The organism is Pauljensenia sp. UMB1177 (genome assembly GCF_030217965.1).
Classification (GTDB): domain Bacteria; phylum Actinomycetota; class Actinomycetes; order Actinomycetales; family Actinomycetaceae; genus Pauljensenia; species Pauljensenia turicensis_A.
This window is the reverse complement of sequence record NZ_JASOOV010000004.1, coordinates 57,672-173,014: the sequence shown is the minus strand read 5'-3', so window position 1 is coordinate 173,014 and position 115,343 is coordinate 57,672. Positions and strand designations below refer to the sequence as shown.

99 protein-coding genes, 6 tRNA genes, 1 other RNA gene and 1 pseudogene (2 of these 107 cut by a window edge) are annotated in these 115,343 nt (G+C 56.1%); 23 read left to right on the top strand and 84 right to left on the bottom strand.

Annotated features, from left to right (window positions below):
* From QP442_RS06705 to glgA, 23 genes are all read right to left on the bottom strand, one after another.
* Positions 1 to 1,401: the 5' portion of a DEAD/DEAH box helicase gene (locus QP442_RS06705; protein WP_219810929.1), read on the bottom strand. The gene continues 861 nt to the left of window position 1, outside the view; 1,401 of the gene's 2,262 nt are visible here — the first part of the coding sequence; it begins with the start codon at positions 1,399 to 1,401; the stop codon falls past the left edge of the window.
* A 239-nt stretch (positions 1,402 to 1,640) separates the two neighbouring features.
* Positions 1,641 to 2,993, bottom strand: coding sequence for a histidine--tRNA ligase (gene hisS / locus QP442_RS06700; protein ID WP_006681097.1), 1,353 nt, complete (start codon positions 2,991 to 2,993; stop codon positions 1,641 to 1,643).
* A gap of 161 nt (positions 2,994 to 3,154) precedes the next feature.
* Positions 3,155 to 3,871, bottom strand: coding sequence for an MBL fold metallo-hydrolase (locus QP442_RS06695; protein WP_103632583.1), 717 nt, complete (start codon positions 3,869 to 3,871; stop codon positions 3,155 to 3,157).
* Positions 3,872 to 3,874: 3 nt separating this feature from the next.
* Entirely contained in the window at positions 3,875 to 5,218 is a 1,344-nt protein-coding gene (locus QP442_RS06690; protein ID WP_218840315.1) for a DUF349 domain-containing protein, read from the bottom strand.
* Between the two features lie 190 nt (positions 5,219 to 5,408).
* Positions 5,409 to 7,700, bottom strand: a complete 2,292-nt coding sequence (locus QP442_RS06685) for a RelA/SpoT family protein (protein ID WP_181002136.1) — start codon at positions 7,698 to 7,700, stop codon at positions 5,409 to 5,411.
* Positions 7,701 to 7,766: 66 nt separating this feature from the next.
* A complete protein-coding gene (locus QP442_RS06680) occupies positions 7,767 to 8,312 on the bottom strand; it encodes an adenine phosphoribosyltransferase (RefSeq protein ID WP_103632581.1) in 546 nt (181 codons plus the stop codon).
* Complete coding sequence (gene secF / locus QP442_RS06675) at positions 8,309 to 9,397, bottom strand: protein translocase subunit SecF (RefSeq protein ID WP_103632580.1); 1,089 nt, start codon at positions 9,395 to 9,397, stop codon at positions 8,309 to 8,311. The genes QP442_RS06680 and secF overlap by 4 nt, the downstream gene beginning before the upstream one ends.
* The gene (gene secD, locus QP442_RS06670; protein WP_103632579.1) at positions 9,394 to 11,391 is read right to left on the bottom strand and encodes a protein translocase subunit SecD; all 1,998 of its coding nucleotides are present in this window, start codon (positions 11,389 to 11,391) and stop codon (positions 9,394 to 9,396) included. Before secD ends, secF begins: the two co-directional genes overlap by 4 nt.
* Positions 11,392 to 11,424: 33 nt before the next feature.
* On the bottom strand, positions 11,425 to 11,799 hold the full coding sequence (gene yajC, locus QP442_RS06665) for a preprotein translocase subunit YajC (protein ID WP_257878402.1): 375 nt from the start codon (positions 11,797 to 11,799) through the stop codon (positions 11,425 to 11,427).
* Positions 11,800 to 11,938: 139 nt separating this feature from the next.
* Positions 11,939 to 12,949 (bottom strand): Holliday junction branch migration DNA helicase RuvB, encoded by a 1,011-nt coding sequence (gene ruvB / locus QP442_RS06660; protein ID WP_103632618.1) that lies wholly within the window; start codon positions 12,947 to 12,949, stop codon positions 11,939 to 11,941.
* A 25-nt stretch (positions 12,950 to 12,974) separates the two neighbouring features.
* Positions 12,975 to 13,574 carry a Holliday junction branch migration protein RuvA gene (gene ruvA / locus QP442_RS06655; RefSeq protein ID WP_103632577.1) on the bottom strand — a complete coding sequence of 200 codons (600 nt, stop codon included), beginning with the start codon at positions 13,572 to 13,574 and terminating at the stop codon, positions 12,975 to 12,977.
* Between the two features lie 57 nt (positions 13,575 to 13,631).
* A complete protein-coding gene (gene ruvC, locus QP442_RS06650; protein WP_006681107.1) occupies positions 13,632 to 14,261 on the bottom strand; it encodes a crossover junction endodeoxyribonuclease RuvC in 630 nt (209 codons plus the stop codon).
* A 3-nt stretch (positions 14,262 to 14,264) separates the two neighbouring features.
* Positions 14,265 to 14,858 (bottom strand): pyridoxal 5'-phosphate synthase glutaminase subunit PdxT, encoded by a 594-nt coding sequence (gene pdxT / locus QP442_RS06645; RefSeq protein WP_006681108.1) that lies wholly within the window; start codon positions 14,856 to 14,858, stop codon positions 14,265 to 14,267.
* A complete protein-coding gene (gene pdxS, locus QP442_RS06640; RefSeq protein ID WP_103632576.1) occupies positions 14,852 to 15,754 on the bottom strand; it encodes a pyridoxal 5'-phosphate synthase lyase subunit PdxS in 903 nt (300 codons plus the stop codon). Before pdxS ends, pdxT begins: the two co-directional genes overlap by 7 nt.
* 2 nt (positions 15,755 to 15,756) lie before the next feature.
* Positions 15,757 to 16,518 carry a YebC/PmpR family DNA-binding transcriptional regulator gene (locus QP442_RS06635; RefSeq protein WP_006681110.1) on the bottom strand — a complete coding sequence of 254 codons (762 nt, stop codon included), beginning with the start codon at positions 16,516 to 16,518 and terminating at the stop codon, positions 15,757 to 15,759.
* Between the two features lie 134 nt (positions 16,519 to 16,652).
* Positions 16,653 to 17,147 (bottom strand): SixA phosphatase family protein, encoded by a 495-nt coding sequence (locus QP442_RS06630; protein WP_103632575.1) that lies wholly within the window; start codon positions 17,145 to 17,147, stop codon positions 16,653 to 16,655.
* A 224-nt stretch (positions 17,148 to 17,371) separates the two neighbouring features.
* Entirely contained in the window at positions 17,372 to 18,061 is a 690-nt protein-coding gene (locus QP442_RS06620; protein WP_103632573.1) for a histidine phosphatase family protein, read from the bottom strand.
* A 47-nt stretch (positions 18,062 to 18,108) separates the two neighbouring features.
* Positions 18,109 to 21,048 carry a bifunctional [glutamine synthetase] adenylyltransferase/[glutamine synthetase]-adenylyl-L-tyrosine phosphorylase gene (locus QP442_RS06615; RefSeq protein ID WP_103632572.1) on the bottom strand — a complete coding sequence of 980 codons (2,940 nt, stop codon included), beginning with the start codon at positions 21,046 to 21,048 and terminating at the stop codon, positions 18,109 to 18,111.
* Positions 21,048 to 22,382, bottom strand: coding sequence for a glutamine synthetase family protein (locus QP442_RS06610; protein ID WP_103632571.1), 1,335 nt, complete (start codon positions 22,380 to 22,382; stop codon positions 21,048 to 21,050). The genes QP442_RS06615 and QP442_RS06610 overlap by 1 nt, the downstream gene beginning before the upstream one ends.
* Positions 22,383 to 22,453: 71 nt before the next feature.
* Complete coding sequence (locus QP442_RS06605; RefSeq protein WP_040318606.1) at positions 22,454 to 23,326, bottom strand: SPFH domain-containing protein; 873 nt, start codon at positions 23,324 to 23,326, stop codon at positions 22,454 to 22,456.
* Positions 23,327 to 23,340: 14 nt separating this feature from the next.
* Positions 23,341 to 23,805, bottom strand: coding sequence for an NfeD family protein (locus tag QP442_RS06600; RefSeq protein WP_103632570.1), 465 nt, complete (start codon positions 23,803 to 23,805; stop codon positions 23,341 to 23,343).
* A 49-nt stretch (positions 23,806 to 23,854) separates the two neighbouring features.
* Positions 23,855 to 24,640, bottom strand: coding sequence for an ABC transporter ATP-binding protein (locus tag QP442_RS06595; RefSeq protein WP_006681118.1), 786 nt, complete (start codon positions 24,638 to 24,640; stop codon positions 23,855 to 23,857).
* A 42-nt stretch (positions 24,641 to 24,682) separates the two neighbouring features.
* Positions 24,683 to 25,906 carry a glycogen synthase gene (gene glgA, locus QP442_RS06590; protein ID WP_006681119.1) on the bottom strand — a complete coding sequence of 408 codons (1,224 nt, stop codon included), beginning with the start codon at positions 25,904 to 25,906 and terminating at the stop codon, positions 24,683 to 24,685.
* 176 nt (positions 25,907 to 26,082) lie between these two features.
* On the opposite strand from glgA, the gene glgC reads away from it, so the two are divergent.
* Together glgC and serB are read left to right on the top strand one after the other, a co-directional pair.
* Positions 26,083 to 27,321 carry a glucose-1-phosphate adenylyltransferase gene (gene glgC, locus QP442_RS06585; RefSeq protein WP_006681120.1) on the top strand — a complete coding sequence of 413 codons (1,239 nt, stop codon included), beginning with the start codon at positions 26,083 to 26,085 and terminating at the stop codon, positions 27,319 to 27,321.
* Complete coding sequence (gene serB, locus QP442_RS06580; protein WP_006681121.1) at positions 27,318 to 28,028, top strand: phosphoserine phosphatase SerB; 711 nt, start codon at positions 27,318 to 27,320, stop codon at positions 28,026 to 28,028. Before glgC ends, serB begins: the two co-directional genes overlap by 4 nt.
* Positions 28,029 to 28,118: 90 nt before the next feature.
* On the opposite strand, the gene QP442_RS06575 is transcribed toward serB, so the two are convergent.
* The 12 genes from QP442_RS06575 to QP442_RS06520 all read right to left on the bottom strand — a co-directional run bounded on the left by QP442_RS06575 (position 28,119) and on the right by QP442_RS06520 (position 36,288).
* On the bottom strand, positions 28,119 to 28,676 hold the full coding sequence (locus tag QP442_RS06575) for an NUDIX hydrolase (RefSeq protein WP_006681122.1): 558 nt from the start codon (positions 28,674 to 28,676) through the stop codon (positions 28,119 to 28,121).
* A gap of 3 nt (positions 28,677 to 28,679) precedes the next feature.
* Positions 28,680 to 29,936 (bottom strand): PrsW family intramembrane metalloprotease, encoded by a 1,257-nt coding sequence (locus QP442_RS06570; protein ID WP_006681123.1) that lies wholly within the window; start codon positions 29,934 to 29,936, stop codon positions 28,680 to 28,682.
* Between the two features lie 38 nt (positions 29,937 to 29,974).
* Positions 29,975 to 30,607 (bottom strand): phosphatidylinositol phosphate synthase, encoded by a 633-nt coding sequence (gene pgsA / locus QP442_RS06565; RefSeq protein ID WP_006681124.1) that lies wholly within the window; start codon positions 30,605 to 30,607, stop codon positions 29,975 to 29,977.
* Positions 30,607 to 31,167, bottom strand: a complete 561-nt coding sequence (locus QP442_RS06560) for an HIT family protein (protein WP_006681125.1) — start codon at positions 31,165 to 31,167, stop codon at positions 30,607 to 30,609. Before QP442_RS06560 ends, pgsA begins: the two co-directional genes overlap by 1 nt.
* Positions 31,168 to 31,172: 5 nt before the next feature.
* Positions 31,173 to 33,200, bottom strand: coding sequence for a threonine--tRNA ligase (thrS, locus tag QP442_RS06555; RefSeq protein ID WP_006681126.1), 2,028 nt, complete (start codon positions 33,198 to 33,200; stop codon positions 31,173 to 31,175).
* A gap of 146 nt (positions 33,201 to 33,346) precedes the next feature.
* Positions 33,347 to 34,384 carry a lipid II:glycine glycyltransferase FemX gene (locus QP442_RS06550; RefSeq protein WP_006681127.1) on the bottom strand — a complete coding sequence of 346 codons (1,038 nt, stop codon included), beginning with the start codon at positions 34,382 to 34,384 and terminating at the stop codon, positions 33,347 to 33,349.
* A gap of 43 nt (positions 34,385 to 34,427) precedes the next feature.
* Positions 34,428 to 35,675, bottom strand: coding sequence for a carboxylate--amine ligase (locus QP442_RS06545; protein WP_006681128.1), 1,248 nt, complete (start codon positions 35,673 to 35,675; stop codon positions 34,428 to 34,430).
* A 141-nt stretch (positions 35,676 to 35,816) separates the two neighbouring features.
* A tRNA-Val gene (locus tag QP442_RS06540) sits at positions 35,817 to 35,888 on the bottom strand.
* Between the two features lies 1 nt (position 35,889).
* Positions 35,890 to 35,960 (bottom strand) — tRNA-Cys (locus tag QP442_RS06535).
* Positions 35,961 to 36,000: 40 nt separating this feature from the next.
* A tRNA-Gly gene (locus tag QP442_RS06530) sits at positions 36,001 to 36,073 on the bottom strand.
* A 69-nt stretch (positions 36,074 to 36,142) separates the two neighbouring features.
* Positions 36,143 to 36,214, bottom strand: a tRNA-Val gene (locus QP442_RS06525).
* 1 nt (position 36,215) lies between these two features.
* A tRNA-Gly gene (locus QP442_RS06520) sits at positions 36,216 to 36,288 on the bottom strand.
* 419 nt (positions 36,289 to 36,707) lie between these two features.
* Here QP442_RS06520 and QP442_RS06515 point away from each other — a divergent pair.
* Positions 36,708 to 37,241 (top strand): DUF3000 family protein, encoded by a 534-nt coding sequence (locus tag QP442_RS06515; RefSeq protein WP_006681129.1) that lies wholly within the window; start codon positions 36,708 to 36,710, stop codon positions 37,239 to 37,241.
* A gap of 2 nt (positions 37,242 to 37,243) precedes the next feature.
* The gene (locus tag QP442_RS06510; RefSeq protein WP_006681130.1) at positions 37,244 to 38,485 is read left to right on the top strand and encodes an HRDC domain-containing protein; all 1,242 of its coding nucleotides are present in this window, start codon (positions 37,244 to 37,246) and stop codon (positions 38,483 to 38,485) included.
* A gap of 23 nt (positions 38,486 to 38,508) precedes the next feature.
* Here the strand turns inward: QP442_RS06510 and dxs are convergent, their stop codons facing one another.
* Positions 38,509 to 40,392: a 1-deoxy-D-xylulose-5-phosphate synthase gene (gene dxs / locus QP442_RS06505; protein WP_040318553.1), complete on the bottom strand. Its 1,884-nt coding sequence runs from the start codon at positions 40,390 to 40,392 to the stop codon at positions 38,509 to 38,511.
* Between the two features lie 129 nt (positions 40,393 to 40,521).
* On the opposite strand from dxs, the gene QP442_RS06500 reads away from it, so the two are divergent.
* Together QP442_RS06500 and QP442_RS06495 are read left to right on the top strand one after the other, a co-directional pair.
* Positions 40,522 to 42,522 (top strand): alpha/beta hydrolase family protein, encoded by a 2,001-nt coding sequence (locus QP442_RS06500; protein WP_006681132.1) that lies wholly within the window; start codon positions 40,522 to 40,524, stop codon positions 42,520 to 42,522.
* Positions 42,522 to 44,342, top strand: a complete 1,821-nt coding sequence (locus QP442_RS06495; RefSeq protein WP_006681133.1) for a chloride channel protein — start codon at positions 42,522 to 42,524, stop codon at positions 44,340 to 44,342. Before QP442_RS06500 ends, QP442_RS06495 begins: the two co-directional genes overlap by 1 nt.
* Positions 44,343 to 44,396: 54 nt before the next feature.
* On the opposite strand, the gene rnpB is transcribed toward QP442_RS06495, so the two are convergent.
* Positions 44,397 to 44,746: RNase P RNA component class A (rnpB, locus tag QP442_RS06490), an RNA gene on the bottom strand.
* Positions 44,747 to 44,785: 39 nt separating this feature from the next.
* On the opposite strand from rnpB, the gene QP442_RS06485 reads away from it, so the two are divergent.
* On the top strand, positions 44,786 to 45,604 hold the full coding sequence (locus QP442_RS06485; protein WP_006681134.1) for a YaaA family protein: 819 nt from the start codon (positions 44,786 to 44,788) through the stop codon (positions 45,602 to 45,604).
* A 99-nt stretch (positions 45,605 to 45,703) separates the two neighbouring features.
* Here QP442_RS06485 and QP442_RS06480 read toward each other — a convergent pair whose 3' ends face one another.
* Positions 45,704 to 46,438 carry a zinc ribbon domain-containing protein gene (locus QP442_RS06480; RefSeq protein WP_006681135.1) on the bottom strand — a complete coding sequence of 245 codons (735 nt, stop codon included), beginning with the start codon at positions 46,436 to 46,438 and terminating at the stop codon, positions 45,704 to 45,706.
* Positions 46,435 to 47,283 (bottom strand): Nif3-like dinuclear metal center hexameric protein, encoded by an 849-nt coding sequence (locus QP442_RS06475; protein ID WP_219810924.1) that lies wholly within the window; start codon positions 47,281 to 47,283, stop codon positions 46,435 to 46,437. Before QP442_RS06475 ends, QP442_RS06480 begins: the two co-directional genes overlap by 4 nt.
* Before the next feature lie 216 nt (positions 47,284 to 47,499).
* Here QP442_RS06475 and lipB point away from each other — a divergent pair, with 216 nt between their 5' ends.
* The 5 genes from lipB to QP442_RS06450 all read left to right on the top strand — a co-directional run bounded on the left by lipB (position 47,500) and on the right by QP442_RS06450 (position 54,507).
* On the top strand, positions 47,500 to 48,189 hold the full coding sequence (lipB, locus tag QP442_RS06470; protein WP_103632568.1) for a lipoyl(octanoyl) transferase LipB: 690 nt from the start codon (positions 47,500 to 47,502) through the stop codon (positions 48,187 to 48,189).
* Positions 48,173 to 49,246: a lipoyl synthase gene (gene lipA / locus QP442_RS06465; protein ID WP_006681138.1), complete on the top strand. Its 1,074-nt coding sequence runs from the start codon at positions 48,173 to 48,175 to the stop codon at positions 49,244 to 49,246. Before lipB ends, lipA begins: the two co-directional genes overlap by 17 nt.
* A gap of 40 nt (positions 49,247 to 49,286) precedes the next feature.
* Positions 49,287 to 50,765, top strand: a complete 1,479-nt coding sequence (locus QP442_RS06460) for a class I adenylate-forming enzyme family protein (protein WP_006681139.1) — start codon at positions 49,287 to 49,289, stop codon at positions 50,763 to 50,765.
* 173 nt (positions 50,766 to 50,938) lie between these two features.
* The gene (locus QP442_RS06455; RefSeq protein WP_006681140.1) at positions 50,939 to 52,333 is read left to right on the top strand and encodes an NAD(P)/FAD-dependent oxidoreductase; all 1,395 of its coding nucleotides are present in this window, start codon (positions 50,939 to 50,941) and stop codon (positions 52,331 to 52,333) included.
* A gap of 629 nt (positions 52,334 to 52,962) precedes the next feature.
* Positions 52,963 to 54,507, top strand: coding sequence for a hypothetical protein (locus tag QP442_RS06450; RefSeq protein WP_006681141.1), 1,545 nt, complete (start codon positions 52,963 to 52,965; stop codon positions 54,505 to 54,507).
* A gap of 125 nt (positions 54,508 to 54,632) precedes the next feature.
* Here QP442_RS06450 and QP442_RS06445 read toward each other — a convergent pair whose 3' ends face one another.
* Complete coding sequence (locus tag QP442_RS06445; protein ID WP_006681142.1) at positions 54,633 to 55,247, bottom strand: cation transporter; 615 nt, start codon at positions 55,245 to 55,247, stop codon at positions 54,633 to 54,635.
* Between the two features lie 254 nt (positions 55,248 to 55,501).
* A complete protein-coding gene (locus tag QP442_RS06440; RefSeq protein ID WP_103632567.1) occupies positions 55,502 to 58,219 on the bottom strand; it encodes a Cna B-type domain-containing protein in 2,718 nt (905 codons plus the stop codon).
* A 414-nt stretch (positions 58,220 to 58,633) separates the two neighbouring features.
* Between QP442_RS06440 and QP442_RS06435 the strand changes: the two genes are divergently transcribed.
* Positions 58,634 to 61,471: a Cna B-type domain-containing protein gene (locus tag QP442_RS06435; protein WP_285069720.1), complete on the top strand. Its 2,838-nt coding sequence runs from the start codon at positions 58,634 to 58,636 to the stop codon at positions 61,469 to 61,471.
* Between the two features lie 182 nt (positions 61,472 to 61,653).
* Here the strand turns inward: QP442_RS06435 and QP442_RS06430 are convergent, their stop codons facing one another.
* Complete coding sequence (locus tag QP442_RS06430) at positions 61,654 to 62,490, bottom strand: ADP-ribosylglycohydrolase family protein (RefSeq protein ID WP_103632566.1); 837 nt, start codon at positions 62,488 to 62,490, stop codon at positions 61,654 to 61,656.
* 216 nt (positions 62,491 to 62,706) lie between these two features.
* On the opposite strand from QP442_RS06430, the gene QP442_RS06425 reads away from it, so the two are divergent.
* Genes QP442_RS06425 through add form a run of 3 tightly spaced genes read left to right on the top strand, consistent with a single transcriptional unit; the run spans position 62,707 to position 66,931 of the window.
* Complete coding sequence (locus QP442_RS06425; protein ID WP_285069714.1) at positions 62,707 to 64,134, top strand: purine-cytosine permease family protein; 1,428 nt, start codon at positions 62,707 to 62,709, stop codon at positions 64,132 to 64,134.
* Positions 64,135 to 64,163: 29 nt separating this feature from the next.
* On the top strand, positions 64,164 to 65,924 hold the full coding sequence (locus QP442_RS06420) for an adenine deaminase C-terminal domain-containing protein (RefSeq protein ID WP_285067357.1): 1,761 nt from the start codon (positions 64,164 to 64,166) through the stop codon (positions 65,922 to 65,924).
* A gap of 8 nt (positions 65,925 to 65,932) precedes the next feature.
* On the top strand, positions 65,933 to 66,931 hold the full coding sequence (gene add / locus QP442_RS06415; protein WP_103631843.1) for an adenosine deaminase: 999 nt from the start codon (positions 65,933 to 65,935) through the stop codon (positions 66,929 to 66,931).
* 81 nt (positions 66,932 to 67,012) lie between these two features.
* Here the strand turns inward: add and QP442_RS06410 are convergent, their stop codons facing one another.
* The 5 genes from QP442_RS06410 to QP442_RS06390 all read right to left on the bottom strand — a co-directional run bounded on the left by QP442_RS06410 (position 67,013) and on the right by QP442_RS06390 (position 71,725).
* Positions 67,013 to 67,213 carry a hypothetical protein gene (locus QP442_RS06410; RefSeq protein ID WP_141089599.1) on the bottom strand — a complete coding sequence of 67 codons (201 nt, stop codon included), beginning with the start codon at positions 67,211 to 67,213 and terminating at the stop codon, positions 67,013 to 67,015.
* Positions 67,214 to 67,447: 234 nt separating this feature from the next.
* Complete coding sequence (locus QP442_RS06405) at positions 67,448 to 67,687, bottom strand: IS3 family transposase (RefSeq protein WP_103631847.1); 240 nt, start codon at positions 67,685 to 67,687, stop codon at positions 67,448 to 67,450.
* Positions 67,688 to 67,697: 10 nt separating this feature from the next.
* Positions 67,698 to 68,000 carry a transposase gene (locus tag QP442_RS06400; RefSeq protein ID WP_285069713.1) on the bottom strand — a complete coding sequence of 101 codons (303 nt, stop codon included), beginning with the start codon at positions 67,998 to 68,000 and terminating at the stop codon, positions 67,698 to 67,700.
* Between the two features lie 248 nt (positions 68,001 to 68,248).
* On the bottom strand, positions 68,249 to 69,976 hold the full coding sequence (locus tag QP442_RS06395) for an ABC transporter ATP-binding protein (RefSeq protein WP_103631849.1): 1,728 nt from the start codon (positions 69,974 to 69,976) through the stop codon (positions 68,249 to 68,251).
* A gap of 6 nt (positions 69,977 to 69,982) precedes the next feature.
* The gene (locus QP442_RS06390; protein ID WP_285069712.1) at positions 69,983 to 71,725 is read right to left on the bottom strand and encodes an ABC transporter ATP-binding protein/permease; all 1,743 of its coding nucleotides are present in this window, start codon (positions 71,723 to 71,725) and stop codon (positions 69,983 to 69,985) included.
* 135 nt (positions 71,726 to 71,860) lie between these two features.
* Here QP442_RS06390 and QP442_RS06385 point away from each other — a divergent pair, with 135 nt between their 5' ends.
* The 4 genes from QP442_RS06385 to QP442_RS06370 are packed head-to-tail and all read left to right on the top strand — an operon-like array spanning position 71,861 to position 74,867.
* A complete protein-coding gene (locus QP442_RS06385; protein WP_285069711.1) occupies positions 71,861 to 72,046 on the top strand; it encodes a hypothetical protein in 186 nt (61 codons plus the stop codon).
* Entirely contained in the window at positions 72,040 to 73,062 is a 1,023-nt protein-coding gene (locus QP442_RS06380) for a FecCD family ABC transporter permease (RefSeq protein ID WP_285069710.1), read from the top strand. The genes QP442_RS06385 and QP442_RS06380 overlap by 7 nt, the downstream gene beginning before the upstream one ends.
* A 22-nt stretch (positions 73,063 to 73,084) precedes the next feature.
* Positions 73,085 to 74,074 (top strand): ABC transporter substrate-binding protein, encoded by a 990-nt coding sequence (locus QP442_RS06375; RefSeq protein WP_285069709.1) that lies wholly within the window; start codon positions 73,085 to 73,087, stop codon positions 74,072 to 74,074.
* 4 nt (positions 74,075 to 74,078) lie between these two features.
* Positions 74,079 to 74,867, top strand: a complete 789-nt coding sequence (locus QP442_RS06370; protein ID WP_285069708.1) for an ABC transporter ATP-binding protein — start codon at positions 74,079 to 74,081, stop codon at positions 74,865 to 74,867.
* Positions 74,868 to 75,607: 740 nt separating this feature from the next.
* Here QP442_RS06370 and QP442_RS06365 read toward each other — a convergent pair.
* Positions 75,608 to 75,850, bottom strand: a complete 243-nt coding sequence (locus QP442_RS06365) for a hypothetical protein (protein ID WP_285069707.1) — start codon at positions 75,848 to 75,850, stop codon at positions 75,608 to 75,610.
* A 255-nt stretch (positions 75,851 to 76,105) separates the two neighbouring features.
* On the opposite strand from QP442_RS06365, the gene QP442_RS06360 reads away from it, so the two are divergent.
* The gene (locus tag QP442_RS06360) at positions 76,106 to 77,065 is read left to right on the top strand and encodes a hypothetical protein (protein ID WP_285069706.1); all 960 of its coding nucleotides are present in this window, start codon (positions 76,106 to 76,108) and stop codon (positions 77,063 to 77,065) included.
* Between the two features lie 345 nt (positions 77,066 to 77,410).
* On the opposite strand, the gene QP442_RS06355 is transcribed toward QP442_RS06360, so the two are convergent.
* The 6 genes and pseudogenes from QP442_RS06355 to QP442_RS06330 all read right to left on the bottom strand — a co-directional run bounded on the left by QP442_RS06355 (position 77,411) and on the right by QP442_RS06330 (position 85,670).
* On the bottom strand, positions 77,411 to 78,856 hold the full coding sequence (locus tag QP442_RS06355; RefSeq protein ID WP_285069705.1) for a hypothetical protein: 1,446 nt from the start codon (positions 78,854 to 78,856) through the stop codon (positions 77,411 to 77,413).
* Positions 78,857 to 78,929: 73 nt separating this feature from the next.
* Positions 78,930 to 81,542, bottom strand: coding sequence for a DEAD/DEAH box helicase (locus tag QP442_RS06350; protein ID WP_285069704.1), 2,613 nt, complete (start codon positions 81,540 to 81,542; stop codon positions 78,930 to 78,932).
* 3 nt (positions 81,543 to 81,545) lie between these two features.
* Positions 81,546 to 83,549, bottom strand: a complete 2,004-nt coding sequence (locus QP442_RS06345; protein ID WP_285069703.1) for a site-specific DNA-methyltransferase — start codon at positions 83,547 to 83,549, stop codon at positions 81,546 to 81,548.
* Between the two features lie 275 nt (positions 83,550 to 83,824).
* Positions 83,825 to 84,945: pseudogene (locus QP442_RS06340) on the bottom strand (IS3 family transposase).
* Positions 84,946 to 85,113: 168 nt separating this feature from the next.
* Positions 85,114 to 85,187, bottom strand: a tRNA-Val gene (locus tag QP442_RS06335).
* Between the two features lie 84 nt (positions 85,188 to 85,271).
* Positions 85,272 to 85,670, bottom strand: a complete 399-nt coding sequence (locus QP442_RS06330) for a DUF3052 domain-containing protein (protein WP_006681152.1) — start codon at positions 85,668 to 85,670, stop codon at positions 85,272 to 85,274.
* Between the two features lie 282 nt (positions 85,671 to 85,952).
* On the opposite strand from QP442_RS06330, the gene aceE reads away from it, so the two are divergent.
* Positions 85,953 to 88,691 (top strand): pyruvate dehydrogenase (acetyl-transferring), homodimeric type, encoded by a 2,739-nt coding sequence (aceE, locus tag QP442_RS06325; RefSeq protein WP_040318609.1) that lies wholly within the window; start codon positions 85,953 to 85,955, stop codon positions 88,689 to 88,691.
* Between the two features lie 135 nt (positions 88,692 to 88,826).
* Here aceE and aspA read toward each other — a convergent pair whose 3' ends face one another.
* The 18 genes from aspA to rpsB all read right to left on the bottom strand — a co-directional run bounded on the left by aspA (position 88,827) and on the right by rpsB (position 105,638).
* Positions 88,827 to 90,290: an aspartate ammonia-lyase gene (aspA, locus tag QP442_RS06320; protein WP_179369697.1), complete on the bottom strand. Its 1,464-nt coding sequence runs from the start codon at positions 90,288 to 90,290 to the stop codon at positions 88,827 to 88,829.
* Between the two features lie 209 nt (positions 90,291 to 90,499).
* Positions 90,500 to 90,850 carry an acyl carrier protein gene (locus QP442_RS06315; RefSeq protein WP_179369698.1) on the bottom strand — a complete coding sequence of 117 codons (351 nt, stop codon included), beginning with the start codon at positions 90,848 to 90,850 and terminating at the stop codon, positions 90,500 to 90,502.
* 3 nt (positions 90,851 to 90,853) lie between these two features.
* Positions 90,854 to 91,357, bottom strand: coding sequence for a DUF3145 domain-containing protein (locus tag QP442_RS06310; RefSeq protein WP_006681156.1), 504 nt, complete (start codon positions 91,355 to 91,357; stop codon positions 90,854 to 90,856).
* Between the two features lie 138 nt (positions 91,358 to 91,495).
* On the bottom strand, positions 91,496 to 91,987 hold the full coding sequence (gene def / locus QP442_RS06305) for a peptide deformylase (RefSeq protein ID WP_006681157.1): 492 nt from the start codon (positions 91,985 to 91,987) through the stop codon (positions 91,496 to 91,498).
* Complete coding sequence (locus tag QP442_RS06300) at positions 91,987 to 93,798, bottom strand: proline--tRNA ligase (RefSeq protein ID WP_179369699.1); 1,812 nt, start codon at positions 93,796 to 93,798, stop codon at positions 91,987 to 91,989. The genes def and QP442_RS06300 overlap by 1 nt, the downstream gene beginning before the upstream one ends.
* Before the next feature lie 86 nt (positions 93,799 to 93,884).
* A complete protein-coding gene (locus QP442_RS06295; RefSeq protein WP_006681159.1) occupies positions 93,885 to 94,331 on the bottom strand; it encodes a hypothetical protein in 447 nt (148 codons plus the stop codon).
* Positions 94,332 to 94,434: 103 nt separating this feature from the next.
* Positions 94,435 to 94,929, bottom strand: a complete 495-nt coding sequence (locus tag QP442_RS06290) for a hypothetical protein (protein ID WP_006681160.1) — start codon at positions 94,927 to 94,929, stop codon at positions 94,435 to 94,437.
* A 17-nt stretch (positions 94,930 to 94,946) separates the two neighbouring features.
* Complete coding sequence (gene ispG / locus QP442_RS06285) at positions 94,947 to 96,122, bottom strand: flavodoxin-dependent (E)-4-hydroxy-3-methylbut-2-enyl-diphosphate synthase (protein WP_006681161.1); 1,176 nt, start codon at positions 96,120 to 96,122, stop codon at positions 94,947 to 94,949.
* Positions 96,123 to 96,348: 226 nt separating this feature from the next.
* A complete protein-coding gene (locus tag QP442_RS06280) occupies positions 96,349 to 97,398 on the bottom strand; it encodes a threonine aldolase family protein (RefSeq protein WP_285067335.1) in 1,050 nt (349 codons plus the stop codon).
* Between the two features lie 12 nt (positions 97,399 to 97,410).
* Entirely contained in the window at positions 97,411 to 98,649 is a 1,239-nt protein-coding gene (locus tag QP442_RS06275; RefSeq protein ID WP_285069702.1) for a M50 family metallopeptidase, read from the bottom strand.
* Complete coding sequence (gene dxr, locus QP442_RS06270) at positions 98,646 to 99,860, bottom strand: 1-deoxy-D-xylulose-5-phosphate reductoisomerase (RefSeq protein WP_219585177.1); 1,215 nt, start codon at positions 99,858 to 99,860, stop codon at positions 98,646 to 98,648. Before dxr ends, QP442_RS06275 begins: the two co-directional genes overlap by 4 nt.
* Positions 99,861 to 99,875: 15 nt before the next feature.
* Positions 99,876 to 100,427, bottom strand: coding sequence for a DivIVA domain-containing protein (locus QP442_RS06265; protein ID WP_101627854.1), 552 nt, complete (start codon positions 100,425 to 100,427; stop codon positions 99,876 to 99,878).
* A complete protein-coding gene (rlmN, locus tag QP442_RS06260) occupies positions 100,424 to 101,671 on the bottom strand; it encodes a 23S rRNA (adenine(2503)-C(2))-methyltransferase RlmN (protein ID WP_006681166.1) in 1,248 nt (415 codons plus the stop codon). The genes QP442_RS06265 and rlmN overlap by 4 nt, the downstream gene beginning before the upstream one ends.
* Before the next feature lie 8 nt (positions 101,672 to 101,679).
* Positions 101,680 to 102,570 carry a phosphatidate cytidylyltransferase gene (locus QP442_RS06255; RefSeq protein WP_103631876.1) on the bottom strand — a complete coding sequence of 297 codons (891 nt, stop codon included), beginning with the start codon at positions 102,568 to 102,570 and terminating at the stop codon, positions 101,680 to 101,682.
* Positions 102,567 to 103,124: a ribosome recycling factor gene (gene frr / locus QP442_RS06250; protein ID WP_006681168.1), complete on the bottom strand. Its 558-nt coding sequence runs from the start codon at positions 103,122 to 103,124 to the stop codon at positions 102,567 to 102,569. The genes QP442_RS06255 and frr overlap by 4 nt, the downstream gene beginning before the upstream one ends.
* 18 nt (positions 103,125 to 103,142) lie before the next feature.
* A complete protein-coding gene (gene pyrH / locus QP442_RS06245) occupies positions 103,143 to 103,859 on the bottom strand; it encodes a UMP kinase (protein ID WP_006681169.1) in 717 nt (238 codons plus the stop codon).
* A gap of 90 nt (positions 103,860 to 103,949) precedes the next feature.
* Complete coding sequence (gene tsf / locus QP442_RS06240; protein ID WP_006681170.1) at positions 103,950 to 104,777, bottom strand: translation elongation factor Ts; 828 nt, start codon at positions 104,775 to 104,777, stop codon at positions 103,950 to 103,952.
* A gap of 33 nt (positions 104,778 to 104,810) precedes the next feature.
* Positions 104,811 to 105,638: a 30S ribosomal protein S2 gene (gene rpsB, locus QP442_RS06235; protein ID WP_006681171.1), complete on the bottom strand. Its 828-nt coding sequence runs from the start codon at positions 105,636 to 105,638 to the stop codon at positions 104,811 to 104,813.
* Between the two features lie 349 nt (positions 105,639 to 105,987).
* Here rpsB and QP442_RS06230 point away from each other — a divergent pair, with 349 nt between their 5' ends.
* Positions 105,988 to 106,509, top strand: a complete 522-nt coding sequence (locus tag QP442_RS06230) for a M23 family metallopeptidase (RefSeq protein ID WP_006681172.1) — start codon at positions 105,988 to 105,990, stop codon at positions 106,507 to 106,509.
* Between the two features lie 45 nt (positions 106,510 to 106,554).
* Here QP442_RS06230 and QP442_RS06225 read toward each other — a convergent pair whose 3' ends face one another.
* The 12 genes from QP442_RS06225 to rpsP form a co-directional block, all read right to left on the bottom strand.
* Positions 106,555 to 107,469, bottom strand: coding sequence for a tyrosine recombinase XerC (locus QP442_RS06225; protein ID WP_040318557.1), 915 nt, complete (start codon positions 107,467 to 107,469; stop codon positions 106,555 to 106,557).
* Between the two features lie 10 nt (positions 107,470 to 107,479).
* Positions 107,480 to 108,634: a DNA-processing protein DprA gene (gene dprA, locus QP442_RS06220; protein WP_103631879.1), complete on the bottom strand. Its 1,155-nt coding sequence runs from the start codon at positions 108,632 to 108,634 to the stop codon at positions 107,480 to 107,482.
* Positions 108,618 to 110,177: a YifB family Mg chelatase-like AAA ATPase gene (locus QP442_RS06215; RefSeq protein WP_103631880.1), complete on the bottom strand. Its 1,560-nt coding sequence runs from the start codon at positions 110,175 to 110,177 to the stop codon at positions 108,618 to 108,620. The genes dprA and QP442_RS06215 overlap by 17 nt, the downstream gene beginning before the upstream one ends.
* Positions 110,174 to 110,584: a YraN family protein gene (locus QP442_RS06210; RefSeq protein ID WP_006681176.1), complete on the bottom strand. Its 411-nt coding sequence runs from the start codon at positions 110,582 to 110,584 to the stop codon at positions 110,174 to 110,176. Before QP442_RS06210 ends, QP442_RS06215 begins: the two co-directional genes overlap by 4 nt.
* Positions 110,585 to 110,695: 111 nt before the next feature.
* Complete coding sequence (locus tag QP442_RS06205) at positions 110,696 to 110,992, bottom strand: DUF2469 domain-containing protein (RefSeq protein ID WP_006681177.1); 297 nt, start codon at positions 110,990 to 110,992, stop codon at positions 110,696 to 110,698.
* A gap of 35 nt (positions 110,993 to 111,027) precedes the next feature.
* Positions 111,028 to 111,711, bottom strand: coding sequence for a ribonuclease HII (locus QP442_RS06200; protein WP_179369707.1), 684 nt, complete (start codon positions 111,709 to 111,711; stop codon positions 111,028 to 111,030).
* Positions 111,701 to 112,408: a signal peptidase I gene (lepB, locus tag QP442_RS06195; RefSeq protein WP_442953374.1), complete on the bottom strand. Its 708-nt coding sequence runs from the start codon at positions 112,406 to 112,408 to the stop codon at positions 111,701 to 111,703. The genes QP442_RS06200 and lepB overlap by 11 nt, the downstream gene beginning before the upstream one ends.
* Before the next feature lie 107 nt (positions 112,409 to 112,515).
* The gene (gene rplS / locus QP442_RS06190; RefSeq protein WP_006681180.1) at positions 112,516 to 112,872 is read right to left on the bottom strand and encodes a 50S ribosomal protein L19; all 357 of its coding nucleotides are present in this window, start codon (positions 112,870 to 112,872) and stop codon (positions 112,516 to 112,518) included.
* A gap of 181 nt (positions 112,873 to 113,053) precedes the next feature.
* Complete coding sequence (trmD, locus tag QP442_RS06185; protein WP_006681181.1) at positions 113,054 to 114,397, bottom strand: tRNA (guanosine(37)-N1)-methyltransferase TrmD; 1,344 nt, start codon at positions 114,395 to 114,397, stop codon at positions 113,054 to 113,056.
* A complete protein-coding gene (gene rimM, locus QP442_RS06180) occupies positions 114,397 to 114,921 on the bottom strand; it encodes a ribosome maturation factor RimM (protein ID WP_006681182.1) in 525 nt (174 codons plus the stop codon). The genes trmD and rimM overlap by 1 nt, the downstream gene beginning before the upstream one ends.
* A gap of 172 nt (positions 114,922 to 115,093) precedes the next feature.
* Positions 115,094 to 115,333, bottom strand: coding sequence for an RNA-binding protein (locus QP442_RS06175; RefSeq protein WP_006681183.1), 240 nt, complete (start codon positions 115,331 to 115,333; stop codon positions 115,094 to 115,096).
* Positions 115,334 to 115,335: 2 nt separating this feature from the next.
* A protein-coding gene (gene rpsP / locus QP442_RS06170) for a 30S ribosomal protein S16 (RefSeq protein ID WP_103631881.1) crosses the window boundary here: on the bottom strand, positions 115,336 to 115,343 show its final stretch. The gene runs 481 nt beyond the window's last position; only the last 8 of its 489 coding nucleotides appear in the window; the start codon falls outside the window, past its right edge; its stop codon occupies positions 115,336 to 115,338.

Below are 115,343 nucleotides of genomic sequence, written 5' to 3'. Positions count from 1 at the left end.
ACGACCGCGTTCGATGCGAGCGTTGAGACCTTCGAGCATGCGACGCGAACGGAACTCAGAGACTGCTGCGGGCGACGGAATCTGGATCTCTTCCATCGGGGTGCCGGTCAGCTTCTCGATGCGACGCAGGCGACCGTGTTCACGTGGAGTAAAGAAAGTAAGCGAGCGACCTTCGCGACCGGCGCGACCGGTACGACCGATGCGGTGCACGTAGGCTTCCGGTTCACGGGGAACATCGAAGTTCACGACGAGGGAGATGCGCTCAACGTCGAGGCCACGGGCCGCAACGTCGGTTGCGATCAGCACGTCGAGCGTGCCGGCACGCAGACGTGCAACCATGCGTTCACGCTCAGTCTGCGCGACGTCACCGGAGATACCGGCTGCGCGGAAACCTCGTGCTGACATTTCGAGGGAAACCTCTTCAACGTCGGCGCGGGTACGCACGAACACAATCGCAGCATCGGCGTCTTCCTGGCCGGCAGCGATGTGCTGGGCACGCGTCGCGAGCACGCGAGACAATGCGCCGATCTTGTGCTTGAACGGCACGACAGCGTAGGTCTGGTGGATCGTGTCAACAGTCGAAGATTCTTCCGAGACAGCGATCTTCACGGGGTTATTCAGGTGAGTGTTCGCAATGCGTTCAATCGCCTGGGGCATCGTGGCGGAAAACAGTGCGGTCAGGCGGTCTTTAGGCACGGACGAGGTAATCGTTTCGACGTCTTCAGCGAAGCCCATGCGCAGCATTTCGTCGGCCTCGTCGAGGACGAGCATGCGCACGCCGGACAGATCTAGCGCACCTTTTTCAATAAGGTCGATGACACGCCCAGGGGTGCCGACGACAACCTGCGCCCCCTTCTTCAGAGCGTTGATCTGCGGGCCATAGGGTGAACCACCGTAGACGGAAACAACATCAAGGCCACGTGTACGGGCTGCGAAATCCTCAATGGCCTGCGCGGACTGCATGGCAAGTTCGCGGGTTGGAGCAAGCACGAGGGACTGGACGAGCTTCTCATCGGCATCCACGATCGCGAGCATAGGCAGACCGAAAGCGGCGGTCTTACCGGTACCGGTCTGGGCAATACCGACAACGTCATTCAATTCGAGCAGGGACGGGATCGCCTTTTCCTGAATTGGAGTCGGTGTCACAAACCCCATCTGGGTGACAGCATCGAGGATCTCATTGGGAAGACCAAGGTCAGCAAAGGTGATGGAAGGCTCTTCTTCGTCGTCTTCACGTTCGCCACCATCTTCGGCGTTCTCGAGTTCATCATCGACGAGGCCGGATTCTAAGTCCAGGGTGTCGTTTTCTTCGGCCGGAAGCTCTTCAACGGCGCCAGTCGTTTCGGCAGGTTCGTTCAATTCGTCGAAGGTGTTGAGGTTCATTTCCTGTTTTTCAGGCACAGTATTCCTATCGGATTGTGTGTTTCATTCGAGGCTGATTTCTATCAAGCCGGGCCACTGTGGGGCCTTCGGCGCAACCTCATCCCACAACATCCACCGCTTAGCGGTGCCCATCACTTTCATTCAAGGCGCGCCTCATCGCTCAAACAAGCCTACGTTGCTCCTTCACGAAACGATGCTTTGGGAGCGGTGAGATCACTCACCGCCCCCAAAGCATCAGCTACGACCCGTTTCGACAATCACGCTCCGACCGAGATGACACGCGGCTTCAAGTCCTGAGCAGACGGAGTCCACGTCGAAGCGTCAGCTTCGATTTGTTCTCCACTTCGAATGTCTTTGACCGTGTCGGCTTCACCTTCCATTCCCGGGAACCAGACGAATGGGATACCTCGTTTATCAGCGAACTTAATCTGCTTGCCGAACTTGGCCGCGCTCGGTGCAACATCGGTGCTAATTCCACGGCTACGCAACTGCATTGCGATATCTTCCGAGCGAGCGCGATCTGTCTCGTCGATGACAGCAACAACGACCGCGGCAGGAACCTTGCGGGTAGCTTGAACCATCGGTGCTGAAATCATGCGGGAAACCAGACGCGAGACGCCAATCGAGAGACCAACGCCCGGGTAGGTGCGTTTCCCATCCTTTGCCAGCGAATCGTAACGCCCACCGGAGCAAATGGAGCCGAGGTCCTCGTGGCCTTCAATCACCGATTCGTAAACGGAGCCGGTGTAGTAATCCAGGCCGCGCGCGATCTTCAGATCAGCGATGACAGCGCCGGGCATACGACGATGAGCTTCCTCGAGGAGCGCACACAGCTGATTCAAGCCTTCGGCAAGAAGCTCGCCTTCGCAACCGAGTCCAGCAATTCTAGAACGGATCTCATCGGGATCATTGCTACGGATCTGGGCCATCTTGAGAAGCTTCTCGGCCTGCTCGCCATTGATATTCGAGCATGCGAGTTCTGCGGTAACGCCCTCGGGACCAATCTTGTCCAGTTTGTCGAGGCCACGCAATGCAGCCTCAACGTCGGTAACACCGAGAGATTCGCACACGCCCTGAACGACCTTGCGGTTGTTCACGAGCACGTGCACTGTCGGGATCGGAAGCGTTGCAAGAGCTTCGGCCATCACAAGAGGAAGATCGACCTCGAAGTGGAAGGGAAGATCACCGTTGCCAACAACATCGATGTCAGCTTGAGTGAACTCACGGAAACGTCCTTCCTGCGGGCGCTCACCACGCCAGACCTTCTGGATCTGGTAGCGCTTGAATGGGAAATCAAGCTCGTTCGCATTCTCGATGACGTACCGAGCAAAAGGAACCGTCAGGTCAAAGTGCAGACCCATCTTGCGTTCCTTAGACGAATGACGACCAGCTTCGGCATCCTTCATCGCTTGCAGGCGGTCAAGGACATAAACCTCTTTCGAGGTCTCCCCCTTTGCCTCAAGCTGCTCAAGCGTTTCAACCGCACGAGTCTCAATCCCAGAGAAACCATGCAACTCAAAGACCTGACGAATATGGTCAAGAACATATTGTTCGATGATTCGACCTTCAGGGAGCCATTCGGGGAAACCGGAAAGAGATGTACGTGCCATGGCTCTATTGTTCCACGCCTAGGCGTATTGCCTAAAACGGGCAACGATATTCGGGCTCTGATCCCCGTTAAGGTCGAGCCCTGCAGACATTAAAAAACCGCTAGCCGAAAAACACGGTGGCCTTGGGAATCCCCAAGGCCACCGTTAGTTCTTGATAGGTATCAGCCGAGTGTGCGAGCCCGCCTCAAATACGGATTTGTCTCAATCTCATGCGACAAAACCGTCGTTGGACCGTGCCCCGGGATCAAGAGGGTTGCAGGATCCAAAGCATGTGAAATAGTGCGTAGCGAATGGCGCATCTGAGTCTCATCGCCACCGGCAAGATCCGTACGACCGACCGAACCAGCAAAAAGCACATCAGCAGATAGAGCCCATGGAACCGGGGTTGAAGACGAGAAGACAGTCTGTCCTTTCATCTCAACCTCAATATCACAGTGACCGATAAACACGGCAGAACCTTCAGAGTGACCTGGAGCTGGAACCATCTTCATCCAGATACCGGGAAGCACCTCAACGCTACCACCCGGAAAATCGCGCAGATCGGTGGGCTTCACCCACGGGCCGATGCTCGGGGGCACGGGCATCGGAATATGCGATGCCGGATCATTCATTCGGTATCGATCAGGAGCCGGGATCCACGTAGGGGCAGGAGTCTCAGGCGCCCACGAGGCAACCTCGGCACAATCCCAGACATGATCAGGATGACCGTGAGTTGCAAGAACAGCTCCGACATGAGCCTGAGACGCGACCAAGACCTCGCGAATCTTATCCTGCACTCCCGCTGACGGATCGACGACCAGCGCCGCCGGCTCGCCATCGGCAACCAGCACCACGCAGTTGGCTGCGTAGTACGGCGTTGGAATAACAGTGATTTTCACTGATCACTCCATAGAGGCGCGAATCTGAGCAAGCCAGGTGCGCTTTGTCTCCAGAGCCTCAGTAAGGGACTTGACCTTCTTTTCGTCGCCCTTCGCCTTGGCAACGCTAAGATCCGATTCGAGGGACTCAACCTGAGCCTCGAGCTGGCCGAGCATACCCTGAGCACGTGCACGTGTTTCAGGGTTGGTACGACGCCATTCGTTTTCTTCTGCCTCGCGGATTGCAGATTCAACCGCACGCAGACGACCTTCAATGCGATGCAAGTCAGAGGAAGGAACTCGACCAATTTCTTCCCAGCGATCCTGAACCGAACGCAGGGCGGTCTTCGCAGCTTCAAGATCCTCCACAGGCAGGATCTTCTCTGCTTCGTCGGCAAGTGCTTCCTTGGCAGCAAGATTTTCGCGGTACTCAGAATCGGTGGCCTCGTCCTTCGCGCGACGTGCGTCGAAGAAGACCTGCTGTGCCGCACGGAAACGTGCCCACAGAGCATCATCTTCCTTACGGGATGCGCGAGGAGCCGCCTTCCAACGATTCATCAGCTCACGGTATGCACCCGAAGTGGCGCCCCAATCGGTCGAGGTCTGCAAAGCTTCAGCCTCGGCGATAATGGCTTCCTTCACTCGCTTCGCCTCAGACTGTGCCTGATCGAGAGCAGAGAAATACTGGCGACGCTGACGATCAAACTGAGTACGCGCCGAAGAGAAACGCTTCCAGAGCTCATCTTCAACAGCCTTTTCGATGCGCGGTCCCTTGCGCTGCAACGACTTCCATTCGTCGAGCAGATCACGGAGCTTCTGACCAGACTGCTTCCAGTGAATACGCTCAGGAGCCTGAGCGATGATGGCTTCAGCAGCCTCAACGACTGCCCTACGAGCTTTCAAAGCTTCCTCACGAGCAGCTTGGCGTTCAATCTTTGCTACTTCCTTACGCTCTTCAGCGCGCACCTTCACGCTCTCAACACGTTCGCGCAACGCAGCAAGGTTACCCAGAGCATTCGGAGATTCAAGAGCTTCGGTGATCGTCGCAAGAGTCAGATCAATATCCTTGGGAGCCAAGGTTGCAAGGCGATGTTCGAACAGCTTGACGGTTGCCTCAATATCCGCAAAACGACGCTCGTAAAGGGCGAAAGGCTCTGCAGGCACACCTTCGGGGTAGCCACCAATAACACGCTCAGTGCCGTTATCGACAACGTAAACGGTGCCGTTTTCATCGATACGACCGAACTCGTGAGTGAGTGGCGTACTCGACGCGGACACGGGAGTTTCCTTGGCCGGGGCCGAAGGGGTGATGTTCTGCTCGTCAGAAGAGGGAGCAGGCTTGGGGGTCGGCGTCGTTGTCACAATCATTGCCTTTCATGGCGAGGGCGCTATGCGCCGATGCGTGGAAGAGTCTCCACGGAGCGTGGTTCTCAGTGCACCGATGTGGTGCACCCCTGTCAGTCTACGTCCTTGGCCCCCATTTCATAAACTGGCGTTTACGACATGGACGATTACGGCTGTTTTGCCCGATTGTCCCGTCCTTTAACGCGCAGAGATGTCACACGCGAACGGCCTCGAACACCCCGTCGACGCGACGCAGAGCGGAAAGAACCGCATTCAAATGCGCCATATCTGCCAACTCAAACGAGAATCGAGCAAGCGAAACCTGATCGGATGTCGTCTTCGTTGACGCAGACACAATGTTGACGCGATAGTCCGACATCACCTTCGTCAGATCCGACAGCAATCCCGCACGATCCAAAGCCTTGACCTGGATCTGAACACGGAACACCTGTCCGCTGACTCCCCGTGCCCAAGAAACGTCGACAAAGCGCTCAGGTTGCAATTCCTTCAGTCGAACAGCGTTATGGCACGAAGCAATGTGGATGGAGACGCCCTGACCACGAGTAATAAAACCAACAACATCATCGCCCGGAACCGGGGTACAGCACTTTGCCAGCTTCACCCAAATATCTTTGGACTCCATACCGGCAACGGTGATACCCGCATCGGACGAACCCGATTGAGTGCGAATCCGAGTTGCACCCGGAGTCACTCCTTCGGACAGAGTTTCTTCGGTGCCGTCTCCTCCACCCAGGTTCTCGACAAGTTTTGACACAACGTTCTGAGGCGAAACCTGGCTCTCACCGACAGCCGCATACAGGCTGGACACATCGGAATAGCCCAACGACGTTGCCACCGACAGGATCGTCTCATGACTCATCAAGCGTTGAAGAGGAAGATTCTGCTTACGCATTGCCTTCGCAAGCGCTTCCTTGCCCTCTTCAATCGCTTCTTCGCGACGTTCTTTAGAGAACCACGATTTAATTTTCGAACGCGCACGCGGAGATGCCACAAAAGCAAGCCAGTCGCGTGACGGACCAGCCTTGTCGGACTTCGAGGTCACAACCTCAACCGTTTCGCCAGACTCAAGCTGAGTATCAAGCGAAACGAGGCGCCCATTCACTTTCGCACCAACCGTATGGTGCCCAACCTCAGTGTGCACCGCATAGGCGAAATCAACAGGTGTGGCATGCGCTGGCAGAACAACAACTTGCCCCTTCGGCGTAAAAACATAAACTTCGTCGCCGGCGATCTCATAGCGCAAAGAATCGAGGAACTCTTCAGGGTCACCCGTTTCACGTTCCATCTCGACAAGGGAGCGAAGCCAGTTGGCTTGTTCATCGTTGCTCATTCGATCTGTATCGACGCCAGTCGCATTCGGATTCTGCTTGTACTTCCAGTGCGCGGCAACACCGTGTTCGGCACGCTCGTGCATTTCAAAAGTACGAATCTGGATTTCGACAGGCTTACCACCGGGTCCAATTACCGTCGTGTGCAACGACTGGTACAGATTGAACTTCGGCATAGCGATATAGTCCTTGAAACGCCCAGGAATCGGATTCCACCGAGCATGCAAAGAACCCAGAACGCCGTAGCAATCCTTCACTGACTCTACGAGGACACGAACGGCCACCAGATCGAAGATCTCATCGAATGCTTTACCACGGACGATCATCTTCTGATAGATCGAATAATGGTTCTTGGGGCGACCAGAGACAGTGCCCTTCGTCCCTGAACGACGAAGATCCTCTTCAATCTGACCAATCACATCTCGCAGATACACATCGCGCTGGGGAGCCCGCTCTGCAACCAAGCGATCGATCTCTTCATAAATCTGAGGGTACAGAGTCTTAAAGGAGAGCTCTTCGAGTTCCCACTTCACCATGTTCATGCCCAGACGATGAGCAAGAGGCGCATAAATCTCAAGCGTTTCTCGCGCCTTGTTCTTCGCTGACGACGGGGGGACGAAACGCCACGTGCGCGCATTATGAAGACGGTCAGCAAGCTTAATGAGAAGAACTCGAATATCGCGGCTCATCGCAACAAGCATCTTGCGCAGTGTTTCAGATTGAGCAAATTCGCCGTAGCGCACCTTGTCCAGCTTCGTCACACCGTCAACGAGCGCCGCAATCGGCTCACCATATTCCGCTGCTAGCTCTTCAACCGTGTAGTCCGTATCTTCAACCGTGTCATGCAGAAGAGCAGCCACCAGTGTCGGGGTAGTCATACCCATTTCAGCAAGAATCGTTGCCACCGCAACTGGGTGAGTAATATACGGCTCACCCGATTTACGAACCTGCCCCCGGTGATGCAATTCGGCCGTGCGATAGGCACGCTCGATCATGCTCACATCGGCTTTCGGATGGTTCGCACGCAGTGCTCGAACCAACGGTTCGATCTCAGGAATCGTCGGGCGCGTGCGTGCGCCAAACCATACGAGGCCGGACCTCACACGAGATCCGGCCACGCCTGGTTTTGAGTGAGCGGAGTTAGCCTGGTCAGTCATGCTCCTATGATACGCACCTGTGACGTGTCAAACATATTTGACCGCAACTAAACGAGGAACCGCAGGTCAGACTACCAATGCTGATTCGGTGACGACATCATGTTCGGCAAGCTTTTCGCGCCCGTCGAAAGCCTCAAGCTCCAGAAGAACAGCAACGGTGCTCACGTGTGCTCCGCACTGACGGAGCAGATCAACCGACGCAGCAGCAGTGCCTCCTGTTGCAAGAACGTCATCGATGACCAGCACACGCGACCCTGGAGTCACCGACTCGGGTCGGATCTCCATGCGAGCGCTACCGTATTCAAGGTCATAGTCGACACCGATAACGTGACCGGGAAGCTTGCCTGCTTTACGGATGGTCAGCATACCGACACCGAGTTCAGCGGCAAGTGGCGCTCCAAGAATGAAGCCACGCGACTCCAGACCTGCAATTGCGTCGACACTCCCCTTATAGCGCTCGGCGAGCATCTCAATGAGCTCTTTAAACGCCGGACCGTTTGCAATCAGCGGAGTGATATCGCGAAACAGAACACCGGGCTCCGGGAAATCTTGAACAAGACCGAGATTCGAGTCAACAAGTTCACCGATATGCGCGCCAAGTTCACCACTCATCGATGCTCTTTCTTCCTCTTCGGCTGGTGAGCATTCGAGAGGCGCTGCCCCGGACGAACAGGAGCAACCTTCACAGTGGAGGCACCCTCGTCACCCTTACCCACAGCCACATGACGCGCACGATCCTTTTCGACCGACTCCGTGTGCGCCTTCGTCTTCTTCAAACGCTCTTGAAGCAGAACAAGAAGCGGGGACGCAATGAAGATCGACGAGTAGGTGCCGGCTATCATACCGACGAACAGCGCCAGCGAAATATCGGTCAGAGTACCAGTACCAAGAAGCAAAGCACCGATAATCAGAATCGAACCGACCGGAAGCAATGCAACAACCGACGTGTTAATCGAACGAACCATGGTCTGGTTGACGGCTAAGTTCACATATTCGGCAAAAGTGAAACGCTTCTGGTCGTAGATGCCCTTCGTCAACTCACGGACCTTGTCGAATACAACGACCGTGTCGTACAGAGAGTAACCAAGAATCGTCAGGAAGCCGATGACCGTTGCAGGCGAAACCTCAACCTGGGTGATAACGAAAACACCAAGCGTGAGGGCAATATCGTGGACAAGTGCCAGCAGAGCGGCCAGCGCCATAGTCCATGACCTGAAGTACAGGGTCATCAAGATCGCGACGAGCAACATGAAGATGACAAGCGACTGAGTAGCCTTCGAAGTCACCGAAGCACCCCAGGACGGGCCGATCGTTGACGACTGAACATCGGCCGGATCAACACCGTACGCGCTGGTCAACGCATCACGAATCGTCGCCGCCTGCTGCGAATCAACAGATTCAGTCTGAATACGAACAGAATCCGTACCAACCTTCGTCACCTTCGCGGTGGAAACAATTCCGGTGCCAGTCACGATATCCGAGGCCTTTTCCTCAGACTGATCGCTGACTCGGGTCACATCAAACTGCGCACCGCCTGTGAACTCAATGGAAGCATTGAGGCCGATGGCTGCTGAAAGAACAAAAGCAACGCCAATCAAGGCTGCAGCAAGACCAACAAAAACCTTGCGCTTAGGGACAACCGGGTAGGACTTATCCCCCGAGTACAGAGCATTACCCCACTGGGCGAACGACATCATTTCGCGTCCCCTTTCTGCTCGGCAGCCTCACCATCGACTGCGCTACCCTCAGCCTTCGTCGCTTCACTATCCGCAGATGCGCGAGCTTCTTCCACTTGCGCTTCAGCTTCAGCAAGACGCTGCGCGCGACGACGCTGAGCAAGGCTCATCCCTTTGCCTTCAGTCACAGGCTGAGCCGTCGCACCCTTGCCCTGCTTTTGCTTCGGCATAACAACACGACCACGACCGGCGTAAATCAGCGAGTTCTTTGCACCGAGGTGCTCGGGATCAAGACCGGAAAGACGATGTCCCTCGCCGAAGAATTTGGTACGAATCAGCAGTTCCATCATCGGGTGAGTGAACAGGAAGATGACAGCAATATCGATCACGGTTGTCACACCGAGAGTGAACGCGAAGCCCTGCACGCCACCGACTGCCAGCAGGTAGAGGACGATAGCTGCAACCAGGTTCACGGCATCGGAGACGAGGATCGTGCGCTTAGCGCGATCCCAGCCTTCGTCAACTGCGGCAGCAAGCGGGCGACCGTCACGGACCTCGTCACGCACGCGTTCGAAGTAGACGATGAACGAGTCAGCGGTGACGCCGACCGCCATAATCAAGCCTGCAACGCCTGCGAGCGACAAACGATATCCCATCGTCGCCGACAGAAGCGCGATCACGATGTAGGTGAGTGCTGCTGCAACAAATAGCGAACCGGCAGAAATAAGCGCCAGACCACGGTATTGCCAGATCAGGTACAGGATGACCAGCAGGAAGCCGATGGCGCCAGCCAACATGCCCTTCTGCAGGTGATCAGAACCCAGTGTGGCGGAAATACGCTGTTCGGACTCAACTTCAAAGTTCAGGGGAAGCGAACCGAAGCTGAGCTGGTTTGCCAACGCGGTGGCTGACTTCGCGGTGAAGTTACCGGTGATCTGAGCACGACCATCAGAGATGACAGCATTCATTGAAGGAGCAGTAATCACCGAACCGTCAAGAACAACGGCAAAGTGGTTGCGATCCGGCGAGTCGAAGAAGCTCTTTCCTTCGGCGTCAGAATCCTTGTAGGAGTAGAGCAGTTCGGAAGAATCTGCGAATGCCTTCGTACCTTCAGAATCGAACTGCAGGTCGACACCCCACGCGCCGGTTGCCTGACCGGTCGAGTTGGTGACTTGGCCGGCAGTTGCGTTCGAAAGGTTCGAACCGGCAACCGAAACCGGACCAAGGATGTACTTCAGCTGACCATCGCTATCGCAGGCAGCGTAGGGCTTGTCTGCAGCACCTTCGGTCTGCTGGCGAGCTTCGGAGTTGGTGCAGTCAAGCACGGAGAAGTCGTAGAGAACCTGCTCTGTGATCCATGCAAGATCCGTTCCATTAGCAGGAGTCGAATTCGGCTGGTCTGAGAGAACACCGTCTTGATTCAGATCAGCGACCTTCATCGCGGATTCTTCATCCAGTGCGGTCGACACCTGCTGAACCGACTGAGCACCGTCTGCTGACTGGGCGCCATCAGCCGAAGCCTGTTCTGTCGCTGATTGAGTTTTATCAGCAGACTGAGCTGACTGTTCAGAATCTTTGTCTGAAGCCTCGGCGGTTGAGGAGGTCGCAACTTTCTGGGAAGCCAGACCGATACGGAGAACAGGTCGGAAGTTCATCTGCGAGGACGAACGAATCAGGTCGAGAGTTTCCTGTGAAGGCGTACCTGGGATTGAAACAACAATGTTATCCGAGCCCATCGAAGTGATCTCTGATTCGGCAACACCGGAGGCATCAATACGATTACGAATAATTGAAATCGCCTGCGTGATGTCGTCTTCAGTGATCGCTCGGTCGCCTTCTTCGGTCGACTTCGGCGTCAAGATCAGTTGGGTGCCGCCCTGAAGATCGAGGGCGAGCGAGGGAACCAACGAGGTCCCCTTGGTGACGTTGCCAATCACCAGTCCGGCCGCTGCCACCACCATTGCAACAATGAGGGTGACAAGTGAACGCACAGGTCGGCGTTTACGTGTAGACACTTTTAACTACTCCCAGTCCCTAGCTCGGGATACTCAGTTCTTTTCGTCGGTCGATGCATCATCCGTAGCGGGATCATCGAGGCCAAGAATCGGTTCTTGCGGTTCTTCTTCGGCCAGTTCGACAGCGGGCTCATCTGAAGCGAAAGGCGGTTCGTCCCCAACGGAACGGATCATCTGACGATCCCAGTACATCTCTGTACCATCAATCGTCTCGAGTACGACGATGTCGCCGTCCTGATCGACAAAGCGACCCCAGAATCCAACAGCGGTCTTCACCCAAGCACCGGGAACGAGTTTCTCGTTCATATCTCGTTCCATTTGAGCCTGACGCTCAGCCATCTTCTTGCGACCACGGCTTGAGTACCACATCATCGCGATCAGGATGAGCGCAAGTAGGATAAAGGTCATGTTGCCGCCCTGGAGGAAGTTACCCACGGATTGCCTCTTTCTAGTCATGAACGCGCGTAGAGCGCACCCTGGTCAGTCTAATGCGAAGAAGGCTCTCTTAGCGAAAAAGGCGGTCAAATCAGGCGAATAACACTGTGATTCAGCTAAACAGCATAGATTCGGCGGGCGGTGTCAGCCCCAAATGTTGGAAAGCTTTGGGCGTGGCGGCACGTCCGCGGTTGGTTCTAACAAGGAATCCTTCACGAACCAAGTAGGGCTCAGCGACGGTTTCGACCGTCTCTGCTTCTTCACCTACCGTGACCGCAAGAGTGGTCAATCCAACCGGTCCCCCAGCAAAACGCCGACAGACTGCGTCGAGTACTGCTCTGTCAAGACGATCGAGACCGTAGCGATCAACCTCGAACAGGGTGAGTGCGCCCTGGGCAGCTTCAAGATCCAAAGCGCCGCTTCCACGTACTTGGGCATAGTCGACGACGCGACGAAGAAGGCGATTGGCAATACGCGGGGTGCCTCTTGACCGGGAGGCGATTTCGTGAGCCGCCTGAGCGTCCAAGGGGGCGCCAAGAAGGTCAGCGGAACGCGTGACGACTGCTTCAAGTTCGTGTGTCTCGTAGAACTCAAGGTGAGCGGTAAAACCGAAACGGTCACGCAGAGGAGCCGGTAGCAGGCCCGTGCGCGTAGTCGCACCGACAACGGTAAAAGGCGGAAGCGTCAGCGGAATCGAGGTTGCGCCGGGCCCCTTACCCACGACAACGTCGACGCGGAAGTCTTCCATTGCCAGATACAGCATTTCTTCTGCGGTGCGAGCAAGACGATGGATTTCGTCAATAAAAAGAATGTCGCCTTCTTGAAGCCCTGAAAGGATCGCAGCAAGGTCACCCGAATGCTGGATTGCCGGACCGGAGGTCAGGCGGAGCGATGTCCCCATTTCGGCGGCAATAATCATTGCCAAAGTGGTCTTACCCAACCCGGGAGGACCGGCAAGAAGAACATGGTCGGGACTCACGCCACGGCCACGTGCCGCATCGAGAACAAGCTGAAGCTGTTCACGAACAGTTTCTTGTCCGACGAATTCAGTGAGGCGCTTGGGACGCAGAGCTGCTTCTGCAGCACGTTCAAGCTCACCGGCATCAGGAGCAACAATACGCATTGCCTCTGCGGGAGAATCGAAAGAATCAGCCACGAGAGCCTCCCAACTTCAGCAAAGCGGCACGGAGCAAATCAGACGCCCCCAAGCCCTGTCCACCCAGCGTATCGATTGCCGCTTGTGCCTGGGATTGCTTCCATCCCATCGAAACCAAAGCTGCCACAACATCTTCTTCGACAGCGCCCATGGCGAGTGCGGCTCCGGTTCCCGCCTTTCCAAGATGTGCGGGCTGACCGAGTTTCTCCCCTAGCTCCAACACCATGCGTTGCGCTGATTTCTTTCCAACACCGGGGATCTTGCCCAGGGTTGAAAGATCATGATCACGAACGGCACGACGAAGATCATCGGGGCTAAGAACGCCAAGCGCACCAAGGGCAATACGAGGTCCAATACCGGACACGGTCTGCAAGATGGTGAATACATCACGCTGATCAGCCGTTTCAAAGCCCATGAGTGTCAGGGAATCCTCGCGAACAATAAGCGATGTTGCAACAGTGAGCTCGTCACCGACGCGCACCTGCTGAGCGTATGTGGGCACGACCTTCACATCGAAACCAACGCCGGAGACAACCACGACAATTGAATCCAAACCAACTGAGGCCACTGTTCCACTCAACTGTGCGATCAATTGTTCTCCTGTATTGGATCGATAGCGCCCACACCCAATGCGAACACCTGTTCTATTTTACTTGCGACGCAGTCGCGGATCAACAGCACCTGTCCGGCGTTGCGCAGCTTGAGCTTCCGCCCACGCACGTTGCGCGGGTGTCATTGACCCTTTGGAAGTCAAGCGACCAGAGATAGAAACAGAAACTGATGAATCATCGCCAACACCCAGTAGACCTGTCCCCCGCCACGCATGACAAATTGCGATTGCAAGCGCATCTGCAGCATCCGCGGGCTTCGGAGGCTTCGACAAGCGAAGAATACGCGACACCATCGCCTGAACCTGCGCTTTATCCGCATTGCCGTTTCCAGAAACAGCAGACTTCACTTCTGACGGGGTATGAACCGCCATCGGCAGACCAGCACGCGCCACGCACGTCATGGCAGCACCCATGACCTGCATCGTCGTCGTCACTGACTGCAAGTTGTCTTGGGCGAAGACTCGCTCAATCGCCACAACTTCAGGCTGATACTGCGCGATCACACTATCAATCGCATCTGCAATCGTCCGAAGCCTAAAATGCGTCGCAATGTCTTTGTTAGAACGAGCAACCCCGACATACACGAGCGTGGCACGCCTTGACTCATCAACGTCAACAACACCCAAACCGCATCGTGTAATGCCGGGGTCAATTCCCATGACTCGCATGGGTCAGCGGTTCTCCACCATTGAAACGAACAGTTCATGCAGGCGGTCATCGCCACCAACCTCGGGGTGGAAGCTGGTTGCCATGACGTTACCTTGACGTACGGCCACGATCGGACCATCTTCAGCGTTTCCGGCGCGCGCAATCACAGACACGGTGTCGCCAACGGACTCAACCCACGGTGCGCGGATAAAGACAGCGCGGAAATCGTCGCCTTCGATGCCGTCAATCACGAGGTCTTCTTCGTAGGAATCAACCTGACGCCCAAAGGCATTACGTCGAACAACCATGTCGAGGGTGGCGAAGCACTTCTGATCATCGCGACCATCAAGGATCGTAGACGAGAGCATAATCATGCCAGCGCATGTGCCCCACGCGGGAAGTCCAGCATCAAGACGGTCTTTCAGAGGTTCAAACATGTCGAAGGAGGCCAACAGATTCGACATGGTCGTTGACTCGCCGCCGGGGATGATCAGACCATCCACTTTCGCCAACTCGCAGGGACGACGCACCTTAACGGCGCGGGCGCCAGAATTCTCTAGCGCCCGCACATGTTCGTCAACGTCACCCTGAAGGGCGAGAACGCCGATCGTCACCATCCGCGCTCCGCAAGACGGTGAGAAACCGGAAGGTCGTCAACGTTGATACCGACCATTGCTTCACCAAGGCCACGCGAAACCTCAGCAATAACGGACGGATCATCGTAGAAGGTGGTTGCCTTAACGATGGCAGCTGCACGCTTCGCCGGATCGCCGGACTTGAAGATACCGGATCCAACGAAAACACCCTCAGCACCGAGCTGCATCATCATTGCAGCGTCCGCCGGGGTAGCAATGCCACCGGCGGTGAACAGAACGACAGGAAGCTTACCTTCGCGAGCGACCTCGGCGACCAGCTCGTAGGGAGCCTGGAGTTCCTTGGCAGCAACGTAGAGCTCATCTTCGGGAAGCGAGGTGAGGTGACGGATCTGGTCGCGGATCTTACGCATGTGCGTCGTCGCGTTGGAAACGTCGCCGGTACCAGCTTCGCCCTTGGAGCGAATCATTGCTGCACCTTCGGTGATGCGACGGAGCGCCTCACCCAGGTTGGTTGCACCGCAGACAAAGGGAACGGTGAAGTTCCACTTGTCGATGTGATTGGTGTAATCGGCCGGGGTGAGAACCTCGGATTCGTCGATGTAGTCGACGCCGAGGGACTGCAGAACCTGAGCTTCAACGAAGTGGCCGATGCGAGCCTTTGCCATGACCGGGATGGAGACAGCGTTGATGATGCCATCGATCAGATCCGGGTCAGACATACGGGCAACGCCACCCTGTGCGCGAATGTCCGCAGGAACGCGCTCGAGCGCCATGACGGCAACTGCGCCCGCATCTTCGGCGATCTTTGCTTGCTCTGGAGTAACGACGTCCATGATGACGCCACCCTTGAGCATCTGAGCCATACCGCGCTTAACCTGCGGGGTACCAACTTCGCGAGTCGACGTGAAGTCAGCCATCGTCACTCCCCTTCTTCCAGCTGCGCGCGGACCTCATCCGAGTACGTCATGTTGTTGTAGATGTTCTGAACGTCGTCAGATTCTTCTAGAGCGTCGATCAGTTTCTGAACCTTCAGTGCGCCTTCAAGGTCAACCTCAACGTCGGTCGATGCGACGAATTGAACTTCAGCGGAATCGTAATCGATACCTGCTGACTGGAGCGCCTTACGGACCTCGACAACATCGGAGGCTGCGGATTCGATGACGAATCCATCACCGGTGTCGGTCACTTCTTCAGCACCCGCATCCAGAACGGCTTCCATGATCGTGTCCTCGTCAACGCCGTCTGCTGCGCCCACCTCGACAATGCCACGACGGGAGAAGAGGTAGGAAACCGAACCCGGGTCCGCCAGCGAGCCTCCCTGACGGGTAAAGCCAAGGCGGACGTCGGAAGCTGCACGGTTACGGTTGTCGGTCAGACATTCGACGAGGAATGCAACGCCGTTCGGGCCGTAGCCTTCGTACATGATGGTTTCGTAGTTCGCGCCACCGGCTTCTGCACCGGAGCCACGCTTGACAGCACGATCGATGTTGTCAGCGGGAACGGAATTCTTCTTTGCCTTCTGGATGGCGTCATACAGGGTCGGGTTACCTGCGGGATCGCCGCCGCCGGTGCGTGCTGCAACTTCAATATTCTTGATCAGACGAGCGAAGAGCTTTCCGCGCTTCGCGTCAATGGCGGCCTTCTTGTGCTTGGTGGTCGCCCATTTAGAGTGTCCCGACATTACTGCTCCCTTGAAGGGTGGATTGCGTACCCGTATATCTTAGCGGGATTAGTAAAAGGTCAGCGTCTTCAAAGGTGGGCTATGGGACACAGTAAACGTTCGATGCCAATGCCCGTCAGCCTTGAACTCTGCGATTACAGCACGCGTGGGACGGTGACAATCCGTACTGGCAGGTTCGCGCCGGGACGAAAATCAGCGAAACTTCCTTCGCTTTGAATGATCAGAGCAGTCGCTTTACCGACGCCAGTGCCAAGATCGGCTTTCGCACTATCGTCTCCGATCAGGTATCCAACATGGCCGATTGTTGGCTGATGTCCGACAATCAGTGCGGATTCTCCAGGCAGGGAGTTAATCGTTTCGATGAGTGACTCTGCCCCTGCATCGTAGATTGAACGATCCTTGTACGTGGTCCTCATTGGCAGGTTCTTCGCGATCTCGTCGAAGGTCTGCCATGCGCGCACTGCTGTTGAACTGACCCCTAGTTCGATGTCTCCAACTTCGGCTTGCAGTTTGATGCCAAGCTCGTGCGCCCGACGGAGACCAAGATCGGTCAACGGTCGCGAGTGATCCGACAGCGCGAAATACTCCGGGTCAGAGTGGCGAACAAGGATCAGCGTGCATTGACTCATGCGAAAAGATTACAGTGTGAGGGATCGAGGAGGTTCAATGGCATTGGGACGAGGCCGCGCTGACGGTGTGTGTCAGGCACGCGAGTGTAATGCGCAGGCGGTGTGGATCATCACCTGGTCAAACCCGAAAATCCCGTGGGCGGATTCCAAGACGTGGCTGTCATGCAATGAACACCGCGAATTTCTGTCCGATTACATGCGATACCGGGGTTTCCCCTTTGAGATCAATCCTCTAGATCCCACTGATCAACTGGACGGTTATTCCACGTCAGACCAGTGAAGGCACCTCGCAGATCGTCGGGGTTGTGAGGAACGGAGGTGCCGAATCGTTCGGTGGGCCACTGCAAGATGACGGTTCCCGTATTCGACATGAAGTGAGTCATCACAAGAGTGCCGGAGATGTTGTGCGCAAGCGTCGATGCCAGCAGGCGCAGTAGGGCTCCATGAGCGACGATCACACCCACGCCGTCCGGATCTTCCTCAAGTACGAGGCCAGCCACTTCGGCGATAACGGGCAACGCACGGGCAAGCGCGTCCTCCCCCGTTTCAGCGCCAGACATACGAATGTGAGTTGCACCGTGCGACCAGTTTCCCGTTCCTTCAACGTAAACGGAGTCTGAGAACGGGTCAGCGTTCATCTCAACGTCACCTGAGCGTAATTCACGAATTCCTGGTCTCACCAGCGGAGTCAGGGCATACTTAGCGCATAGGGGTGCGCAGGTTTGGCGAGTGCGAAAAAGAGGTGAAACAGCAACCACTGTTGGAGCCTGCCCGACTTCAGATTCCCAGCGCGAAGCAAGATCGGTGGCTTGAGCCAACCCATCGGCGGTTAGCGGTAGTCCAGGCCTAGAGGTGTCAAGAGCGTGCGCTTCATTGGCGTAGGTCTGTCCGTGACGCACGAGGACGATTTTCACAACTGTGTTTCCGTTTCTTCTTCGTGCCTTGGTGTGCAAGGCAGTATTCAGTTCCAGAAGTAGGTATCCATCAATGCGCGTGCTTTGCGCGATCGACGAAGCCATTCTTCTTCCAGCTCACACTCGCTTGCCGCACCATATCCAAGAACGCGTGCCAGCGGGATAAGGTCCTTCGAGTCTCTGGGAACGGTATCGAGTTTAACTCCCGACATTCGCCCGGTTGTCAGCACGTTCGCCGCCCGGATTTGTGATGCGAGGCTCCACGCATTTTCCAACGTCTTCGCATCATGAGGAGCAATCCATCCCGAACGAGTTAATGCGCGCAGAGCATCAATCGTTGACGAGGTGCGTAAAGAGTCATCGGCATGAGCATGTTTCAGCTGAAGAAGCTGAACAATCCATTCGACGTCTGACAGGCCACCCGGCCCCAATTTCACGTGACGCGTGGGTTCGATGCCACGAGGCAGGCGTTCGCTTTCCATTCTTGCTTTGAGCAGACGAATGTCTCTGATCTGGGCCTCGTCAATCGCGCTGCCATAGCGCACGCGGTCGATTAACTCCCCCATCGAACGCATCAGATCATCGGGGCCGGCGAATACGCGCGCCCGAAGGAGCGCTTGGCGTTCCCAGGTCGATGCCCACTTGTCGTAATACTCCGCGTACGATTCGACGGTTCTGGACATCGGTCCGTTGCGTCCTTCTGGACGTAGGTCTAGGTCAACGCTGACACTCATCTGCGCTGTGACCGTCCCCAGCAATGCTTTCACGCGGTTGATGATTGTCGTTGCAGCGTTCACAGCGTCGCTCTCGCTCACGCCATTGGTCGCGCGATGAAAAGCCATGACATCAGCGTCGGAGGCATAGTTTGATTCACGCCCACCGTAACGTCCCATCGCCACGAACCCAACGTCGACGCGGTGACCGTTCTTGAGTTCTTCTTCGCGTGTTGCAATCGCTAATGCGCCGACAACTGCTGCGTCCGTAGCATCGGAGATTGTCTGCCGCCTGGCTCCGATTCCAGTCACCAAATCGCTCATCGCAGCACGAGTAAGTTCACGCGAACGCATGGCTCGCACGCGATATGCGGCCTTATTCGAATCTGCGTGGCGGTCAATCAACGAGGCCGCCTCGACTTTCAAAACCTCAGCTTCACGAGGGGCGAGGTCTTTATCAAGATCCAGCCAGGCGACTGCTTCGGGGCGATGTGACAGAGCCTCAGCGATCCACTTCGAGTTCGGCAGCATCTCGCAGAGCCTGGATGCGGCAACTCCGGAATCACGCAGGAGAGCCAAATACCAGTGAGAATCACCGATTTGCTCCGATAGAGCTCTAAAGTTCAGCAAGCCAAGGTCTGGATCTGCACCGTTGGAAAGCCACGAAATAAAAACGGGCAGAAGATGACGCTGGATCTTCGCACGCCTGCTTGTGCCCTGCGAGAGGGCCGTGATGTGGGCAAGAGCTCCTCGGGGATCGCGATAGCCGATGGCTTGAAGACGAGCCTGAGCACCATCGGAGTCCAACGTAGCTTCATCTGGGCTAAGGCCCGCAGTTGCCTGAACAATCGGACGATAGAACACGTCCTCATGGAGCATTCGAACACGATCTCGAATGCGTTTCAGTTCCTTCGCCAGAGCCTCGGAACTACCACAATGCTCAAGATCAACTCCCCTGCCCACCGCTCGAAGTTCGTTCGCTGACGTAGGGATCAGGTGGGTGCGACGCATGCGTTGAAGCTGAATACGGTGTTCAACAGCACGCAGGAAGCAGTAGCATTCACGCAATTCTTGAGCATCGCTACGCGCCACATAACCACCGTCGCTAAGGCGAGACAGCGCATCCAACGTTGATCTGGCGTGAAGCGAATCATCGGTACGACCGTGGACCAGTTGCAACAGCTGCACGGTGAACTCGACATCACGCAGGCCACCTCGCCCGAGCTTCAGTTCACGGTCAGCTTCACGACGGGGAATCGTGTTTTCAACGCGACGTCGCATTGCTCGAGCATTTTCAACAAAGCCATCACGCCCCGTAGCATTCCAAATGTACGGAGAAGCAACACGGAAAAAGGCCTGACCAAGCTCCATATCGCCAGCTGCCGGGCGAGCTTTAAGAAGAGCCTGGAACTCCCACGTTTCAGCCCACTTATCCCAATACTGTGTGAACGAGTCAAGTGTTCGCACAAGCGCGCCATGACGCCCTTCGGGACGCAGATTCGCATCCACGCTCCAGAGTGGCTGTTCATTACCCGGCCCCGAACATACCTGAGCCGAAAGCGCTGCCATGCGCGTACCCAGTTCGATGGCACTACGCTCATCAACACCCTCAGCCGGGGCAACAACGTACATCACGTCAACGTCGGAAATGTAGTTAAGTTCTTGAGCGCCTGTTTTTCCCATCGCAATAATCGAAAGACGAGCATTACCCTGCGGATCAATATCTCGTCGTGCCAGTGCGAGGGCAGCTTCGAGTGCAGCGTCAGCAAGCACCGCAAGGCGCACACCGACTTCCGGCATATAATCGGGCGGGTTCGGGTGCGTAGCATCGTCAGCAACGAGGTCCAACAAAACTCTGCGATACGCACGACGCACATCGTCGCCGTTGTAGCCGGGACCCGCAACGGGCATCTGCGACGCTGGATCAGCCCCCACTGCGTGAAGGAGCTCCGTCAACGGTTCATCGGGTTCAACAAGCAAGCCATCAATACGTGAAGGGTCAGCAATCAGGTAGTCGCCCCACCAGGAAGATGCACCAAAAACCGCGACCAAGCGCCGAAGCCCATTGCCCCCGCGTTCAGCGATTGTGGCTAATTGAGTAGGGGCGGCCTCGTGAAAACGCAGGCAGGTTACCAGCGCGGAATCTGGATCGGCGCAGGCGTTGAACAGCGGTAGCCACTCGCCTAGCTCGCCGGGTAGGTCAGCCAAAAATGACGCTGCTCGCACCGGATCCAAGAAACCGCTACCGCGGAGGTCCTTCGGGACAACCTCCATCAGTAGACCTTGAGGAACTGGCGAATCTCCTGAGGCGTCACCTGCTGGCGGTACTCACGCCATTCCTTTTCCTTGTTGCGCACAACGTAGTCGAAGACCTCTTCACCAAGAGCACCGGCAACCAAGTCAGATTCGCGCATCAAACGAACCGCGGAAGCCAATGACGTCGGCAGAGCCTCGATCCCCATCACCTGACGTTCGCGATCCGTCAGATCCCAAACATTGTCCTCAGCTTCGGGGACAAGTTCGAGGCGACGTTCAATGCCGTCAAGACCTGCAGTGATCAGAACGGCGAGTGCAAGATACGGGTTCGCAGCCGGATCCAAGGCACGGTACTCAATGCGTGCTGCCGTACGCTTTTCAGGCTTGTACAGCGGGACTCGAATCAACGCGGAGCGATTGTTATGACCCCAGCACACGTAAGACGGAGCCTCGCCCCCACCCCAGAGGCGCTTATAGGAGTTCACGTGCTGATTGGTGACAGCAGCGATCTCGCGAGCATGTTCCAAGAGCCCCGCAATGAAGTGGCGCCCCGTGCGTGACAGCTGATAGTCACCTGACGGATCGTAGAAGGCATTTTCTTCACCTTCGAGCAGTGAAAGGTGCGTATGCATACCCGAACCCGGATGGTCAATAAAGGGCTTGGGCATAAACAGTGCGGCAAGGTTCTCGCGCAACGCGACCTCTTCGATGACGGTTCGAGCGGTCATGATGTTGTCGGCAGCACTCACCGCATCGACTGCACGCAGGTCGATTTCGTTTTGACCGGGGCCACCTTCGTGGTGAGAGAACTCGACCGCAATGCCCATATCTTCGAGCATACGAACCGCGCGACGACGGAAATCATTCGAATGCCCACGCGCAACATGATCGAAATACCCCGCAGAATCAACAGGCTTCAAGTTGTCGACACTGATCGGCTGTTGGAGCAGATAGAACTCAATCTCAGGGTGAACCATCACAGTGAAGCCGCGCTCTTGGGCTCGTTCAACAACGCGTTCCAACACGCCGCGAGGGTCACTACGTGCAGCCTGACCATCGGGGGTCAACACGTCGCAGAACATTCGAGCAACGGGATCTTCTTCCCCTCGCCACGGCAACATCTGGAATGTCGAAGCATCCGGACGCAACAACATGTCGGACTCGTGCACGCGGGTCATGCCTTCAATCACAGAACCGTCGAAACCGATACCTTCAGCGAAGGCATCTTCCAACTCGCCCGGGTCAATTGCTACAGACTTCAAGACACCAGCGACATCTGTAAACCACAGGCGAATAAAGCGAATGTCGCGGGCAGCAACCTCGCGCAGAACCTTTTCCTGGATGGAGTCCACGAGTCTCTTCTTTCAATCGGGGGCGATGGTGAGGGGGATGGTCAAGAACACGTCGTCCACACCGGACAGTTTTACTTGTTCGGGTTAAAACCCTTCGCAATGGAATCCAGAGCAGCCGTCAGTTCGGTGGGAACAACCCACACCTTCGACGAATCCCCCTTGGCAAGTTCCGGAAGCATCTGCAAGTACTGGTAGCTCAGCAGATCAGGCGTTGGATTGCCCTCGTGGATCGACTGGAAGACGGTACCGATAGCCTCTGCTTGACCGCGGGCGCGAGTGACAGCCGCCTGAGCTTGTCCTTCAGCCTTCAAGATGGCGGACTGCTTTTCACCCTCAGCCTGAAGGATCTGCGACTGACGGACACCTTCAGCAGTCAGAATCGCTGCACGCTTATCACGTTCGGCTCGCAACTGCTGTTCCATGGCCTGCTGAATCGACGGTGGCGGATCAATTGCCTTCAACTCAACGCGATTCACGCGGATACCCCAGCGTCCCGTTGCTTCATCAAGAACACCACGAAGCTGAGTGTTGATCGAGTCGCGACTCGTCAGCGTCTGCTCGAGGTCGAGCGAGCCAATGACATTACGGAGCGTCGTCACCGTCAGCTGTTCGATTGCCTGAATGAAGTTCGCAATCTCGTAGGTCGCGTGCATTGGATCCGTGACCTGGTAGTAAATCACCGAGTCGATGGAAACCACGACGTTATCGGCGGTAATCACCGGCTGTGGAGGGAAGCTGGTGACCTGTTCACGCAAGTCAACGCGCGCCGCAATACGGTCAAAGAACGGAATCAGCACATGCAAACCACCGTACATCACCGTGTGAAAACGACCGAGGCGCTCGATCACCAACGCGCGAGGCTGGGGAACAATCTGGACGCTCTTGGCAAGGATGACCACAACAAGGATCAACAGGAGCCCAGCAACGAAGGGACCAATACTCATGTCCACGGCGGCACTCACCCTTTCTGTTCTTCGAATGATTTACTACGGTTCTCGACGGACGTAACAACCGCCGTAGCACCGTCGATCTCGCACACATACGCATGCTCGCCCACAAGAAGGGGCTTCTCGTCGATTGTGCGGGCAGACCAGACTTCGCCATCAAGTTTCACGCGACCACTGCTGGCGTTCACGGTTTCAATCACATCGACCTGTCGCCCAATCAAGGCGTGCACATTGGTTTTCACGTTCGTTTGCGACCAGAGCATACGCATTTTCAGCCACGGACGAAGCGCACAAAGAAAGACCAGCGAGCAGACCACAAAAACGCCGACTTCGGGCCAGAGCCCAGGGACAACAAGAGAGGTTAACGCCGCTGCTAAACCACCGATGGCAAGCATGAGGAACACAAGGTCAACCGTTGCCATCTCAATCAGTCCAAGAACGATGGCAACAATCACCCACCACAAAGCGTGCGTCATACACACTCCCCTTTGTCCGACGTGTCCACGGTGATACCTATGAAGAGACTTACCTGACGGCGCGAGCCCACCAGCGTCCGTTGTCGTTACCGGCGCTCAGAGGCAGACAATACGTCGCTGACAGATTCACTCCGGTGATGACGGAATCAATGACACCCGACTGGACGACCTTTGCTCCGTCCATCAAGACCGCGTGCGTCATTCCGCTGGGAATTTCTTCCACCTGGTGTGTAACCAAAATGACCTGCGGAGCATGCGGACCGGAAATGATCTCTTCAAGAGCTCCGATCAATAGTTCGCGGGCGCCAAGATCCAAGCCAGCGGTGGGCTCATCAAGAATCAGGACCTCCGGGTCTGTCATCAGGCTTCGAGCAAGCAACACACGTTGCGCTTCGCCCTCAGAGAGAGTTCCAAACTGACGATCCGCCAAATGATCAATACCGAAAGCAACAAGCAGATTGTCGCAACGCGCATCATCTTGAGCTTCGTATTCTTCGTCGCGATGAATTGCGATACCCCACGCTGCCGTGCGAACAAGGTCGCGAACAGTTTGGTGTGCACGAATGGAGGGGGCAAGCGACTTCGAAACAAGTGCAACGCGGGAAGCAAGTTCTTGACGGTCGAGAGCAAAAATGTCTTCGCCATCAAGTTTCACGGTGCCCTGCGCCAATGCTTCACGACCGGCTAGCGCTCGGATAAGAGTTGTCTTACCCGCGCCATTCGGGCCAAGAATCACCCAATGCTGGCCTTGCTCGGTGCTAAAAGACACCGAATCAAGAATCGCAGTTCCACGTTTGCTTACAGTTGCATCCACACATTCAAGGACATAAGTCATACCTATAAGCCTACCTTTGTCACCGAAATATGATCGGCTGACTCACACCAGTGTGCGATACAGATCCGCGGTCTTCTGGCCGATGGCATCCCAAGAGAAGTGGTCGCGAGCACGCGTCAGGCCTGCCACTCCCATCGTCTTGGCGCCCTGAGGGTTATCGAGGACTGCGATCAGGCGCTCGGCCATATCATGAACGAAGGTATCGGGCTTCAGAGGAGTGCCGGTGCCGTCATTCATTTGTTCGATCGGAACCAGATAGCCGGTCTCGCCGTCGACGATGACATCGGGAATACCGCCAGTTGCCGTACCAACAACGGGCAGGCCCAGCGCCATCGCTTCGAGGTTCACGATACCGAGTGGCTCGTAGACCGACGGGGTGATGAACACGGTCGACGCATCCAGAATTGCTGCAATGTCGGGCTGCGGGAGCATCTCAGAGATGAGGATGACGCCCTGACGCTTCGCCTGCAGGTCCTTCACAAGCGCGTCGACTTCGGCTGCAATCTGCGGAGTATCGGGAGCACCCGCACACAAAACAATCTGAACGTCATCGGGAAGCAGGTTCGCTGCGCGCAGGAAATGGGGCAGACCCTTTTGACGCGTAATGCGTCCAACGAACACAACGGTTCGCTTGGTCGGATCAATCGAATACGTCTTCAGAACGCGTTCTTGGTTCTCGCGTTCAGCGTCGGTAGACGGAGCACGCCACTTCGCCAGATCAATGCCGTTGTGAATGACGTGAACCTTCGCGTCATCAACGTTCGGGTAGGAGCGCACAATGTCGGCCTTCATACCGTTCGAAACTGCAACAATGCCGGCCGCGGCCTCGTACGACGTCTTCTCGATGTAGGAAGAAATGCGGTAGCCACCACCCAGCTGCTCGGCTTTCCAGGGGCGCAAGGGCTCCAGAGAGTGTGCTGAAATGACGTGCGGAATGTCGTGAAGCAGAGCCGAAAGATGGCCGGCAAAGTTTGCGTACCAGGTGTGCGAGTGAACCAAGTCTGCGCCTTCGGTCTGGGCCGCGATGGAAAGATCTACCCCGAGTGTCTTCAGTGCCGCGTTCGCTCCTGCCAGTTCCACTAGGTCAGCGTGGCCGACGACTCCAGTTTCGGCTCCTTCGGTTCCGGGTTCACGAGGCCCGTCAAACGCGTGAACTCGAACCTCGTCGAGGCGGGGACGCAGAACTTTAGCAAGTTCAGTAACGTGAACACCTGCACCTCCATAAACAAAGGGCGGATACTCGCGGGTCAGCAGGTCAACGCGCATGATGGTCCTTTCAGGGAAGGCACAAACTTCTTGAGCTAGCCTATCGCGGGCACAGAGCACTCACCGACGAATCCCCGCATGCGTGCACACAGTTGCGCATTCAATGACCATATGTGATGGGCGCCACACAGTGGAATATGCGTGCAGGATCACACTGACTCTCATAGGCTTAGCCCATGGCCAAAAATCATGTTCTCGCAATTGTTCTTGCAGGTGGTGAGGGGAAGCGACTGATGCCGCTGACCGACGACCGCGCTAAGCCCGCTGTTCCCTTCGGCGGACACTATCGTTTGATCGACTTTGCTCTGTCCAACATCGTGAACTCCGGTTATCTGAAGATCATCGTGTTGACCCAGTACAAGTCCCACTCGCTTGACCGCCACGTCACCAAGACCTGGTACACATCTCCCCTTCTCGGTAACTTCATCGCCCCTGTTCCGGCTCAGCAACGTCGCGGGCCTCACTGGTACTTGGGTAGCGCTGACGCTATCTACCAGTCCCTGAACATCGTCGATGATGAGCAACCCGACTACATCGTCATCATTGGTGCCGACAACATCTACCGTATGGACTTCTCTCAGATGGTGCAGCACCACATCGATTCTGGACTCCCGGCCACGGTCGCAGGCATCCGTCAGCCGATCGAACTTGCTTCCGCTCTCGGCGTGATCGACTCGGCAGACGGCAAGATCAACCAGTTCCTCGAAAAGCCGAAGAACGCTGCCGGCCTTGCCGACGATCCCACCAAGGTGCTCGCTTCCATGGGCAACTACGTGTTCACCACGAAGGACCTGATCAAGGCTCTCCGCGAGGACGCACACAACCCCGAGTCCAAGCACGATATGGGTGGCAACATCATCCCGTGGTTCGTCGAGCGTGGCGAGTGCGGTGTATACGACTTCCAAGACAACGACGTCCCGGGTTCGACCGACCGCGACCGTAACTACTGGCGCGACGTTGGTACCCTCGATGCCTACTACGATGCCAACATGGACCTGATTTCAGTCCACCCCGTGTTCAACCTGTACAACCGCAAGTGGCCGACGATGACGATGATCGACGGTTCCTTGCCACCGGCTAAGTTCGTGTACGGTGAAGAGCACTCGCGAATGGGTCACGCTGTTGATTCCTTCGTCTCCCCCGGGGTCATCATTTCCGGTGGCGAGGTCTACCACTCGGTTATCTCCCCCGGTTGCTACATACACTCCTGGGCTCAAGTCACTGACTCGGTTGTCATGGATGGGTGCCGTATTGGTCGCCACGCAGTGGTATCCAAGGCAATCCTCGACAAGAACGTTGTTCTTGAAGAAGGCGCTGTCATTGGTCTTGACCTCACGCGCGACCGGGAACGTGGCTTCACCGTTACGGATTCCGGTATCACCGTTGTCCCCAAAGGAACGGTTGTTACCCGTTGAGTAATACACCCCGTTCTCTCCCGGATGCTTCGGCGTTCGGGAGAGACGCATTTTCACCCCCGCCTCGCCTGATCGTCACTGATGTTGATTCGACTTTGATCGCCCAAGAAGTCATCGAAGAGTTGGCGCATTTCGCTGGGACGCGCGGGCAGGTTGCTGACATCACCGCGCGGGCAATGAACGGCGAGATAGACTTCGCCGAATCTTTGCGCCTCCGTGTCTCCACCTTGGCGGGCGTTCCCGCTACGGTGTTCGATGAGGTTCTTCATTCGATCACTCCCACCCCCGGTGTGTGCGATCTGATTGATGCGGTTCATGCCCACGGTGGTTTTTTCGGTGTGGTCTCAGGTGGCTTCGAGGAAGTTGTTGCTCCTCTTTGTCACCAGCTGAACATCGATCATTACTTGGCTAACCGACTTGAGGTCACCAACGGCTTCTTGACGGGTAAGGTCCTGGGGGCAATCGTGACCGCGGACGCCAAGGTGCAGGCGTTGGAAGGGTGGCGTCTATTGCACGGACTGGATGTTAACCAGACAGTCGCCATCGGAGATGGAGCAAACGATATTCCAATGCTCCAACGGGCAGGCTTGGGAATTGCTTTCTGCGCGAAGCCCACAGTTCGTGAGCAAGTGAAGTATTCGCTGAACGTTGCACAACTGGATCTCTTGATTGAGCCATTGGGACTATCTGGGGTTCCTCGCACCTAGGCGCACACTGAGTACCAACAAATTCTCAATTGTCGGAGCTTTTTGATTAAAGGCGTATCGGATCGGAAATGGTCATCCGATCCGATACGTTCACTCTTCAGCGCTTCCTTGGCAGGCGCTTGATTCACGAATACGGTGAAGCTGACCGTCCCAACCGTTCACCCATGATTGGGCAAGATTCGCAAGGTTGAGGGGGTAGACCTCGCCGTTTAGCGCCCGTTGAGCAAGCTCATCGAGATCCCACCAGCGCTGTTCGTCGATCACGTCGCGTTCTAGGTCGGTCCACCCATCATTGTTCAGCGTGACACGTTGAGTGTGAGCGATGAAGAACCACTCGTCCTGTTTGGCGGTAATGGATAAAAAGTCGAAGGTTGCTTCACGATAGATCACGGGGCCAACAAGAGCATCGGGTTCTAAGACAATCCCCGTTTCTTCAAAGAGCTCTCGACAGGCTGCTTCTGCGGGATTCTCCCCCTCCATGATTCCGCCACCGATGGTGAACCACCACTGGCGTTCCGGCTGATCACGATCGTGTCCTTTGGCAAGGAGCAATCTGCCATTCTCATCAAAAAGGATCACGCGAGCCGCTTGTCGGTGCGGGTAGCCGTCTGCATCCACCGGCCATTCGTTTTCATCAAGACCAGACATGGATTACCTCGCGTTATTCAATGTCGTCTGTGTCATCGCATTGAGGAAGAACTGACGATCTTGACTGACCTGAGCAACCAACTGTCGGTCGAGTTCGATGCGAGAATCATCCGCACCCAAACGTTCTTGGAGCTTTTGATCAAGCCCCAGGGCGGCAAGATGAGAAAGGAATCGTCTCATTGCTTTTTGCGCGTCCTTGCCCGCAGGCTTCACCCAGTTCATCGCAGTTCTGCGACCGGCTTTCTCACTGACCATGACCACCTCGGCGGGAAGGACCCATCCGGCTTGGACGTAGGGAATGAGCCCTTCACGAACGGTCTTCAATTCGCGTCGTGAAATCCAGGTCAGCACAATCATCCAGCCGACGAACAGTGGAATCTCGACAAAGAGATAGTTGGTAATAAAACTGGTAGCTTCTGAGGTTCCCGCATAATTCCACAATCCGTGAACGTACATTGCGATGCTTAATCCCAGAAGGCTGACGATGGTACGGGGTAGCCAGGAGCGTAGGCGAATCAGCGCAAAAGCGAGAGCAAGGCCGGTGAATGATGTGGCCATCGGGTGCAGGAATGGGCTGAAAACCCCACGAAGGATGACAGTGACGGTCAGGGCCGCTGATCCTTCTTGACTTGCCTGCAGGAAGTATTGAATGTTCTCGATAAAAGCGAAGCCTGCGCCGGAAAAGCCGGCATAGACAATACCATCGATCAGGGAATGAATGGTGCTTCTACGGGCGAGGATGATGAACAGAACACCGAGTGCTTTGAGTGTTTCTTCGACCGGAGGGGCAACATATACGGCTGTCCACCGCATTGCTTCCATTTCGTCGCCAAGTACCAGCGTGGCGTTGAGGAGCAGTGCAGAGTTCAGCATGGATGCCCCGACAATGGCGACGCCCGCACCCCAGACGAAAGCAACGATTTTTGTCCACAAGGGTTCTGGCTCATGACGATCCAAGTGAATGAAGAACCCCAGAACAACGATCAGAGGGAAGGACGCAAGGAATGCTAAGTAGGCGGTGGTTGATACGTCGCTCAGCGAAATGTATCCGTAAATGCTCAGCGCGATACAGATCGCTGAGACAGCAATGATTGACGTTTCGAAGCGCGGAAGGCGAAAATGTCGAGGCTGGGGTACATCCCACATTGGCGCTGAATAATGCGTCGTCGGAGAAACCATGTTTGCTCTGGGCACGTCGGGGCGAATACGCGAAAGTCGGAACTGTTCTCCAGGACCGGATGATGCACTTTCGTATGTCACTGATTCTCCGTTAATTGCCTGCGTAGACGCGGGGCTTCTCAGATATGGCCGTCGATCTTCTTCAGTGCACCAGCAGTAAATGCGATTCGCTGGCCGACGGTGAATAGAGAGGCGAAGGCGACCCAGATGAGGCCTGCGACGGCCCACCACTGTCCACATCCCCAGTCGGTCAAAGCCGCCCCGACGAGGACAACGATCAACCGATCGGTTCGTTCCGCGATACCAACTTTGGCCAGAACTCCGATGGATTCGGCGCGTGCTCGAGCGTAGGGAACGGCTCCGGTACCGACGATGGCGATGAGTCCTCCAACCAGTCCAACCGTGCGTGCGGTTGAAGGCTCCCATCCGAAGATCAACCACGCGCACACTGATGCGAATACTGCGCCGTCGGAAATACGGTCCAGCGTTGAGTCAAGGAAGGCGCCGAAGCGCGACCCACCTGTCGTCATACGTGCCAGTGTGCCGTCAACTGAGTCTGCGAAAAGAACGAGGCCCAGCGCAATGCCGCCTTGCCAGACGTAGCCGAATGGAATAGTCGCGCACGCGACACCAACGCTGGCAATTGTTCCGATGATCGTCACCGCATTCGCACTGACCCCAAGTTTGGCGAGGAGGCGTGCAAGCGGTGTAAAGATCGTCTTCGTCATTGAACGACCGTGATTTCCAAGCATCAGGATTCCTTCGGCCAGGCGTCAGCGAGCATGTGGCGCGCATCTGATAAAAGCTGGGGAACAGCTTTCGTCTGAGCAATAATCGGCAGGAAGTTAGCATCCCCAAGCCAGCGCGGAACGATGTGTTGATGCAGGTGAGCAGCAATTCCCGCTCCGGCGACATCACCCTGATTCATCCCCAGGTTAAAGCCCTGCGGCCCACTAGTAGCGCGAAGAACTCGCATAGAGGTAGCCGTCAGCTCCCCCACTTCAATGCGCTCTTCATCGGTTAAATCCGTGTAGTCAGCGACGTGACGGTACGGACAGACCAGAAGGTGCCCAGAATTGTAAGGGAACAGGTTCATCAGCACGAACGCACGGCGACCGCGATAGACGATCAAGGCGTCCTCATCGCTCTTCGATGGAGCTGCGCAGAACGGGCAGGTGTGATCCGTTGAGTCTGATGGTTTGCCTTCGCCATTGATATACGCCATGCGGTACGGCGTCCAAAAACGTTTGAAGGCATCCGGAGCGCCCGCTATTTCACGGGAATCTTCAACCAGTGGCTCAACGTCACTCATGGTGTTCAGTCCTGCTCGACAAAAAGGTCCGAGTTGTTGCGCCTACGGACATGGTTCACGATGCGGGCAACAGCATCGTCGATGGCCACGCCGTTGTCCTGCGAGCCGTCACGGAAACGGAAGGACACCGCACCGGCTTCAACATCTTCGCCACCAGCAATCAGGGTGAAGGGAACCTTTTCCTTCGATGCGTTTCGGATCTTCTTACCGAAACGATCGTCGGAGTGGTCAACCTCTACGCGGATGCCTTCGGCCTTGAGCTTGGCGGCGACCTGGTCGACATAGTCAGCAAACGCCTCGGCAACCGGGATAATCTTCACCTGGACTGGAGCAAGCCATGCTGGGAATGCACCCGCGTAGTGCTCGGTCAGAACACCGATGAAGCGTTCGACGGAGCCAAGCTTCGCCGAGTGAATCATGACCGGGCGCTGGCGTGAGCCATCAGCAGCCGTGTATTCGAGGTCGAAACGCTCAGGCTGGTTGAAGTCGTACTGAATGGTCGACATCTGCCACGTACGGCCGATAGCATCCTTGACCTGCACGGAAACCTTCGGACCGTAGAATGCTGCGCCACCCGGATCTGGAACCAGTTGCAGACCGGTTGCCGAGCAGGCGTCTTCAAGAGCCTTCGTGGCGTTCGCCCAGTCTTCATCGGAACCGATGAACTTGTCCTTCTTCTTGCCGTCTTCGTCGCGCGTCGACAGTTCAAGATAGAAGTCATTCAGGCCAAATGCTTCCAAGATGGACAGGAAGAAATTGATCTGCGAGCGAATTTCTTCGCCTGCCTGCTCGGGCGTGCAGTACGTGTGCGAGTCATCCTGAGTGAAGCCACGCATACGGGTCAGGCCGTGGACAACACCGCTCTTCTCGTAGCGGTAATCGTGGCCCATCTCGAAGAATCGTGCGGGAAGTTCACGGTAGGAACGACCGCGTGAGCGGAAGATCAGGTTGTGCATCGGGCAGTTCATGGCCTTGAGGTAGTACTCCTGGCCAGCCTTTGTGATGTTGCCTTCTTCGTCGCGTTCCTCGTCAACCTGCATGGGCGGGAACATCGTGTCCGCGTAGTACGGCAGGTGGCCGGAAGTGTGGAACAGACCGCCCTTAGAGATCTCGGGGGTGTGAACGAAATCGAAGCCAAACTGCTCGTGGCGTTCGATCACATACTTCTCAATCTCGTGACGCAGGATGCCCCCCTTGGGGTGGAAGACGACAAGGCCGGGGCCAATTTCCTCCGGGAAGGAGAACAGATCAAGTTCTGCGCCCAGGCGACGGTGATCGCGACGTTCGGCTTCCTTGATACGCTCCTGGTAGGCGACGAGGTCGTCCTTCGAGGCCCACGCAGTGCCGTAGATACGCTGCAGGTGATCTCCGGACTGGTCGCCCTTCCAATAGGCGGCTGATGCCTTGGTGAGCGCAAAGCCGTTGCCGATCAGGCGGGTGTTCGGCAGGTGCGGTCCGCGACAGAGGTCTTTCCATGCAACGGTGCCGTCTCTGCGAACGTTGTCGTACATGGTGAGCTCGTGGCCACCGACCTCAACTGAAGCACCTTCTGCACCCGAGCCCTTCGTGGTGACAAGTTCCAGCTTGTACGGCTGGTCTGCGAGCTCAACACGCGCCTCGTCCTCAGAAATGACGCGACGGACGAACGACTGGCCTTCCTTCACGATGCGCTTCATCTTCTTTTCGAGTTCACGCATCAGTTCGGGGGTGACCGAATCGATATTGCCGAAGTCGTAATAGAAGCCATCGGTAATGAACGGACCAATACCAAGGTTGACATCCGGGAAGGTGTCCTGAACTGCCTGAGCCAGCACGTGAGTGGCGCTGTGGCGAAGAATGTCCAAGCCAGCGGGCGAATCAATAGTGATTGCCTCGACCGTCATTCCCTCTTTAAATTCAGTGAACAGGTCGCGAGGAGTGCCGTCAATCATGAGGGCAACGACCTCACGACGCTGCTCATACCAAGTAGTACCCGTGGTTCCACTTTCCACGGTCTGCTTCTCTTGGTCGATGACGAGGTCGATGCTGGACACGAATGTCTCCTTGATCAAACGATGAATATACCGCTGACAGTCTACTCGCCCAGTCACCTCATCACCGCACCCGACCCCCTCAGTGAACCAACCAACGGACAAATCTCGACGCACGTGTGTACAACTGACGGAGACGAAAGAGGTGACTAACGGGAAACTCGACGCAACTTTCGTTTCACATTCAGCAACGAACGCACCATGATGTACTGCGGGCGCGACACGGGCAGATCCCAAGCGCCAGCAACATCTGTGTATGAAGTCGCGAAAGCAAGCTTGTAGCGGCCAACGTGGAACAGCGTTGAATTACGCGGAGAATGAATGCCTCGAAGATCGAACCCTTTAAAGCCTTCGCTACCAAGGAGGAGTGCAACCTCAACATCCAAGAACGCAGGACTTCCCAAGCGGCGACCGCGATCCGAAGAAGCGCCGTACTCAGCTTGAGCATTCTTCCCGTTCAGCAACACCAGATCCCAACAGAGGATCTCGTTGTCCTGCGTACGAGCAGTGAATACGCGAGCGTGCTGTGACCCCAGGATGCGCAACAGAGACTGGTAATAGCCGATGGGGTGTGGACGGAATCCATCACGCTCCGCTGTTTGCTTCAGGACCTCGTAGTACGGTGAAAAATCAACTGATGCAGCCTCGGTTTCCTCGTGGATCTGAACGCCGAACTCATCGGCTTTCTTCGTTGAACGACGAAGCGTGCGCCTGCCACCATTGGTCAATGATTCGAGCACTGCATCGCGATCCCCGCGTCCGGTTTCGATGATGACGGTGCGGTCATATGTCACGATCTGCAACGGTTCTTCAAGATCCTTGGCAGCAAACCACGAATGCAGACGGATGAAGACAATTCCGCGATCGCGACTGCGAACAAACTTCAGTAGGTCCTTGCGCAGGCGTTCCTCGCGTTCAGGAGTGGCCTCGCGAATCCAGACGGGACCTGATTTTGCCCACAAGTAGCGCAACGCGCGAAGCTTGTATTCAAACAGCGCGATGACAGCGATGCATTTGTCGTTCTCATACCAAGCAAGGCGACCAAGCTCCCCCGCCCAGAGAGGATGTCCTTGTGCAGCTGAAAACTCTTCCCACTGCTGCGACTGTTCGATAGGAAGTCCACCCACACCGGAAACAGCATGTTGCATGTCGCGTGCGTTAATCGGTCGCAGACTCGTGGAAGTCATGTAAAGCCTTTCGTCTCTGTTCACCCAGCAAGTAGTCATGGGCTCAGAATGAGCGGTCAGTCGGTCGAGGATAGTAGAGAGCAAATTTTCGGAAGTGGTTCAAACGTTGCAAGCGAACAATTATGTTCCGCTTTGCATTGTCCTCGTGCGGATTGATCAGCGGATCAAAGCGACGATGGTTCTTGATCAACGATTTCACGCGCTTCTTCAAAGGTTCATCTCGCAAGTATCGCAACAGCAGTCGGTCTGGAACCATCGAATAGAGAATTTCACGCGAAATGCGCTTGTGTTCCATGCGCTTCCCATCGATCAAATCGCCTACCATGACGAGCATCGGATTGGCTCCACCTGCGGTCATGTACCAATTGTTGCGTCCAATTCGAGGATTCACTTCGAAGAATACGGCGCGGTTATCACGTGGATCGATCTTCACGTCAAAGTTGGCAAAACCGCGATATCCGGCACGTGTCAGCAGGCGTTCAGCTTGTTGCCACAGTTCAGGGAATTCTTCGGTGATCATGGCAACCGGATTACCGATCATGGTCGGTGCATGATCTTCAAGAAGCACTCGCGCCGAACCGATCAACGTCACCTCGCCGTGGCTATCGACGTATGCGGTGATGGAACGCATTGCGGTGTTGTCGCCAGGGATCAGTTCCTGGACAAGAAAAAGATCGCGGAATCCGGCTTCTCCGAGCGTTCTCCACATCTGCGCCAATTCGACCTCATCTTCGAGGAACCAAATCTTGCGTTTGCCTTCAAAGTGCAGACGATCGTAGGCATCTGCTCTGGCAGCCTTGGCAACAATCGGGAAGTCGAAGGGAATCGAAGGTGCAACCCACTGATCGGAATAGTCAGACATGTCGACGCCGATACCTCGAGGCGCATCAATGCCAGCGTCTTCACACGCCTGCGCAAAAGCGACTTTGTCTGTAAGAAGCTCAATCGTTTCCAGGGATGGGAACGGGAGCGCGTAGTATTCGCCGAGCTGGTCGTAGTTGCGAGCAATGAAGGTTGAATGCAGGTCATGGTTTGCCATCAGAATCAATGCTTTATCAGCGTTTTCTTTGGCAATTGCACAAAGTTCGTGAAGAAGAACGTCGTCAGATGCGTCTGCTTCGATGTGATGAACGTCGAAGAAGTTCGAGCCCGTGATGGACACGGTGGGCTCGTTTGATACGCACAGGCATCGACATCCAAAGGCCTCGTTGAAAGAGCGACCGATTCCGTAAACACCAAAATCGCCACCCAAGATCACGGGAAGAATCACTCGTGAGCGAGAAGAGACCATGAATTCAAACCACCTTTGTGCGCGCCCGATCAGCCTACCTGTTTTGCTCTTTCAAGGATATAAGGGAAACCCTCATTACTGGGTGACCTGCCACGAGGTAACAAAAAACGTCTTTCCCGCAGGAAAGACGAAATCATTGAGTGGGCGATACTGGGATCGAACCAGTGACCTCTTCCGTGTGAAGGAAGCGCGCTACCCCTGCGCCAATCGCCCGAGGTGGGTACGGGATTCGAACCCGTGTATACGGCTTTGCAGGCCGCTGCCTCGCCTCTCGGCCAACCCACCACGCTTGACCCATCGGAAAGGTTGAATCCGGGGCTCAACGAGCGGATGACGGGACTCGAACCCGCGACCCTCACCTTGGCAAGGTGATGCTCTACCAACTGAGCCACATCCGCGAACTTGTCCCAACTGATCTGGAACTGGGATTTACCCGTCGTGTCCCAAAAGTATTGAGAGACAATGAGTGGGCGATACTGGGATCGAACCAGTGACCTCTTCCGTGTCAGGGAAGCGCGCTCCCGCTGCGCCAATCGCCCGAGCGGATGACGGGACTCGAACCCGCGACCCTCACCTTGGCAAGGTGATGCTCTACCAACTGAGCCACATCCGCGTATCTCTTCGAACACTTACGCGTTCATTTCGAACAGGGAAAACACTAACAGGGAATCACGCAAAAAGCGAAATCGAACGAACGTTGCGCGCGTCACAGCCACTGTTTTCCGCAGTATTTTGCGAAAAGATTACTCAGAGCCTCGGTGAGCGTACAGGCTTCCTTAGATACACACGATGGACCAGCAACGAGTTCCTCATCGATACGCCCCGCGAAGAGGTGGGCAGTACCTTTTCCGAATGTGCATGTTTTTACTCTATAAGTGACAGAACTACTATCGGATGCGATGCGTTAAGAAAAACAACGTCATTGCTCAGTGTGACGTGAATCGTGGCGGGTCATTTTCGCAGTGGACGGCGTGCCCAGCAAAGGGGTTACTTTCACTCACTTAGCCTAAGTGCGTGGATAATCGCGCTGGCATGGAAGAGTTCGCTGAATCGTTGGCAACTCTGCGTCGCACTATCGATAATCCTCTTCTCGAGTTCGAAGAAGTTCCCCCACCTTCACGCATGGCGCCTTTCACCGCAGCTCTTGTCATGCGAACATTGGCCAACGATGGCAGAGAACCTCTTGCTCAGGGACGTTTTGTCATCCTGCATGATCCCGACGAGCAAGCCGGCTGGAATGGAACATACCGCCTGGTTGCGCAGTTACGTTCGCAAGTTGACCCTGAAATGGGGCATGACCCGTTGCTCACCGAAGCTCTCTGGGCATGGACAGATGATTGCCTGGTTGAAGAAGGCGCAGCGTATCACGACCTGACGGGAACAGTCACCCGGGAGTTTTCAGAATCATTTGGCGGTCTTTCATTGCGAGGCTCCACTCTCAACGTCGAAATCCGAGCCTCGTGGACCCCTTCGACTACCGACTTAGGAGCCCACCTACGAGCTTGGACAGATCTGATGCTTCGTACCAGTGGTGTGGCATCCCAGCGATTCCTTGAGGGAGTCTAAGAGTGCACATTCACCACACCGGCGGTTTACCTGACGGCGATACTGATTCTCCAGAGCTGATCGTTACCCCGCGCGAAGGCGTACCTAGTGTCATCGATACACCTGATGCGCTTGATCAAGCGAGGCGCAACCTAGAGCAAGGACTCACTCCCATCGCTGTGGATGTTGAGCGCGCCCAAGGCTTCCGTTATGGCAACGACCCCTACTTGGTTCAGATTCGACGCGAAGACGTTGGTACCTTCCTGATCGATACAGCCGCATTGCCTGACTTGTCGTCACTTCAAGCGGGCGTGAACGACGTATGGCTTTTGCACGACGCGTTGCAGGATCTGCCGAATTTGCGACAGGTGGGACTCAATCCCCCGTCGTTGTTTGATACTGAGGTCGGCGCGCGTCTTCTGGGGTTAAAGAAATTCGGTCTTGCTGCCGTATGCGAGCAGGTGCTCGGTTTGGGCCTCGTGAAAGACCACCAGGCATCTAACTGGTCGGTTCGTCCACTATCGAAGGACTGGCTTCGCTACGCGGCCCTCGATGTCGAATTGTTGACGGAACTTTACCGTCGTTTGTCCATCCAACTGAACGACGCGGGTCGCTGGGAGTGGATGGAAGAAGAATGCGACTACCTAGCTCACCTGGATCCGCCTGCGCCCAAGAGGGACCGCTGGCGAAATCTGCCCGGCGCGGGAAAGATACGAGGCCGGCGCAACCTAGGAGTCCTCAAGGCTTTGTGGGAGGCGCGCGAAGAAATCGCTCAGGAACTTGATAAGGCACCCGGTCGTTTGGTGCGCAATGCTGCTCTGGTGCAGGCTGCGCTGAATCCTCCGCGGAATAAGCGCATGTTGCTGTCGATTTCTGAGTTCCGCTCCCCTGTTGCCAGGCAATACGCTGACCGTTGGTTACGCGCGATCCGACTGGCCGAAACGGCAAATGAGGACGAATTGCCACCGCTACGTCTTCCTCATCGTCCAGGTTCAGTTCCCGAAGCGCGAAACTGGGGTCGTATCGATCCTGACGCTGCAGCGCGATTGGTGGCTGTTCGCGGGGCAATGACCGAGCTTTCTGAAGAAATCGGTATTGCTCCCGAGGTCATTCTTGAACCTCGTATTCAGCGTTACTTGGCGTGGGCGCCTCTTGATCCGAAGCGTCCCAGCGGCGACGAGATTGAACAGAGGATGTTTGACAAGGGCGCTAGGGATTGGCAGATGGACCTTTGTCTTGACCCGATCGCGGATGTCTTGGAGTGACTCTTGAGGATTCAAGCTTCTCTTTAGAGGGTACGTGAAATACGTTCCGCAATCTGGTGAGCCGTCAAACCGCACCGTTCCAGCAGAGACTCGCGCTCGGCGTGCCGCAGGAATACCTTCGCAACACCCAGCGTGATGACGGTAGCATCCACGGACTCGTTGGCAAGAAGATCGCGCACCCCCCAACCAAAACCGCCGTCAACGATGCCATCTTCCAGAGTCACCACGCGTTGTGCCTGCTTGGCAAAACTGGCAAGTTCAGGGTTGATCGGTAGAAGCCACACAGGATCCACAACACGAACACGCTTACCCTGTTCAGTCAGAATGCGTGCTGTTTCAAGACCCTCGGGACCAAAAGCGCCCGCTACTACGAGGAGCACATCAACATCGTCAGTGTCGGGTTCAAAGAGAACATCCACACCGTTCACTGAGCGAATTGCGTTCATCGGCGCTGGTAGAGAGCCCTTACGGTAGCGGAGAACGGTCGGCCGATCCTTCACTCCCACCGCGCGACGCAAGCTGGCGCGAAGAGTTGCCTCATCACGCGGGGCAGCGAGCTCAAGTGAGGGGATGATCGAGCACATCGCGATATCCCAGACACCATTGTGTGAGGCGCCATCCGCACCGGTGATACCTGCACGGTCAAGAACAACCGTCACGCCAGCCTTGTGCAATGCCACGTCCATTAACAGCTGGTCAAAAGCACGATTAAGGAAGGTTGCGTACAGCGCAACAACCGGATGAGCGCCCGCATAGGCCATGCCAGCAGCGCTAGCAATCGCTTCCTGTTCAGCAATACCCACATCGACAACGCGGTCCGGGAATTCCTCGTGGAATGGTTTCAAACCGACGGGAGCCATCATCGCTGCGGTGACACCGACAACAGTGTCGTCTTCGCGCGCAATTTTGACGATCTCGTCGGCAAATACGCTGGTCCAGCCGAAACGTGCCGGAGCAACGGGGAGTCCTGTTTCGGGGTGAATCGGTCCAACGGCGTGGAAGCGATCAGCGATGTCTTCTTCGGCGGGAGTATAACCGCGTCCCTTTTGGGTGATGACGTGGACAAGAACTGGATGCTTCGAAGTCCGCGCACGCTGTAGTGTGGTTTCAAGCTCGGTCTCATTGTGTCCGTTGACGGGACCTAAGTATTTGAAGCCCAGGTCTTCGAACATTGCCTGAGGAGCAATAACGTCTTTGATGCCGGTCTTCAGACCGTGTAGCGCGTCGTATGCCGCTTTACCAGGATCCCCCAGAGCAAGCAGATGACGCTTACCCCAAGCAAGAGCACGTTCGTAGCCTTCCGAGGTGCGAAGCGCGTCGAGATGATGGGCAACACCGCCGATTGTTGGCGCGTAGGAACGTCCATTGTCGTTGACGACTACGACAACACGACGATCAGTTGATTCGGCGATGGTGTTCAACGCTTCCCAAGCCATACCACCGGTCAGGGCACCGTCACCGATGATGGCGACCGTTGATGATGCGTCGCCCCGGCGTTTCTTCTCGCGGGAAATACCATCGGCCCATGCCAGTGAGCTTGAAGCGTGCGACGACTCAATAACATCGTGATCTGATTCTGAGCGGGAGGGATAGCCAGACAGTCCACCTTCTTGGCGCAGGCCGGAAAAGTCCTGGCGACCCGTCAGAAGCTTGTGGACGTACGCCTGGTGGCCGGTGTCAAAAAGAATCGTGTCTTTGGGTGAACGAAATACTCGGTGCAGGGCAATCGTCAGTTCAACAACGCCCAAATTGGGACCCAGGTGCCCACCGGTTTTCGACACGTTGGTGATCAGGAAGCTACGAATTTCCTTGGAAAGCTGAACAAGTTGAGCCTCTGAAAGGGTACGTAAATCCGACGGGGAATGGATGCTGGTGAGCAGTGGCATATCCGCGTCTGATGAAGTCATAGCCCTCATACTAGTTGCCACACATGTTCCTAGCGACCTTCGCCCTCGAAAAGCACATCGTGAGCGGGCTAACATAGAGCTAACATGCTTCCTTTAGTCAACCGAAATGCCTGTGTGCAAGGAGGAACAATGAGCGTTACCGTCGCCCCCTACGGTGAATGGACATCCCCAATTTCCGGCGATTCTTTTACTGCTCGGTCAGTCACTCTCTCGCAGGTTCGCGTTGACGGTTCTGCTACCTATTGGGTTGAAGGACATCCGAAAGAAAACGGACGAGGTACCCTGTTGCGTCGTACCGGTGCTGGCGTTACTTCAGAGGTCCTCCCCCTGATCGATGGTGCTCGCCTTCCCGATATTCGCACTCGCGTTCACGAATACGGTGGTCGTGCCTACGCGGTGCTCGATGGTTTCATCGTGTTCTCCGACGGCTTTGATAACCGCGTCTACCGTTTCGACACCAACGACCCACACCGTACGATTTCTCCGCTTACCACGCTGTCGAAGTCGCGCTACGGCGACTTCGAGATTGATGATGTTCGTGGCCTCGTCTATGCGGTCAGGGAAGATCACTCGGGCGACGGCGAACCGACAAACACGCTGGTCGCAATCCCGATCGACGGTAGTGCTGCACGCAACGACGCTGCGATCATCACGATCTTTGAAGGCACTGACTTTGTTGCTGCACCTGCAGTTTCTCCTGATGGCACGAAGCTTGCATGGCTGTCGTGGAACCACCCGCATATGCCGTGGACACAGAGCGCACTGCACGTGGGCGCACTCAATTTCGAAGGTCGTATTGAGGTTTCGAAGACGATCGTCGACAAGGAAGACGTGTGTGTCTACGAGCCTCGGTGGACTCTTGACGGTGACCTCATCCACGTCGATGACACGACCGGTTGGGCCAACCTGTACCGCACGGAAGGCTTTACGTGGAAGGATGACGAGCCCTCAGACGCGTGGACAACGCGCCTTCGCACTCGTGCCATGCACCCGGGAACTCAGGCGTTCTCGCACCCGCACTGGCAGCTCGGTCTGCACTCCTACGATAACTACGATAACGACCTGCTGATCTGCTCGTGGGCTGAGGACCTGACGTGGCACATCGGTACCGTGCGCGTCGACAACGGAATGGCTGAAGAATGGGCAACCGGCTGGTGGCCGATCGGTAACGTGGCATCCAACGATGGTCGCGTAGTCTTCCTTGCTGACTCCCCCACGCACACGCCGGCAATTATTCAGATCAAGGGTGGCGCCACGACGATTATTCGCCCGTCATCCGAAGCTGAAATCAGCCCGGAGCTGGTTTCTTCAGGGCAGATTATCTCCTGGCCGACCTCAGATGGCGAGACCGCGTACGGCTTCTACTACGCACCAAAGAACCCTGACTTTTCAGGCCCGAAGAATGCTCTTCCCCCGCTGATCGTCAATGTTCACGGTGGCCCGACTTCTTCGACCCGACCCGGCTTGTCGATTCCATTGCAGTACTGGACCAGCCGTGGTTTCGCTGTGCTCGACGTTAACTACCGTGGTTCAACCGGATTCGGTCGCGCATACCGCGAGCGTCTCAACGGTCACTGGGGCGTTATGGATGTGAATGACTGCGTTGATGGCGTGCGCTATCTGGTTGACCGAGGTTTCGTTGATCCGAAGCGCGTTGCTATCCGTGGCGGATCCGCCGGTGGCTTCACCACCTTGAACGCACTGGCAAACACCGATGTGTTCACCGCGGGAACGTCACTCTATGGCATCGCTGACCTGCGCCTTCTGTCTGCAGAAACCCACAAGTTCGAGTCTCGTTACAACGATCGCTTGATCGGTACTGAAGATCCGAACAGCGAACTGTGGGCCAAGCGCTCGCCGATTACTCACATTCACCAGATCAATGCTCCTCTTCTGCTGTTGCAAGGCGAAGATGACAAGGTGGTTCCGCCGTCACAGGCACGCCTCATGTTTGATGCACTGAAGGATCGTGGAAACGCTGTTGCGATGAAGATCTACCCGAATGAAGCTCACGGCTTCCGTCGCGCAGAGACGATTCGTGATGCGTGGAGCTCCGAGCTCGCGTTCTACGGGCGTGTCTGGGACATGGACGTCGACGTTGAATCCGATATCGATATCGCCAACCTCTGATGCGGGCTTCTGTTTCTTTCTTGGCACAACTGGGTGAAAAAGCCGGTCAGCACCGTTCTTTCGTCGGTCTATTAGCGGCGCTCGTCGGCATTATCGTCGGCGGCGCAGCGGTTCTTTTTAACCTGATGATTCAGGGGTGGACGTGGGTCACCACCGGTTACAGTGACTACTCAACGCATGCTGGCGACCCCCACGGAGTCTTCGGTTGGTCCCCCTGGGTGTTCTTGCTTCTGGCTCCCGTTGTCTCAGCGTTGATCTACGGGCCCCTGGTTCAGCGGTTCGCTCCCAGTGCACGAGGCCACGGTATTCCCGAAGTGATGCTGGCCGTTCGACGCAAGGGAGGCAAGATTCCCGGGCGCGTCGCAGTGGTGAAGCTGATTGCTTCTTCTTTGACGATTGGCGCCGGTGGTTCAGCGGGACGAGAAGGTCCGATTGTCCAGGTCGGAGCGTCGCTCGGTTCCTCGTTGGCGTCCTCTCTTCGTTTGCCTCCGCAACGCGTAGTTCTTTTAGCGTCCTGTGGCGCAGCGGGTGGCATCGCCGCAACTTTCCATGCTCCGCTTGCTGGCGCAGTCTTTGCTCTCGAAGTGATTCTGACGCAGTTCAGTGCCGAAACCTTCGGATATGTCGTTATTTCTTCAGTGATGGCATCCGTTGTTGCACGCACGTTGCAGGGTGACGAAACGATCGTGAATCTTGGTCATGATCTCTCCTTCTCGCATCTGACAGACATGTGGTGGGTTGCTCTCCTCGGTGTGATCGCCGGTCTTGCGGGTCTAGGTTTCTCGAAGCTCCTTTATTGGCTTGAAGATGTGATCGACGCTTTCTGGAAACGTCTGAGCCTTCCCGAATGGTCACGTCCGGCTGTTCTCGGCATCCTTTTGGGCGCGGGTATTGTGGCCTTCCCTCAGATGTTCGGCTCGGGATACCCGATCGAAGAAGACGCTCTAGCAGGCAAATACACGATTGGCTTCCTGCTGATTTTGATGGTGGGACGCGCCCTGTACACGTCCTACACGATCGGTATCGGTGGATCCGGTGGCGTTTTTGCCCCGACGCTTTTTATCGGCGCAATGGCCGGAGCCTCATTCGGGCAAATCCTTTCCCCCATTACTGACACTCCCGCCGGCGTCTTCGGTGTGATTGGTATGGGCGCGGCATTCGCTGGAGCGGCACGCGCTCCGATGACCGCCGTTTTGATCATCGTCGAAATGACGGGGCAGTATTCGCTGATTATGCCGATGATGCTTGCCGTCGTTCTGGCCACCGGCGTCTCGAGGTTCCTAACACGCGCCACCATCTACACCGAAAAACTTCGTCGTCGAGGCGACGTTCTGGATGACCCTGTGGATGCAACACTGCTCGGCGCTCACCCGGTTTCGCACTGGATGGAGGACGCTCCCGGTACTTTGGCACCCTCGACCACGCTCGATCAGGCGATTAAGAAGATGCGTGTCCTTGGTGCCCAGACTCTTCCCGTTGTCGACGATGCTGGAACCTACGTTGGGCTAGCAAGCGCCATTGATCTTGCTCTGGCGCGCCAAAGCGAAACAGATATGGCCTCGTCGCTGGATTCTTTGAAACTGCCCAACGTGCACGTCACGCCCACCGCACTACCGTCGAAGGTGCTCGAAGTACTGCAGACATCAGGTCTGCCGGGGATTCCCGTCGTCAATGATTCGTTGCATGTGGTGGGCTGGGTGTCCCAGCAGTCCCTGATTGAACGCCTCTATCGCGATCAGCGTCGCGCCATCGCAGCTCGCGCACAGTCGTCGTGGGGTTCGAGGTTCCAAGAGAAGCATTCACGCCGACACACGAGTTAACGAAGCGTAAGCGTAGAGTCTGGTATCACTCAGCGAAAACCCGACGTATACGGACGGATGAGTCGGTCTGTACGCCGGGTTTTGTCCCGCACAAGCGGTGGCGACCATCTATCTAGGACGTTTGTTGCCAAACGCCTCAAGCAACCTACCCGCAGGCGTCGGGCGGGCCACCCATACCTGCTGCTCGGTCTTGCTCTGGGTGGGGTTTACCAAGCCGGCTCGGTCACCCAAACCGCTGGTGAGCTCTTACCTCACCTTTTCACCCTTACCGCTTGCGCGGCGGTTTATTTTCTGTGGCACTATCCCTCGGGTCACCCCGGGTGGCTGTTAGCCATCACCCTGCCCTGTAGAGCCCGGACGTTCCTCGAGAACCGTGTGGTCCGCGCGGTCGCCCAACCGACTCATCCGCGCCCATAGTCTAACGCACCCGCTAGGCTTCACATATGTTCATCTGGTTACCCCCGTCCGAATCCAAAACAACACCAGCACACGGGCCTCGTTTTGACGTGACACAGCTTGCTCGCCCTGAGCTTGCATCCTGGCGCGAAAACTTGATCCACACTGTTCAGGCGCTCAGCGTTCGCGACGACGCTGCTCAGTTGTTCGGTCTTGGCCCGGCTTCAGCTGCGGATTTACAGGCGAATATCGACTTGTATTCTGCACCATGCGATGCGGCTGAAAACCTGTTTACAGGCGTTCTCTATGACGCGGTCTCATTCCCAACACTGCCGGAGCAGCATCATGCGGTCGCGCTTGAAACAACGCGTGTCTTCTCTGGGCTTTTTGGTGTGGTGAACCTCGACGATGTCCTGCCCAACCACCGTCTTGCGATGGGCACGAAACTGCCGGACATCGGCCCTTTGCCGACCTATTGGAAGAAGCCCCTTGATACATCGCTCAAAGCAGAAGCTGAAGGAGCTCCGATCGTTGATGCTCGTTCTGGCCCGTATCGTAGTGCCTGCCTCGCTCCTTGGGCGCATCGCATCGAGATCGGCGTGGTTCGTCAAGCGAAGGGGAAGCGTTCGGTGATTTCCCACGATGCGAAGCGGTGGCGAGGCCGTGCGTGCGCTCACCTCTACGCGTCAATTTCGGCTGATGCGGATTTCGACGCGATCGTCGAGGCTCTGTGTTCAGCCACTACCTTGGATCCGATCATGGATGCTCAGGGTGGTGCTCATGCGGTTATCGACGTGGAAGTACCTGAGGCGAAACCGACAAAGCAGGGCGGGTCACTCACTCACCTGGTGTTGGTCACCGACTGATCGGACTCGGGAGCAGATGCTGGCCGTCGTAGAGTGGCGCTGTCATACGATACGAGGCGACACACCCCGCCGCCGGGGCACGATCCCGAGCGATCGGCTTCAGGCTTGAGTCGTCCTCACAACGATCGCGCCGGTATCTTCGGTCCAGTAGAGCTGGTCTTCAGGGGTGAGGCGAATCTGTTCAAGTTCGGCCGGGGATAGCTCCGCTGCCATTCCAATGCCAACACCATTACGCACTTCGAAGATCGCGAGGGCACCGAGGTTTGCGCGAACACGTTCATACTCGCCCACGAGGTCTTCTGGAAGCGATTCAGCGAGCGCGCGACGCTTGGCGATCACATCGCGAAGCTCGTCGTCGCTTTCTTTCACGTCGGCAGCAAATTCCTGCTTGGTCTTTTCAATGTCGGCAGCGATCGCTTTCGCTTCGTCAATCATTGCTTGACGAGCATTCTTAGCCGCCTCAAGACGTTCTTCACCGTCGAGCTGTTCATTTTCCAAAGTGGACAAGCGCTTATCCATTTGAGCGATTTCATGTTCCATCGCGTTGATGTCGCGAAGAGGAACCTGATTGCCGTCGATTCGACTCTGTTGCTTAGCTCGTCTGGCGCTCACACGTTCGATCTCGTCCGCGCTACGTTGGACGTCTCGTTCAATATCTGCGATTGCTGCACCTTGGGTGACGGCTGCGCGCTTCAGGTCGTCGAGGCGTCCTGCGAGCTCGCGGACAACACCGTGCGCCGGATGGGAGTCACGGGCGTGTCGAAGCGCAGATTCGCGCTGGTCGAAGGATTTGAGTTCGAGCAGGCTGAGCTGGTTCAGGTATGTTGCTTTCACTTACGTCCTCCTAATGTTGGGCGATGGCTGGTCCACGGCTCCGTGATAATCGTAGAGACTTTTACTCTCACTTCCACATTTGCAGTTGATGCAGCCTGCACTAGCTTGCGTTTAAGGAGCGGGAGCCACGGCCATTCGGTGGCGTAGTGACTACCGCAAATCAGAGCAGGCGCCCCACCTTCAAGGTGTTCGGATGCCGGGTGATGACGCAGGTCAGCGGTTAAAAAGACGTCCGCTCCGCCTTCACGTGCTACCTCGAGGAAAGAGTCTCCCGCTCCCCCGGATACTGCGACGCGTTCGATGATTGTGCCGGGGTCTCCGGATCCGAAGATGCCGTGAGGTCCTGCGGGCAGGCACTCGGCAACCAGGTCAAGAAAGTCGCCTAAACGAGTGGGCGCAATCGAACCGATACGTCCGTGTCCAATGGGTCGCCCGGCCTGGTCGATTCCAGTGGGAACCAGCGGTGATGAAGAGGTGATTCCCACCAACTGTGCGAGTGCATCGCCGACGCCATCTGCGCTGATGTCAGCGTTTGTGTGCGCATTGAACAGGGCGATATCGTTTTTAATAAGGCGAGTGATGGACGCGCCCTTAGGGTCAGATGCCGGCAGGAAACTCGTTCCGCGAAGGTACAGCGGGTGGTGAGTGATAACGAGGCCGGCGTCCTCGTCGATCGCTTCATCAACGACGGCCGAAACGGGGTCGACGGCAAGCAGGATTGAGGTGACGTGAGCGGATGGGTCGCCTGCGATCAATCCGACTCGGTCCCATGACTCGGCACGGGAGGCGGGATACCACGCTTCCATCAGCGCCATGACATCTGAAATGGTCCATTGGTTACTCACGCTTTAAAGGATAGCCAATCGAAAGATGCTGGCGAGCGTGGATAAACGTGAGGAAACGCTGAAGAAATACGTGTTTTCAATGGTTTTTCGTTATCTGTCGAAGCCTCGTACCCCGCTTGGCGTGATCCTGCGGAAAAATGCATTACTTTCGAGAACGCGTGCGTAAAGGGCCATTTCGATTAAGAAACGAAAGGTCTGGCGTTCTATCATTCCTAGGTGCACGTCATCGACCTTATTGATGCGGGAACGTCGGACTACTTGGAAGTAGACCGACTGCAGCGTCAACTCCACGACCAAGCAGCCGCTGGTAACGGCGATTCGATCATTGTCACCCAATTCGCCCCCACCTGGACCGCTGGCCGCCACACGAAACCCGAAGATATTCCGGATTCCACTGTTCGGGTGATCCATGTGGACCGCGCCGGTTCCGCGACGTGGCACGGACCGGGACAGGTTGTTGTCTACCCAATTGTCAGGCTCAAGGAGCCCGTCGACCTGTACGCGTGGATCCGTAGCGTTGAAGCGGGTGTTATTGAAACAGTGCGCGAAGAATGGGGGCTGCCCGTTCACCGCATCGACGGACGCGCAGGAGTGTGGCTGACCGAAGAGGGACGTCGCGACCGCAAAATTTGCGCCATCGGACTGAAAGTTGCACGAGGCGCCACGTTGCACGGAGTCGCCCTGAACGTCGATATTGACCCGATAGAAGCGTTCGCGGGAATCATCCCGTGCGGGCTCTTCGACGCTGATGTTGCCTGCCTGTCGTGGGAAGGCGTGAACGTCCCATTGCGCACCGCTGCTGACGCACTTGTCTCGCACCTTATTTCTTCAATCCGCCCTCAGCTGGCTGACCCCAGCCAAGAGATCACCTATTCGAAGGGAAACGCCTGTGAGTACCTTGCCTGATCCCGAAGGACGCAAACTGCTTCGAGTGGAAGTTCGCAACTCGCAAACTCCTATCGAAAACAAGCCCGAGTGGATTCGCACGACGGCAAACACCGGCGCGAACTATCACGATATGCGTTCCATGTCGCACGCCAAGGGACTGCACACTGTCTGCGCTGAAGCAGGTTGCCCGAATATTTACGAGTGCTGGCAAGACCGTGAGGCGACTTTCCTTTTAGGTGGAGCACTCTGCACACGTCGGTGCGACTTCTGCGATATCGCGACCGGTAAGCCCACCGAATATGACCGGGACGAGCCTCGTCGAATCGCCGAGTCTGTTGGCGAACTCGAACTGCGCTACGCGACGATCACCGGCGTCACCCGCGACGATCTGCCCGACGGCGCGGCGTGGTTATACGCCGAAACCTGCCATTTGATCCACGAGAAGAGCCCATCAACCGGCGTTGAACTGCTGGTTGACGACTTCCGCGGTCAGGACGAGTCGATCGACATGGTCATTGAAGCCGGCCCGCAGGTGTTCGCGCACAACTTGGAGACGGTGCCTCGTATCTTTAAAAAGATCCGCCCCGCGTTCCGCTATGACCGTTCGCTTGCGATGATTCAGCGTGCACACAACGGTGGCATGGTAACGAAGTCGAACTTGATCCTCGGTATGGGTGAGACGCGTGAAGAAATCAGCGAAGCGATGCGCGACCTGCACGATTCGGGCTGTGATTTGCTGACCATCACGCAATATTTGCGTCCTTCTCCCCTGCATCACCCGATTGATCGCTGGATTCACCCCGAAGAATTCCTTGAGATCGCAGCAGAAGCTGAAGAATTAGGCTTCGCTGGCGTCATGGCTGGCCCGCTTGTGCGCTCGTCGTACCGCGCGGGATTGCTGTGGGCGAAAGGCATGCGCGCTCGCGGGTTTGAGATTCCTGAGCACTTGAAGCACCTGGATAATTCCGGTTCCACTCTGCAGGAAGCGGGTACAGTTCTGGCGAATATGCGTGAGCGTCGCGCACGTCGTCAGGCGCGTGAAGCCGCAACACTGCCCGGGGTTCCCGTTGCCTGAGGCCCCAGTGACTCCGGATTATTCACCGGCCCGAGTTTTGATGCGTGCTGGGCGTCAGCACCCGAACCGCATGTCGATCATTTGGCCGGACAACAGCGTGTGGACCGTCGCCGAAAGCGCCGACGCGGTGCGCCGTGTGGCAGCATATTTGCGCTCGCTCGACATTGGCGAGGGTGACCGTGTCGTGTTTGCTGGCCGTAACAACGCTTGGGTTTTTGTTCTGCACGTTGCGTGCTCGTGGCTTCACGCTGTGACCGTTCCACTTTCGGAACGCCTACCGTTTACCGTCACGCAGTCGATTGTGGATTCGCTCGATCCAGCTCTCGTTTTGATCGACGAGGTCGCGCCCGCGTTGCAGCGTTCGGTCAGTGTGGGCGCGGAGTTTATGACGGTCGACGCTTTTGCTTCGAGCGCGCTGGGCTCCACGCCGATCGAAGGTGAGCCTCTGGCCTGCGCACACGAAACGGGTGCGATTGTCTTTACTTCGGGGTCGACAGGACGTACCCGAGGAGTTGAACTCTCTCACGCCCACATGTGGTGGGGCTCGATGTGTTTCCGCGATGGCTTCGAATATCTACCGGCACGCGATGTCGTGGGTGTGTGCGCGCCAATTTCGCATATCGGCGGCTTCAATGGCACGTCGATGGATGTCTTCAGCCACGGTGGAACGATCATCGTTTTCCCGACGTTTAACCCGACTGGCATCCTGCGTGCGATCGAAAAGCACCGCATCTCGATGATGTTTGCTGTCCCAGTCATGTGCCACATGTTGCTCGATACGAATGAGTCCGTCGGCGCAGATATTTCATCATGGGAGCGCCCGCTGATCGGCGGAGATGCGATGGGGCCGGCTTTGGCTGAGCGTCTGCGCAGCGCCGGCTTGCGACCGATCCACGTGTGGGGAATGACGGAAACTTCCGGGGCGGGAATGATGACCTCCCCCGATGCCGACGCCCCGGCGGGAGCATTGGGCCAACCTTTCCCCTACGTGGATGCGCGTCTGATGAACGCTGACGGTCACCTCGCCGGCGTGGGCGAGTTGGGCGAAATCGAGGTACGAGGCCCAGGCGTTTCAACCTCCTTCGTGACCAACGGGGAACGAGGCCTCGCACGCATGCATGACGATTGGCTGCGCACCGGCGACCTCGCCACACGCGATGAAAAAGGCTGGTATCACATCGTTGGTCGTGCCTCGCGAATGATTAACACGGGTGGCGAGCTTGTGGCTCCCGGGCGCATCGAAGAACTGCTACGCGGACTACCCCCTATCGCAAACGCCTGCGTTGTAGGTGTCAAGGATGATCGGTGGGGTCAGGTTGTTGCCGCGGCAATCGTTCGCGGACCGATCCCAAAAGAGCTGCGTGATGACGCCGACTTCGACGCATTGGAGATCGCTGACCTGATTAGTGATCAGTGTGCGCCGTGGGAACGAGTTCGCCGAGCGATCTGGGTTGATGCTCTCCCCCAACTGCCGAACGGAAAACCGGATATTCAGGCGACGCAACGTCTTTTTGACTAAACGATTGCTTTGCTCCGCGCCCTTGCTGGGGAATCGTTGATCAGGTGATCGCGGCCTCGTACATGAGCGAAAAGGACGTGGGCACTCTCACGCCCTCAAAGACGGATTGGGACTGTCACACCCACCGACTCAATTAGTAAGGTAAGCCTTACGTAATTAATGAGGAGGATCTGGTGCACCGCATCGTCATCATCGGCTCAGGTTTTGCTGGACTTGAAGTTGCGAAGAAGCTGAAGCACGCGAACGCTGAAATCACGATTCTAGCCAAGACCGGTCACCACCTATTCCAGCCCCTGCTCTATCAGGTCGCAACTGGCATCCTCTCCGAAGGCGACATTGCGCCAACGACGCGTGAGATCCTCAAGAAGCAGAAGAATGTTCGCGTTCTGCAGGCGCTCGTTGAAGACATCGACATTGAAAACAAAGTCGTTATTTGGCGTAACCACAACGAAAAACAGACGACTCCCTACGACACACTGATCCTTGCTGCCGGCGCTGGCCAGTCGTACTTCGGCAACGATCACTTCGCCGTGTTTGCTCCCGGCATGAAGACGATCGATGACGCGCTCGAACTCCGTGCCCGCATCTTCGACTCGTTCGAGAAGGCTGAAATCGAATCCGACCCACATGAGATCGACCGTCTGCTCACGTTCGTTGTCGTTGGCGCAGGTCCAACCGGTGTTGAGATGGCTGGTCAGATCCGCGAAATGGCATCACACACGCTGGCAAAGGAGTTCCGCGCAATCGATCCGACAAAGGCTCGCGTCATCCTCGTTGACGGTGCCGATCGTCCTCTCCCCGTGTTCGGCGAAAAGCTCGGTGACGTGACGCGCCACGAGCTTGAAAAGCTCGGTGTCGAGGTGAAGACCCACGCATTTGTCACTGACCTTGACCGCGACACCGTCACTCTGAAGTTCAAGGACGGCTCAACCGAAACGATTCGTTCAAACTGCAAGGTGTGGGCTGCCGGCGTCCAGGCATCCGAGCTTGGCGCTGTTCTTCGTGACAAGGCCGATGCGGAGCTTGACCGCGCAGGTCGCGTCATTGTTGAAAAGAACCTCACTGTTCCCGGCCACCCGGAAATTTTTGTCCTCGGTGACATGATGAGTTTCCCGGGCGTGCCCGGCGTTGCTCAGGGAGCTATCCAGTCTGCTCGCTATGCAGCAAAGATTGTGGCTGCACGTCTTGCTGGCAAGCCGGAAACCACCGAGCCTTTCACGTACTTCGACAAGGGCTCAATGGCGACAATCGCCCGCTTCAAGGCGGTCGTGAAGATCGGCAAGATGCGCCTGACCGGCTTTATCGCCTGGGCGGCTTGGTGTTTCCTCCACCTGCTGTACATCGTCGGCTTCAAGTCGCAGATCGGCACCTTGGTCCACTGGTTCTTCTCATTCTTGTCGAATGCGCGTTCGCAACGCACGACGACAAACCAGCAGCTGGTTGGTCGCCTCGCCCTGGAACGTTTGGGCACCGGTTCGTCCGGCAAGCTGGTCGCCGGCGAGGATCCCGTTCAGGAGATCATTGATGATGAAATGACCTTGTCGCACACCGAAGAATCGGCACATTGACACCGTCTAACTCAGCTGTGACCTCCGCGCACTAAACGAGAACCTCGTCCCAGTCGAAAGACGCATCGGCGCATTGGTGCATTGGTGAGCACCGTATCGTGGACGCCGATGCCTTTCATCACCTGGTAGCCGTCGAGTCGAACTCAGTATCGTTCAACCACCCAATAGATAGAGGTGGTAGCACCTATGCAGATGTCGGCGGATTGGCGACGCACCCACACGTAGATGAGGAACCGGTTCAGGTAGTAGCCCGCCGCCCGCAATGCCGTCCTGGTCCAGGCGCGTAGCTGGGCCTGATGGTGGTGACGATCTCGCCAGTGATGATGATGTGCCTGCCGTGGCCATCACCTCCACCGCCACACGCACAGACATTGCGAAGTGGATTTACCATTGGGCTGACTTTGAAACCTAGGTGATGCCGCACTACTAGACACCTCTGTCTAAAGACCTCTTCAAATAACTATCCCCGGAATGAACTGGATCCATTGGATCACTCGGGGGTAGTAAGTCAGTGGTATACATACGACACCGAATACGCCACATATCTTTTTAACTCTTGACTCTGGACGAATCAACCCTTTTCTTGATAGCGTCACTACTGTATTCTCATCTTCACTACAGGAGGATTCGTGAAAAATTGGTTACGTGCCACAACTGCTTTCGCAGGCGCGGCAGCACTGACACTGGGAGGTGCCGTTGCCGCTGTAGCAGCAAACAGTGTTGACGACGCCAGCCATGTCAAGAGCTTTGACGTTACTTGGAGTAACAACGTAAAACGGTACGACCCGAAGCTTGAAGGCACCACAGTTTACATGCCTCTGTACTGTGAGGTCTACGAATTCAAAAACGGTCAAGCAACCGGCGACCCGCTTGGCTACGAGTGGCCAATGCTCAAACTAACCGTTGGTAAAGATGAGCAGATTCCACTCAACGTGGACCCTAAGAATCCCCGAAACCCCAAGTACGAGGGTGTTGATAAGATCGGCGTTGACGACTGCTACCAATATCGTAACGGCAAGTACGGACCCAGCCAATTCACTTTTTCAACTGGATATAGTAATGGCGTGAAACAAGTCTATATGGACCAGCAGGCCAATACCGATTTCACGTTTAAGTTGGTTGAAGGCGAGTGGGATGGGGAAACCTATCTAGGTGAGATTCCCGACGGCAAGGCACCCACAATCACAATTGGGGTATCGCAGCATAAGGCCGGAGACGCAGTTACAGAAGATGGCCAAAAGGTTTACAAGCCCCTTATCACCAAGCGTGGCGACCCTGCTGCAAACAAGTATGTTTTCGCCGACGGGGAGTCTCATAGGCCCTCTGCCGAAATCATGCCAAGTCGTGAAGATACTCCTATTACTCGCGCTTCAATTGGCAATAGCCTGAACATGTTCTCTGGATATACGGGTCGTTACCAGTGGTACCAGTTGACCGCGTCAATTGATGATCCAGAAGAGGCTAAGCTCTTCCGCATTGAAAGCGTTGAAGGTAATGACCTTGACGGCTGGACTGTAAAGGTAAGCTCTGTTGTACGCAAGATTACCCCCGAAGCTCCGACCGTTGTAGATTCCAACAAGTGCGGAGTTGCTGGCACGGTCCAGGTTCCTGAATCCAAGTACTTTGACTACGAGCAGGTTCAGCAAGGCACCACTGTCTCGGTAGCGGCTCTACTGAAACAGGATTTTAAGGACAAGTTCGTGGTTGAGGGTGACACGCAGTGGGAGCTCAGCGTCGCTTCTCAGCCGTGCACAGTAGATCCAGCTGAAGAGTTGGCAACTCCTGTTGCTCCGAAGCTGATCAATCCGTCCGCTGCTGATCCTTCTTCTTGCACCGTCGAACCTTACGTGACGATCCAGAAGACCGAGGGCGTCGCCTACACCGTCACCGCAAACGGCGTTCAGCTGAAAGCTAACAAGGATGGCAACTACAACTACCCGTACAACTCGAAGGTAGAAGTTAAGGCCTCCGCTCTGGATGGTTACTTCTTCGCTGACGATGCTGTAGCCGAGTGGACCTGGGACAGCCACGATACTGCGATGGACCCAGCATGTAAGCCGGCTGAGCCAAAGAAGAAGATCGCTAAAACTGGTGCTGAGGTTGCTTCCCTCGTCGGCCTTTCCGCCGTACTGCTTCTTGCAGGTGGTGTGCTCACCGCACGCAAGTTCATGTAACCAACGAGCAACACGCAACCTGCCTACAGGCGAGTAGTTGCACAGAATCCCCGGAAGGGGAGCTGAGTGATCTCAGCTCCCCTTCCGGGGTTTGCTTTACCCATCTAGCCTAGGCTTATTCGCGCCTACTCATCATCGAGCTCAAGCTCCGGAGTTTCTGCACGAGCTTGCTCAAACACTTCTGCCGCAGCCGAGAGGTTGATGAAGCCGATAACAAGACCAACCGCGATGTCTGGCCAGGGGCTGAACCAGAACACCATGACAACGCCAGCGGCAAGGATCAAAAGGTTTGCGAGCACATCATTGCGGGCGGCCAGCCAGGCACCTCGCACTAATGCTGTATCGTGCTTACGCAGTTGCAGTAGTAGTAGCGCGCTGGCGAGGTTGATTAGCATTGCGATGATGGCGGTTACCGACAAGGTGAGTGGCTCCGGCGCCTCCCCGGAGATCATTTTCCATATCGCGGTGCCAAAAGCCGCAACTGCGGGAATGAGGATGAGGCCGGCCAGGCCGTAACTGGCTTTCCTCCTGCTTGCTACCGACCAGCCCAGGGCGGTGAGCACAAGCATGTTAATGAGGAAGTCTTCAAGGAAGTCGGCGGCATCTGCAAAGAGTGCGACTGAGCCAATGATTGAGGCGATCACCAGTTCAATGATGAAGCCGATGAGGTTTAGGATGGCAACCCAAGCAACGATTCGCCGGGCACGAGTGTCAAGATTCTTAGCGGTATACACGAGCATAGATTGTAGCTAATATCTTCAGATGCTTCGCGAGCCATCCTTTCCACCGTGATAGTTGTATTGGTGCGCGTTGGTTCCCTCTGACGGGGCACTAATCGAACGAAGTTAATGTGACCGGATAACGATAACAAAACACCTCCCGGGGATTAGCCGGAAGGTGAAATGTTGTGCATGAACTAGCTACCTAAATATTGAGGAAGCCAGTTGCTGTTAGCCGGGTAGGCCCGCAACTTAGCGGGCCTACCCGCACTTGCTTATGCGCGACGACGCTTGGATACAGCCCAGATTCCCGCAGCGAGCAAGGTCACGCCCACTACTGCCAGGCCTTGAACTGCTGCGCCGGTGCGAACCAACGGAGGTGGGGTGTCCTTGGTGTTAGTAACCACGTATCCCTCGGCTGCACTACCACTCATGGAGGGGGTGTAGCCAGGAACCTCTACCTCAACCACCGTATAAACGATCTCAGTCTTTTCACCATCAACCGTCACATACTTCGGTAGGTCGGTAAACGTCCCCTTCCAGCCATTCTCAGCAGTCAGTTCCACAGACTTATCCGTCTGTTGACCATCAGCCAACAAGTTGATAGTCACAGAACCCGGACGGTCAGCCTCCACATCACCAGACCACCGCTTCTCAACAGGTACCGAGGTAACTGGCGGAGCTTCCTTGGTGTTAGTAACCACGTACCCCTCGGCCGCACCACCGCTAATGGAGGAGGTGTAGCCAGGAACCTCTACTTCAACAACCGTGTATACGATCTCGGTCTTCTTACCGTTAACCGTCACATACTTCGGCAGGTCCTTGAAGGTTCCCTTCCAGCCATTCTCGGCAGTCAGTTCCACAGACTTATCCGTCTGTTGACCATCAGCCAACAAGTTGATAGTCACAGAACCCGGACGATCAGCCTCCACATCACCAGACCACCGCTTCTCAACATCGACCGACGTGGGAGGTTCGTTAACGATCTCGACCTCGATGGTCTTGTTTTCCTCGTTTTCTTTGATCACTGCGCCGTGAGACATGTAGCCATCGACTTGATGCTCAATGAAGGTCAGCGGGATCTTCTCGCCCGTCTTGGCATCAATGAGGGTGCTTGGATCGGGATAGTTGGCTAGCTCAGCCTTCCAACCATTCTCCTTCGTGAGTTCCACGGTCTGCAGCGTCTTGTCACCAAGTTTCACGTCCACCAAAATGCTCTCGGGGCGATCCTTGGGATCATCATTAGCCCACTTCTTAACCAACTTCAGTTCCCAAGGTTCAGGTTCGCCGAAGGTCAAAGTACCGTTGTTTGCGATACCTCCACCCGACATTCCTGTGCCGGTGGCTACGTTATCGGTGATCTTCACAGTGGCAAGAGTCTCTGCAATCGCCTTAGCGTCCTTAGTTGGCACCGACTTGAAGGCAATGTTGTTAGTAACTGTTTCGTTTGGTTTGATGGCAGTGTTGTCCCCATCTGCCGAGTAGCGTGGAACCTGGCTTTCAGCGGACCAGTTACTGTGAATATTGTATATGGAACCGTCCTGGAACCAAGCGCGGGGGCTTCCGCCGAGCATACGCTCAGTAACCTCGACCGCATGGCCCGCTACTGGCTTATCGAATTCGTGTTTGATAATGCTGGCGAAATCATCACCGGCACCGGCGAGTGTCCCCTTGACGACGTTAGGAGCCTCGTTATCAAAAATCGCTACGCCGCGCGTCACGTGCATAACGGTGGAACCCGTGGGGCAATTCCACACGCCACCACCTTGAGCGCTTGCAGGATGGTTACCAGCGCCTATCACGAAAACATCCTTGATTTTATTACCGCGTATAAGGCCGTTATAAATCGTCACCTCGGCCTTGGTGTCGTTGTACATCGCCCCGCCACCCCAAAAGCCTTGCGAGGTGTTGTCGCTCAGAATTGCAGCGTGGATCTCGGCTTTTGTAGTTCCACCGAACGAGATGCCTCCACCGGATTTTGCGGCCGTGTTAGAAGTAATGTCTGCGCCAGATATTTCAACCTTGGTATCATCCGCACTGATTGCCCCGCCGAAACCAGTGGATACGTTCTCTGTGAACGTTGCACCGCTGATGTCCAGCGTTCCTCCACTTTGATACAGGCCACCTCCAGAGCCTTTATACTCCCCGTTGTTGTTGCCTTGAACAACGACTCCACCTGATAGCGAAACATCACTATTGACAAAGGCAAGACCCGCACCTAACTCTGTGGTGTTCTCCTTAACGGTTCCTCCAGCGATATTCGCTGAGGTTCCCTCACCGTAAACCGCACCCCCGTAGCCATAGGACCGGGGGTGGCTGACAACGTTCCCGGTTAGTGTTCCACCCGTCATCTCGAAGGTTGGATGTCCGTCGTCTCGCGCCCAAAGGCCAATCGCGCCGCCGTAACGCAAACCGTTGTTACCGCTTACCGTTCCGCCTTCTACTCGCACGGTGCCGTTGTAGGCGGTGATTGGAGAGTATTTTTCTTTTTCTACCCCCGCCGGGAGAAGTTTGCCGGACTCATCTGAAACGTTGTTTCCGGAGAACTCAGCGTCTCCACTGATGGTAAACGTTCCGCCATTAACAAAAACGACCGGGCCGGTTACCGCAGTGTCGCGGATCGCGCCACCTACTAGGCTCATATCTCCAGCAACGCTAAACTGCGCGTTGGTGAAAGTCGGACCGGATAGGGTGAGCGTTCCACCCTCTTCTACCGAGAACAGCGGGGATCTCTTTCCGCTGATCTTTCCACTACCCGTGAAGGTGACTTGTTTCCCCGCGGGCACAACCAGCGGCTGAGCACCGTCCTCTACGGTGATTTCTGATGCGATTGACAGTTCTGTTGACTCGCCGTCACCAAGACCCTCTACCGCCGTAATAATGTCGTCCCAAGAAGTAATACCGGCTGCCTGAGCTACTCCCCCGGACAACCCGACTGTTGCCAGCACTGTGGCCAGCAAAATCCCGAATGACCGCACCCAAGGGCCTCTCATTATTTGCTCCTCTCATACGAGCGACCTCCGGTCTGCTCAACAACGGGCCAGATTACGCGCAACGTAACTTCGAGTCTTTCACATATGGGACTCAATTCCCAAGTCTTTTCGCGATCATTTGGCTTAGCGAGATTTCTTGTGTTTCCGGCCACTTTCACGCCGGGCGACATGCCGGATCGTATCTGACGATCCCCGCTAGGTGTTGGCTCGCGTTGTGATTATTTTGTCTACACAAAGTAGTATCTTGTTTCTTCGCGATTCCTCTGACAGTATGGCTTTAGTCCTACTAAGCTCTCCGGCCATTTTCCGAGGCTCTTCTCGCGCTCTAAAGAAAGAAGAAAAGTGAAAAGCACAAAGCGTTACAGTTTTCTCCCCGCCTTGTGGGCAGCATGTCTAACAGTATTTCTAGTGGTGATGGGCACCGGCCTTCCTCCGGTTGCCGAGGCCGCGCCAGAATCCCCGGACCGGCAGGTCCTCAAGTGCTATGAAGAGGGTCGGGTTCTGTACTGTGAGCCGGACCGCCTAGAAGAACTCATTGCGCAGGCTGGAACCACCCCGACCAGGATTGAAATTGGTAACGGTACCGAGACTCTGCTGACGAAGACTATTGTCATTCCCGCTGGCGCAGACATTGAGCTAGTGGACGCAGACATATCTCCGTGGTCATCAGAAAGCAAGATTATTCGTGATGACGGTGATTTCACCGGCAGCCTACTGAAGGTTGAAAAGGGCGCAAAACTCACCCTCTCTGATGGCACCGGAAAAGGCGAGGGCATCACTATCGACTCGCGCGCACAATACGACAATGTTGTGACGGGCTCCAGCTTCTCACCCACGATTCTTGTGGAGGGCGAACTGGTGATGAACGCGGGCACCGTTACTGGTGCGCGGAAGCTGAGTGGCTTCTATCAAGGTGCTGTCACGGCGCAGGGCGAAGAATCTAAATTCATTATGAATGGTGGAACGATCACCGATAATCACCGCCTGAAAAACAACCCCGGAAGCGTTCAGCGTGGCGCAGGTAACGTTGCATTGAATTCCGGCGCCACGATGGTTATGAACGGTGGCGAGATCTCCAAGGGCGAAACAGATACATCGGCGGGCGCTTACGGTGAAGTAGGCGGAATTGGCGTCTTTAACGGTGCCCACCTAACAATCAACGGTGGCAAAGTCACGCAAAACACGGGGTGGATTGGGAATATTAATGTGTTCTCCTGGATCTGGGATTGCCCAGCGCGTGATGAAGACACGACGTCAACGCGAGCAACGTTCGAATTCAATGACGGTGAGATCTCAGAAGGTGATGCAAGCTTTGGTGGCGGTGGCATAAACATCTTCGGAAATGCCGACGTCACGATGAACGGTGGCACCATCGAAAACAACCATGCGGGCAACGGCGGCGGCGTAAATGCTATGGACCTGTTCGTGTGGGGCGCGGCTGGCACTTGGCAGGAAGTTGCCGGGGACGGTTTCAACTGCACCAAGGCTAAATACGGCGAACCGAATACGGAAGCCTGGACCAAACTTTCCCCCGGCGGCTTCACTATGAATGGCGGTAGCATTATCGGCAACAGTGCTTCCCGCACAGGTGGCGGCGTAAACGTGGTTTCCAACGGTGTACACCTTAACGCAGGTACGATCGAGGGAAATACTGCTAGCCAACAGGGTGGCGGTATCTACGTTGCAACCAAGTCGTACACCGCCCATTTCAAGGACACCCTCATCACCAAGAACAGCGCAACCGACGGAGGCTGGGTTGCAGTCGGCGGCGGTGTTTGGCTCTGCCCCACAGGGAGCATGCTGATACACGTCACGAACGGCGTAGCGGTATTCGATAACGAATCCCCAACGACTGCTACCGATCATCACTGGGGCGATGACATTGCGCATGATGCCTATGGAGGCTCCACTTCCGCACGCATGCTTATCGATTCGCACATGCTAGGTGGCGGCGAACCTACCCTGTATAAGGATGGCGGATTCAATCAGCCTCGTTTCGATGCCGAGAATCCTGGTAAGAAGCAGGTGTTCGATGGTGAGGAGAGGGAATCCGACGAAACCAGTGATTATCGGACCTCGCTTCACAACGCGGGCCTCAAGACCATTACTGACCAGAACGCGAAGAATAACGCGAACTCCTGGGCAAGGTTGATTATCACGAAGAACCAGTCTCCGCGCGGTGGCGGTATTGGCTCAAACGGTGGACTTGAGTTTGGAACCCCAGAAAAGACCGAGGTAAAGGTTTCCAAGGCGTGGAAGGACTCTAAGGGCAACGACCTTGTTGACGAAGCTTCTAAGGTTGCTGTCAAGGTGCAGCTGGTGGGATCAGTTGGCGGTGAGAAGTTCTACATTGGCCAGCCGGCAGAGCTCAATGCTGACAACAAGTGGACGCATACGTTCAAGGACCTGCCCAAGACCAAGACCGTCAAAGGTGAGCAGGTAGAGGTCACGTACTCGGTTGAAGAGCAGGGCGTTGACGGAGCCAACACAGTTAAATTGGAGGGCACCGCGCAGGACGGCCTGAAGATCACTGCCCCACTAGCGATGTCACCTGTAAACGTGCAGCTCCTGCAATCTACCGACGGCATTAACACGAGCCCCGTGGGTGATCCAGTAGTGCTAGATGAGACGAATGACTGGACACATACCTTCGAAGGACTACCAACCACGAAGACCACTGGGGACGAGGATTCCGAGAACACCGAGGAACTCAATATCTCCTACTCCGTCAAGGAGCTGGGCGTGAGCGGATTTACCATCAAGGTAGAAGGTGATACAGAGGAAGGCTTCACTGTCACGAACACCCAGGTACCTCAACCCACGCATGTGGATGTGACCAAGGTGTGGAAGGACAATAAGGGTAACGATCTTGACGCGGGTTCAACAAAACCGGTTAAGGTCCAGCTGACCAGAACAATCAATGAGGAAACCAACCCGGTTGGTGACCCTGTCGAACTAAACGCTGAAAACGAATGGAAGCACACGTTCACAGATCTGCCTCGGTTCATGATCATCGACGGCAAGCGCGCAAGAGTCACTTACGCCGTTGAAGAGCTCCCCGTTGACGGCTTCACCTCTACGGTTTCGGGCGATGCGAAGGATGGCTTCACCATCACTAACGTGAAGAACCCGCCGACGGAGAAGCCACGCAAACCGATGCCACGCACTGGTGCTGAGATTGGCTCGGCTATTGTCCTCGCACTTGCCCTGCTTGGTGGTGGCGTAGTGCTAGTAAGGCGCAACCGGGAATAACACACCACATGCGTCGCCCAATAAACCGGGTAGCGCATAGCCCGTAATAGTTTGGCCGGCCACTTCAAGTGAAGTGACCGGCCAAACTCATTTAAGGAACGTTGCGCATAATCTTTGCTCTACTCCCCGTACAGCGCAAGGCTCGGCAGTACCGTGACGGCGCGTAATGGAAGCAGGCTCGCCTAGAGCTCGGCTAGACCAGCCTCGTAGGCAATCACATACCCGCGAAGGTCTTGGGGAAGGTATTCGAGGGCGGTATCGGACATCAATCGCATTTGGGGATCTACTCCCCCGTTGTGCTTGTAATACGCCCAGGCGATCGAACCGGTGATGGCCCCCATGGTGTCGGCGTCACCACCCAGCCAGATGGTGTTTCGGATTGCCTGCTCAAAGCTTTCCGATTCGAGGAACGCCTGGATCGCCTGCGGCACGGTTTCCTGGCAGGATTCGTAAAATCCGTAGGTGGGTTTGATTTGTTCGATGGTGAAGTCGAGGTCGTAGAAGTTTTCGCGAATGTAGCCTGCTATCTCCTGCTGTGTTTTACCTGTTTGCGCTAGGTAGATCGCGGCAGCTACAGCCTGCGCGCCTTTAATCCCTTCGGGATGATTGTGTGTGACTTCCGCACTGGCCTTCGCTAAATACAAAGCCTCTTCAAGGCTGGTGGCAAGTTCTGCCGCTGCACACACCCGCATCGCACTACCGTTGCCCCACGAGTTGTAAGGCTCTGGATTCTCTTCGCTTAGCCACATCCCAAAACTGCCGCCGTATGCGCCTTTCGGGTCTGGAAACCTGCGCCCCATCGTTTGCATGTGCGATACGAGGAGGTCGTGCAGGTTCTGCTCCGATCTGGTTCGCTCATCGAGTGCCTGGTAGTCCTTGATGGCCATGGCAACCGCGATGGTCATCAAGGAGTCATCAGTGAAGTCCGCTGCTTGAGGAAACAGCTCAAAGTCGTAGGTATCAACGGGCTGGAACTCATAGTCTGAGCCCACAATGTCACCAATAATCGCGCCAATCATTCTCTGCTCCCTGTTCAACTATTGTTGCCGCGGATAGGCATTCTGCATCCAGCTTCGGCAACTATCTTTCGCTTTGCAATCCACTCTATTTCTTTAGGGACGGCGTTAAACCAGAAATCGCTTTACAGCAAGTTGAATCGGCCTAGGCGGTTCTATAAACTCGAGATCGGATCCTAACCCAGTTCGGCTGGGCACCTTGAAAACTAAGGAGACAATTTGTCAGATCCAGCGGCTCTTGAAACCTCTTCAGGTATCGATCAACAGGGCATTGATCTCGTGCCACCACATCGTCGGCACGGAAAAGCTATCGACTTATTCTTCCTCTGGGCCGGCACAACCACGAACATCTTCACCGTCTCTTACGGCGCGCTGCTGGTGATTCTTTTCGGCCTCAGTTTCTGGCAGGCTATCGCGGCGATCGTCGTCGGCAACCTCATCGCCTACCCACTGTTGGCGCTGGCCTCGTTGCAGGGCCCCAAGACCGGCACGACCAACATGACGATCAGCCGCTCTAGCCTGGGTCCTCGAGGCGGACGAGCAAATGGCCTGTTCTCGTGGCTGATGTTGCTCGGCTTCGAAGCTGCCGGTCTGGTGCTCGTTTATTACGCGATTGCCGCGCTACTAGGCATTTTCGGCGTCGATATCTCGGGCGTTACGCAGGTCGCGGGCATCGTGGTGCTCGGCCTTATCCAAATGCTGCTGCCGCTGATCGGCTACAACTTCCTGATGGCAGCGCAGAAATTCGCCACGATCATTTTCGCCTGCGCGTTCGTAATCCTGGCAGTACTGATCCTGCCCAAGGTAAACATCGCGACGGGTGAAGTAGGCGCCGACATCAACGCGATGATTAGCGCGATCAGTCTAGTAGTGGTCTCCGGCGGCCTGAGTTGGGCATGCTCCGGCTCGAACTTCTCACGATATTTGCCCGAAGAAACCAGCCCGTTATCGGTTGGCACCTGGGCCGCGCTGGGCGGTTTCGTGCCGTACCTCTTGCTGCAGAGCCTAGGCGCCGCCATGGCTACGGTCGCAGTCGGCCCCGACGTTGACCTCTCCGACCCGCTAGCCGTTCCCGCGATCTTGCCTGCGGGGTTCTCTGTGCCGTTTCTACTTCTAGTGGGCTTCGGCCTGATGGTACAAAACGGCACCAACCTTTATTCGTCGTCACTCAACCTGCAGACCGCCGGCATCCCGGCAAAGCGCCCGGTGGTTGTCGTCACTGACTCGATCATTTGCATCTTGATCACTATCTTCGCGGTCGCCCAGTCGTCGTTCTACGCGCTGCTGAGTGCCTTCGTCGGTTCGCTGAGCGTCTGGCTAGCACCTTGGATCACGATCTATCTCGTCGATTGGGTCATGAGACGTGGCAATTACGATCTGGCTGGCTTGATGAACGACAAGGGCGGGGTCTACTGGGGCGTCGGGGGCGTGAAGCTGCCCGGATTCGTCTCACTGATTGCCGGAATGATCGGTTCCGCGCTATTTGCCAACACCGGATATTTCATCGGCCCGATTGCAGCTGCGATCTCGCCGCAACACCCGGAATATGCCCCTGACTTGGCGATTCCCGCCGGGATAGTGGTCAGCGGCGTCCTGTTCATAGCACTCACAATCACCAATAAAAAGAAGAACTTAGGGATCGCGTGACCGCGCGCCCCTAGAGCGAAGGAGTAAAAATGCCTAACCGGCACGTAATGGATGTGGCCTACGGCAGGGCACATGCTGACAAAATCATCGAAAACGGCAAGCTGGTTAATGTCCTAACTGGCGAGATCTATCCAGCAGACGTGGCCATCGCGGACGGCCGTGTGGCTGCCGTCGGCGATGTGTCTGTGCAGAAGGGCCCTAATACCGAGATCATCGACGCCGAGGGTCGCTACCTGACCCCGGGTTTGATCGACGGCCACTTGCACATCGAGTGCTCGAAGCTCTCTGTGACGATGCTCGCCGACATGGTCGCACGTTATGGCACCACCTCGGTCATCTCCGGACTCGATCAGGTGTTGGTCGCCGCAGGCATTGACGGCGTCAAGGAGTTCCTGGCGGAGGCCGCCGACTCGTCGGTACACGTCTGGTGGGGAGCACCGGCTAAGGCGCCCTACACCATCCCCGAGTCCAACGTCGGTTATGCGTTCAAGGCCGAAGACCACAAGATAGCCCAGGAGCTGCCCGAGTGCGTCGGCCTCTGGGAGACGGTTCAGGAGATGGTTGAGGACGGCGACGAGGACGTTCTGGCCGCGATGGACATGGCGGAGAAGAACCGACTGCACGCCTTCGGCTGCGCGCCTCTGGTGGACGCCCGCAGGGTGGCTGGATACGCCTCTTCCGGGGTCGTCCTATGCCACGAGTCTTACTCGCCTGAGGAAGAGCTGGAGAAGATGCGCAACGGCATCGACATCATCATCAGGGAGTCGACCGCGGCCCCGATGCTGCGCGAGAACATCAAGCTGGTCACCGAGATGGGCGCCCCGAGCGACCGTGTCGGTTTCTGCACCGATGACATAACCTCGAGCGATGTGCTTGGCCGTGGCCATCTCGACTACGTGGTTCGCCTGGCCATCGAGTGCGGCGTGACCCCGATGCAGGCAATTCAGATGGGCTCGATCAACACCGCCCGCATGTACAAGCTCGATCACAAGATCGGCTCGATCGCGCCCGGCCGCTTCGCCGACATCCTGTTCGTGGACGACCTGAATGACTTCCGACCCGCACGCGTGATGACCGCTGGCCGCATCGTCGCCGAGAACGGCAAGTCGGTCGTAGCTCCGGTGGCGCCCGAGCGCACCTCGGTTGTGACCGACACCTTCAAGCTGAAGGAAGTGGACGCAAGCCGCATCAAGGTCGAGGCCGAGGGCTCCAAGGCAGTCGTTCAGGCGATAGTGCTCAGCAAGGACGTGGCCTTCCGCCGTCCCGGCGCGGAGATCGAGCTGGACATCGTCGACGGCGTGGTTCAGCCCTGCACCGAAAAGGACGCAATCATGGTTGCCGTCGCCGAGCGCTACGGCAAGACCGACAACCTGCCGGTTGCCTTCATCAACGGTTTCGGTATCAAGAAGGGTGCGATCGCGACCTCCAACTCGCCAGATGACAACAACGTCGTGGTGGCCGGAACCAATGCGGCAGACATGGCCCTCGCTATCAACGAGGTGACTAGGCTTGGAGGTGGCCAGGTGGCTGTTGCCGATGGCGAGGTCATCGGCAGGTTGCCACTGCCGGTAGCCGGCATCGTAGCTGACATTCCAGCTGAGGAGATGGCCGCTGCCGAACAGGAGATGGATCGCATCGCCCGCGAGGAGTTGGGCAGCGATCTGCCGTCGCCGTTCGGCCAGCTGTTGTTCCTGTCGATCACCGCAATCCCGGAGTGGGCGATCACCGATCTGGGCCTGATCGACTGCGTCAAGTTCGTCGTCACCGATCCCGTAATTTCCAGCAACTAGGACTCAAAGTGAAGATTTCACCCTTCGTTCAGAAACTGCCCAAGGTTGAGCTGCACCTACACATCGAGGGCACGCTCGAGCCGGAGCTGAAGTTCAAGCTCGCCGAGCGCAATGGCATCAAGCTCGCCGAGGAAACCCCCGACCAGGTTCGCGAATCATACGATTTCGACGATCTGGCGTCCTTCCTGGCTGCGTACTACGACGGCATGAACGTGCTGCTGACCGCCGAGGATTTTTACGACCTAGCCATGGCATACCTGAGCAAGGCAGCCGAGCAGAACGTGCGCTACGTGGAAATATTCTTCGACCCCCAGGCGCACACCTGCCGTGGCGTCTCGTTCCACACCGTCATCCATGGTCTGCACCGCGCCCAGGTCGAGGCCGAGAAGAAGTTGGGCATCAAGTCAGCTCTGATCATGTGCTTCCTGCGCGACTTCCAGGCCGAGTATGCGATGGCCACGCTGACCCAGGCCCTGGATTACAAGCACTGGATCATCGGCGTCGGGCTGGACTCCGACGAAACTGACAATGCGCCCGAGAAGTTCGCCGAGGTCTTCGCTCGCGCTCGCGAGGAGGGCTTCCTGCTGACTATGCACGCTGACGTCGACATTAAGAACTCGATCGAGCACATCCGCCAGCTGATCGAGGAGATTAAGGTTGACCGCATCGACCACGGCACTAACGTCATCGAGAACCCCGACTATGTGCAGTATCTGGTGGACAACAAGATCGGCCTGACCAGCTGCCCGATTTCCAACACCTGGGTTTCGGACGGCTCCAAGACTCAGCTGATCAAGCAGTTATCTGACAAGGGAATGAAGATCTGCATCAATTCCGACGACCCTGCATACTTCGGCGGCTACATCGGCGAGAATCTGCAGCTAGTTGCCGATGAGTTGGACGCAGATGAGGACTTCCTCAAGCAGCTCTGCCTGAATGCGGTGGATATTTCGTGGGCCACCCCGACGCTCAAGAATCAGTTGCGGGAAGAGATTGCCGCCTGCTAAACCTTTCCAGCAACATAATTGGAGCCTTGGCTCAATGAAGCTGCTCCTCCGCACTTCAACTCGGAGGGGCAGCTTTTATCTTTAGACGCCGCTGTCTGGCGGGGGATCCTTCAGCAGATCCTCCTCCCAGGCAGCCTTCTTCACACTTTCTAGGTCGACCGGGTCCTCGATATGTTTCTCAGCAGCCGCAATGATTCGCTTCTGCTGCTTGACAACGAAGCGCTTGATGTTTTGGCCGGCGACGCTATAAACCGATTCGAGAACCTGCAGCAGCGAGATCACTACTAGGGGTTCGTCGGGAGTACACACCAGTGACAAAAGCTGTGTACACAAAGCCTTTCTTCGTGCGCACATAAGTAATGTCCGCCACCCACAGCCCCGATTAGGGCCAGGAGCCCTAAATTCACGATTTACCAAGTCTGGGCGAAGATCCGGGCCCTTGGGCTTACGCCTTGTGATTGGTGCTCCGCCTTTGCCCTTGCCGGACAAACCAGCGCTGCGCATCAGCCGGGCTGTTTACTCGCGGCCGATGTCAATGCCCTGACGTTGCAGCACGCGCCACATCTTCCGCACGCCGTAATTTTCAGCATGAACGTCGCGAATATGCTCCACGAGAGCAGCGTCGCGAAGACTGCGGGCTTTAGACTGGCGGTACCCACGCGAAGTAAGGAAGCCGCCTTCGCGATGCGTGTTTAACGTCTGGCAGATGAACTCGACTGAGAAACGATTCCGATACTCATCAATGAACCGGATCATTTCCGACGTTTTAGGTCGAGTTCCGACGCGAAAAAGCCGAAGCTGCCTTCAACAACTCGTTGGTGTCCCTCAGCTCTTGATTCTCTCGACGCAACCGTGCGTTTTCTGCAGCAAGGTCCTCGGGCATTGATTCCACAACACGTCCTTCGCGACGAGCGGCCTGCGTCCATTGCCTCGCCGTGTGCCACGAGACGCCCAGCTTTGGTGCCACGATCTTGCAGGCTGCCTGCATGGAAATATTCTCCGCCAGGATGCGGTCTTCCACGAGGCGGACCACACGGTCCTTCGCCTCCTGATCAAATTTTCTTGGCATGTTCCAGATTTTCCCATCTACTCAAACGGAACAAAACCTGGGGCACTTCAGTAGACCGAGCCTTCCGTCACAAACCATTCAACTCAAACGAAGAACGCCTCGAAACTCTCCTCAAGTCCTACCTCAAACTGACAGAAAAGGACGCACTCATCAAAACCACACGCCACCTAATCGACATCCTGAACAAGTCGATCCCACACTCACAAACCCCCCACACAAAACGTAAAACCAGGTGATTTAGCATCCAACTAGGTTATTTGGCTCCCAAGAAGAGAAACGTAGGTGGGGTTGTTCTTGAGTTGCTCATGAGACCCTGCAGCAACAATCCGCCCATCCTCAAGAACAATAATGTGCTCAGCTATGCGAATAGAGGCAAGCCTGTGAGCAATAACAACCGTCGTGCGATCAGCCCGCGCGTGGCGCATGTTCTGAGCAATAGACGCCTCGAGTAACGGGTCAATATTAGCTAACGGCTCGTCGAGGATAAGCATATCCGGGTTACGTAAGAAAGCACGCGCAATCCCAACTCGCTGGCGCTCGCCACCAGAGAGCGTGGTTCCTCGATCTCCCACCCTCGCGTCAAGCCCACCCAGCGAAGTCACCAACTCGCTAATATCGGCATCCGCAAGGGCCCTCCAAATATCCTCATCGGAAGCATCAGGGTTAGCCAAAGTAAGATTGTCGCGCACAGTTCCAGCAAAAATATGACAATCCTGAGGCACCAGCGCCAGCCGGTCGCGGTAGCGGTCCGGCTCATAGCCGCGCAAATTCTTCCCATTAAAACGCAGCTGCCCAGAACGCGGATCCAAATAGCGCATAGCAAGATTAGCCAAAGTAGTTTTACCCGCCCCAGACTTACCAACTATCGCAACAGAACGTTGCGGATTAGCAGTGAGACTAACTTGATTGATCACCGGAAGGTCAGGCCGGTAGGCAAACACCGCGTTATCAACAACGAAATAGTTCGCCTCCCCCTCATAGGTTGTGTGCTGAGGTTCCGGGATAGTAGGAATCGGGTCTTTCACGTGAAGAATAGTGTTAATCCGGTGCGCACAAGCACCGATCTCTCCCACACGCCCAAGCATCCCCACCAACGTAATGGCCGGTGTGGAAACCAGCCCCGACAAAACCACAGCAAGGGGAAGTATCGCCACATCCAAACTGCCGTCAAGCACACGTCCAGTGAGGATAACTAACAAAATTGTAGAGCCGATCGTGGTAACGATCATCGCGAACGTTGACTCCCACGCTTGCCGCATGGTTTGTGCGTTTTTTGTGGCCTGCACTTGGCGCGTCAAGACAAGAATAAGTTGGTTTTGTTTCTCAACCATTCCAAGGGAACGTAACTCGCGTTGCCCCTGAATAGAATCCAACACCGCAACCCGCAATTCGGCTAGCTGACTACGTATCTGCGCACCCTGCATACGCTGAAGAGGCATAAGGATGAAGGGAAATATGATCATAGCAATAGTGGGCACTAGCATGATCAGCCCCAACGGACCCACAAAACTCACAAGAACACCGGTGAACACTACTGGCGAAAACACCGCGCAGATTGCGGTAGAGGCAGTGTGCGCATAAAACCACTCAAGCTGTTCGGCATCATTCATAGCCGCTGACGCCACATCGCCGGTACGTTGACCATGGAGCCCAAGTGGCGCGATCCGTTCTATAGCCCCATAGATATGCACTCGTAAAGTGTGCAAAATTCGGTATGCAACCTCGTGCGACCACCACACTTCGAACAGGGTGCTGACCGCATAAACCGCCACCAAGGCGAACAGCAAAGTCGCCAGTGGTGTGAGGTTATGAGCGGGGTCGAGAATGAACTGGGTTGAAACCCACACGGACGTAACCGATACACCCACAACACTGATTTGCGCTAAAGCGGTGACGATCGTGGACGCCACGAAAAGAGGAACACATTCGCGTAGCCGTTTCATCAGCGCCATGAAGTCGCTAAACGTAGAAAACATGGTCGATCAGACTCCTAACTGTGCGTCAATAAGCTGCGACCACGCATTGTCTTCACCGGCCAGCATCTGTGGCGCACCAGCGCAGAACACGCGACCATCTCCCATCACCACAACGTGGTCCGTTTGTGCAGCAACATCCGTACGGTGGGTGACCAGAATCAGCGTGAGATCTGGGTAGGCGCGGCGGATATTCGACAGTACAGTAGTCTCGGTCTGTGTATCCAACGCGGACGTAGATTCATCGAGGATCAACAACGGACACTGGCGAATCAGAGCGCGCCCAATCGCTAACCGCTGTTTCTGCCCGCCAGAAAGATTGTGCGCGTGCTCTTCAATCACCAGGTCGAGCACACTGTCGTCCCCCGCTTGACCGCTGCCCCCCTGGTGTAAGTCGTTAGCGCATGCCAAGATTAAGGCGTTCATCATTGCCTTGTCATCCGCTTTCGGATTAGCTTCAGCCAATATGGATCTGATAGTTCCTGGAAAAATAATCGGATCTTGCGGAACCAGGGTAGCTACCTGCGCGATGTCCAGTTGGTCTGCTTGCACGCCGCCAACGGTGATCGTTCCACTATTGGGATGGTCAAAACCCATCAGTAGACCTAGTGCCGTGGATTTACCCGACCCGGACAGACCGACCAAAGCAGTTGTTTTACCGGGTGGCGCGTCGAACGTGACGTTTGAAAGCGCGGGCTCCGTAGCGCCCAAGTATGTGTAACTGGTATCGATAAAGGACACCCCGGTGCCATCCTGGCGATGTCCAGCCGCTACGGAGGGTTTGTCGTGGATGCCCTCTTGATTGAATAGTTCACTCATTGCTGGCAGAGCAGAAATCCCAAAGAATGCCTCATGCCAGCACGTTGACAATGCGCTAAACGGGCGAAACAGCTCAATCGATAACAAAGTAATGATGAACAGGTGGCTCAGCGGCATGTCTTCCGCCCGTATCAAACTGATAGCGATGACCAGGCCGAGAGCAGGGCCAAGCACCTTCATCATGCTGGACAGGCCGGTTTCTCCCAGTGAAAGGCGAAGTTGCCCCATCGTTGTTGACAGCAATTGACGTGATTGCTTGGCCAGTTTTTCGCCATGAATCTGAGCAGCCCCAAATGATTTCAACGTCCCCATGCCCATCATGGCGTCAACAAAGTCCGCGTTGAGATCCTCATACGAAATCCAGTGGGACTGCCCTCGATCAGCAAGGGCTTTATCCCATAGCCGAGGAATAGCGATAATCGCAAGGCCACAGACCAGTAGCACTCCTGCAATCAGCGGGCTGATTGTCCCGATAGCTATCGTCAATCCTGTAGCGGTAATGACAGTGACCGCCAACTGGGTGAAGTACTTAACGAAATAGGGTTCCACTGCCTCTACCCCATCGGTAATAACCGACTGTATTTGCCCGGAACGGCCCAGCCCTGCCCGCATAGGACCGCGAGCGTCAAGTTGTCCGAGCAGGGCTTGCCGCAACCGGCTTTTCACCACCAGTCCCGCGCGGTTTTGTAACAGCTGCCCTCCCACATCCACTAGCGGGCGAACTAATAGCAAAATGACGATAGCTACGATCAGGCCCATCACTGTAGGCATGTAGCGGGTAGCGAGTAGCTCGTTAAACAGGAGCGCGTTACACACCGCAGTAGCGATGAACAAACCAGAGACGAGGACGCCCGCCAAAACTGCGGGAGCCAACAGCCCCACGGATACTCCAGCGGCGCGCATCACTAAGCGCTGTTTCATGAGCATGGTCATCTACCTTCGCATCTTTAGAGCAATGAGGACTAGACACCAAATTATACTTAGATTAGCCTTACCTAAGTGAAGTTTGGCATGTTTTTCGGACCATGACAAGAGCGCACAGCTTTACTACGCCAACCAGGAGGGCTTGTGAACACGCGGATTTTGCAGCGCATTCACGTACATGCGGACACTGTCCAGCTCCTCGGAAAGATCCGTTTACCTGCTGAAAACCTGCTCCGCCTTGGCTGGGAAACTGCTCTGGCCACGCAAATCTATGGGGGTTACGTTACGACAGCTAGCGCGAATATGAAGGACATGTACGCACCATGCTAACGAAGCGATACCAACGCCTTGTCCTAGTCACCGCGTTATCCATCTTGCTGATATGCACCTTTGTCGTTGCAGTAATCGTAGGAGCTACCGACATCTCACTATCAGTAGCGCTTGAAGGCATCAAAACCACACTACTGAACACGCCAACCAACGACGTTGATACCCAAATCATCGAGCAGGTCCGATTCCCCCGCGCTGTTCTTGGAGCCACAGTTGGTGCTGGGCTTGGCGTATGTGGCCTCATCACCCAATCACTTTTGCGCAACCCGCTAGGAGACCCCTACATCCTCGGCATCTCGTCGGGCGCTTCCGCGGGTGCGGCTGCCGTCATCGTCTTGGGAGCCTCCAGCACTGTACTATCCGCATTGGGCGTCACCATCGGGGCTTTTCTTGGCGCATTAGCGGCCATCATCCTCGTCACCCTTCTGGCCTCGGCCGGTGGGAAAATCACGCCCACGCGTATCATTTTTGCAGGCATGGCAACCACCTACTTGTTTTCAGCACTGACCAGCCTGATCACGCTCATGGCAAAAAACGCTGCCGGCACTAAATCGGTCATGTTTTGGACGCTCGGCTCGCTATCCAATGCCACTTGGGCTGACACCACGCTTGCCGCCACCGTCGTCATTATTGCTCTCGCCTGCTTCACAATGTGGGGAAGGAGGGTGGACATACTTAACCTTGGTGACGACACAGCAATCTCGCTGGGAACAAGCCCTCGCCTCTACCGGAACCTTCTATTCCTCGTCGTAGCCTTAACCGTTGCCGTCCTTGTGTCCCTCACCGGAGCGATCGGATTCGTTGGCCTCGTGGTCCCCCACATCGCCAAACAACTCGTTGGCTCCACAACGCGGGCTGCACTACCCACTGCTGCCTTGTGCGGCGCACTCCTTGTTGTCATAGCAGACACCTGCACTCGCATCATAATCAGGCCCGCCGAAATACCTATCGGAATCTTGACCGCGCTTGTAGGGACACCAATGCTAATGGCCCTGATCAAGAGATATTCCAAATAGAAAACAGAAAGGAAAACCTGTGATGATGAAGAAACAATTCATCGCTGGAACTCTCGGCGTTATGCTCGTCGCCGGCGCGCTTACCGCCTGCTCAGAAACTGACGAGCCCAACAACAACGCTGAAAACGCAGCTATTACCATCAATAACTGCGGGGTAGAAACTACCTTCAACGAGCACCCGAAGAAAGCCGTTTCGATGGGTGTAACCGGCTTGGCTTACCTGTTCGCAGCCGGCGCACAGGACTCCGTCATTGGCCGGGCCAACGAATGGGGCGAAGAACCGCCGGCATGGATTGGTTCAAAAGCCGATAGCATCGACGTGCTCTCCGACGAATCCATCTCAATGGAAGCTCTTTTGAAACTGGAGCCTGACTTGGTCTACGGTGGCGGGTTTAGTTCTGAAAACTCCAGCCCCGAGGCAGTCGCAGCTAAAGGCATTCCTGCGATCGTTGACGCGCCAGAATGCGCCTACTTCTACCCGGATCAACCAGAAAATGAGTCCTTCGACGCGATCTTGGCAGAAGTGACCCAACTCGGCCAGCTCATGGGCACGTCAGACAAAGCCAACGCCACGGTTGCTGACCTAAAAGCCAAACTTGAACAAGTCAGCAACGAAAAAATCGGTCAAGGGCGCAAAGTTTCTTACGCCTACTACTACGGAGAAGATCCCGAGCTGTTCAGCTACGGCAACCAGGGTGTAGTGGGAGAAATCAATAAAGCCCTCAACCTAGAAACCGCTATCGATCCGAACTACCACCCCCACCAAGGCCCCATTGCCCCAGAAGCCTTCGTGAAATCAGACCCCGATGTCATCATCGTGCTCACCGGCATGGGCGGGGCAACAAAAGAAAGCTCGCTGGAACGCCTCGCGAAGATTCCCGGCTACAACGACATGAAAGCCGTGAAGAACGGCAACATCATCTACGCCGAATCAGCCGCCGCCTACGCTTCACCCACGGCAATCTACGGCGCCCTTAATTTAGCTGAGCAGTTGAAGGAATTAGGAGAATAAACCGATGAGCGATTCTCCCCTCACAATAGAAAACGCTAGCGTTCGGTTTGGAGACACCCAAGTCCTCACCAACGTCTCTTTTGAGGTACCCCAAGGACAAATCCTTGGAATTGCTGGACCTAACGGCTCCGGAAAAACCACCCTCATGAGAGCCCTGTTCGCTGCGCAAAAACTATCCGAGGGGAGAATCGTCATCAATGGCGAACCGCTAAGCACACTCAGCTCAGGCCAAATTGCCAGACGCATCGCGGTTGTTTCCCAATTCGAACAAAACATGGACCAAACCCGCGTCATCGACATCGTGCTACTTGGTCGAGCACCTCACCGCAAAGATATTCAAGGCTACAACGCCACCGACTACGAAATTGCCCGTGAAGCCCTCGACGCTGTCGGGATGACCTACTCCCAAGACCGATACGTTCATACCCTTTCTGGAGGCGAACGCCAACGCGTCCTCATCGCCCGCTCACTCGCTCAGCAGTGCAAATGCATCCTTCTTGATGAGCCCACCAACCACCTCGACGTCAAATACCAACACCAGATTCTCAGTGTCATCAGAAAAGTCAGCGACACTGCTGTCATTATCCTGCACGACCTGAACCTTGTTGCACGGTACTGCGACAACACGATCATCCTCAAAAACGGACACCTGCACACCAAAGGCAACCCAGCAGAAATCCTGACGCCACAACTTATCCGCGAGGTCTACGGCGTCAGCGCCACCGAAGTCAACGATGCGGGCACTAAACAATTCAGTTTCAAGCCACTACCCCAAAACACGCACCCACGATAAGGGTCAGCTACAAGAACCGCCCAGGCGACAAGTAGAAGAGTGTAGCTACTTACGCAGGTAAATCCTTTCAAGATCAGCAAAACATTCGTCTAGGTAGCCTCCAAGGCCGGCCGACCTGTTTGAACAGTTCATACAGGTGGTCACCCAACTTCACATCATGGTGAATAAGAGTGCCTGAAGACGATGGTATTGCAGCGACCAGATCATGCTTGTAGAAATAGTCAAGTTCTTCTCAATCCGGCTCACTATCATCTTGGACTTAATCTGCAATTAAGAACCCCCTAGCTAACTGATCACAAATCTAAGGCAGATTACCTACTGTATCTTCGCCGCTAAAACGCCGATGTGATTCGTGTCTTTGTTGTATGTACTTCCATTCTTTGCCTCAAAGAATGGGCAAATCTTCAGGCCAATCCTCTGGCCGGCTCAGCAGGCACAAGCACCGCCATCACGTTCGAAACCATCGGTGTCAAACAGTCCGCGAGTCGAACTCAATCCGCTAACAGCCCCTTAGCTGTTTGGAGATCCTTCGCGCCTTCTAGCCCATTCCATTAAGCCGAACTTGAGTAGACATGCGCCCCCCAGCCCTGTGTCATGTAGCGCATCGATCCAGAAGCCACAGCACGACTGCACCGTAGCCACACTCGGATGCATAGGGGCACGATGCTTCTCATAAGAGTGCGACACTCAATGGCCCCGTCGTACGTGCCGCCGCCTCGCGGAGCGCATCTAACGCAATTTCATTGGACACCACAGCGGGGATGGTGCTCACGGTAGACGGCGAGCACAGCTTCACCCCACTCCCACGTGCCATCCGGTGCGACGGCGTAACACATGAACTGGCGCACGCGGGCCTTCACGTCGTTCCAACTTCCGAGGCGGGCGCACATGCTACTCGGCGACGCCAGACCGCGCGATTTCCAGTACTCCTCATACTCGGCAAGCGAGTACTTCTCAACATCGTCACAGAAGAACTGCAACATAGCCACCACGATGGGAAATCGGGTTGACTGGTTCCAAGCCATAGTGGACGTTCACCAAGGAGTCACCGCTGTGGCATAAGTTGTGAGCCCATTCTTTCAAGCCCATGGTTTTTGCCTTCAATAATGGTACCAAGATCAAAGCCTGGGCATTCCCAGGGGTAGACCACCCCACGTCACAATGGCATTTCCATATCCCGGCCCTGCCTCCAGGCCGGGGATGTCTGAGCCAACTTATCCTGATAGTTCAGGCACACGATGGAGGAACTCATAGCGCAGATTACGACTACCGGAACGAAGGTCGAGAAGCGACCGCAGCTCGGCTTGGACCTGCTCCTGCTTGAGGGCCGCGCGGACGGGCCGATTCACGTGCAGATCCCCGATACGAAATACGACCTGTATATCCTGCCGCACGCCTCACTTGATGAGTACCGCCACCACAAGAAGATGAACCAAGCGGGCATCTACTTCATCCTGGGGGATCTTTCTGCTGAAGATGAGCCGAACCTGTATATCGGCAAGGCGGCGGTACGTAAGAATAACGACGGCACCATTAAGCACATCCTCGAGAACATTCGAAACGACAAGCACCTCTTCTGCCGCAAGGCCGTGTTGCTTGTCGCACCGCCCGAGGACTTCGGAGCAACTGAACTCGGCCTGCTGGAAGACGCTTTTATAACCCTGGCGCGTGATGCCGGGCATACCACGTTGTCTAATGCTACGGGCGCTCATACGGGTCGCGCGCGAGAGCACTTGAAGAACCGTCTTAGCGTGATCATCTCGAATACGCGGCTGATGATGGCCACCATGGGGATCATGGTGTTGGAAACGATGGTGCCAGCCGACGAACACACTGATGTGACATTGGGACAAGACGAGGATGCCCCTGTGAAGTCCCGTGAACCGGCTCGTTCTGTGAGCTCGGAGTTCTATAGCCATCGGCGCAGTCATCACCGCGCCACGCTGATCAAGAGTGGCGAAGAATGGGTACTGCGTAAAGGTAGTTGGTTACTCGAAGTGAAGTCCGAAAAAGCGGCCGCGCTTCGAGAACGCCACGCCAAGTCGATCAACGGTAATGTAACGACGGCTGATATTGCTTTCTCCTCGCCGAACAAGGCGGGTATCTTCGTCAAGGGCAACAATGTCAACGCTCGGGAGTTCTGGCGTGATGCCGAGGGTAAGACCCTGGGTGAATACCTGATCAACGGGGAAATCTGAGAAGTACCATCCTTGCACCCAGAGCTTTCTGGCTCGCACCCACTTGGTGTCAACCTCACGTGAGCGTCGCTTTGTATCACTAACGCGTCGTCTTGAAAAAGAGGACTCAGAGATTGATGCGGGATAACGGTGTGTGCAGATATGTACTTGCCGCTTAGTTTCGCCTGATAACTGGGGTTTGTGGTTGATTAGACTCCCAACGTGCTCGGGCATTCTTCATCTCTGCAACCGGACTGACTGGCCATCGGCGGCGAGACGGTCGGCAGAATGCACCCACCCTCGCCGAGCATAAGCGCCACGTCAAAAGGTGTGGGTACTGCGTCAAAAAGTTTCAGGCGAGGTCATTCAGGCCTGTATTTTCGATGCTGATTCGTGTGGGCGCGCGTCAATGAGCGCAAAGCGAATAGTTTTGTTAATTCTCCGGGATACCTCATGGACCGAGGACGGGAGCTGCCGGATGCGTTCACGCGAATTCTTCGAGCCGTTAAATTGAACAGCAATAAGCCAGCCGTATTCGCTATCGTCAGACTCAAGGTAGCTCGGCAACTGGGTCTCTAGACCATGCCAAAATTTGCCGTTCTCAACCTTCTTGACTTCCAAGAGCGCACGAATCCGAGATCCCCGTGAGACCTTGAAGTCAACTGGTCCTCTACCAAAGTCGACCTCCCGATCCAGTTCTACATCAAATTGTCGCAAATAGTCTCCAGCCATACCCAGAAACGCGAGTTGAATTGCTTCTTCGTGCTTAACAGTATGGTCGTCATTCCATAGCAGACGCCAGCCGCCTTTACTCTCAATAAACAACTTGAAGCGGCCGATAATCTGCTCTAGAAGCTCCATCAACTCCTCTTGAGACTCCACCTCTCTCGGAGGCAAAGGATTAGCCCGGGCGAAGTGCTTTGGCTCTTGATCCCATTGCACTACGCCGAGAGGATCTCCCTGGAAGTCATAGTGTTTCAGATCGGGTCGTGAGGATTGCTCACGCGCCCATTGGCGTACGCGACCAGGATGCCTTCTGGCAAATTGAACGATTGTTGCTTTAGAAACGGTCTCTCCAACTTTAAGGTTCAGGCTATCTCGCAGATCTTGATTCATGGTGGAGTAGAACCAGTCATCTGCGTTCAAGGTGGGTAGAGACTGAAGTAGCCGCTCCGGCACCAAAATAATGGGTGTGCCATCAGAGGAAGCTGGTAGGTCGCAATAACCTGGGAACCATCGTTTGTAATCAATATTGAGTTCGTAGTTCTTGATCTGAAACGATTTGAGCGGAATCTTGTGGCGTTCGGCTACCTCCTGGGTGTATTCTACGAAGGTTTGTTTGAGGACGTTTGCGACGATATCGGAAATTCGATCCGCCCCGATGCCTTCGTTCAGGATGCCAATTTCCTCAATGTGTTCCGGCCGCTCCAGCCCCTTAGCAATGGCGACAGCAATTCCATCTCTGATCGCTCGAGCGTAACCGTGACCAGAACCAGAACCCTTTGTTCCATGAGACGTGTACCCCAGGCGAAATTCACCGGGCTCGGGAAAAGTCAGCATGCGTAGGACAGCTTTTGAAGCCGGGGCATTAGGGTTACCACCTTTCGCCACAAGCTCATAACAGTTGACGAAATATTCGATGAGCTGATCGTGTGCAGCTGCCCAGCGGCCTCCAGCTTCGAGGAGAAGCAGCGGGTCGATGAACAGCTTTGTGTCTACACTCAGGTGCGGGTCAAACCAGTCATCCTCGGACGTTCTCGTAATCCCGAAATATTCACAAAAGCGCATTGATTTAGCCGATCGATTGACCATCTACTACCTCCTTCCCATCATTCATGGCTCAGTTGACATTTGCGTTCGTCGGATTGCCATCCGGCCTCCCTTCTCAGGCGTTGGTGACCGGTTGGGCTTTGGCTTTGAGATCAGCCCAACTGGCAGAAGAGGCGACATCGTCTTCGTAGGCGATGAGGTACCCCCACGCCTGGTCGGCGTACTCGTCACGCGTGACGAGGTAGCGAACCACTTCCTCAGCGGCTTTGCGTTTAGCTTGCACGGTGTCGTCATTGCGACCACGTGCGTCCTTGCCTTCAATGATCCAGTATGTCCCGTCCGTGTCTCGGGCGACGAAGTCCGGGTAGTAGGAATCGTGCAGGTTGTACTTGATGGACGCCCCCATGGTTGTGTGCAGGCGCAGCCACCACGCAATCTGTGGTGAAGTATCCAAGAGCCGTGCCACCTCGTACTCGCCACTGAACGAGTCGAAGGATTCCACTTGGAACAGGCTCTTGCGCCAATCTCCGTAGAACGCGCCACGCTGGAATTGGGTGCTTGCCTCGATGCGGTCCTGCACCTGCGCGCCAAGCGGCAGGAAGCGGGTTTCAGCCTTCGGCAGTGTGAGCGGGCTGAGCACAATCTTGGCGGTACGCTGCCGGGCCAGGTCTTTGGCATAGGCACGCACAAGCTCACCCAGTTCGCGCTCTGCGCTCTCGTAGGCCTTCACCGTCCATTCGGTGATGCGGGTTTCCCGCATAAACTCGGGCACCAGGCTACGTTCTGCGGAGCGCTTGGATTCATTAGTAGCTGGAACCACACGCTGATTCATCACGAAACGCACCAACTCGCGGCGTACGTTGTCGCTCTCGACGGGAAGTGAATCTACCTCGGCGGATTCCACATCCACGGACGTGAGCCTGCGCAGCTTGGATTTCTTGATCTCGCGGCGTTGCAGCACGTCCTTGCTGTCGGTTACCCGACGGGCGGCTTCCTGGATAAGATCGGTGGGGATCTTGTGCAGCTCGAATGGCGGGTCAACCGGTTCGAGGAACACCCGTGGGAACTGGAATGACACATCCTCGAAGCCGGGCGTGCGCTCAATCGGATCGAGGGTGTCCAGCGGCACCTGCCCGTACGCTTCAGCGATATCGGAGTCATAGGCCGTCATCAACAGTGTGGCTTGCGGTCCGGATGACGCTGCCGGCATCGGAGCCTCCTGGCCTGTACTGCCTTGCCCAGCAGGCGCACCTGCAACTGTTTCGCTAGTGGATGGCGTATCCGGGGAACCACCTACGACGACTGAAGCAACGGAGCCGTTGGAGGACTCGCTGCTGCTGGCAGCAGGTGGCATGGGCGTGGCGATCTTCTGGATGGCTTTGCGTACTGCGTCCGCCTGGTCCGGGGTGACGGCATCATCCAGCCCGAATTGGTGGAGAACTTCCTCGTTTTCGAGCAGTTCCACGAAGGAGTGGTGGCTGATGATGTCGAGCTGGTCGATATGGAACACGTCGGTGTACCTACCGAATGGCAGACGTAGCCCGCGCCCCATGGTCTGCTGAGTAAGCACCTCAGAAGCCATAGCACGAAGTGTGACGACCACGGCGATGTTCTTGACGTCCCAGCCTTCCTTGAGCTTGTTGACACTCACTACCGCGCGCACGGGTGAATCTGGGGCATCGAGGTCATCAAGCATCTGCTGGGTGGTGGCATCGTTGTGTTCGTTGTCCACCTGCAGCACCGCGAGCTGCGAGCCGAAGTACTCACTTGAGCGCAGGAGCTCGGTGACTTGGGTGGCGTGGTTGACGTCCGCGCACACTACAAACAGCACAGCGGTTAGCGGCTTCAACCCCTGTTCGGCAATGTAGGTGTCGTAGGCCTGCTGCTTGATTTTCAGCAGCGCGACGGCATCACGCAGTTGCTGCTCTTCGCTGGTCTCATCAGCCCCGTAGCCTTTCTGGCGAAACGCCAGAACTGGGGTTTTCACGAAGCGGTCACTGATGGCCTCATACAGCGGGTATTTGAAGACGATGTGATCGCCGTCTTGGGCGGAGGCGGTCATACCGACAATCGCGGCCGGGTCGAGCTCCTTGAGCGCGGCGTTGAACTTCTTCGCACTGGTTCCGTACAGGTGGGATTCATCTGCGATCACAACCAGGTTCGGCAGGTTCTGCAAGTACTCGAACAGGGAGCCGGAATCCTCCACAAAGCGGCGCACACGAGTGGCCGCAGAAGCATCCGTGGTCTTCTTCGTGTCACCATCCAAGTCTTTGGGGGCGATCAACTGCTGGATGTTGAAGATGAACGCCATCGACGGATCATTACCGCCCGAGCGCACCAGGTCAGCATTGGCCAGCGACACCCGCCACGCGGAGTAATCCTGCGGGGTGACCACCTCCGGGGGCACACCAGCTCCAGGAATGTAGCGTTTGGTGCCGGCGGTGAAGTTCTGGATTGTCTTGGAGTGAACCGTCAATGATGGCGTCACGATCATCACGTTGCATACGCCTTGGCGGCGGAGGTATTCGATGAATGCGGCCATGAGGTAGGTCTTGCCAACACCGGTGGCCAGGTTCATCACCTGGGGCACGTGACGGTCGAAGTCATCGTCGGTGAGTGCCAGAATCAACTGGCGAAGCGCCCGCTTGTTGGGGCCACGCAGGTCAAAGTCGGCGGCGATGGAATCAATATCGGACTGGTCAAAGAAGATACCGAGTTGCTTGCCCATGATTTAGGCCTCCTCACCAGCGTCGAAGCGGAACAGGTCATCAGGGATGACGATGGCGCGGCATCCCTTCCCAAAACGCCGCAAGGCCCGGTTGACACCGTCAGCCACACCCAGGGCCGCGATGACGAGGGACTCACCATCTTGGAGTTCACCCAGCCACGTGAGCGCGCTGTGCTCATCCACGATGCCCTCATGCACTTTGAGCAGCGTTCGCCCCCTACGCCCTTCAAATACCACGTCATCGTCGGGATGAAGTAGCTGGAAACCGAGGTTGGCCGCGACGGATTCGATCAGCCTTTGTCCGGTTGCCGCGTCCGTAAGTACGACCTTGCCGAGATCCTCGTCCACGTCGAAGCAGGCGGGCGAGAGGTGCGCGACCTGGAAGCGGCCGCCGCCACGCCAGTTGATGACCTCTTTGATGCGCTTGGTCTTGGCTGCCGCCTTGAGAGCCTTAATCCGGGGATCCTTCTTCGCCCCGGGATCATCAGCAATCAGCTTGTTAAGCACTGAGGTGAACTTCGCGGCATCATCCGGGGTCACGCCCTCTGGGAGCTCGACGTTATCGGCAGCAACGCGCTCGCCCTTAGTGCGGGTAATACCACCAGGGTCTTGGTCGTTAATGACCTTTTCCAAGCGCGGGCGGGTAAACGTGGTAAATGTGGACTCCAGCAATTCACAAGTCACCCAACGCCGCCCCATCTTCTGCGCAACCGCCGCCGTCGTCCCTGACCCAGCGAAGACATCCAGCACAAGGTCACCGGGGTCGGTAGCAATCTGCATGACTCGCTCTAGCAATCGTTCTGGCTTGGGAGTAGAAAACGCATTAGTATCAGGGAATAATGCAGTAATTTCTTTTACTGCACCTCGATTATGGCTGACGTCCTGGTTTAAGAAGAGAGTTCTAGGAACCTGCCCTTTTACAGAAGGGTACGCCTTGCGCATGATGCGACCCTGACCTTTACGGGTAAATACAAGCGCAGGGAGGACTTCCGCGGAGTTAAGCCTCGCCTGTACTTTCAGGCGCGCGGACTCCAATGGTTCTGCCAACATGATTGCTTGAACGTCTCGCTTAACTTCCGTGACATCAACGCCGCAAAATTCAGCTCTCTTAATCAAATCATCAATGTCACGGAGTTCGTACTCTGCCCATTGTTGCATTGCCGCAAGCATCGCATCCTGTGACCATCCCCAGCACCGTCTTGAAGACGGATACATGAGTTCACCAGTCAAAGGGTGCTGAATTGCATAAACCATGCCTTGATGTGTAGCAGCACCAGGAGCGCAAGGATCAGCCAGGGACCATGCTCCCTGAGGATCATCATCTGGATTAGAAAAGCGACTGTCCATCTCAGCGGTCCGCGGAAGACGATTCACACCAAAGTCGTCCGACTTCCGATAAAGCAGAATCATGTCATGATCACTAGAGAAATACGCCGCGTCATTGCGAGGCCCATCTGCCTTTTGCCAAATTACTTCGGAAACGAAATTTTGGGCACCGAATACCTCATCAAGCAACAGTCGCATACGGTGATTCTCACCATCGTCGAGGTGCACCCAGATGGAGCCGCCTTCGCTGAGCAGTTTGCGCATATGCAGTAGCCGGTCGCGCATCATGGTTAGCCAGATGGAGTGCTCAAGGTTATCTTCGTAGCTCGCGAAGGTTTGAGCGGTGTTGAAAGGCGGATCTATATAAATCAGCTTGACTTTGCCGACGTACTTGTCGGCCAGTTCTGGTACACGTGTGAGGGCTTCGAGAACGTCTCCGGATTCACCAAGGATAAGGAGATTGTCCTCTTGTGGGGGGAGGTCTGCACGTTCGGAGTATTCGAACTCGTCGCTCTTGGGTGACTGCACGCCTTGGACGTAGTCATCCATGATGAGGGTGTGGGTCTCACAGTAGCGCGGATCTGACGGATCCACCCATGTGTAGCCATACTTGCCCACCTCGGTGGGGATGAGGGCCATGTCCTTGTTGTACCAGGTCAGTTCAAGCCTCTGCTTTGTCATTTCTTGCCTCCACACCCTTTGTCTTCGCCGATTCGTCGCTGGTCACGAGCTCTGGGAAGGTCGTATCTTTGATTCATCGGGCTACCTCCAGCGTATTCATCATGTTGAAGTGTTGGGTTTGGCCCACGGCTTCGAAAATTGTCCTGAACGCCTGCCGGCACTGGTCTTCGTTGATGTCGCCAGTGGCGTAGACGTCGTCGAAGCCGACGGGGCTAAGCCTGGTATCGAGTTGCGGGGTCTGCTGAGGGTTTGGTTGACAGTTTTCTTTCTGATTTTTAGGTTGCAAGGGATGCGGCTGGTTCCATGATTGTTTCGTATTCGATTGATGTCAATTTACCCAGTGCTCGTTGCCGTCTTTTCCTGTGATCTGTCCGTTCAATCCAGTGAGTGATCGCGGCAGATAGTTCACGGCGCCTGATCCAAGAGCTACGATCAAGAACGTTCTTTTGTACAAGAGCGAAGAAAGATTCCATCGCAGCGTTATCCCCACACGCTCCAACTGCGCCCATAGATCCCTTCGCGCCGTAAGATTTCAGCGCGGCACGGAATTTTCTAGAACGAACTTGCGAGCCACGATCAGAGTGAACGATTACGCCATGGGGATTGCCTCGTTTCCTCATCACATCATCGAGCGCCACCACCACGAGGCGTGATTTCATTCGCCCACCGGTCGCATAGCCCACGATTCTTCGCGAGCACAGGTCTTTGATCGCACACAGATACAGCTTTCCCTCTTTGGTCCAATGCTCCGTAATATCTATAACCCACGCAACGCTGAGCGCATCAGCGTGGAAGTGACGCTGTCACAGGTCATCATGTACCAGAGCACCTGACTTCTTCCCACGCGGCTTACGCCTAGTAATCACCGAGAACACCTGAGCATGAGAACACAATCGCCATACTCGACGCTCAGAAATCTCTACCCCTTGATCATGGAGCTCGTCTACTATCAGGCGGTAACCACATTCAGGATCGTCACTGTGAATCTGGCGAATCTTATCTATACGTTCTACTTCTTGGGCTTGCCTGTCCGAAACTGGCGTAGCAGCCCATTTATCAAACGCTTGGCGGGAAAACCCCAGTACCCGAGCCGCTACCGTCACGGTCGCCTTACCTGCCTTGATCAGCTTTTCCACGGTCGGGAAGACCCTTTTGGGCGAATCGCTTCTTGAGATAGGTACACCGCCGCGGCACGTAGTATTTCGTTTTCCATCTCCAACTCGCGAATCCGTTTCAAAGCCTGGCTTATCTCTTTAGCCACTACCGGATCGGCAGACGGTTGCATCCCCTGAGCCTGAAACCTCGCATCAGTAATCCATCTTTGCAACGAGGAACGCGAGATCCCCAAATCAGCACACACCTGACGGCGAGCAACCCCAGACTCCACCAACGCCACAACATCAGCTTTGAACTACTCTGAATACAACTCCAACATAATCAACACCCTTCCCTGCCCCGCCCCAGCAAAACAAACTAGACGTCAACCAAACCCTCAGCAGACCCGAGGCTCGCGCGGGAGTCTCGACGACAAAACGCAAAGGGGAAAGCCCGTGGGTACAAAAAGTGGGCCCGGCCGGATTCGAACCGACGACATCTGCGGTGTAAACGCAGCGCTCTGACCAACTGAGCTACAGGCCCATTGCCCGTAGACTTACGGGAACAGTCGAAAGCATACTGGGCTTGCGTTTCTCGCGCGAATCCCAGTGGCTTTTTGAGACTAAATCAACGACCCCGAGGACGAGCCGTCAAACGAATACCCGCCCAGTCATTACCAACCGAGGCAGCGGACGTGGAATGCAATCCCGCAACCTTCGCAGCTTCTTCAACATCAGCAACAGGAACGGTTCCCGCACGACCCGGCTTCGGGATGAAGACCCAGATCAGACCACCGTCATCAAGGTTCGACAGAGCGTCAACCAGAAGGTCGGCAAGGTCATCTTCTTCAGCATCATCTGCACGCCACCACACGATGGCACCGTCAACGACATCTCCGTAGTCCTCGTCGACGAGCTGTTCGCCCGTCTCGGATTCAATGGAGACGCGAATCTGCTGGTCAGCATCATCGTCGACGTAAAATTCTTGAACAATCTGTCCCGGTGTGAAACCGAGGCTCACCGCCATGATGAACAACCACCCTTCGGCGTGAGCGCACGGAGCGCTGAAGTATCTAACACCCTTTTATCGTATTGCACATCACTGCTGAAACTCCATTTGTCCACGCCGTGAAGACCAGCGGAAAGGTCGAGCACATCTTCCCGATGGCACAGCGTGCAATAATGAGGCATTACTCATGGGTCAGAAGTCCCTGTAGGGGTCGCATGAAGAGCCCGAACAGTGGACAATAGGAACAAGGTCACGAAGCCGTGCACCACCGTAAAAGCTAAGCAATACCAGAGGGGATTCGTGAGTCACTTGAGCGAAAACCATCCCGTTGTTAACGGCCTGATTAGCCAGGTTCCGGACAACGATCCGGCAGAGACCGCCGAATGGATTGAGTCGCTGTCCGGATTGATCGACGAAAAGGGTGGTCCGCGTGCCCGCTACATCCTGCTTCACATGCTGGATCAGGCACGCCACCAGGGCGTCCATGTTCCGCAGGAATACACGACTCCTTACGTCAACACCATCCCGGTGCACGAAGAGCCCTACTTCCCCGGTGACGAGGCCATGGAGCGCCAGTACCGCCGTTGGATCCGCTGGAACGCAGCCGTCCAGGTGACGCGCGCACAGCGCCCCGGCGTCAAGGTCGGCGGACACATCTCGTCCTACGCATCCGTTGCCACCCTGTACGAAGTTGGTTTAAACCACTTCTTCCGCGGTAAGGATCACCCGGGCGGTGGCGACCACGTCTTCTTCCAAGGCCATGCCTCTCCGGGCCCCTACGCACGTGCGTTCGTCGAAGGTCGTCTTTCCGAAGAAGAAATGGACGGCTTCCGTCAGCAGGCATCGACCGAACACGGTCTGCCCTCGTATCCGCACCCGCGCCAGCTCCCCGACTTCTGGGAGTACCCCACCGTCTCCCTCGGCCTCGGCCCGGCAGAAGCCATCTATCAGGCATGGTTCGACCGCTACCTGCACCTGCGTGGCATCAAGGACACGTCGCAACAGCACACCTGGGCATTCATCGGCGACGGTGAAATGGACGAGCCCGAATCGCGTGGCATGCTCCAGCTTGCCGCCCAGCAGGGCCTCGACAACCTGACCTTCGTCGTCAACTGCAACCTGCAGCGCCTCGACGGCCCGGTCCGCGGTAACGGCAAGATCATCCAGGAACTGGAAGCCTTCTTCAAGGGCGCCGGCTGGAACGTCATCAAGGTCATCTGGGGCCGTGGCTGGGATCAGCTGCTCGCCTCCGACAAGGACGACGCTCTTGTCCACGTCATGAACGACACGCTCGACGGCGACTACCAGACCTTCAAGGCCAACGACGGCGCATACGTTCGCGAGCACTTCTTCGGTCGCGACCCGCGCACCAAGGCCATGGTTCAGAACTGGACCGACGACCAGATCTGGGCACTGCAGCGCGGTGGCCACGACTACCGCAAGGTCTACGCCGCTTACAAGGCAGCGATGGAGCACACCGGCCAACCGACCGTCATTCTGGCGCATACCATTAAGGGCTACGCTCTTGGTTCGCACTTCGCAGGTCGTAACTCAACCCACCAGATGAAGAAGCTGACGCTGGAAGATGCGAAGCAGCTACGAGATCGTCTACAGATTCCGATCACGGACGCAGAGCTCGAACGCGATCCCTACATGCCTCCGTACTACAAGCCGTCTGAGGACGATCCGGCACTCCTCTACATGAAGGAACGTCGCGAGAAGCTTGGCGGTTGGGTTCCCGAGCGTCGTGACGACCGTCAGCCGAAGCTACCACCGTTGCCGACCAAGCCGTTCGAGGGTCTGTCGAAGGGCTCCGGCCCACTCGAGGTCGCAACAACCATGGCACTCGTTCGCCTGTTCAAGGACCTCTTCAAGGACAAGCAGGTTGGCCGTTACTTCGTCCCGATCATTCCTGACGAAGCCCGTACCTTCGGCCTCGACGCGATCTTCCCGTCCGCAAAGATCTTCAACACGCACGGCCAGAATTACACGGCCGTTGACGCTGACATGATGCTCTCCTACAAGGAATCCGAGCAGGGTCAGGTTCTCCACACGGGCATCACCGAGGCCGGCTCCGCCGCTGCCTTCCAGGCTGTTGGCACCGCATACGCGACCCACAACCTGCCGATGGTTCCCGTTTACATCTTCTACTCGATGTTCGGTTTCCAGCGCACCGGCGACCAGTTCTGGGCTGCCGGCGACCAGATGGCGAAGGGCTTCGTCATCGGTGCAACCGCTGGTCGTACCACGCTCGCCGGCGAAGGCCTGCAGCACATGGATGGCAACTCACAGGTTCTGGCTTCCACCAACCGCGCGTTCGTCTCCTACGACCCGGCATACGCCTACGAACTCCGTTACATCATGGAGGACGGCCTGGCACGCATGTACGGTGAGAACGATGGTCGTGACCCGAACGTCATGTACTACATCACCGTCTACAACGAGCCGATTCACCAGCCTGCAGAGCCTCAGAACGTTGACGTTGAAGGTATCAAGAAGGGTATCTACAAGGTCGAGGATCACTCAGGCCAGGGTCACAAGGTCCAGCTACTCGCTTCCGGCGTGGGTGTGCCGTGGGCACGCGACGCCAAGCGCATGCTTGCTGAAGACTGGGGCGTTGACGCAGCCGTGTGGTCAGTTACCTCGTGGAACGAACTGCGACGCGACGGCCTGGATGCCGACGAGCACAACTTCCTCCACCCGGAGGAAGCACCGCGCACCGCGTACCTCACGCAGAAACTGGCCGGTTGCGAAGGCCCATTCATCGCAACCTCCGACTTCGACACGCTGACCCAGGATCTGATCCGCCAGTGGGTGCCCGGCGAGTACCGTGTGCTCGGTGCCGACGGCTTCGGTATTTCCGACACCCGCCGTGCAGCACGTCGCTTCTTCCACATCGACGCTGAGTCGCTGGTCGTTCGCACCCTTCAGACTCTCGCTGATCAGGGCAAGATCGATCGTAGCGTCGTTGCTCAGGCAATTACGCGCTACGACCTGTTCAACTGCGGAATCGATTCTGTTGCAGACCAGGCACACTAAGACGAACTACTACCCTGACGCGGCGCTCAGTCGCCGCGTCAGGCCTCGTCAATAAGACAAACGAAAACTGCTGGGATGCTCACCCGAGTGTCCCAGCAGTTTTTTATGCGCCGAGCGTGCGACGCATATGAACGATTACTCTTCGTCCTCCAATTCCACGACCGACGGGTCGCCACCCGAGTAGTATCTCATGTCGCGGTACTTCGGGCGCAACAGGTTTTCAACGCTGAGCAGTTCATCCAGCGCAGCCTCGTCCAGAAGTCCCATTTCAAGAACAACCTCGCGAACGTTGCGACCACTACGCGCACACTCGCGACCAACCGCGTCACCGTTCGCGTGCCCGATCACCTCGTTAAGGTAGGTGACAATACCGATCGAGTTCAGGACATTGTTACGACAGACATCCTCGTTTGCCTCGATGCCGATGACGCAGAGCTCACGCAGGGTCCGTATCGCGTTCGTCAGCAGGTTGATGGACTCAAACAGAGTTTGGCCGATTACCGGCTCCATGACGTTCAGTTGCAACTGGCCAGCTTCAGCCGCGAAGGTCAGCGCCACATCGTTGCCCATCACCTTGAAGCACACCTGGTTCACGACCTCCGGGATCACCGGGTTCACCTTCGCCGGCATAATCGACGATCCGGCAGCGCGTTCAGGCAAGCGAATTTCACCCAAGCCCGCACGAGGTCCAGACGACAGAAGTCGCAGGTCATTGCAGATCTTCGATAGTTTAACCGCAAGACGTTTAATGGAGGCGTGCATCGACACGTAGGCACCAGTATCGGAGGTTGCTTCCAACAGGTTGTCCGCTCCCCTGATCGGCAATCCCGTGACCTCACGCAGGCAGTGAACGACGGTGTCCTGATATCCGTCAGGAGTATTCAGGCCAGTACCAATAGCGGTCGCGCCAAGGTTAACTTCCAGCAGTAGCGCCGAGTTGTTACGCAGACGCGGGATCTCTTCACCCAAGAGCACACTGAATGCTTCAAACTCTTTGCCTAGGCTCATAGGGACGGCATCCTGTAGCTGAGTGCGCCCCATCTTGATGACGTCGCGGAACTGCAAGCCCTTCGATGTGAAAGATTCGATCAAACGCTCGAGTTCATCCACCAGATCGTCGACCTTCTTGTACAAGCCCAAGCGGAAGCCGGTGGGATAGGCGTCGTTTGTCGACTGAGACTTGTTGACGTGATCATTCGGGTTGACGTACGCGTAGCGTCCCTTCGCGTACCCTAGGTGTTCCAGCGCAAGGTTAGCGACAACTTCGTTTGTATTCATATTGACGCTGGTGCCCGCACCACCTTGGAACACGTCGATCGGGAACTGATCCAAACAGCGCCCATCTTCCAGGATTTCGTCGCACGCCCAAATAATCGCATCAGCGATTGTGTCGCTCAGTGTCCCCAGCTTCCGGTTCGCCATTGCTGACGCTTTCTTGACGGCAACCATGCCACGGACAAATTCAGGTTCCTCAGCGATTGTCGAACCGGAGATCTGATAGTTCTCGATTGCGCGGAGCGTGTGAATACCCCAGTAAACCTCGAGCGGAACTTCTCGTGCGCCCAAGAGGTCTTCCTCGATACGCTTCGTTGCCCTCACCTGCGACTCCTTCGTCTGTGGTTACGTGTACTGAGCGATGCTTGTGAGCATGCTCAGCTTCACTACTGTATTGCGCTATCTATGGTGACGTAAATCTAGGACGAAAGTCCACGACTTGCCGAAACTACACAAAAGAAAAACCGTCTCATCACCTTTTCTTGACCGAAGTCAAAGAAGATGAAAAAGACGGTCCTCGAACGCGGTTTCACCTACACATGTCCCGCAACACCGGAAAGCACATCGTCCAATGTCTCCCACGCATCAACCTCAGTATCTCGAATCGATAGCTTCAACTCGTGTTCAATGCGTGCAACGATCGCGTACCTGACTAACGTATCGATATCCAGATCCTTTTTCAGCGTCAGGTCACCGCGCGCATCTTCGGGGGCAAGGTCGACAAATTCCAAGATGGCATCCATCGTCACCTCACGCGCGTGCTCAGTTTTAGGGGACGAGGCCTCCCCCGCTTCATTGATCGCACCGCCTGTTTCAGGGGAGATATCGGACTTCTCCCCTTCAGCGTTGAGCGTGTACCCGAGCAGGTCAGCGATCGAACCCACCGGTTAGCCGACCTTGGAATTCAGATAGCGAACCGGTGCGCCGGCACCGGCGTGACGGAAGGATTCCAGCTCATCGTCCCACGCTTGTCCGAGGGCAAGATCAAGGCCTTCGCGCAATTCCTCGTAATTCGTGGCGCTCTCAATGGCGGCACGAATACGGTCTTCAGGAACGACGACGTTTCCGACAGTGTCCATCTGCGAGTGGAAGATGCCGAGTGATGGAGTATGAGCCCAGCGACCACCGTCCGTGGAAGCCGTGGCTTCTTCGGTGACCTCGTAGCGCAGGTGTTCCCAGCCACGCAGAGCTGAGGCGAGGCGCGCACCCGAGTCGACCGGTCCGACCCACGAGAACTCGCAACGCACCATGCCGGGAGCAGCGTCTTGCGCGGTCCACTGAAGACGCACATCTTGACCGAGAGCCGTACCGACTGCCCATTCGATATGTGGGCACAGCGCGGGCGGTGTTGAATGCACGAAAAGTACACCGCGGGTGTATGTCCCTCTCAATGTGACCTCCATAGTCTTTGAGGATCGTCTTCCCCTACGCCCTCAACTAGCACTGCCACATCTCACAACGGTGTAATTTAACTGTAAACGCCGTCGCACCATATAGCAAGAGGGTGCGACGGCGTTGCAACGACTCGATCAGAAGTGTGAGTTACGAATGTCCCTCAAAGCCTTCTTACGAGTCTTACGATCCAGGCGATCAATGTAGATCATGCCATCCAAGTGATCGCACTCGTGCTGCAGGCAACGAGCCATCAGCTCTTCACCTTCAACAACAATCGTCTTACCGTCCAGGTTGATGCCTTCGACGCGCGCATACCACGCGCGTTCGGTCGGATACCAGAGATCAGGAACTGACAGGCACCCTTCATCACCGTCTTGGAATTCGTCAGCCGACAGTTCCACAATCTTCGGGTTGAGGACGTAGCCGATTTCGCCGTCAATGTTCCACGAGAACGCACGAAGACCGACACCGATCTGGTTGGCGGCAAGACCTGCGCGGCCTTCCATGTCAACACCTTCAAGCAGATCCTCGACCAGCAGCTTCACCGAAGCATCAATATCCGTGATCGGATCGCACTGGGTGCGCAGAATCGGATCGCCGATGATGCGAATATCGCGGATTGCCATCATTTGCCTCCAAGAATCTCAGCGTGAGCAGCCTTCAGAGCTTCAACGGCCTGCGCGAGTGGCATTTCGGTCTTTTCACCGGTGGCGCGCTGACGAACCTCGACCAGACCATCCTTCAGGCCACGGCCAACAACCAGAGCCAGTGGAATACCGATGAGCTCGGCGTCAGCGAACTTGACGCCAGCCGAGACCTTGCGACGATCATCGTAGAGGACGTCCATGCCGGTGGCTTCGAGTTCTTCAGCGAGGCCCTTGGCAGTGTCGAAGAGCTCATCGCCCTTACCGGTTGCCAGAACGTGCACGTCGAACGGTGCGATCTGAGCCGGCCATGCCAAACCCTTATCATCGTGGTTCGACTCAGCGAGCGCTGCGAGCACGCGGGAAACGCCGATGCCGTACGAGCCCATGGTGACAACCTGGGACTTGCCGTTCTCGTCGAGAACAGTCAGGCCCAGAGCCTCCGCATACTTGCGACCAAGCTGGAAAATGTGGCCAATTTCGATGCCTCGTTCGAGGTGAAGCGAACCTGAACCGTCGGGAGCCTGATCGCCTTCGCGAACCTCGGCGGCCTCGATGGTGCCGTCGACTGCAAAATCGCGTCCCATAACCAGGTCGATCACATGGTGACGATCCTGGTTTGCGCCGGTCACCCAGGTGGTGCCCTCAACGACGCGAGGATCCACAAGATAGCGGACGGAACCGGTCGGGTTCCCATCCTCGTCGGTTGTACGTGCCGGCGAGTTCGGTCCGATCACCTGCGGGCCAATGTAGCCACGGACCAGTTCGGGGTGGTCCTCGAAGTCCTTGTCGGTTGCCATCTCAACTTCGGCGGGTGCGACAGCTGCTTCGAGGCGCTTCATGTCGACCTCACGGTCACCGGGCAGGCCAATGACGAGCAGTTCACGCGAGCCGTCAGGCTGGGTCAGAACGACGACAACATTCTTCAACGTGTCAGCTGAGGTCCATGCACGACCGTCTTCACGCGGGTATTGTGCGTTCAGCAGATCAACGAGGGACTCAATGGTCGCACAATCCGGGGTCGGAACAACGCGAGCCGGACCCACGTTGGACGCATCGACCGGAGCCGGTGCCGACGTCGTCACTGCCTCAGCGTTTGCTGCATAACCACCGGGTGAACGAACGAAGGTGTCTTCGCCGATCGGGCTGGGGTGCAGGAATTCTTCCGAACGCGAGCCACCCATGGCGCCCGACATTGCGGACACGATGACGAATTCAAGACCAAGGCGATTGAAGATCCGCTGGTAGGTCTCGCGCTGCGCATTATAGGAAGCGTCCAGGCCCTCGTCGGTAAGATCGAAGGAATAGGCATCCTTCATGACGAATTCGCGACCTCGAATCAGGCCTGCACGCGGGCGAGCTTCGTCGCGATACTTCGTCTGAATCTGGTACAGGGTGGTCGGCAGATCCTTGTATGAGGAATACATGTCTTTCACCAGTAGGGTGAACATTTCCTCATGGGTGGGAGCCAGCAGGTAATCCCCCGCCTTGCGGTCGTTCAGCTTGAACAGCGTCGGACCGTATTCTTCCCAACGGTTCGTTGCCTTGTAGGGCTCTGCCGGGATCAGACCCGGGAAGTGAACTTCCTGAGCGCCCATGCGATCCATTTCTTCACGGACGATGCCTTCGACCTTGCGCAGAACGCGCAGGCCAAGAGGCAACCACGTGTAGATACCGGGGGCAGTGCGTCGGATGTAGCCGGCACGAACAAGGAGCTTGTGGGAATCGACCTCAGCGTCAGCTGGGTCTTCGCGCAAAGTGCGCACAAAGTATGACGATAGAGTTCTCAGCACGCCTTCAAGATTAGTGCACCACGTCAGTGGTGTGCACCTTGAGGTCATCGACGAGGCCGAGCTCCTCTTTTCTCACACATTGACGTTCAGGCTCTCACGCCCACGAAGCGCCTAGCCGTACGAGCATTGAGTTCTTTTTCGGCGACTTTAGGGTGTGTTCGGTAATAGTGCTCTGCTCGCCAGCCGGGGTACATCCATGTTGGCAGGCTCTGTCCACACATAATCCAGACAGCGATCAAGGGAACCAATGCAAAAAGGAAGATGACAATAGTGCGTTCGAACAGTGTCTCGTGGCCGATGATGGTCTGAGCACTGTAGGCACCGACTGCGATCCACAGGCACCCAACAACGGGCACAGCCGGCCAAATGATCGCTTGGATCTGAGGAATAACTGGAGTGGGGCTATACGGGAACAATCGTTCCATGGCAACGACGCGTGTACGACGAGTGAGACCAGCCCATACCCAGCACCAGCCAACAATGATGGTAAGGCCAGTTACTACGAGCATTGCTACGCCAGCCCACGGCGCCATATGTCCTCCTTTGGACCAGCCCGTCTAGCACAAACGATTTTGGCGAGCCACGACGGTTCCTCTAGTGTAACCGTCGAACGCGCCACGCGTCTGATTCAGAACGTTAGATGGACTCAGCTGCCTTACGGATGTCGCGAAGCATCATCATCGCCCCGTAGGTTTCAAGGGAAAGCAATCCGTAGAGCTTTGCCTTGTCAAGGTTGGTTCCGTCGCTGGTGTGACGTTCGCGCATATGGAGCATCGTGCGACCATTACCCAAGTCGAGCAGGGCAAGAACGCACGTTCCCATCTGATCGATTTCTTCACCCTCGGTTCCAGGCTTGGGAGCATTCAGGATGATGCACGATTCTTCCTCTTTAGCCTTTAGCAAGGATTCGTCTTCAAGAGCAGCTTCGATGATCGACCAGACAGTAGAAGCCGGAGCGTTAATTCGAACTGCTCGATCAACCTGAACGTCAGCGCGGGGCACAAGAAGATCACCGGGAAGTGAAATCAAGGCTTCTGAAGCGGTCAGACCCAGACGTTTCGGGAAACCGGTGGCGTACAGTGAGGCGCCGGTTGCAAGCAGTCCCAGACCGAAGGCACGTGATTTTTTCATTCTTTCAAGTCCTTTTCTTAGCGACCGACGGGAATAACTTCGACTTGACCATCCCCCTCAGTCAGACCCATTTCTTCAGCTAGCGCGTGTGCGCGAGCAATCAGAGTTTCAACGATCTGATCTTCGGGAACGGTGTCAACAACTTCACCGCGAATGAAGATCTGGCCCTTGCCGTTGCCCGACGCGACACCAAGGTCGGCTTCGCGAGCTTCACCAGGTCCGTTAACGACGCACCCCATGACGGCAACACGCAACGGAACGGTCAATTCCTTGAGACCTTCGGTGACGTTTTCTGCCAAGGTCCACACGTCAACTTGCGCGCGGCCACATGACGGGCATGAAACGATTTCAAGAGTGCGATCACGAAGCCCCATGTATTCAAGAAGCTTGGTGCCAACCTTGACTTCCTCGACCGGAGGCGCAGACAAGGACACGCGGATCGTGTCACCAATGCCTTCTGAAAGAAGAACCGAGAATGCGGACACCGACTTGATGGTGCCTTGGAATGCGGGACCGGCTTCGGTCACACCGAGGTGCAGTGGCCAGTCGCCCTTTTCCGACAGCTGGCGGTATGCCTCAACCATGGTGAGAACATCATGGTGCTTCACGGAGATCTTGAAGTCGTGGAAGTCATTTTCTTCGAACAGTGACGCTTCCCAGACTGCCGATTCAACGAGGGCCTCGGGAGTCGCCTTGCCGTACTTCTTCAGCAGACGAGGATCCAGCGAACCAGCATTCACGCCAATGCGCAAAGAAACACCGGCGTCGGATGCCGCCTTACAGATTTCTTTCACCTGGTCGTCGAACTTGCGGATGTTACCGGGGTTCACGCGGACAGCTCCACAGCCCGCATCAATGGCTGCAAACACGTACTTCGGGTTGAAGTGAATATCCGCGATAACGGGGATACGCGATTGCTGTGCGATGATCGCAAGCGCCTCAGCGTCCTTATCCGTCGGGCATGCGACACGAACGATGTCGCACCCTGCTGCGGTGAGCTCTGCAATCTGCTGCAAAGTTGCACCGATGTCGTGGGTTTTCGTTGTGGTCATCGACTGGACAGAAACGGGGGCGCCACCACCAACGCGAACATCTCCAACCATGATCGACCGCGTCTTCTTACGCGGGAACGGAGACGTCTTTACTGCGGGGATGCCTAAAGATATTTCACTCACGCGCTCATTATCTCCCACTTCGGCTGTTTCTTCTTAGCGCAAAGGTGTGGGAAAGGTTAATGAAGATATGTCACTGTCACCATTTAGTCTCTGCATTTCACTCAATGGACGCGAATTCAAGGGAGAAACATGGAAACCCGCGCTTTCACTTCACACCGGGCATCCGTTATCGGTGTTGGTACAAGGTAACTCGGAACTGACTGGGGTGATGTGAGTCCTCAAGCAGCTAAGGAGCTACTGGAGGTTAACACGCAGACGAGGTCGCAATCCACTGAAGGAGGGCAGCTTCGTCTTCATCTGTGGTGGACCACGAAATGACGAAACGAACCGCCACCGTGTCGGCGACCGGCGCCCATTTTTCGATAGCAAAACGCTCGCGCGCGTCCTCAGCCATTTCAAGCGGGAGAATCGGGAAGAGCTGGTTCGTCGGAGAATCCACCAGCATCTCAAAACCGGCGTCTTTGAATGCCTGTTCGATCCGCTGAGCGCGCTGGGTAGCCTCGCGCGTAATGCGAAGGTACAGACCGTCGGCGAACATCGTGCGGAACTGCGAGCCCAGGATCCAGCCCTTCGACGCCAGTCCGCCGTGGATCTTCATCATCGCACGCAGTGAGTAGTCAGCCTTTGACGCGTCGGGCAGGACGAGGGCTTCACCCATCATCATTCCGCACTTGGCGCCACCAATGGAGAACGCATCGGTCAGCGTTGCCAGGTCAGCGAAGGTCACGTCATTTGCTGACGACCCCATCGCATATCCCAAACGCGCGCCATCAACGTAAAGGCCAACGCCGAAGGAATGACAGATCTCAGAAATCGCAGTCAGTCGTTCGAGCGAATACAACGTTCCAAGCTCCGTGGGCTGGGAAATATAAACCAGGCCCGGCGCAGTCACATGCTCACGCACACCGCCGTCGCGCCATTCAAGAAGAGTCGCTTCGAGCTCACTTGGGTCCATCAGGCCATCATGCGAAGGAATCGTATGAACACGGTGCCCAGAATTTTCAATCGCACCGGCTTCGTGGGTAGCAATATGACCGTCAGCGGTGGCGATCACTGACTGCCACGGGCGCAAAAACAGGTCGATCGCAAGATCGTTAATCAGGGTTCCACCGGCCATGAAACGGACTGCTCCACCGGGAATACCGCACTGGTCGAGGATCAGCTTTTCAGCTTCATCGCAGATCGCATCCATTCCATAACCGGGGAACTTCTGCATTCCAAACGCCGTCAAATCGGCAAGAATCTGCGGGTGAGCAGTCGCGGAATAGTCGTTCGTAAAAACAGCCTTGGCCATTTCAACTCCAGTTCAACGCAATGAAAGCGGATCAACAATGTCAGCGATAACAAGCACGATGCTCATCACCGCCAATAATGCTCCCACAACCCAGGTCAGCGGTAATAATCGGGCGGTATCGACCGGGCCAGGATTCGGCTTTCCTCCCATGCGTGCCACTCCTCCGCGCACGCCTTCGTAGAGCGCACCAATGATGTGCCCACCATCGAGAGGCGGCAGAGGAATCAGATTGAAAACCGCCAACGCCATATTCAGCGAGGCCATCAGACTCAAAAGGAACGCAATCTGAGAACGCACATCCGCGACGCCACTGCCCGCAGAATCGCTGGTCACCTCACCAGCAATTCGTGACACTCCAACAATCGAAATCAAGCCTGACGAATCGCGTTCGCTTCCCGTCACCATCGACATCGTAACGTTCCACAGGGACTGTGGAATCTTCGTAATTGCACCCACCGTGCCCGTGAACATGTAGCGATATTCCTTGGCCGCATCCCACATCGAGGCCGCCGTATATTCATATCCGGCAGTCACGCCCACCACGTACGTGCCGTCATCCATCTTGCGCGGATATAACGAGGCCTCATGAAGGTCGCCATCGCGTTCAAAGGTCACCTGAAGAGGCTGTCCATTGGACGAGGTAATGGAGTCTCTAAAGGCAGACCAGTCATTCAAGTTCCGGCCATCAAGCGCGATGAGAGTGTCGCCCCCGGTCAGACCGGCCTCGTACGCCGGAGACGCAACGGTACCCGCATTCGTCTGAATTGTCGCAGACACATCCGCAAGCGTTAACGAGGCAGTGCGGAAACCAATGCCGACCATCGCAATAACGAGGAAAAGGAACGCAAGCAAGAAATTCATCGCGGGTCCAGCCGCCATAACAATTGCTTTCTTCCACCACGTCAGACACCAGAATGCACGGTGTGCACACCCTTCGGGCATTTCTTGGGCACTCTGGTGGCGGGCTTCTTCAGCAAGATCCCGCTGTCCCTTCGAATTCAGCGTGCGACGACCCGGCTTGGCAGGGGCGAACATGCCGAGGATACGCACGTAACCACCCAGCGGAATCGCGCGAAAAACAACCAACGTGCCTTTGACTTCACGCGACACAATCTTCGGACCAAAACCGATCGCATATTCACTGACGACCGCGCCGAATTTCTTCGCCGGAACAAGGTGGCCAAGCTCGTGAAGACCAACGGTGATGATAAAGCCGACGACAACGGCAAAGATCCCCGCCAGGTAGCTCATGAAGATCTACTCACCAGCGCATTCGCCTGCGCGCGCGCCCATTCTTCGACCCCAAGAATGTCATCCAACGTCGGGTCTGCAATACCATCGTGAGACTCAACAACCTTTGTCAAAGAATCGACAATGCCCAGCCACGGTAGTTTCTTGGCTAAAAACGCATCGACGAACACTTCATTCGCAGCGTTGTACACCGCTGCGTGCGTCGGTGACGAGGCCACCGCATGACGCGCAAGATTGATGGCAGGGAAGGTATCGCTATCGACCGGTTCAAAGGTCCAACTCTGCGCATCGGCCCACGTCAGAGGCTTTTCCACGTCGTGCAGGCGCTCGGGCCATGTCAAGCCCAGGGCGATGGGCAGACGCATGTCGGGTGGCGAAGCCTGAAGCGTTGTTGCACCGTCAATCCACGTCACCATTGAGTGCACGATCGACTGCGGGTGAACAGTCGTCACAATGTGCTCGGGAGCCACATCAAACAGCAGGTGAGCCTCAATCAGCTCCAGCCCCTTGTTGACCAGCGTCGAGGAATTGATCGTGACAACCGGACCCATGTTCCACGTCGGGTGAGCAAGAGCAGCTTCCGGAGTGATATCAGCAAGTTCAGCGCGCTTCTTACCCCTAAACGGGCCACCTGATGCCGTCAGAACAAGATCGGCCACCTCAGTGTGGCCGGTGACCACTGGTGAAGTGAGGCCGGCCTCGTGAACTCCACTGGCCAACGCCTGAGCGATAGCCGAATGCTCGGAGTCGACAGGCACAATCTGACCCGGACGCACACAGGCGCTACGCACCACATGGCCACCCACAACCAACGATTCCTTATTCGCCAAAGCTAGCGTCGCACCGGACTTCAAAGCAGCCAGCGTGGGAAGCAGACCCACTCCCCCGGTGATACCGTTCAGGACAACTCCGTCAGGAACAAGTGAAGCCACCTGAGTTGCCCCGTCCGGCCCTTCGATAATCTGCGGGTGCGCAGACGAATCAATGGTATGAATCGCGTCGCGTAGCTCGCCACCAACACGGCGATCCACACTGACGACAGGAACATCGAACTCAACCACCTGGCGCGCAAGACGCTCAATATTGCCGCCGCCAGCAGCAAGACCTCGGATATCGAAACGCAACGGATTCGCGCGAACGATATCCAACGCTTGAGTACCAATCGAACCGGTCGACCCCAGCAGGACAATCGGCTGACGCGAAGAAGTCACGATTCGCCCTCCCAATCAGGAAACAGCCAGAAGAATCTCTACGGCGCGCCCAAGATAGGCGTCAACCGTTCCTTCCGTGTAGCCCTTCTTGCCACGAGCAGGCTGGAAAACAGCAAGACGAACGTCATCGACGCTCATCTCAGTGCCCTCGTCAAAATAGGCGGCCAAACGATCCAGCAGATCATCAACCTGAGCCGCGTCATATCCACGACCGGATTCCGGGTGTGAGAAACGCTCGCCCCGAGGACGCATCAGGCGGTCGTACAGCGTCGTTGCGCGCTCGGCAACCTTCTCGAACCATGCGGCCTCGCCGTTAACAGCAATATGATCCGCACGATCGCGCTGAACAAAGGCCGCTTCAAGACGGCTCATCGCGGAATCAACAGCATCAATCGCGTAGCCACGACGCTTCAATGGGAACGTCGCCTGGCGAACCTGCTGTGCAGAGAACTGCTCTGCCGGCAAGCCACCTTCATACGCCTGGCGCGCGTCCGCAAAGAAAGCGTCCACACGCTCAGTCGCATAGCCGTGACGCCAGAAGCTCACTCGTGGGAAAGAGTCACTCATCGAGTCTCCTGAATTGAAGTGGAATCTGAATTGATAGACCGACGCTTCGCATTCGCTTCCTTCACCGCTGTTGCGAGCTGACCGCACGCACCATCAATGTCAGAACCGCGAGTATCGCGAATCGTCGTTGAAATCCCATTGTTGCGCAGAGTAGCGACAAATGTGTCCTGAGCACGCCGAGTAGACGCAGTCCAGATTGTGCCGGGAGTCGGATTCAACGGAATTGGGTTCACATGAGCCCACCCGTGACCGCGCTTATTGAGCTCATCAGCAAGCAATTGGGCACGGTATTCCTGATCGTTCATATCCTTGATCAGCGCGTACTCAATCGACACGCGACGACCCGTCGCAACAAAGTATCGGCGAGCAGCATCAAGCAACTCCCCCACCTTCCAGCGCGAGTTAATCGGAATCAACTCGTCGCGAAGGTCATCATCGGGAGCATGCAACGAAACTGCCAACGTCACAGGCATGCCTTCTTTCGCCAGCTTGTCGATCGCGGGAACCAAACCCACCGTCGACACAGTGACGTTTCGAGCTGAAAGTCCAAAGCCTTCTGGGCTGGGATCAATCAGGCGGCGCAGAGTATTCACGACCGTGCGGTAGTTAGCAAGCGGTTCGCCCATACCCATAAACACAACGTTAGAGAGGTGCGTCGGCCCGCCGGGAAGCTCGCCATCCCGACACGCAATCTGCGCTTGGCGCACCTGATCGACAATTTCGCCCGTCGACAGGTTACGAGTCAGCCCCATCTGGCCGGTCGCGCAGAACGGACACGCCATGCCACATCCTGCCTGCGAAGAAATACACAAGGTCGTGCGCTGCGGGTAACGCATCAGCACGGATTCAACGCGCGCCCCATCGAAAAGCTCCCAAAGGTGCTTAATCGTCATCCCGCCATCCGCGTGTTGCGCGACGACTTGGCGAACCAGTTCAGGCAACAGACCTTCACGAATTGCATCGTGCATCGATGCGGGAATATCACTCATCTTCGCCGGATCGGCTTCGAAGTGATCAAAATAATGTCGAGAAAGCTGGTCAGCACGGAAACCGGGAAGACCCAGATCCTTCAGGACCTGCTTACGTCCTTTTGCATCCACGTCAGCGAGGTGAGCAGGTGCCTTGCCAGGTTTAGCTGGCGCGAAAGAAATCACCGGCTTCGCATCGGCTGACGTTGCTCCTTCTGGGGGCTGGTCAGTCGGACGCACTTCACGCCGACGCTGTTTTTCGAATTCGAGGCTCATAGGATTCCTTACAGCGTCCAGGTGAAGATCATAAACATAAGCGGTGCAACCATCAGCAAAGCATCAACGCGGTCAAGGACACCGCCATGCCCCGGCAGAATTTGCGACATGTCCTTCAGACCGGTTTCACGCTTGATTAACGATTCAGTGAGATCACCGAGCGTGCCGACAACACACGCAACAACGCCGGCAAGGAGGCCGAATGCCCAGTGGCCACCAAGTGCCCAGAAAGCAAGTCCACCAAGTGCGACAGAAGCAATTGTCGAGCCGATGAAGCCTTCCCAGGACTTCTTGGGTGATAGACGAGGCGCCATCGGATGTTTGCCGAACAGAACGCCTGCGACCCAGCCACCGGTATCGGATGCGACGACTAAGCCAACGTAGGTGAGAACCACCCATGGGTTACCGAACTGGCGCATCATCAGCACAACGAACGAGGCAAGGAAAGGAACATACAGCGCGACAAAGACCGATGCAATGACGTCGTTAATCCGCCCCTTGGGGTTCGGATCCAAGATGCGCCACGCAACAACAGCGAAAATGGTTGCGTACAGGGCAAAGAGGAGCGCTTCTGCGCCAAGAGACCATGCGCACGTGACCATGCCGATAGCTCCCGCATACAGCGGAGCCATCGTCAGCTTTGTTTCTAGGTGGGCGAATGCGCCACCTAACTCATATAAACCCGCCAGCGACGCCAGCACAATGAACAGTGTCAAAAGTGGCGGTACATAAAACAAGCAGATACCGACGAAAAGAATCAAAACAACGGCAGTAGATACTGCTGCTGGAAGATTACGTCCTGCCTTCCCGGTGGCTGCCAGTGGTTCCTTCACCTTCGTTGGTTGCGGAGAGAAAAACTTCGCAACCAACGAAGGGGAAGAATGATCAGAGGCGCTCACAGCGTCAGGAGCTCAGCTTCCTTGGATGCAAGAAGCTTGTCAACCTGTTCGACCTGCTTCTTCGTCAGCGATTCGAGGCTCTTTTCTGCACGATCGACCTCGTCTTCGCCGGCTTCGCCGTCTTTCTTCAGCTTATCGAGCTGTTCCTTTGCCTTACGACGAACGTTACGAACTGCGACGCGAGCATCTTCGGCCTTGGTCTTTGCCAGCTTCACGTATTCCTTACGACGTTCTTCAGTCAAGGCAGGAAGAACAACGCGGACAACGTTGCCATCATCGGTCGGGTTCACACCCAGATCAGATTCACGCAGGGCCTTCAAGATCTCATTCGTGGCAGTGCGATCGAACGGGGAGATCAACACGGTACGAGCTTCAGGAATCTGGAAAGAAGCGAGCTGTTGCATCGGCGTGGGTGCACCGTAGTAGTCGACAAGAATCTGCTCGAACATCGCGGCGTTTGCGCGACCGGTGCGGATATTGCCAAATTCGTGGCGTGCGGATTCAACCGCACGGTCCATCTTTTCCTCGGTTTCAAGGAGGATGTCGTCAATCATTCGTGACTCCTATGTTGATCAGTCTTGCGCAGTCACAAGAGTACCGATTGTCTCACCCATCAGGGCAGCAGTCACATTGCCTGCTTCAGACATTCCGAAAACTCGTGTTTGTAAACCATTATCACGGCAAAGTGCCAAAGCTGTTGCATCCATGACCTTGAGTTCCTGAGAAAGGGCATCCGAGTACGTCAGGAATTCAAGACGCTTCGCGTCCGGGTTCAGGCGCGGATCGTCATCGTACACACCATCCACGCCATTCTTAGCAACAAGAAGCTCGTCGCAGTGGGTTTCAAGAGCACGCTGAGCTGAAACCGTGTCCGTCGAGAAGAACGGCATACCGGCGCCCGCGCCGAAGATAACAACGCGCCCCTTTTCCATATGGCGAATAGCGCGCAACGGAATGTAGGGTTCACCAACCTGGGTCATCGTAATTGCGGATTGAACACGCGCAGGAACACCGGCTTGTTCGATGAAGTCTTGAAGCGCAAGGGCGTTCATCACGGTACCGAGCATGCCCATGTAGTCGGCGCGGGAACGATCCATTCCTGCTTTAGCTAGCTGCGCACCGCGGAAGAAGTTACCGCCACCAACGACGACTGCGACTTCAATGCCTCGACGGACAGCAATAGCAATCTGGTGAGCAATATCGCGAACGACAGTGGGGTCAAGACCAACGGCGCCACCGCCGAAAGCTTCACCAGACAGTTTAAGAAGGACCCTACGAGTATGAGGCATGCGCGTTTCTCCTGTTCACGCGGTAAGAAGCATTAGTACACAGGATAGCCGAATGACCCCGCCCATTTGGGCGGGGCCATTCATGCGTTATCAGGCTCCGACGTGAACGCGAACGAACTCGGTCACCTTTGCGCCGGCCTCGGCAAGAACCTTGCCGACCGACTTAGAGGGATCGCGAGCGAACGCCTGGTCCACGAGGCAGTTGTCCTTGAAGTAGGCTTCCATGCGACCTTCGACGATCTTGCCGACGATGTGCTCGGGCTTGCCTTCTTCGAGCGTGATCTTCGTGAGAGTCTCGCGCTCCTTCTCGAGGACGTCAGCAGGAACGGCATCGCGATCAAGGTATGCCGGCATGTAAGCGGCAATGTGCATTGCGATGTCGTGAGCAACGGAAGCGCCAGCTGCGTCGGTGACGACGAAGACGCCAACCTGCGGGGGGAGGTCGGGGCTGGTCTGGTGCAGGTACAGGTCAACGTTCTCGCCCTCGACGCGCACAACGCGACGGATTTCGAGCTTTTCGCCGATAACTGCTGCCATGGAATTGAGCTTGTCCTGAACGGTCTCGTCACCCATGGGGGATGCGAGGAGAGACTCAAGATTGGATGCGCCCGAAGCAACGGCTGCTGCGAGAACCTCGTTTGCGAAGTCAATGAACTTCTGGTTCTTTGCAACGAAGTCGGTTTCGGAGTTGACCTCGACGAGGACGCCAACACCATCGTCAACCTGAGCGACCAGAAGGCCGGCGGATGCCTGACGATCTTCGCGCTTGGAGAGCGACTTCAGACCCTTCAGGCGGATGATTTCGAGAGCCTTTTCAGCATCGCCATCAGCCTCGGTCAGAGCCTTCTTCACGTCCATCATGCCTGCGCCGGTCTGCTCACGCAGAGCCTTGACGTCAGCAGCGGTGAAATTCGCCATTGATGTCTCTTTCTACTTTGAAGTTGGTAAAGATCAGTTCTCGGCGGGGGCTTCGGTAGCCGGAGCTTCTTCAGCCTTGGCTTCGCCCTTGTCGCCTTCGAGGAGTTCGCGTTCCCACTCGGCGAGCGGTTCTGCAACGGTTTCTGCCGAGTCAGCGGACTTGCGGGTTTCGGAACGAGCGAGGAGGCCCTCTGCGACTGCGTCTGCGATCACGCGGGTGAGCAGTGCAACTGCGCGGATGGCATCGTCGTTACCGGGGATGCGGTAGTCGACCTCGTCCGGATCAGCGTTGGTGTCGAGAATGGCGACGATCGGGATGTTGAGCTTGCGAGCTTCGGAAACCGCGAGGTGTTCCTTCTTCGGGTCAACGATCCAGATGGCGGACGGGGTCTTGGCCATGTCGCGGATGCCACCGAGTGTGCGAGCCAGCTTGTCCTTCTCACGACGCATCATGAGGAGTTCCTTCTTGGTGCGGCCGGATGCGGCGACATCGTCGAAGTCGATCTGCTCGAGTTCCTTGAGGCGCTGGAGACGCTTGGAAACGGTGGAGAAGTTGGTGAGCATGCCACCGAGCCAGCGGTGGTTTACGTACGGCATGCCAACGCGGGTTGCCTGCTCTGCGACGGCTTCCTGCGCCTGCTTCTTGGTGCCAACGAAGAGGATGGTGCCACCGTGTGCGACGGTCTGCTTCACGAAATCGTAAGCAATGTCGATGTCAGCAATGGTCTGCTGAAGATCGATGATGTAGATGCCGTTGCGTTCGGTGAGGATGAAACGCTTCATCTTCGGGTTCCAGCGGCGGGTCTGGTGACCGAAGTGGACACCGGACTCGAGGAGCTGACGCATGGTTACGACTGCCATTGAATCGTCCTTCCCCGCAAAACTGCGGGATCATGAGGGTTTTCACCCTCGGTTTCAGTTACGTGCTGTGCGCGGGTACGCAAGCCCTGGTGCCATGACTTAAGTTCACCTCGAAAGGACCTGGAACTTATGCCCACCGCGGAAGACCGCTGACGTGAAAATGGCACGCGAAGTCACCTGCAAGCAGGTGCTCAAATAGCTTATCTCATATGCCCTCATACTCCCTATTTCGCTTGATGTGACCCTCGTCGCCAGACTTTATCCACAGGTGCCTCACCCGATCGCGGAGTATCCACAATAAGCAATCACTCCATTCGCCCTTTGACCCGCGATCAACGACATTGAGTGCATGTTTCTTCGCAATGACCGTTATGCACATCTTCCTTTGACGATCCTTGCCGCCTTGGCTCTGTTTTCTTGCCTATTGACGAGGCCGGCCAACGCATCCGTCTGGCAACACTGGCAGTGGCCGACCGGGAATGCGGCAAGCGTGACCAGGGGTTTTGATCCTCCGGCGTTACGGTGGCTTTCAGGTCATCGCGGAGTCGATCTGAAGGTCGATGTTGGCGCTACGATCTATGCCCCGGCTGACGGGATTGTAGAAGTGGCCGGCGAGGTTGCCGGCAAGGGGGTTGTCTCGTTGTCCCATGGCCCGGTTCGTTCAACATATGAGCCCGTCGATGCTCTTGTGAGCGTTGGAGACCACGTCAGTGCGGGGGCTCCCATAGCAACCCTCAGACCCGGGCATGAGCCAGCAGGCGGTCTGCACTGGGGTGCCAAAACCTCAAGGGATCACTACGTTAATCCCCTACGGTTCTTAGTTGGCGATCTTGCCCTGAAACCCTGGGATGGGAGTAAAGTGCGCGGGTAGCCTCGTCAATCGTAGGCGGGGCGAAGCTGGAGGGCAGACGAAGAGTTAAGCGCGCGGGTGTGCCTGAGCATAGATAGCGGACAATCGTTTTGAATCAACGTGCGTGTATCGCTGGGTGGTCTGTAAAGAAGAGTGGCCGAGGATCTCTTGAACGCTACGCAAATCTGCTCCCCCTTCAAGCAAGTGCGTCGCCATCGTGTGCCGTAGAGCGTGTGGCGCAAGATCTGGGACCCCAGCTCGGGCAGCTTCGCGATGGAACATGGAGCGGACAACTCGAACATCGATCCGCTTGCCCTGGTCACCAATGAACAGAGCATTCCCAGAATCAGAATTGCTCAGTTGCGGACGACCGCGAACCGTCCACGTCTGTACGGCTTCGAGGGCAAGATCGGTCAGCGGAACAACGCGTTCTTTGTTTCCCTTACCCAAAACACGTCCGGTGTGGCCCGAATAATCGATGCTTGTCACATTCAACCCAACGAGTTCTGAGATACGCATTCCCGACGCATAGATCAGTTCAAGGATCGCCCAGTTCCGCAGATCTGTCGCATCGCCTGAACGGGCGTGGGCACGCGCATACTCCATCAGGGTCGTCGCATCATTCGATGTCAGAACCTGAGGAAGGCGTTGATCTACGCGAGCAGACGCAAGCGATGCAGAAGGATCATGAGCCAACACGTCATGGTCAATCGCCCACCGACAAAAGTTTCGTACGGCAGCGGTCTTACGTGACAGGGTCGAACGTGATGCACCCTGCTCACTCAGTTTCGCTAACCACAGGCGAAGACGGCGCGTTGTCAAGCGAGCGTCTAGTTGCTCGCTCGTTGGATTCGGGTCAACGCCGATGAACTCAAAACATCCAGCAACATCAACCGAATATGCCGTGATCGTATGGTCAGACAGCCGACGCGCATGGGTCAGGAATGATACCCATGCGTCGAAGATGCCTAACTCACTCATGCCTTCATTATCAGCACCGAGCTCCACCTTTGCGAGCCCAACCGCGGGAGTTAGAACGCACGTACCCGTCAAGCTCCAGTTCCGCGAGCGCCCGCAACGTTTCCTGTTCGCTCATGCCAGCGTTTGCGGCGATGGTGGAAAGTGTTGAGAGGTTGCGTATGGGAAGGGCTTCCCATGCCCTGCGCGCGTGGGGTGAGAGTGCATTGACTCCCTGATCTGGGCAGACGGGTTCACCGAAGAGTATGCCTTGGAGTTGCGTGTGCAGGGGGTCGATCATTTCGTGGATGTCGGATGCGTTTCTGATGAGCGTGGCACCGTTGCGAATGAGCTCGTGGCATCCCGTTGAGGATTGCGAGGTGATGGGTCCGGGGACTGCTCCTACGGGTTTGCCTAGTGTCATTGCTCGTCTGGCTGTTGCGAGGGCACCGGATCTGGATGACGCTTCGATGACAATGGTGGCATCCCCCCAAGCGGCTAACATTCTGTTTCGTCCAAGGAAGCGCCATTTTGCGGGTCTGAAGCTTGGTGGTACTTCTGAGACGATGGCTCCTGACGATTCGACGATCGTTTCGAAGTCGCGGGTATGAGAGACGGGATAGGGGTTTGCTACTCCCCCGGCAAGGATGGCGATTGTCTGTCCGTTTGCTGCGAGTGTTCCCCTGTGGGCGGCGATGTCGATGCCGAATGCTCCGCCGGAGAGGATGGTATCGCCTCTGTCGGCAAGGTCGGATGCGATGTCGAAAGCGTTCCTTGTTCCGAGGTTTGTTGTTGCTCTCGCTCCGACGATGGTGACTGAACGTGTGTGTGGGAGCGTGCCCACGACCCATAGGCCAAGTGGTGTTGATTCTTGAAGGATGGTGAGTTCTTTGGGGAAGGATGGGTCTTCTTGGCTGATGAAGCGTCCGCCTAGGGCGTGGATTACCTCAAGTTCTTGGTTGAGGTTGTTGCGTAGTGCACGTGGTTTGAAGCGTTTCCAGGCGTCTTCGAGTGTTTTTCGATGCTGTGACAGTGGTGGTGGGAGTGGGCCGGGAGAATCGGCGCATACCCATTCGACTGATTCAATGAGTCCAAGGTGAAGTCGTAGAGCGTGGGCATGGGCGTCTTCGGGTTCTTGGATGCATGTCCACCATGCCCAGGCGAGGTCGCGTTCATTGATAGAAGGCATCGAGTGCTCCTGAGTTTCTCAGTTGTAGTGCCTGCGCAAGGTCGGTGTCGTTGGGTGTGGATCGTTCGGCTAGGTCGGCGAGGGTCCACATGAGGCGTAAGACGCGATCGGCGCCTCTCATGGACAGAATTCCTCTGTCGACGCCTTGATCGATGCGGTCAATGTATGTGCGTGCTATGCCCGAGTGCTGTCGCACCCAGGGGCCGGGAAGCTGACAGTTGAGGGTCCATCCTGTTCCTTCTAGGCGTGTGCGTGCCCTGTCGCGTGCGGCGAGTACTCTTTCGGCTACTTCTTTGGATGTGCGTCGTTTGCTGGCGTTGAGCTGCGCGCGGGTGGGAGCATGCATTGCGATCGTGATATCAATGCGGTCAAGCAAGGGCCCTGATAGTCGTGTGATGTACCTGCGTTTTTGGATGGATGCGCATCGACAGGGGCGAGCTTTGGTTCCACCACCGCACGGGCAGGGGTTTGAGGCGAGGATCAGTTGAAATCTGGCGGGATAGGTGGCTTGTCCTTTGGCTCGATGGATCGTGATGACGCCTTCTTCGAGTGGCTGGCGCAGAGCGTCGAGGACCGAGGGGATGAATTCGGTTGCCTCGTCAAGGAACAGAACTCCCCCGTGTGCCAGTGATGCTGCACCCGGCATCGCAATCCCACTACCGCCACCAATCAGGGCCGGCATTGTGACGCTGTGGTGAGGGGATTGGAAGGGAGGGGTGCGCATCAGGGTTGCGTGGTCTTCGAGGCGGCCTGCGATGGAATGAAGTGCGGATGTCATCAGGGCCGTTTGATCATCCATCGGCGGCAAAATCGTTGGCATACGTGATGCGAGCATTGACTTTCCGGAGCCAGCTTCACCGATGAGCAACACGTGATGGCCTCCCGCGGCAGCCACCTCTAACGCGTCAACAGCTCCGTCTTGACCTCGTACATCTGCTAAATCTGAAACCGCGGCGATGCTTTCTGTCAGTCTCTCAGTCGGCAGAGCGTGGAGAATCGGGATAGGTGTTTTCGGACGTAGAGCATCTCCCCCAGCCCAGGTAACAAGATCAGCTAAGTGGTCGAAACCAATGACATCAATACCGTGGACAAGACGAGCTTCTAAGACACATGTTGCGGGAACGATGACACGTTGAATCCCGAGTTTCTTCGCCGACAAGACCGCGGGCAGAATTCCTCGGATTGATTGGATACTACCGTCAAGAGCTAGTTCTCCTAATAGAGCAGCGCCTACGAATGCCTGTCTTTTCAGTGAGCCCGCAGCTTGAAGCACTGCGATGGCGATCGCAAGATCAAACCCTGAACCAGACTTTGGAAGACCCGCCGGTGACAGGTTCACGGTGATATGAGAGTCCATCACTTCCAAGTTGCAGGACTGCAACGCCGAGCGAACCCGGTCTTTCGCTTCACGCAAAGACGCGTCCGGCAGGCCAACCAGAGTGAACTTGACCAGTCCGCGCCCCACATGTGCTTCAACGCGCACCCGATGGCCTTCTATGCCCACAAGTCCAATTGAATCAATGTGTGCAAGCGAGGCGTTCATGCGATGCCTCGAATCCATTCGATGCGCGCACCGTAGTCACGTAAGTCCGCATCTGGACCAGACTCTTCAACGACTACGCGCATTGCCGGATCGACAGTGATCGCAACAATGTCAACGCGCAAGTGCCCACGGCACTCATGCGATCGCACCCAAGCAACCGACAGCGAACGTAGTTGCCTGACCTTTCGATCATCAACTGATTCGAGCGCACTCCCCTTTGCGTTCCCAAAGCGGGTTCTGACTTCGATGACAATCGTGTTCGAGCCGTCCGTCGCAATGATGTCGAGCTCGCCTGCCCTGCCGTTGCGCCAATTTCGATCAACAACCTGCAGACCACCTTCGCTGATGAAGCGCGTCGCAGTGACCTCGCCTAGCATTCCGAGTCGACGGCGAAAATCGTTTCCCATACTGACCTCCGCACCAAGCGTCGGTCAGGAATACACAGAAAGAAAGTCAGCGAAAGCGAAATTGTGGATAAGTAGCACCCACCTGAAATTGTGGATAACCCGCCGAAGGGGTCAGAGGTTCAGCTCTGGCTTGGTCAATTCTTCGACGTTCACGTCTTTGTAGGTGATGACCTGGACAGAACGCACGAAACGCGAGGAACGGTAAATGTCCCACACCCACGCGTCAGTCAGCGTGAGTTCAAAGAAAATATCCCCACCAACTGGACGGGCTTGAACATCGACCTGATTGCAGAGGTAGAAACGACGTTCGGTTTCGACCACGTACTTAAATAAGCCAATGACATCCCTGTACTCGCGGAAAAGCTCAAGTTCCAGAGAGTTTTCGTAGCTTTCGATGTCTTCACTCACGGTTCAATCATGCCTAACAAATTGTTCCTGACCCTTCAGGCGCGCTCGGCGCGCCCAGTGCCGGGAAGGTTCCACGAACGGCGATGAAGAGGAGAAACCCCCAGTCGCCTAAGAGCGTCAATGTGTTTTGCCGAAGAATAGCCTTTGTTCGAGGCCCAGTCGTATCCCGGATCTTCCACCGTTTTCATCCATTCGTCACGTCTGACCTTCGCGACAACGGATGCGCCGGCCACGACCGAGCATGATGCGTCAGCCTTGACGCGAGTGACAACGTGTGGCACCTCAATGTCCGGGTAGGGTGCGTCATCAATCGGAGAAAACAAATCGTCGGATCGCGTCAGCCAATTATGCGCCCCATCAAGCAGAACAATCACGCGTGCGCCATTGGGAATATCCAACTGTTGCAGAGCACGCATACCAGCCAAACGCAGGCCAACAATGATTCCGTGGGCGTCGACTTCATCATTCGAAGCAAAACCCACACCAACAGACTTCGCCCACCGGCACACCAGAGGCTCCAAGGCGACGCGTCTTTTTTCGCTTAACAGTTTCGAGTCGCGAAGCCCCGCTGGTTGAGGGGCCTCGTCCCCCGTGACAAGGCATGCCCCCACGACAACGGGCCCTGCAATTGCACCACGCCCCACCTCGTCCATTCCAATGACAACGTCATAGCGGGTAAGGAGCTCACGTTCGACATCGCGCGTCGCATCACTGGGCATCGGGAATACCAGCAAAAACGTCGCGACGATTCAGGCCAACCTTCCAATGCGACGTCGGCCAAATAACTGCGCTCACGGTGCCAACAACCGCGTCTTCGGGAACGTAAGGTGTTTCACCAGAACCCATGTGGTAGCGAGAATCCGCTGAATTACCACGGTTATCACCCATGACCCAAAGCGTGCCCTGGGGAACCGTAATATCGAAAGAAATGTCAGAGGGAAGCTGACCGTCAGCAATGTAGGGTTCGTCCACGGGCACACCATTCACTGCAACCTTGCCTTCGGCCGTGCAACAGGTGACGTGATCACCGCCCACACCGATCACGCGTTTCACAAGTGTTTTATCTGAACCACCGGGAAGAAAACCAACAAATTTACCGACAGCATTAGCAAAAGAATCGTCGGTTGAAAGATTCGACGGGAGCCAGTCCAACTGATCGTGAAAAACAACCACGTCACCGCGCTCAATATTTCCCGTGTGTGCCGCGATACGTGAGACTGCGATACGGTCGTTTTCCACCAGGGTGTCGCGCATGGACGCGGAGGGAATCCAAAACACTTGGACGACAAAAATGCGGAGCAGAGTGAAGATCACGAACGCCGCGACCACGATCAGGGCAAGTTCACGAATCCAAGCAAAAAAGCCACCTGAACCGGTATCCCCATCAGAATCGATGGCGTAATCACTGTCAGTCACTCGTAATCCTTCACTTTTCAGAGGAGATGCCAACACCGGTTGGCATACGAACACGCAAGCCCGGTGCCCCGAAGGGCACCGGGCACACAGTGGTCATGCTCAGAGTTTCACTCTGCGCTGCCCGAGCGGTGTTCCTTAATCTTGGCAGCCTTGCCGTGACGCTCACGCAGGTAGTAGAGCTTTGCACGACGGACGTCGCCCTTGGTGACGACCTCAAGGCGGTCGATCGTCGGTGCATGCAGCGGGAACGTACGCTCCACACCAACACCGAAGGAGACCTTGCGGACGGTGAACGTCTCAGAGACGCCGTGACCGCGACGGGCAATAACAACACCCTGGAAGACCTGGATACGGGAACGGCTACCTTCAATAACCTTCACGTGAACCTTGACGGTGTCACCGGCGCGGAACGAAGGAAGATCGGAACGAAGGGAAGCGGCGTCGACTGCGTCCAGCTTCTGCATGTTTACTCCTTGACACTTCTGCCGCAGGTCAGTTGCGTCGAATACGGCAGGCGGGGCCTGCGCTTTCTTCAACGGGCATTCATGTGAGCGTCCCCCTGCGGCAGGTTGCACTCGAATGCACCGTGTTCAAGTGTGCCACATTCGTCAGACGGTGCACACTGTCTACGAGGGACGAATATGTCTATCGAACGGTGAGATTCCGCACGAGGACAACGTCTACGTTCATTACTCCCCCGACGTTGAACGTGCGACGTGCCTTCTTTTTGAAGCCGTGCTTCTTGTAAAACTTTTGAGCGCGAAGGTTACCGGTGTGTGTTGCTAAAACTAAGCGCGGGGCTGCATTGGAAGCTTCAACGTCCGCCACTGCCGCTTCAAGTAGAGCGCCCGCCAGACCACTTCCACGCCACGTAGCATCCGTGTAGCACTTGGACAGGTAGGCATCCGACGCTTCGATACGTCCGGGGCGCACCATGCCTTTTTCAATCGCGTCTTCACCGATGATCGACAGGGTGTATCCGCCCAGTTCACCGCCGATTTCAGCGACCAGCACGCGGTATCGTTCCGGCTGAGCGATGAATCGAGCACATGCTTCAGGCGATAGCTGGTCGCCGATAAACGCTGCGATTGCTTCATCAGAAAGGACGTCGGGACAGGCGTCCGGGAACGTACGCGTCGCAAGTGCGGCAAGAGCGTCGGCATCGTGTGCCTGAGCCACTCGAATCGAAACCGTATGATGCCCGCTAGGGGTGACGAGGTGCCCGCAGGCAGCAAGAAACTCTTTGTCAGCTGAATCGAGATCCCCGTACTGCAACTGAGCAATCAAATCCGGCCTGCGCTCGACTGTCCGCTTCAGCGACAGGTCGCGTCGCCAGCGTTCGATCCGCCCGTGATCGCCACTGAGAAGAACGTCAGGCACCTCGATATCACGCCACGAACGAGGCTTCGTGTACGTCGGGTACTCCAACAGACCGTTCTCATGGGACTCTTCCTCGAGCGACTGAGGGTTCCCCATAAAACCGTCGAGTAGACGCGTCACCGCTTCCACAAGCACGAGCGCCGCCACTTCCCCACCGTTCAACACGTAGTCGCCGATCGAGTACTCAAGAACCTCGACACCTAACGCGCGGTAGTGATCGGCGACGCGCTGATCAATCCCTTCGTATCGTCCGCAGGCGATCATCAGCTGATCGACGTTAGTCAGGTTGCGTGCGGTTGCCTGCGTCAACGGGATACCGGACGGTGTTGGGATCGCAAGAACACGACGTTGCGCAACGTCCTGGTCTTGCCCAGCAGAGCACTCAGCAATGACCTCGTCGAGAGCCTCTCCCCACACGGTCGGCATCATCACCATGCCCGCGCCACCGCCGTACGGGGTGTCGTCAACTGTGCGGTGTGCGTCGTGCGTCCAATCACGCAGATCGTGGACATGCACATCGACGAGGCCAGTCTCGTGTGCCTTGCCCAGCAGAGACAGATTTACGGGCGCGAAGTACTCGGGGAAAATCGAGAAAAGGTCGATCCTCATCAGTTGGAATTCCTATCCGATGCATCGACATAGTCATCATCAAACAAGCCGGGAGGCGGAGTCAGAGTAACGCGCTTATTCTCAACGTCAACCTCGGGGACAAGCTCTTCAACGAAAGGCACCATGACTGTTGCTCCACTGACGGGCTTGACCAGAAGAAGATCCTGAGCCATTCCAAACTGCAGGCCAGTCACTGTTCCCAGTGTTGCGCCATCGGGCATCACAGCTACGCACCCTTTCAGTTGATGCGGATACCATGCGTCTTCTTCTTCAGTTTCTTCGACCAGAAGCTTCTTGCCACGCAGAGCCTCTACCTGTTCGCGGGTTGACAGTTCCTCGAAGCCAACAAGCAGGCGATCCTTGTGCATACGCGCACTGCGAACCGTCAGTTCCATTTCAGGCTCGCCCAGTACACCGAAGACAAAGCCGGGTGCCCAGATCTCAGGATCGTCGGAACGTACTTCCACCATTGCTTCACCACGAAGGCCATGAGCTGGCCCGATGATGCCTGCGGTCATCTGCATAGTGTGTCCTTCATCCTTCAGTTGTGTACACCGAGAAGTGACGTATTGGCTTCTAGTATCCCACGGTCAGCGAATCGGTCTGCATTCCGTTGACCGCTCATATCGTGGGAGAAATAAAACAGTGGAGGGGCTCAAAACTGAGCCCCTCCACATGAGTTGTGTTTGCGAGCGCTTACTCGCGATCCGTGTCGACAACGTCAACACGAATAGGACCGCGCGTTGAAAGAGCGCCCATCACCGTGCGCAGAGCGCGAGCGGTGCGACCGCTACGACCAATCACACGACCGAGGTCATCGGGATTGACCCGAACCTCAAGGAGGTGACCGCGTCGCATGGAACGAGCCGAAACCCGAACATCTTCCGGGTGGTCGACGATTCCAGAGACGAGGTGCTCAAGCGCATCAGCCAGCATGATCAGGCTT

What these genes read in the sequence shown, in the direction of transcription:
- rlmN (WP_006681166.1), bottom strand. Translation starts at nt 101,671, where the DNA reads ATGAGCCTCGAATTCGAAAAACAGCGTCGGCGTGAAGTGCGTCCGACT.
- pgsA (WP_006681124.1), bottom strand. Translation starts at nt 30,607, where the DNA reads ATGCTTGGAAATCACGGTCGTTCAATGACGAAGACGATCTTTACACCG.
- pdxS (WP_103632576.1), bottom strand. Translation starts at nt 15,754, where the DNA reads ATGGCTGACTTCACGTCGACTCGCGAAGTTGGTACCCCGCAGGTTAAG.
- glgC (WP_006681120.1), top strand. Translation starts at nt 26,083, where the DNA reads ATGGCCAAAAATCATGTTCTCGCAATTGTTCTTGCAGGTGGTGAGGGG.
- tsf (WP_006681170.1), bottom strand. Translation starts at nt 104,777, where the DNA reads ATGGCGAATTTCACCGCTGCTGACGTCAAGGCTCTGCGTGAGCAGACC.
- QP442_RS06345 (WP_285069703.1), bottom strand. Translation starts at nt 83,549, where the DNA reads ATGACAAAGCAGAGGCTTGAACTGACCTGGTACAACAAGGACATGGCC.
- yajC (WP_257878402.1), bottom strand. Translation starts at nt 11,799, where the DNA reads ATGACCTTTATCCTACTTGCGCTCATCCTGATCGCGATGATGTGGTAC.
- QP442_RS06615 (WP_103632572.1), bottom strand. Translation starts at nt 21,048, where the DNA reads ATGGAGGTTGTCCCGAAGGACCTCCGCGGTAGCGGTTTCTTGGATCCG.
- QP442_RS06575 (WP_006681122.1), bottom strand. Translation starts at nt 28,676, where the DNA reads ATGTCTGGTCTTGATGAAAACGAATGGCCGGTGGATGCAGACGGCTAC.
- QP442_RS06215 (WP_103631880.1), bottom strand. Translation starts at nt 110,177, where the DNA reads ATGAACGCCTCGCTTGCACACATTGATTCAATTGGACTTGTGGGCATA.
- rpsB (WP_006681171.1), bottom strand. Translation starts at nt 105,638, where the DNA reads ATGGCAGTCGTAACCATGCGTCAGCTCCTCGAGTCCGGTGTCCACTTC.
- QP442_RS06175 (WP_006681183.1), bottom strand. Translation starts at nt 115,333, where the DNA reads ATGCTGGCTGATGCGCTTGAGCACCTCGTCTCTGGAATCGTCGACCAC.
- QP442_RS06595 (WP_006681118.1), bottom strand. Translation starts at nt 24,640, where the DNA reads ATGACTTATGTCCTTGAATGTGTGGATGCAACTGTAAGCAAACGTGGA.
- QP442_RS06390 (WP_285069712.1), bottom strand. Translation starts at nt 71,725, where the DNA reads ATGACCATGCTCATGAAACAGCGCTTAGTGATGCGCGCCGCTGGAGTA.
- QP442_RS06355 (WP_285069705.1), bottom strand. Translation starts at nt 78,856, where the DNA reads ATGGTCAATCGATCGGCTAAATCAATGCGCTTTTGTGAATATTTCGGG.
- QP442_RS06550 (WP_006681127.1), bottom strand. Translation starts at nt 34,384, where the DNA reads ATGACTTCCACGAGTCTGCGACCGATTAACGCACGCGACATGCAACAT.
- glgA (WP_006681119.1), bottom strand. Translation starts at nt 25,906, where the DNA reads ATGCGCGTTGACCTGCTGACCCGCGAGTATCCGCCCTTTGTTTATGGA.
- QP442_RS06265 (WP_101627854.1), bottom strand. Translation starts at nt 100,427, where the DNA reads ATGAGTGACTCTTTCCCACGAGTGAGCTTCTGGCGTCACGGCTATGCG.
- QP442_RS06440 (WP_103632567.1), bottom strand. Translation starts at nt 58,219, where the DNA reads ATGAGAGGCCCTTGGGTGCGGTCATTCGGGATTTTGCTGGCCACAGTG.
- rplS (WP_006681180.1), bottom strand. Translation starts at nt 112,872, where the DNA reads ATGCAGAAGCTGGACGCAGTCGACGCCGCTTCCCTTCGTTCCGATCTT.
- QP442_RS06290 (WP_006681160.1), bottom strand. Translation starts at nt 94,929, where the DNA reads ATGAAAAAATCACGTGCCTTCGGTCTGGGACTGCTTGCAACCGGCGCC.
- QP442_RS06360 (WP_285069706.1), top strand. Translation starts at nt 76,106, where the DNA reads ATGGAGGAACTCATAGCGCAGATTACGACTACCGGAACGAAGGTCGAG.
- QP442_RS06685 (WP_181002136.1), bottom strand. Translation starts at nt 7,700, where the DNA reads ATGACTGACCAGGCTAACTCCGCTCACTCAAAACCAGGCGTGGCCGGA.
- QP442_RS06330 (WP_006681152.1), bottom strand. Translation starts at nt 85,670, where the DNA reads ATGGCGGTGAGCCTCGGTTTCACACCGGGACAGATTGTTCAAGAATTT.
- pdxT (WP_006681108.1), bottom strand. Translation starts at nt 14,858, where the DNA reads ATGGTGACGATCGGCGTTCTCGCCCTTCAGGGTGACGTTGACGAACAT.
- hisS (WP_006681097.1), bottom strand. Translation starts at nt 2,993, where the DNA reads ATGGCACGTACATCTCTTTCCGGTTTCCCCGAATGGCTCCCTGAAGGT.
- QP442_RS06420 (WP_285067357.1), top strand. Translation starts at nt 64,164, where the DNA reads ATGCCTAACCGGCACGTAATGGATGTGGCCTACGGCAGGGCACATGCT.
- dxs (WP_040318553.1), bottom strand. Translation starts at nt 40,392, where the DNA reads ATGACTTCATCAGACGCGGATATGCCACTGCTCACCAGCATCCATTCC.
- pyrH (WP_006681169.1), bottom strand. Translation starts at nt 103,859, where the DNA reads ATGCCTCATACTCGTAGGGTCCTTCTTAAACTGTCTGGTGAAGCTTTC.
- QP442_RS06560 (WP_006681125.1), bottom strand. Translation starts at nt 31,167, where the DNA reads ATGAGTGACGTTGAGCCACTGGTTGAAGATTCCCGTGAAATAGCGGGC.
- QP442_RS06630 (WP_103632575.1), bottom strand. Translation starts at nt 17,147, where the DNA reads ATGAGTCAATGCACGCTGATCCTTGTTCGCCACTCTGACCCGGAGTAT.
- QP442_RS06495 (WP_006681133.1), top strand. Translation starts at nt 42,522, where the DNA reads ATGCGGGCTTCTGTTTCTTTCTTGGCACAACTGGGTGAAAAAGCCGGT.
- QP442_RS06200 (WP_179369707.1), bottom strand. Translation starts at nt 111,711, where the DNA reads ATGCCCAGTGATGCGACGCGCGATGTCGAACGTGAGCTCCTTACCCGC.
- QP442_RS06435 (WP_285069720.1), top strand. Translation starts at nt 58,634, where the DNA reads ATGGGCACCGGCCTTCCTCCGGTTGCCGAGGCCGCGCCAGAATCCCCG.
- QP442_RS06280 (WP_285067335.1), bottom strand. Translation starts at nt 97,398, where the DNA reads ATGGCCAAGGCTGTTTTTACGAACGACTATTCCGCGACTGCTCACCCG.
- QP442_RS06680 (WP_103632581.1), bottom strand. Translation starts at nt 8,312, where the DNA reads ATGAGTGGTGAACTTGGCGCGCATATCGGTGAACTTGTTGACTCGAAT.
- QP442_RS06405 (WP_103631847.1), bottom strand. Translation starts at nt 67,687, where the DNA reads ATGATCCGGTTCATTGATGAGTATCGGAATCGTTTCTCAGTCGAGTTC.
- QP442_RS06690 (WP_218840315.1), bottom strand. Translation starts at nt 5,218, where the DNA reads ATGATTGTGACAACGACGCCGACCCCCAAGCCTGCTCCCTCTTCTGAC.
- QP442_RS06295 (WP_006681159.1), bottom strand. Translation starts at nt 94,331, where the DNA reads ATGGCGCCGTGGGCTGGCGTAGCAATGCTCGTAGTAACTGGCCTTACC.
- def (WP_006681157.1), bottom strand. Translation starts at nt 91,987, where the DNA reads ATGGCAATCCGCGATATTCGCATCATCGGCGATCCGATTCTGCGCACC.
- QP442_RS06600 (WP_103632570.1), bottom strand. Translation starts at nt 23,805, where the DNA reads ATGACGCACGCTTTGTGGTGGGTGATTGTTGCCATCGTTCTTGGACTG.
- QP442_RS06375 (WP_285069709.1), top strand. Translation starts at nt 73,085, where the DNA reads ATGATGAAGAAACAATTCATCGCTGGAACTCTCGGCGTTATGCTCGTC.
- QP442_RS06365 (WP_285069707.1), bottom strand. Translation starts at nt 75,850, where the DNA reads ATGTTGCAGTTCTTCTGTGACGATGTTGAGAAGTACTCGCTTGCCGAG.
- QP442_RS06485 (WP_006681134.1), top strand. Translation starts at nt 44,786, where the DNA reads ATGTTCATCTGGTTACCCCCGTCCGAATCCAAAACAACACCAGCACAC.
- QP442_RS06370 (WP_285069708.1), top strand. Translation starts at nt 74,079, where the DNA reads ATGAGCGATTCTCCCCTCACAATAGAAAACGCTAGCGTTCGGTTTGGA.
- secF (WP_103632580.1), bottom strand. Translation starts at nt 9,397, where the DNA reads ATGATGTCGTTCGCCCAGTGGGGTAATGCTCTGTACTCGGGGGATAAG.
- QP442_RS06225 (WP_040318557.1), bottom strand. Translation starts at nt 107,469, where the DNA reads ATGAGTGAGTTAGGCATCTTCGACGCATGGGTATCATTCCTGACCCAT.
- ruvB (WP_103632618.1), bottom strand. Translation starts at nt 12,949, where the DNA reads ATGCGTATTGTTGCTCCTGATGCCGGTGAGCTTGAACGTGCTGCAGAA.
- QP442_RS06230 (WP_006681172.1), top strand. Translation starts at nt 105,988, where the DNA reads ATGTTTCTTCGCAATGACCGTTATGCACATCTTCCTTTGACGATCCTT.
- QP442_RS06395 (WP_103631849.1), bottom strand. Translation starts at nt 69,976, where the DNA reads ATGTTTTCTACGTTTAGCGACTTCATGGCGCTGATGAAACGGCTACGC.
- rimM (WP_006681182.1), bottom strand. Translation starts at nt 114,921, where the DNA reads ATGCAGATGACCGCAGGCATCATCGGGCCAGCTCATGGCCTTCGTGGT.
- QP442_RS06380 (WP_285069710.1), top strand. Translation starts at nt 72,040, where the DNA reads ATGCTAACGAAGCGATACCAACGCCTTGTCCTAGTCACCGCGTTATCC.
- trmD (WP_006681181.1), bottom strand. Translation starts at nt 114,397, where the DNA reads ATGAGGATCGACCTTTTCTCGATTTTCCCCGAGTACTTCGCGCCCGTA.
- QP442_RS06445 (WP_006681142.1), bottom strand. Translation starts at nt 55,247, where the DNA reads ATGCTCGTGTATACCGCTAAGAATCTTGACACTCGTGCCCGGCGAATC.
- QP442_RS06460 (WP_006681139.1), top strand. Translation starts at nt 49,287, where the DNA reads ATGCGTGCTGGGCGTCAGCACCCGAACCGCATGTCGATCATTTGGCCG.
- QP442_RS06605 (WP_040318606.1), bottom strand. Translation starts at nt 23,326, where the DNA reads ATGAGTATTGGTCCCTTCGTTGCTGGGCTCCTGTTGATCCTTGTTGTG.
- QP442_RS06400 (WP_285069713.1), bottom strand. Translation starts at nt 68,000, where the DNA reads ATGCCAAGAAAATTTGATCAGGAGGCGAAGGACCGTGTGGTCCGCCTC.
- QP442_RS06275 (WP_285069702.1), bottom strand. Translation starts at nt 98,649, where the DNA reads ATGAGCTACCTGGCGGGGATCTTTGCCGTTGTCGTCGGCTTTATCATC.
- QP442_RS06545 (WP_006681128.1), bottom strand. Translation starts at nt 35,675, where the DNA reads ATGGTCTCTTCTCGCTCACGAGTGATTCTTCCCGTGATCTTGGGTGGC.
- QP442_RS06500 (WP_006681132.1), top strand. Translation starts at nt 40,522, where the DNA reads ATGAGCGTTACCGTCGCCCCCTACGGTGAATGGACATCCCCAATTTCC.
- QP442_RS06210 (WP_006681176.1), bottom strand. Translation starts at nt 110,584, where the DNA reads ATGGGAAACGATTTTCGCCGTCGACTCGGAATGCTAGGCGAGGTCACT.
- ruvC (WP_006681107.1), bottom strand. Translation starts at nt 14,261, where the DNA reads ATGCGAGTCATGGGAATTGACCCCGGCATTACACGATGCGGTTTGGGT.
- QP442_RS06515 (WP_006681129.1), top strand. Translation starts at nt 36,708, where the DNA reads ATGGAAGAGTTCGCTGAATCGTTGGCAACTCTGCGTCGCACTATCGAT.
- QP442_RS06635 (WP_006681110.1), bottom strand. Translation starts at nt 16,518, where the DNA reads ATGTCGGGACACTCTAAATGGGCGACCACCAAGCACAAGAAGGCCGCC.
- frr (WP_006681168.1), bottom strand. Translation starts at nt 103,124, where the DNA reads ATGATTGACGACATCCTCCTTGAAACCGAGGAAAAGATGGACCGTGCG.
- QP442_RS06350 (WP_285069704.1), bottom strand. Translation starts at nt 81,542, where the DNA reads ATGGGCAAGCAACTCGGTATCTTCTTTGACCAGTCCGATATTGATTCC.
- QP442_RS06430 (WP_103632566.1), bottom strand. Translation starts at nt 62,490, where the DNA reads ATGATTGGCGCGATTATTGGTGACATTGTGGGCTCAGACTATGAGTTC.
- dprA (WP_103631879.1), bottom strand. Translation starts at nt 108,634, where the DNA reads ATGCCTTCTATCAATGAACGCGACCTCGCCTGGGCATGGTGGACATGC.